The 115,343-nt window shown below is 63.0% G+C and carries 105 protein-coding genes, 6 tRNA genes, 1 other RNA gene and 1 pseudogene (1 of these 113 running past the window's edge); 59 read left to right on the forward strand and 54 right to left on the reverse strand.

What is annotated here, in order from left to right:
* The 3 genes from IPM16_09130 to IPM16_09140 form a co-directional block, all read left to right on the forward strand.
* Positions 1-198 (forward strand): GNAT family N-acetyltransferase (locus IPM16_09130; protein ID MBK9123270.1); only part of this gene is annotated, 198 nt, incomplete at its 5' end.
* A 108-nt stretch (positions 199-306) separates the two neighbouring features.
* The gene (gene der / locus IPM16_09135) at positions 307-1,845 is read left to right on the forward strand and encodes a ribosome biogenesis GTPase Der (protein MBK9123271.1); all 1,539 of its coding nucleotides are present in this window, start codon (positions 307-309) and stop codon (positions 1,843-1,845) included.
* Positions 1,842-3,008, forward strand: a complete 1,167-nt coding sequence (locus IPM16_09140; protein MBK9123272.1) for a glycosyltransferase family 4 protein — start codon at positions 1,842-1,844, stop codon at positions 3,006-3,008. The genes der and IPM16_09140 overlap by 4 nt, the downstream gene beginning before the upstream one ends.
* Here the strand turns inward: IPM16_09140 and IPM16_09145 are convergent.
* Complete coding sequence (locus tag IPM16_09145; GenBank protein ID MBK9123273.1) at positions 3,005-5,053, reverse strand: DUF262 domain-containing protein; 2,049 nt, start codon at positions 5,051-5,053, stop codon at positions 3,005-3,007. The genes IPM16_09140 and IPM16_09145 overlap by 4 nt on opposite strands.
* Positions 5,054-5,217: 164 nt before the next feature.
* Between IPM16_09145 and IPM16_09150 the strand changes: the two genes are divergently transcribed.
* Both IPM16_09150 and IPM16_09155 read left to right on the forward strand, forming a co-directional pair.
* Positions 5,218-5,703 (forward strand): GNAT family N-acetyltransferase, encoded by a 486-nt coding sequence (locus IPM16_09150; protein ID MBK9123274.1) that lies wholly within the window; start codon positions 5,218-5,220, stop codon positions 5,701-5,703.
* 6 nt (positions 5,704-5,709) lie between these two features.
* A complete protein-coding gene (locus IPM16_09155; protein MBK9123275.1) occupies positions 5,710-6,426 on the forward strand; it encodes a hypothetical protein in 717 nt (238 codons plus the stop codon).
* A gap of 54 nt (positions 6,427-6,480) precedes the next feature.
* Here the strand turns inward: IPM16_09155 and IPM16_09160 are convergent, their stop codons facing one another.
* Together IPM16_09160 and IPM16_09165 are read right to left on the reverse strand one after the other, a co-directional pair.
* Positions 6,481-7,446, reverse strand: coding sequence for a GDP-L-fucose synthase (locus tag IPM16_09160; protein ID MBK9123276.1), 966 nt, complete (start codon positions 7,444-7,446; stop codon positions 6,481-6,483).
* A gap of 45 nt (positions 7,447-7,491) precedes the next feature.
* Entirely contained in the window at positions 7,492-8,232 is a 741-nt protein-coding gene (locus IPM16_09165) for a GNAT family N-acetyltransferase (protein MBK9123277.1), read from the reverse strand.
* A 17-nt stretch (positions 8,233-8,249) separates the two neighbouring features.
* Between IPM16_09165 and IPM16_09170 the strand changes: the two genes are divergently transcribed.
* The gene (locus IPM16_09170) at positions 8,250-8,861 is read left to right on the forward strand and encodes a TlpA family protein disulfide reductase (protein ID MBK9123278.1); all 612 of its coding nucleotides are present in this window, start codon (positions 8,250-8,252) and stop codon (positions 8,859-8,861) included.
* 14 nt (positions 8,862-8,875) lie between these two features.
* On the forward strand, positions 8,876-9,724 hold the full coding sequence (locus IPM16_09175) for a DUF2085 domain-containing protein (GenBank protein ID MBK9123279.1): 849 nt from the start codon (positions 8,876-8,878) through the stop codon (positions 9,722-9,724).
* A gap of 2,237 nt (positions 9,725-11,961) precedes the next feature.
* Here IPM16_09175 and IPM16_09180 read toward each other — a convergent pair.
* From IPM16_09180 to IPM16_09230, 11 genes and pseudogenes are all read right to left on the reverse strand, one after another.
* Positions 11,962-12,159: pseudogene (locus IPM16_09180) on the reverse strand (pilus assembly protein).
* A gap of 895 nt (positions 12,160-13,054) precedes the next feature.
* The gene (locus tag IPM16_09185; GenBank protein MBK9123280.1) at positions 13,055-15,109 is read right to left on the reverse strand and encodes a Tad domain-containing protein; all 2,055 of its coding nucleotides are present in this window, start codon (positions 15,107-15,109) and stop codon (positions 13,055-13,057) included.
* A gap of 24 nt (positions 15,110-15,133) precedes the next feature.
* Positions 15,134-16,300 carry a pilus assembly protein gene (locus IPM16_09190; protein ID MBK9123281.1) on the reverse strand — a complete coding sequence of 389 codons (1,167 nt, stop codon included), beginning with the start codon at positions 16,298-16,300 and terminating at the stop codon, positions 15,134-15,136.
* A 107-nt stretch (positions 16,301-16,407) separates the two neighbouring features.
* The gene (locus tag IPM16_09195) at positions 16,408-17,379 is read right to left on the reverse strand and encodes a ribose-phosphate diphosphokinase (protein MBK9123282.1); all 972 of its coding nucleotides are present in this window, start codon (positions 17,377-17,379) and stop codon (positions 16,408-16,410) included.
* Between the two features lie 107 nt (positions 17,380-17,486).
* Positions 17,487-19,253 carry a penicillin-binding protein 2 gene (locus IPM16_09200; GenBank protein MBK9123283.1) on the reverse strand — a complete coding sequence of 589 codons (1,767 nt, stop codon included), beginning with the start codon at positions 19,251-19,253 and terminating at the stop codon, positions 17,487-17,489.
* On the reverse strand, positions 19,254-19,727 hold the full coding sequence (locus IPM16_09205; protein MBK9123284.1) for a hypothetical protein: 474 nt from the start codon (positions 19,725-19,727) through the stop codon (positions 19,254-19,256).
* Positions 19,728-19,730: 3 nt separating this feature from the next.
* Positions 19,731-20,663 (reverse strand): 16S rRNA (cytosine(1402)-N(4))-methyltransferase RsmH, encoded by a 933-nt coding sequence (rsmH, locus tag IPM16_09210; GenBank protein MBK9123285.1) that lies wholly within the window; start codon positions 20,661-20,663, stop codon positions 19,731-19,733.
* An 8-nt stretch (positions 20,664-20,671) separates the two neighbouring features.
* On the reverse strand, positions 20,672-21,634 hold the full coding sequence (rsgA, locus tag IPM16_09215; GenBank protein ID MBK9123286.1) for a ribosome small subunit-dependent GTPase A: 963 nt from the start codon (positions 21,632-21,634) through the stop codon (positions 20,672-20,674).
* Between the two features lie 81 nt (positions 21,635-21,715).
* Entirely contained in the window at positions 21,716-22,543 is an 828-nt protein-coding gene (locus IPM16_09220; protein ID MBK9123287.1) for a phosphodiester glycosidase family protein, read from the reverse strand.
* A 37-nt stretch (positions 22,544-22,580) separates the two neighbouring features.
* Entirely contained in the window at positions 22,581-23,246 is a 666-nt protein-coding gene (locus tag IPM16_09225) for a helix-turn-helix transcriptional regulator (protein ID MBK9123288.1), read from the reverse strand.
* A 132-nt stretch (positions 23,247-23,378) separates the two neighbouring features.
* Positions 23,379-23,546 carry a hypothetical protein gene (locus tag IPM16_09230; protein MBK9123289.1) on the reverse strand — a complete coding sequence of 56 codons (168 nt, stop codon included), beginning with the start codon at positions 23,544-23,546 and terminating at the stop codon, positions 23,379-23,381.
* A 411-nt stretch (positions 23,547-23,957) separates the two neighbouring features.
* On the opposite strand from IPM16_09230, the gene IPM16_09235 reads away from it, so the two are divergent.
* Positions 23,958-24,031, forward strand: a tRNA-Val gene (locus IPM16_09235).
* A 115-nt stretch (positions 24,032-24,146) separates the two neighbouring features.
* Here the strand turns inward: IPM16_09235 and IPM16_09240 are convergent.
* The gene (locus IPM16_09240; GenBank protein MBK9123290.1) at positions 24,147-24,668 is read right to left on the reverse strand and encodes an HD domain-containing protein; all 522 of its coding nucleotides are present in this window, start codon (positions 24,666-24,668) and stop codon (positions 24,147-24,149) included.
* A gap of 14 nt (positions 24,669-24,682) precedes the next feature.
* Positions 24,683-25,354 (reverse strand): site-2 protease family protein, encoded by a 672-nt coding sequence (locus tag IPM16_09245; GenBank protein ID MBK9123291.1) that lies wholly within the window; start codon positions 25,352-25,354, stop codon positions 24,683-24,685.
* An 83-nt stretch (positions 25,355-25,437) separates the two neighbouring features.
* Between IPM16_09245 and IPM16_09250 the strand changes: the two genes are divergently transcribed.
* From IPM16_09250 to IPM16_09315, 14 genes are all read left to right on the forward strand, one after another.
* Positions 25,438-25,635, forward strand: coding sequence for a DUF951 domain-containing protein (locus IPM16_09250; protein ID MBK9123292.1), 198 nt, complete (start codon positions 25,438-25,440; stop codon positions 25,633-25,635).
* Positions 25,635-26,807 (forward strand): glycosyltransferase, encoded by a 1,173-nt coding sequence (locus IPM16_09255; GenBank protein ID MBK9123293.1) that lies wholly within the window; start codon positions 25,635-25,637, stop codon positions 26,805-26,807. The genes IPM16_09250 and IPM16_09255 overlap by 1 nt, the downstream gene beginning before the upstream one ends.
* A gap of 39 nt (positions 26,808-26,846) precedes the next feature.
* Complete coding sequence (locus tag IPM16_09260) at positions 26,847-28,952, forward strand: tetratricopeptide repeat protein (GenBank protein ID MBK9123294.1); 2,106 nt, start codon at positions 26,847-26,849, stop codon at positions 28,950-28,952.
* Positions 28,953-28,961: 9 nt separating this feature from the next.
* Positions 28,962-29,771, forward strand: coding sequence for an FtsQ-type POTRA domain-containing protein (locus IPM16_09265; GenBank protein ID MBK9123295.1), 810 nt, complete (start codon positions 28,962-28,964; stop codon positions 29,769-29,771).
* Positions 29,772-29,906: 135 nt separating this feature from the next.
* On the forward strand, positions 29,907-31,148 hold the full coding sequence (gene ftsA / locus IPM16_09270; GenBank protein ID MBK9123296.1) for a cell division protein FtsA: 1,242 nt from the start codon (positions 29,907-29,909) through the stop codon (positions 31,146-31,148).
* Between the two features lie 77 nt (positions 31,149-31,225).
* Entirely contained in the window at positions 31,226-31,723 is a 498-nt protein-coding gene (locus IPM16_09275; protein ID MBK9123297.1) for a DinB family protein, read from the forward strand.
* Positions 31,724-32,067: 344 nt separating this feature from the next.
* Positions 32,068-33,303, forward strand: a complete 1,236-nt coding sequence (ftsZ, locus tag IPM16_09280) for a cell division protein FtsZ (protein MBK9123298.1) — start codon at positions 32,068-32,070, stop codon at positions 33,301-33,303.
* An 87-nt stretch (positions 33,304-33,390) separates the two neighbouring features.
* On the forward strand, positions 33,391-34,380 hold the full coding sequence (locus tag IPM16_09285; protein ID MBK9123299.1) for a lamin tail domain-containing protein: 990 nt from the start codon (positions 33,391-33,393) through the stop codon (positions 34,378-34,380).
* Between the two features lie 64 nt (positions 34,381-34,444).
* Positions 34,445-35,899 carry an Asp-tRNA(Asn)/Glu-tRNA(Gln) amidotransferase subunit GatB gene (gene gatB, locus IPM16_09290; protein ID MBK9123300.1) on the forward strand — a complete coding sequence of 485 codons (1,455 nt, stop codon included), beginning with the start codon at positions 34,445-34,447 and terminating at the stop codon, positions 35,897-35,899.
* A gap of 100 nt (positions 35,900-35,999) precedes the next feature.
* Positions 36,000-36,320 (forward strand): heavy metal-binding domain-containing protein, encoded by a 321-nt coding sequence (locus IPM16_09295; protein ID MBK9123301.1) that lies wholly within the window; start codon positions 36,000-36,002, stop codon positions 36,318-36,320.
* A gap of 103 nt (positions 36,321-36,423) precedes the next feature.
* An RNA gene (gene ffs, locus IPM16_09300) (signal recognition particle sRNA small type) lies at positions 36,424-36,521 on the forward strand.
* 43 nt (positions 36,522-36,564) lie between these two features.
* A complete protein-coding gene (locus IPM16_09305; GenBank protein MBK9123302.1) occupies positions 36,565-37,020 on the forward strand; it encodes a MaoC family dehydratase N-terminal domain-containing protein in 456 nt (151 codons plus the stop codon).
* A 3-nt stretch (positions 37,021-37,023) separates the two neighbouring features.
* Positions 37,024-38,055, forward strand: a complete 1,032-nt coding sequence (locus IPM16_09310; GenBank protein ID MBK9123303.1) for an NAD-dependent epimerase/dehydratase family protein — start codon at positions 37,024-37,026, stop codon at positions 38,053-38,055.
* A 6-nt stretch (positions 38,056-38,061) separates the two neighbouring features.
* Positions 38,062-38,622 (forward strand): hypothetical protein, encoded by a 561-nt coding sequence (locus IPM16_09315; protein ID MBK9123304.1) that lies wholly within the window; start codon positions 38,062-38,064, stop codon positions 38,620-38,622.
* Here the strand turns inward: IPM16_09315 and IPM16_09320 are convergent.
* A complete protein-coding gene (locus IPM16_09320) occupies positions 38,619-39,320 on the reverse strand; it encodes an ABC transporter ATP-binding protein (GenBank protein ID MBK9123305.1) in 702 nt (233 codons plus the stop codon). The two genes, IPM16_09315 and IPM16_09320, sit on opposite strands and share 4 nt — an antisense overlap.
* A gap of 84 nt (positions 39,321-39,404) precedes the next feature.
* Positions 39,405-40,343: a branched-chain amino acid transaminase gene (locus IPM16_09325; protein MBK9123306.1), complete on the reverse strand. Its 939-nt coding sequence runs from the start codon at positions 40,341-40,343 to the stop codon at positions 39,405-39,407.
* Positions 40,344-40,526: 183 nt separating this feature from the next.
* Between IPM16_09325 and IPM16_09330 the strand changes: the two genes are divergently transcribed.
* The gene (locus IPM16_09330; GenBank protein MBK9123307.1) at positions 40,527-41,105 is read left to right on the forward strand and encodes an aminoacyl-tRNA hydrolase; all 579 of its coding nucleotides are present in this window, start codon (positions 40,527-40,529) and stop codon (positions 41,103-41,105) included.
* 35 nt (positions 41,106-41,140) lie between these two features.
* Complete coding sequence (locus tag IPM16_09335) at positions 41,141-41,596, forward strand: hypothetical protein (protein ID MBK9123308.1); 456 nt, start codon at positions 41,141-41,143, stop codon at positions 41,594-41,596.
* Positions 41,597-41,729: 133 nt separating this feature from the next.
* On the opposite strand, the gene IPM16_09340 is transcribed toward IPM16_09335, so the two are convergent.
* From IPM16_09340 to IPM16_09350, 3 genes are all read right to left on the reverse strand, one after another.
* On the reverse strand, positions 41,730-43,226 hold the full coding sequence (locus IPM16_09340; protein ID MBK9123309.1) for a beta-lactamase family protein: 1,497 nt from the start codon (positions 43,224-43,226) through the stop codon (positions 41,730-41,732).
* Between the two features lie 211 nt (positions 43,227-43,437).
* A complete protein-coding gene (locus IPM16_09345; protein ID MBK9123310.1) occupies positions 43,438-44,448 on the reverse strand; it encodes a hypothetical protein in 1,011 nt (336 codons plus the stop codon).
* Between the two features lie 80 nt (positions 44,449-44,528).
* Positions 44,529-45,962 carry a M1 family metallopeptidase gene (locus IPM16_09350; protein MBK9123311.1) on the reverse strand — a complete coding sequence of 478 codons (1,434 nt, stop codon included), beginning with the start codon at positions 45,960-45,962 and terminating at the stop codon, positions 44,529-44,531.
* Between the two features lie 102 nt (positions 45,963-46,064).
* Here IPM16_09350 and IPM16_09355 point away from each other — a divergent pair, with 102 nt between their 5' ends.
* Together IPM16_09355 and IPM16_09360 are read left to right on the forward strand one after the other, a co-directional pair.
* A complete protein-coding gene (locus IPM16_09355) occupies positions 46,065-46,886 on the forward strand; it encodes a hypothetical protein (protein MBK9123312.1) in 822 nt (273 codons plus the stop codon).
* Between the two features lie 98 nt (positions 46,887-46,984).
* Positions 46,985-48,493 (forward strand): glutamate--tRNA ligase, encoded by a 1,509-nt coding sequence (locus IPM16_09360; GenBank protein MBK9123313.1) that lies wholly within the window; start codon positions 46,985-46,987, stop codon positions 48,491-48,493.
* Between the two features lie 6 nt (positions 48,494-48,499).
* On the opposite strand, the gene IPM16_09365 is transcribed toward IPM16_09360, so the two are convergent.
* The 4 genes from IPM16_09365 to minC form a co-directional block, all read right to left on the reverse strand.
* The gene (locus IPM16_09365) at positions 48,500-49,600 is read right to left on the reverse strand and encodes a rod shape-determining protein RodA (GenBank protein MBK9123314.1); all 1,101 of its coding nucleotides are present in this window, start codon (positions 49,598-49,600) and stop codon (positions 48,500-48,502) included.
* A gap of 92 nt (positions 49,601-49,692) precedes the next feature.
* A complete protein-coding gene (minE, locus tag IPM16_09370; GenBank protein MBK9123315.1) occupies positions 49,693-50,016 on the reverse strand; it encodes a cell division topological specificity factor MinE in 324 nt (107 codons plus the stop codon).
* A 30-nt stretch (positions 50,017-50,046) separates the two neighbouring features.
* The gene (minD, locus tag IPM16_09375) at positions 50,047-50,844 is read right to left on the reverse strand and encodes a septum site-determining protein MinD (GenBank protein MBK9123316.1); all 798 of its coding nucleotides are present in this window, start codon (positions 50,842-50,844) and stop codon (positions 50,047-50,049) included.
* 6 nt (positions 50,845-50,850) lie between these two features.
* Positions 50,851-51,576: a septum site-determining protein MinC gene (minC, locus tag IPM16_09380; GenBank protein ID MBK9123317.1), complete on the reverse strand. Its 726-nt coding sequence runs from the start codon at positions 51,574-51,576 to the stop codon at positions 50,851-50,853.
* 229 nt (positions 51,577-51,805) lie between these two features.
* On the opposite strand from minC, the gene IPM16_09385 reads away from it, so the two are divergent.
* Both IPM16_09385 and IPM16_09390 read left to right on the forward strand, forming a co-directional pair.
* Positions 51,806-52,045 carry a 4Fe-4S binding protein gene (locus IPM16_09385; protein MBK9123318.1) on the forward strand — a complete coding sequence of 80 codons (240 nt, stop codon included), beginning with the start codon at positions 51,806-51,808 and terminating at the stop codon, positions 52,043-52,045.
* Positions 52,042-53,238, forward strand: coding sequence for an NAD(P)/FAD-dependent oxidoreductase (locus IPM16_09390; protein MBK9123319.1), 1,197 nt, complete (start codon positions 52,042-52,044; stop codon positions 53,236-53,238). Before IPM16_09385 ends, IPM16_09390 begins: the two co-directional genes overlap by 4 nt.
* Positions 53,239-53,245: 7 nt before the next feature.
* Here the strand turns inward: IPM16_09390 and IPM16_09395 are convergent, their stop codons facing one another.
* Positions 53,246-55,861 carry a VCBS repeat domain-containing M23 family metallopeptidase gene (locus IPM16_09395; protein ID MBK9123320.1) on the reverse strand — a complete coding sequence of 872 codons (2,616 nt, stop codon included), beginning with the start codon at positions 55,859-55,861 and terminating at the stop codon, positions 53,246-53,248.
* A 154-nt stretch (positions 55,862-56,015) separates the two neighbouring features.
* Here IPM16_09395 and IPM16_09400 point away from each other — a divergent pair, with 154 nt between their 5' ends.
* Positions 56,016-56,699, forward strand: a complete 684-nt coding sequence (locus tag IPM16_09400) for a hypothetical protein (protein ID MBK9123321.1) — start codon at positions 56,016-56,018, stop codon at positions 56,697-56,699.
* Here the strand turns inward: IPM16_09400 and IPM16_09405 are convergent.
* Positions 56,696-56,992 (reverse strand): hypothetical protein, encoded by a 297-nt coding sequence (locus IPM16_09405; GenBank protein ID MBK9123322.1) that lies wholly within the window; start codon positions 56,990-56,992, stop codon positions 56,696-56,698. The two genes, IPM16_09400 and IPM16_09405, sit on opposite strands and share 4 nt — an antisense overlap.
* Before the next feature lie 185 nt (positions 56,993-57,177).
* On the opposite strand from IPM16_09405, the gene IPM16_09410 reads away from it, so the two are divergent.
* The 9 genes from IPM16_09410 to IPM16_09450 all read left to right on the forward strand — a co-directional run bounded on the left by IPM16_09410 (position 57,178) and on the right by IPM16_09450 (position 60,252).
* Positions 57,178-57,249, forward strand: a tRNA-Thr gene (locus IPM16_09410).
* A gap of 28 nt (positions 57,250-57,277) precedes the next feature.
* A tRNA-Tyr gene (locus IPM16_09415) sits at positions 57,278-57,361 on the forward strand.
* A 28-nt stretch (positions 57,362-57,389) separates the two neighbouring features.
* Positions 57,390-57,461: transfer RNA gene (locus IPM16_09420), tRNA-Thr, on the forward strand.
* 42 nt (positions 57,462-57,503) lie between these two features.
* Positions 57,504-57,671, forward strand: a complete 168-nt coding sequence (rpmG, locus tag IPM16_09425) for a 50S ribosomal protein L33 (protein ID MBK9123323.1) — start codon at positions 57,504-57,506, stop codon at positions 57,669-57,671.
* A gap of 22 nt (positions 57,672-57,693) precedes the next feature.
* Positions 57,694-57,765 (forward strand) — tRNA-Trp (locus IPM16_09430).
* A 57-nt stretch (positions 57,766-57,822) separates the two neighbouring features.
* On the forward strand, positions 57,823-58,266 hold the full coding sequence (gene secE / locus IPM16_09435) for a preprotein translocase subunit SecE (GenBank protein MBK9123324.1): 444 nt from the start codon (positions 57,823-57,825) through the stop codon (positions 58,264-58,266).
* A gap of 42 nt (positions 58,267-58,308) precedes the next feature.
* On the forward strand, positions 58,309-58,941 hold the full coding sequence (gene nusG, locus IPM16_09440; protein ID MBK9123325.1) for a transcription termination/antitermination protein NusG: 633 nt from the start codon (positions 58,309-58,311) through the stop codon (positions 58,939-58,941).
* A 45-nt stretch (positions 58,942-58,986) separates the two neighbouring features.
* A complete protein-coding gene (rplK, locus tag IPM16_09445) occupies positions 58,987-59,412 on the forward strand; it encodes a 50S ribosomal protein L11 (GenBank protein ID MBK9123326.1) in 426 nt (141 codons plus the stop codon).
* Positions 59,413-59,523: 111 nt separating this feature from the next.
* The gene (locus tag IPM16_09450; protein MBK9123327.1) at positions 59,524-60,252 is read left to right on the forward strand and encodes a 50S ribosomal protein L1; all 729 of its coding nucleotides are present in this window, start codon (positions 59,524-59,526) and stop codon (positions 60,250-60,252) included.
* An 80-nt stretch (positions 60,253-60,332) separates the two neighbouring features.
* Here the strand turns inward: IPM16_09450 and IPM16_09455 are convergent, their stop codons facing one another.
* Complete coding sequence (locus tag IPM16_09455) at positions 60,333-62,798, reverse strand: SH3 domain-containing protein (protein MBK9123328.1); 2,466 nt, start codon at positions 62,796-62,798, stop codon at positions 60,333-60,335.
* A 118-nt stretch (positions 62,799-62,916) separates the two neighbouring features.
* On the opposite strand from IPM16_09455, the gene IPM16_09460 reads away from it, so the two are divergent.
* The gene (locus tag IPM16_09460) at positions 62,917-63,540 is read left to right on the forward strand and encodes a cyclase family protein (protein MBK9123329.1); all 624 of its coding nucleotides are present in this window, start codon (positions 62,917-62,919) and stop codon (positions 63,538-63,540) included.
* A 141-nt stretch (positions 63,541-63,681) separates the two neighbouring features.
* Here the strand turns inward: IPM16_09460 and IPM16_09465 are convergent, their stop codons facing one another.
* Both IPM16_09465 and IPM16_09470 read right to left on the reverse strand, forming a co-directional pair.
* Positions 63,682-64,473: a hypothetical protein gene (locus IPM16_09465; GenBank protein MBK9123330.1), complete on the reverse strand. Its 792-nt coding sequence runs from the start codon at positions 64,471-64,473 to the stop codon at positions 63,682-63,684.
* 1 nt (position 64,474) lies between these two features.
* Positions 64,475-70,708, reverse strand: coding sequence for an Ig-like domain-containing protein (locus IPM16_09470; GenBank protein MBK9123331.1), 6,234 nt, complete (start codon positions 70,706-70,708; stop codon positions 64,475-64,477).
* 138 nt (positions 70,709-70,846) lie between these two features.
* Here IPM16_09470 and IPM16_09475 point away from each other — a divergent pair, with 138 nt between their 5' ends.
* The 5 genes from IPM16_09475 (at position 70,847) to IPM16_09495 (ending at position 73,897) form a co-directional block, all read left to right on the forward strand.
* Positions 70,847-71,599, forward strand: a complete 753-nt coding sequence (locus tag IPM16_09475; GenBank protein ID MBK9123332.1) for an SDR family oxidoreductase — start codon at positions 70,847-70,849, stop codon at positions 71,597-71,599.
* A gap of 83 nt (positions 71,600-71,682) precedes the next feature.
* Positions 71,683-72,102 carry an OsmC family protein gene (locus IPM16_09480; protein ID MBK9123333.1) on the forward strand — a complete coding sequence of 140 codons (420 nt, stop codon included), beginning with the start codon at positions 71,683-71,685 and terminating at the stop codon, positions 72,100-72,102.
* A gap of 21 nt (positions 72,103-72,123) precedes the next feature.
* On the forward strand, positions 72,124-73,152 hold the full coding sequence (locus tag IPM16_09485; protein ID MBK9123334.1) for a prephenate dehydrogenase: 1,029 nt from the start codon (positions 72,124-72,126) through the stop codon (positions 73,150-73,152).
* Positions 73,149-73,694, forward strand: coding sequence for a hypothetical protein (locus tag IPM16_09490; protein ID MBK9123335.1), 546 nt, complete (start codon positions 73,149-73,151; stop codon positions 73,692-73,694). Before IPM16_09485 ends, IPM16_09490 begins: the two co-directional genes overlap by 4 nt.
* A complete protein-coding gene (locus IPM16_09495) occupies positions 73,691-73,897 on the forward strand; it encodes a hypothetical protein (protein MBK9123336.1) in 207 nt (68 codons plus the stop codon). Before IPM16_09490 ends, IPM16_09495 begins: the two co-directional genes overlap by 4 nt.
* On the opposite strand, the gene IPM16_09500 is transcribed toward IPM16_09495, so the two are convergent.
* The 17 genes from IPM16_09500 to IPM16_09580 all read right to left on the reverse strand — a co-directional run bounded on the left by IPM16_09500 (position 73,894) and on the right by IPM16_09580 (position 90,956).
* The gene (locus tag IPM16_09500; GenBank protein ID MBK9123337.1) at positions 73,894-75,750 is read right to left on the reverse strand and encodes a hypothetical protein; all 1,857 of its coding nucleotides are present in this window, start codon (positions 75,748-75,750) and stop codon (positions 73,894-73,896) included. The two genes, IPM16_09495 and IPM16_09500, sit on opposite strands and share 4 nt — an antisense overlap.
* Entirely contained in the window at positions 75,747-76,862 is a 1,116-nt protein-coding gene (locus tag IPM16_09505) for a hypothetical protein (protein ID MBK9123338.1), read from the reverse strand. Before IPM16_09505 ends, IPM16_09500 begins: the two co-directional genes overlap by 4 nt.
* A gap of 50 nt (positions 76,863-76,912) precedes the next feature.
* Positions 76,913-78,790, reverse strand: a complete 1,878-nt coding sequence (locus IPM16_09510) for a glycosyltransferase family 39 protein (GenBank protein ID MBK9123339.1) — start codon at positions 78,788-78,790, stop codon at positions 76,913-76,915.
* Positions 78,791-78,794: 4 nt separating this feature from the next.
* Entirely contained in the window at positions 78,795-79,466 is a 672-nt protein-coding gene (locus tag IPM16_09515; protein ID MBK9123340.1) for a glycosyltransferase family 2 protein, read from the reverse strand.
* A gap of 106 nt (positions 79,467-79,572) precedes the next feature.
* Positions 79,573-80,031, reverse strand: coding sequence for a hypothetical protein (locus IPM16_09520; GenBank protein MBK9123341.1), 459 nt, complete (start codon positions 80,029-80,031; stop codon positions 79,573-79,575).
* Positions 80,028-80,669, reverse strand: a complete 642-nt coding sequence (maf, locus tag IPM16_09525; GenBank protein MBK9123342.1) for a septum formation protein Maf — start codon at positions 80,667-80,669, stop codon at positions 80,028-80,030. Before maf ends, IPM16_09520 begins: the two co-directional genes overlap by 4 nt.
* Positions 80,670-80,675: 6 nt before the next feature.
* Positions 80,676-81,908, reverse strand: a complete 1,233-nt coding sequence (locus IPM16_09530) for an SH3 domain-containing protein (GenBank protein MBK9123343.1) — start codon at positions 81,906-81,908, stop codon at positions 80,676-80,678.
* 104 nt (positions 81,909-82,012) lie between these two features.
* Positions 82,013-82,852, reverse strand: a complete 840-nt coding sequence (locus tag IPM16_09535; GenBank protein ID MBK9123344.1) for a hypothetical protein — start codon at positions 82,850-82,852, stop codon at positions 82,013-82,015.
* A gap of 95 nt (positions 82,853-82,947) precedes the next feature.
* Positions 82,948-83,730 (reverse strand): hypothetical protein, encoded by a 783-nt coding sequence (locus IPM16_09540; GenBank protein MBK9123345.1) that lies wholly within the window; start codon positions 83,728-83,730, stop codon positions 82,948-82,950.
* Positions 83,714-84,868, reverse strand: coding sequence for an N-methyl-L-tryptophan oxidase (gene solA / locus IPM16_09545; protein MBK9123346.1), 1,155 nt, complete (start codon positions 84,866-84,868; stop codon positions 83,714-83,716). The genes IPM16_09540 and solA overlap by 17 nt, the downstream gene beginning before the upstream one ends.
* A gap of 74 nt (positions 84,869-84,942) precedes the next feature.
* Entirely contained in the window at positions 84,943-86,328 is a 1,386-nt protein-coding gene (locus IPM16_09550) for a hypothetical protein (protein ID MBK9123347.1), read from the reverse strand.
* The gene (locus tag IPM16_09555; GenBank protein ID MBK9123348.1) at positions 86,328-87,293 is read right to left on the reverse strand and encodes a thioredoxin domain-containing protein; all 966 of its coding nucleotides are present in this window, start codon (positions 87,291-87,293) and stop codon (positions 86,328-86,330) included. Before IPM16_09555 ends, IPM16_09550 begins: the two co-directional genes overlap by 1 nt.
* Positions 87,294-87,301: 8 nt before the next feature.
* On the reverse strand, positions 87,302-87,850 hold the full coding sequence (nusB, locus tag IPM16_09560) for a transcription antitermination factor NusB (protein ID MBK9123349.1): 549 nt from the start codon (positions 87,848-87,850) through the stop codon (positions 87,302-87,304).
* A gap of 88 nt (positions 87,851-87,938) precedes the next feature.
* Complete coding sequence (locus IPM16_09565; GenBank protein ID MBK9123350.1) at positions 87,939-88,817, reverse strand: hypothetical protein; 879 nt, start codon at positions 88,815-88,817, stop codon at positions 87,939-87,941.
* The gene (locus tag IPM16_09570; GenBank protein MBK9123351.1) at positions 88,795-90,264 is read right to left on the reverse strand and encodes a ThiF family adenylyltransferase; all 1,470 of its coding nucleotides are present in this window, start codon (positions 90,262-90,264) and stop codon (positions 88,795-88,797) included. The genes IPM16_09565 and IPM16_09570 overlap by 23 nt, the downstream gene beginning before the upstream one ends.
* Positions 90,261-90,725: a hypothetical protein gene (locus IPM16_09575; protein ID MBK9123352.1), complete on the reverse strand. Its 465-nt coding sequence runs from the start codon at positions 90,723-90,725 to the stop codon at positions 90,261-90,263. Before IPM16_09575 ends, IPM16_09570 begins: the two co-directional genes overlap by 4 nt.
* A gap of 9 nt (positions 90,726-90,734) precedes the next feature.
* On the reverse strand, positions 90,735-90,956 hold the full coding sequence (locus tag IPM16_09580; protein MBK9123353.1) for a hypothetical protein: 222 nt from the start codon (positions 90,954-90,956) through the stop codon (positions 90,735-90,737).
* Between the two features lie 281 nt (positions 90,957-91,237).
* Here IPM16_09580 and IPM16_09585 point away from each other — a divergent pair, with 281 nt between their 5' ends.
* The 3 genes from IPM16_09585 to IPM16_09595 are packed head-to-tail and all read left to right on the forward strand — an operon-like array spanning position 91,238 to position 95,678.
* Positions 91,238-91,687: a response regulator gene (locus tag IPM16_09585; protein MBK9123354.1), complete on the forward strand. Its 450-nt coding sequence runs from the start codon at positions 91,238-91,240 to the stop codon at positions 91,685-91,687.
* The gene (locus IPM16_09590) at positions 91,688-92,422 is read left to right on the forward strand and encodes a hypothetical protein (GenBank protein MBK9123355.1); all 735 of its coding nucleotides are present in this window, start codon (positions 91,688-91,690) and stop codon (positions 92,420-92,422) included. It begins immediately after the preceding gene.
* A 4-nt stretch (positions 92,423-92,426) separates the two neighbouring features.
* A complete protein-coding gene (locus IPM16_09595; GenBank protein ID MBK9123356.1) occupies positions 92,427-95,678 on the forward strand; it encodes an exodeoxyribonuclease V subunit gamma in 3,252 nt (1,083 codons plus the stop codon).
* On the opposite strand, the gene recR is transcribed toward IPM16_09595, so the two are convergent.
* A complete protein-coding gene (gene recR / locus IPM16_09600) occupies positions 95,671-96,279 on the reverse strand; it encodes a recombination protein RecR (GenBank protein ID MBK9123357.1) in 609 nt (202 codons plus the stop codon). The genes IPM16_09595 and recR overlap by 8 nt on opposite strands.
* A gap of 3 nt (positions 96,280-96,282) precedes the next feature.
* Positions 96,283-96,648 carry a YbaB/EbfC family nucleoid-associated protein gene (locus tag IPM16_09605; protein MBK9123358.1) on the reverse strand — a complete coding sequence of 122 codons (366 nt, stop codon included), beginning with the start codon at positions 96,646-96,648 and terminating at the stop codon, positions 96,283-96,285.
* A 168-nt stretch (positions 96,649-96,816) separates the two neighbouring features.
* Between IPM16_09605 and IPM16_09610 the strand changes: the two genes are divergently transcribed.
* The 3 genes from IPM16_09610 to IPM16_09620 all read left to right on the forward strand — a co-directional run bounded on the left by IPM16_09610 (position 96,817) and on the right by IPM16_09620 (position 99,234).
* Positions 96,817-97,695, forward strand: a complete 879-nt coding sequence (locus IPM16_09610; protein MBK9123359.1) for a hypothetical protein — start codon at positions 96,817-96,819, stop codon at positions 97,693-97,695.
* Positions 97,696-97,780: 85 nt separating this feature from the next.
* The gene (locus IPM16_09615; GenBank protein ID MBK9123360.1) at positions 97,781-98,416 is read left to right on the forward strand and encodes a 1-acyl-sn-glycerol-3-phosphate acyltransferase; all 636 of its coding nucleotides are present in this window, start codon (positions 97,781-97,783) and stop codon (positions 98,414-98,416) included.
* Positions 98,413-99,234 (forward strand): hypothetical protein, encoded by an 822-nt coding sequence (locus tag IPM16_09620; GenBank protein ID MBK9123361.1) that lies wholly within the window; start codon positions 98,413-98,415, stop codon positions 99,232-99,234. The genes IPM16_09615 and IPM16_09620 overlap by 4 nt, the downstream gene beginning before the upstream one ends.
* A gap of 34 nt (positions 99,235-99,268) precedes the next feature.
* Here the strand turns inward: IPM16_09620 and IPM16_09625 are convergent.
* Positions 99,269-99,344: transfer RNA gene (locus IPM16_09625), tRNA-Pro, on the reverse strand.
* 50 nt (positions 99,345-99,394) lie between these two features.
* Here IPM16_09625 and IPM16_09630 point away from each other — a divergent pair.
* The 5 genes from IPM16_09630 (at position 99,395) to IPM16_09650 (ending at position 105,174) form a co-directional block, all read left to right on the forward strand.
* Positions 99,395-100,480, forward strand: coding sequence for a CDP-alcohol phosphatidyltransferase family protein (locus tag IPM16_09630; protein MBK9123362.1), 1,086 nt, complete (start codon positions 99,395-99,397; stop codon positions 100,478-100,480).
* A gap of 3 nt (positions 100,481-100,483) precedes the next feature.
* Positions 100,484-101,413: a prolipoprotein diacylglyceryl transferase gene (gene lgt, locus IPM16_09635; protein ID MBK9123363.1), complete on the forward strand. Its 930-nt coding sequence runs from the start codon at positions 100,484-100,486 to the stop codon at positions 101,411-101,413.
* A gap of 109 nt (positions 101,414-101,522) precedes the next feature.
* The gene (locus IPM16_09640; protein ID MBK9123364.1) at positions 101,523-102,695 is read left to right on the forward strand and encodes an MFS transporter; all 1,173 of its coding nucleotides are present in this window, start codon (positions 101,523-101,525) and stop codon (positions 102,693-102,695) included.
* A gap of 87 nt (positions 102,696-102,782) precedes the next feature.
* Complete coding sequence (locus IPM16_09645) at positions 102,783-103,730, forward strand: ABC transporter ATP-binding protein (protein ID MBK9123365.1); 948 nt, start codon at positions 102,783-102,785, stop codon at positions 103,728-103,730.
* Entirely contained in the window at positions 103,711-105,174 is a 1,464-nt protein-coding gene (locus tag IPM16_09650) for a stage II sporulation protein M (protein ID MBK9123366.1), read from the forward strand. Before IPM16_09645 ends, IPM16_09650 begins: the two co-directional genes overlap by 20 nt.
* Here the strand turns inward: IPM16_09650 and IPM16_09655 are convergent.
* Positions 105,171-105,371: a hypothetical protein gene (locus IPM16_09655; GenBank protein MBK9123367.1), complete on the reverse strand. Its 201-nt coding sequence runs from the start codon at positions 105,369-105,371 to the stop codon at positions 105,171-105,173. The genes IPM16_09650 and IPM16_09655 overlap by 4 nt on opposite strands.
* A gap of 71 nt (positions 105,372-105,442) precedes the next feature.
* On the opposite strand from IPM16_09655, the gene IPM16_09660 reads away from it, so the two are divergent.
* Together IPM16_09660 and IPM16_09665 are read left to right on the forward strand one after the other, a co-directional pair.
* Positions 105,443-107,590, forward strand: coding sequence for a hypothetical protein (locus IPM16_09660; GenBank protein ID MBK9123368.1), 2,148 nt, complete (start codon positions 105,443-105,445; stop codon positions 107,588-107,590).
* Between the two features lie 17 nt (positions 107,591-107,607).
* Entirely contained in the window at positions 107,608-107,835 is a 228-nt protein-coding gene (locus IPM16_09665) for a hypothetical protein (protein ID MBK9123369.1), read from the forward strand.
* A 55-nt stretch (positions 107,836-107,890) separates the two neighbouring features.
* Here IPM16_09665 and IPM16_09670 read toward each other — a convergent pair whose 3' ends face one another.
* Positions 107,891-109,693 (reverse strand): immune inhibitor A, encoded by a 1,803-nt coding sequence (locus IPM16_09670; GenBank protein ID MBK9123370.1) that lies wholly within the window; start codon positions 109,691-109,693, stop codon positions 107,891-107,893.
* A gap of 131 nt (positions 109,694-109,824) precedes the next feature.
* Here IPM16_09670 and IPM16_09675 point away from each other — a divergent pair, with 131 nt between their 5' ends.
* The gene (locus tag IPM16_09675; GenBank protein ID MBK9123371.1) at positions 109,825-110,598 is read left to right on the forward strand and encodes a carbon-nitrogen family hydrolase; all 774 of its coding nucleotides are present in this window, start codon (positions 109,825-109,827) and stop codon (positions 110,596-110,598) included.
* 64 nt (positions 110,599-110,662) lie between these two features.
* On the opposite strand, the gene IPM16_09680 is transcribed toward IPM16_09675, so the two are convergent.
* Positions 110,663-112,168: a carboxypeptidase M32 gene (locus IPM16_09680; GenBank protein ID MBK9123372.1), complete on the reverse strand. Its 1,506-nt coding sequence runs from the start codon at positions 112,166-112,168 to the stop codon at positions 110,663-110,665.
* 180 nt (positions 112,169-112,348) lie between these two features.
* On the opposite strand from IPM16_09680, the gene IPM16_09685 reads away from it, so the two are divergent.
* Positions 112,349-113,971, forward strand: coding sequence for an alpha-amylase (locus IPM16_09685; protein ID MBK9123373.1), 1,623 nt, complete (start codon positions 112,349-112,351; stop codon positions 113,969-113,971).
* A gap of 3 nt (positions 113,972-113,974) precedes the next feature.
* On the opposite strand, the gene IPM16_09690 is transcribed toward IPM16_09685, so the two are convergent.
* Positions 113,975-115,343 carry the 3' portion of a hypothetical protein gene (locus tag IPM16_09690; GenBank protein ID MBK9123374.1) on the reverse strand. It continues 200 nt past the right edge of the window, so only the last 1,369 of its 1,569 coding nucleotides appear in the window; its start codon lies off the right edge, out of view; the stop codon is at positions 113,975-113,977.

A 115,343-nucleotide genomic window follows, 5' to 3' on the forward strand; every position in this document is an offset into this window, starting at 1 on the left:
GGCATTCACCGCCTCTGGCTGATCACCACCAACGATAACCTCGACGCGCTGCGTTTCTATCAGAAGCGCGGGTGGCATCTGGTCGCGGTACACCGCGACGCGCTCAACGAGTCGCGCCGGCTGAAGCCGCAGATCCCGATTATCGGGATGGATGGCATCCCGCTGCGCGACGAAATCGAACTGGAAATGACGCTGTAGCAGTCGCCCTGACGGCGGTTCGTGCGTTCTGTTACAATGGCCGATTGACCGACACACGATCTCCGGCACTCGCCGAGCCTAGTTCGTAGACTGCCGACCACAACCACTATGCCTAGAAAACCCCTGCTTGCCCTTGTCGGACGTCCCAACGTCGGCAAATCGACGCTGTTCAACCGTCTCGCCGGCGAACGTCTGGCGGTGACAAATCCGATTCCCGGTACCACGCGCGACCGCCTGCACGGCGAGACCTTCTGGAACGGCGTGCAGTTCCGTATCGTCGATACGGGCGGTATCGAGGTGTATCAGCCGAAAGGCACGCGTGACGAAAACCCGCTCTCGGAAGGCAGCGCGGAATTCGTGCCGTTGATCCGCGATCAGGCCCTAATCGCCATCGAGCAGGCCGACATCATTGTTCTGGTGGTCGACATCCGCCACGGGATCACAGCGGCCGACGAGGAAATCGCCGAAATCCTTCGGCGCAGCAGCAAGCCCATCGTGATCGCGGCCAACAAGGCCGACGACCTCGGTATCAACGACGACGCGGTCGAGTTCTACTCGCTCGGGCTAGGCGAAGTCGTGCCTTGCAGCGCCGTTCATGGCGTCGGCGTTGGCGACCTGCTCGACGCGGTGGTCGAGGCGCTCGGCCCCGGCGATTGGCAAGACACCGAGGCGGCCGACGAAGATCATCTCAAGATCGCGGTGGTTGGCCGTCCCAACGCCGGCAAGTCGACACTGATCAATAAGCTCATCGGCGAAGAACGCGTGATCGTCAGCCCGGTCGCCGGTACGACCCGCGACGCCATCGATACCGATATCACGTGGCACGGTCAGCGCGTCACGCTCATCGACACGGCCGGGATTCGCCGCCGCGGCAGGATCGAGCGCGGAGTCGAGCAGTTCAGCGTTATCCGCGCCATGAACGCCATCGAGCGCGCCGATGTCGCCCTGTTGGTCATCGACGCCGAACTTGGCGTCACCGAGCAGGACGAGCACATCGCCGGCTACGTGATCGAGGAATACAAGTCGCTCGTCCTCGTCGTCAACAAGTGGGACACGCTCGAAAAGGACTCGAACACACTGGTCGAGTTCACCAAGACGGTGCGGGAACGCCTGCATTTCGTCCCGTACGCGCCGCTTGTGTTCATCAGCGCGCTCACCGGGCAGCGAATTCACCAAGTGTTGGAGACCGCCAACCGGGTATTCGAGGCGCGGCACTTCCGCATCCCGACCAGCGAGCTTAATCGCATCATGCGCGACGCCGTTCGCCGGCATCCGCCCCCGCTTCGCGGGACGCGCCGCTTACGCCTGTACTTTGGTTCTCAGGTGCGAACTGCGCCGCCGGTCATCCTCTTTCACGTCAACGACCGGCGACTGATCCACTTCACCTATAAGCGATTCCTCGAGAACCGTATCCGCGAGGCGCATCCCTTTGAAGGCACGCCGATTCGCATGAGCTTCCGGTCATCCACCAGCACGACCAAAAAGGACGGCGTGCAGGTGACCACGGCACGCGACGACGGCATCGCGGATGACTTGGACGATGCGATCGAGGACGTGCAGGACGTCGAATACCTCGACTTCGACGCCGGCGCCCGCGACGACAACGTCGACGCAGACGGCTACTACGTGGACGAGGGCGACGATTGAGCGAGCGCATTCGCATCGTCCGCATCATCTCGCGCCTCAACATTGGAGGTCCGGCGATCCATGTGTCGCTGCTCACCGCGTTGATGAACGACGAGACGTTCGAGAGTACGCTGGTTGTCGGCTCGATCGGCGATGAAGAAGGCGACATGTCGTATTACGCCGCGCAGCACGGCGTAACACCTCTGATGGTCGAGGCGCTTGGGCGCGAGCTGCACCCGCTGCGCGACATTCGCACGCTGTGGGAACTCACGCAGCTTCTGCGCAAACTGAAGCCGGATGTCGTCCACACCCACACCGCCAAGGCCGGATTTGTCGGCCGGTGGGCGGCCCGATTCGCCGGCGTACCCGTGATCGTCCACACCTTCCACGGCCATGTGTTCGAGGGCTACTTCGGCTCGCTGAAGACGCGTTTCTTCCTCTCCCTCGAACAAGCGACGGCGCGCATCACCGACGTCGTGCTGACGCTCACACAGAGCCTGCGTCGCGATCTTGCCGAGAAGTTCCGCATCGCACGCGCCGAGCGCATCACCGTGCTTCCGCTAGGGCTTGACCTCGCGCCGATTGCCGCCGTGCCTCGCAAGACCGGAACATTTCGCGCACAGATCGGCGTTCCTGCCGGGGTGCCGTTGGTGGGGATCGCCGGGCGCATGGTGCCGATCAAGAATCACGCGCTGTTTCTCGACGCCGCCGCACAGATTCACGCGCGGCGCCCCGACGTGCGGTTCGTCATTATCGGCGACGGCGAGCTGCGCGCGGATCTTGAGCAGAAGATCGATTCGCTCGGACTGCGCGAGGTCGTGACGGTCACGGGTTGGATCAACGACATGGCCAACGCCTATGCCGACCTCGATGTCTTCGCGCTCAGCAGCATCAGCGAAGGCACGCCGGTGACGGTCATCGAGGCCCTCGCAGCCGGATGCCCGGTCGTGGCGACCCATGTCGGCGGAGTTCCGGACCTGCTCGAAGGCGGCCGGCTGGGAAAGCTCGTCTCAAGCGGGAACCCGCATGCGCTGGCCGAATCCATCCTCGAAACGCTCGACAATCCGCCTGATCCCGAGCCGGGACGTCGGGCGGTTCTGTCGCAGTACGCCATTGACCGGCTGGTGAGCGATCTGTCCGCGCTCTACCGCGCCCAATTGGCGAAGAAGCGGACTACTCGCTAGTAGCGCTCGAATTCAACCCACCAGTCAACGCCTTCATTTAGTCCCGCAGCGTTACCTAGCTCCCGACATAGGCTCATGTGGGAGTTTGCGTCAAGGTTGACGTAAACCGCCCATCCTTCGTCTAGGTGAAACCAGTACTTTCCTTCAACATATCTAGCAACGTTAGTGGTTAGGTTTGCAAGACGTTCAAAGTTGCCGCGCTTGTCCCATGCCAGTCTAGCCATGAATCGCGTTACGTCGCGCCATGAACTCACGTCAATGCTTTCACTGTTTACCAACAGTGCAGTTGGAGACGTGTACTTGAAAGACTCGGTCTCTGTTGACGCGATGGTGTCGACAAACGATGGCCAGAGTCCAAGGATTTTCTCGATAAGCCATTCCGCACGCGCTCTAATGGCATCTTCGCTCCACTGATTACCATGTGACCCAAAATACACTTGGTTCAGCCGTAGCGCATTCTGCCGAAGCTTCTGCAGCTTGTCTGTGAAACCGGAGTTGGACAAGGAACTATTCCAACTCTGGTTCACAAGCGTCAAATTCCCCAGAGTATGGACGTAGGCGGCCTGAATTCTCTCTGCATCCGGTCCCAGAGCCTCACGCCATGCCGTCGAAAGCGTCTGGGGCATAATGTGTTCTATCGTTGCGTTTCCCTCAAGTACAGTGTATCCACCTGTTCCTTCTGATAGTCTCCGATTCACTTCCTCAAGGAGGAATCGAATACGGTCACGACTGCTAAGACTGTAAAGACGCCGTGTCATTATCGTCTCTCTGAGTCGAGTGTCAGGTATGTAGCGTCGGCGTGCGAGTAGCTTGCGTAGGTTCTCCGTGAGTTCATCGAGGTCAATCTCCCGAATCAACGCCGGGAACATTCGGTTTGCATAAGTGGTTTCACCCACCAAAGCACGCCTTACCAAGTAATTCTCGAGGACGTCCAGTCCTCCGAGCAGATCGGATTCCGATATCTGGTTGCTTTGATACGCGTCAAACAAGTAGAGCAGGACTGGATACGCCGTTGAACTTTCGAATAGGTTGAGACGCTCAAGAGCCCGTCTTAGCGCAGGATTGGGTTCCCTTTCTGGACGCAAGAGTCGGTCATAGATTTCGGCAAACGCGCGAAGCGTCGAAAGCTCACCAACAAAGTCGTCAATGTGTTTGAACTCGCGCTCCATGCGCTCACGAAACCGTTGGTAAATCGCGTCCTCATTGAACAACTGGCCCGTTCTCATCGCCAAGTAGTGGCGAAGAAATGCTGTCATTTCCCCGATGCGTGCTACTGTTCTTTCGTCGTCTAGGAGATTATCGATAAATGACCAATGTTGGTCGAACATCCGTTCCTGATCATTCAGGGGAAGCCGCATTGCAATGTAGTTCCGAACGAGATCTGTCTGAGTTAGCGCCTTGCCCTTTGCGTTTAGGCTCTCAAAGATTTCGTATGGACGCTCGTTCTGCTTAATTTCGATGAAGACGACATACAATCCAGCGGTAATCACGTTATACATCCGCTCAAGATCGAACTGATCACCGATTGCCTGAATACGTTTCTGTAGCTCGTCGCGAATAGTAGCAACGGCATCATCAATCAGAGACTCTGTTTCACCAGTCGGCAAACCGTCAATTACGGCCTGGTAAACACGCCGATCATCCCGTTTCAGAGTAGGAAGTAGCTTGTAGCGGAAACTGCTCTCCTGTCGCCTGTTAACAAGGAGCGACTCAATCTCGTGGCTTAGGTCCGGTTCAAAATCCATAGTTAGATCGAGGAAGGCACGGAGCAGCAACGAGATTGTCGTCAGGCGCTGCTGACCGTCAACAAGTTTGTAGGTCTGTATCATCCGATACGTACCCTCATTAACCACAACAAGTGCGCCCATAAAGTGTTCATGTATGGTGCCGTCACGACTTGCCGCGTACACATCAAACACGTCATTCAGCAGTGCTTGCCAGTTCTGCTCATCCCAAGCATATGGGCGCTGGAAGTGTGGCATGGCATAGTGGATGTTGCCGCCATTCAGAAACACATGCCCAATGTTTCGCGTGTAGACTTCCATGTATACTCCTATTCGATCCACACATAGTTTATTGCATGTTGTTACCGCCGTCAAAGTAGCATGACTCGACCTTACTGCATGTGCTGTGCCCGGGACGATAATCCACAGTCGTCAGACCTGTCGGCACTTTACCGCGCCCAATTGGCGAAGAAGAAGTCCCGCACGTGAGATTTGCGTTTCGCCCGCTGACTCGCGCATTCGTGGCGGAGAGCCTGACATGGCGGTACGAACCGCCTTATGACGTGTACAACGCGTATGTGTCGGCGGCCCGCGAGGCGGAGGTCATCGCCACGTACTTTTCAGGCGAGAGTGCCTTCCGCCAAATCGAGATGTACGGCGTGCCGATCGCAATCGCAAGCTTTGGCCTCGACGGACAGGTCGACGGGGGTGACTACCACGACGAGGCACTGGACATCGGTCTCGGAGTCGCGCCCGGCATGACCGGCAAGGGTCTCGGAACCGGCATCGTGCGATCGGTTGTCGGCTTCGCTGAGCGCACCTTCTCGCCGCCGGCGCTGCGCGTGACGATCGCGGCATTCAACCTGCGGGCTCAGCGCGTCTGGGAGAAGAACGGGTTTCGGCCAGCGAGCCGTTTCACGGCCACTGGATCGGGAATGAAGTTCATCGTCTATACACGCGTCGCGAGGTAAGCGATCATGCCGACTCTCTTCCAATACGCACCCGAAATCGTCACGACATTCCCGAACGTGGTCGGCGGAGTCATCTATGTGCCGGCGGTCTCGAATGGTCCGACGCCGTCCGACCTGCTCGACCAGTACCTCGAAGAGCAGCGTGCCGTCATTGCGCGCATCGGAGACACGCCGCTCAGCGAAGTCCCGGCGCTTTCGGCTTGGCGCGGCGCTTTCCGAACGTTCGGCGTCGATCCGACCGGCTATCGCAGCGCGGCCGAGTCGCTGCTGCGACGGCTGACCAAGAAGGGCGACCTCCCGTCGATCAACACGCTTGTCGACATCGGCAACCTCGTCAGCATCCGTTACGCACTGCCGGTCGCCGTGTTCGACATGCGTGGCGTTTCGGGCGGGACGCGCGTTGCATTCGCGAGTGGCAGCGAGTCGTTCATGCCGCTTGAAGCACAGCAGGTGGAACACCCCTCCCCCGGCGAGGTCGTGTTCGTCGACGACGCCGGCACGGCCTCGGCCCGGCGCTGGTGCTGGCGGCAGAGCGCGGCCAGCGCCGCACGCGCCGACACGACGCGCATTCTGATTACCGTCGAGGCGCATCACGATGCGGGACGCGCCGATGTCGACGCGGCCCTCCACGATCTGAATTCGCTGCTGGATCGGTACGCGCCGGGAAATCGCAAGACCGCAGTGGTCGACGCGTCGTCGCCCGTGTTCAGCGCAGTGGACTAGCGACAATGCTGGCCCGCACTCGGCGCACAGCAGGCGGCAGTTCCATCTCTGCCCTTACGTTGGCAGCGCGGCGATCTCCGCGTTATACCACGCGACCGTCTCGCGGAGGCCGTCGTCAAAGCTGGTCGAGGCAGAGAAGCCGAACGCTTCTCGAGCGCGCGTGACATCGACGTTGCGGCGCGGCTGACCGTTCGGCTTGGTCGTGTCCCACACGATCTCGCCGTCAAAGCCGACAAACGCCTGTATCTTCTCCGCCAGCGCACGAATGCTGATCTCAACGCCGCTGCCGATGTTGACTGGCTCGGGCGAGTCGTAGTGTGCGGCCGCAAGCGCAATCCCGCGTGCCGCGTCCTTGACGTACACGAACTCGCGGGTCGGCGTGCCATCGCCCCACAGCGTGACCGTTGGACGGCCTTCGCGCTTGGCCTCGCTCATCTTACGGATCAGCGCAGGGATCACATGCGATGTCTCGAGGTCGAAGTTGTCACCCGGGCCGTAAAGGTTCGTCGGCATCACGTGAATCGCGCTGAAGCCGAATTCCTGCCGGTACGTCTGGCTCTGAATCAGGAGCGCGCGCTTGGCAATTCCGTACGGTGCGTTGGTCTCTTCCGGGTAACCGTTCCACAGATCGTCCTCATGGAAGGGTGTCGGCGTGATCTTGGGATAGGCGCAAATCGTGCCGATCCCGACGTAGCGCGGAATGCCGTGTCGATAGGCCAGATCGAGCGTCAGCGTGCCCATCATCAGGTTGTCGTAGAAGAACGTGGCCGGGTGGCTGCGGTTCGCCCCGATGCCGCCGACCGTCGCGGCCAAGTGGATGACCATCGTCGCGTTGGGGTTGTCGCTGTAGAGGCGCTCGACGGCCTCCGGCGTGCGCAGATCGTAGTCCTTGCTGCGCGGCACGATAACATCCGCTACCCCGCGCCGGCGCAGTTCCTCCACCAAGTGCGTTCCCAGAAAGCCGGAACCGCCGGTAACGATGACCGTCTGGCTGGACCAGTCGAATGCAGCATTTGTCATGACGAGGCACTCCCTACCGACAACTTTCGACGTCATTGTAGCCGATCACGCCGGCGCGGCCCGGTAACAATAGCGGTACGATTCGGTGAATCCGGCTCGGCTGTACAGTCGCACGGCGGTCTCGTTCTCTGCGCTGACGTGCAGAAACAGCGCACGCACTCGCGACTGAGATGCTTGACCGATCAGCGCGCTCAGGACTGATGTCCCCAACCCTTGCCTGCGCAGCGCCGGATCGGTCGCCATGTTGTACACGGCGGCAGCGTGGCGGCTGCGCGATAAAGTTCCGACCGCGGCGATCCGGCCGTTCACCTCGACTGACGCGTAGATGCGCTGGCCGACCGTCGAGCGCATCATCGCAGCGAACGTCTCGCGCTGAGCCGACCACCTTGGTTGGAACGTCAGGTAGGATTCCAGCCATGTATCGGTCATCTCCGATTCGATCGCAACATCGTGGCGTGGCCGCTCGTCAGGAGCGTCGCCGCCTCTTAGCATGACGATCGAGTTCTCGTAAGCCTCGTACCCTTCGGCGGCGAGGCGGGCGTCCAATCCGGGCGGATGGATGCCGTTCGTGATCCGGTACACGGCGCGCAGGCCGCGTTCGCGGTACGCACTGACGCAGTAGTCCAACTTGCGTTCGAGATCGTACGTCGAGTGATACAACGGGTAGACGGCGTTCGAGCGGTTGGTCACGCCGCCGCTGAACCGCAGCAGCCATCCATCGTACGGGACCGTCTCTAACGCCGGCCACGTCAGACAGGTATACTCCTCGTATTCGCTTATCGACATGATCCCTGCACCCGCGCGTGAACGAACCCAGTCCTCATCCGGCACATTCTACAGCACACCCCGGCACACTGCCCCGGTGGATTGCGCTGACGGCCGGCATCGCGTGTGCGGCAGCGTCGCTCGTGATCGTGCTAACGGCAGGGCTGCCCGACCTCGCCAAGACCGATCCGCTGTACGTGCTGGACGACGGCCGGATCGTCGCGCCGGTGATCGGCGCGCTCGCCCCGCCGCTGCGCCTGCACAATCTGGACGGTGCCGTCGTCGACCTTGCCGAGTATTCCGATCAGGTCGTCGTGCTGAACTCGTGGGCGACGTGGTGCGTGCCGTGCGAAGTCGAGATGCCGGCCTTGCAGGCGCTGGCAGAACGCTACGCCGGCCGGGTCACCGTGCTGGGTGTCAACGCCGGCGAGCAGCGCAGCGCGGTCACCGCCTGGCGCGACCGCTTCGGCCTGACGTTCGAGCTGGTGCTCGACCCGGACGGCACGGCGTCACGCGATTACCGCTTGCGCGGCCAGCCGACGACGTTTATCGTTGCGCCGGGCGGCCGTATCGAGGCAATCTACTTCGGGCCGGTCGACCTTGCCGAACTCGAACGAATAGTGAGCCGTCTCGTCGCAATGGCGGATTGATGAGGACCCAATCTGTGAGCTGGCGTTTACGCACGAATCTTTGGCTGCTGGGTATCACGAAACACTGGTTGCGCGCCGCAATCGCCTTTTGGCTGATCTGGGCCACGCTGCCGTGGCTCGCGCCCGTGCTGATGAAGCTCGGCGCAACCGGGCCGGCCTCGGCCATTTATCAGATGTATCAGCCGATGTGCCATCGGTTTGCGTTCCGGTCGTTCTTCCTGTTTGGCGATCAAGCCGCGTACCCGTTGGCCGGCGCCAACTCCGGCTATGTCCCGTTTGAGGACATGGCGGGTGTCAGCCCGCTGCCCGGGATCATGCGCGCCGGTCTGCTGCCGACGCCGCCGTTTGGCATACGCGCACTGCCGGAACTCGACGGCATTTGGCTCAACGGCGCGTACGCCGCCATCGACATTCCTGACGACGTGACACCATTCGACACCGAGAGCGCGGCGAACTTCGCCCGCTTGCAGTTGGCCTCGTCGTCGTTCATCGGAAATGAGCAGTTCGGCTACAAGACCGCGGTGTGCGAACGCGATCTGTCGATCTATGCCGGCCTCGGCGCCGCCGCGCTGATCTTCGCCATTCCGCGCGTCCGCCGTAAGATTCGTCCGCTGCCGATCTGGATGTATATTGTCATCGGCCTTGTGCCCATCGGGCTGGATGGCTTCAGCCAGATGTTCGGCTACGCGCCATTTTCGTTCTGGCCCGCGCGTGAGACGCTCCCGGCGTTCCGGGTCGTCACCGGGTTCGTGTTCGGACTGGCCACCGGCTGGCTCGGCTATCCCAACATCGACCTCTCGATGCAGGAGACGCGCGAGGCCATCGAGATGAAACTCGCCAAGCGCATCAGTCCAACGGACTAACGGACAAATAAAACGGGCGCCGATCTCTCGGCGCCCGTTTCGATTTCTGTGCATTCCGGCGTGCTATTCGCTACCGCTGCTCTGCGTCGGCGTGATGCCACCGATAGGAGTCTTTGTCGGTGTGGCAGTAGCCGGCAGCGCGTTGGCGTGTTCGTCGGCAGTGATGTGCGCGTCGGCGTACGCGTAGCCGTCGGCGTGCGCGGCGACGGGGTCAACGTCGGCGCAGGCGTGTTAGTCGGCCGGCGCGTGTTGGTGATGGTCGGCGTCGGCAGCAGGATCTGGATGCTGCCGGTCGGGACCGTCCCCGGACCACCTGTGCCGCTGCCCGGTTCGTCGCAGCCGATGAAGTACTGAGTCTCATCGAAGTGATGCGACGCGACATCGAACTGCGTCAAGCTGCCGCCGAAACCGTCGAAGTCGAGCCAGATGCTGTTGTCACCCGGCCGCAAGACGCCATTGGTCAACCATGTGCCTTCTGACGCGTCGTTGCTCCGCGTTGCAATCGTCAACGGCCGATCAACCCGTGTGTTGCCGGTCTGATCCTGCGGCGCGCCAGTCGACTGCCACACCATGACGCCGTCCTGATGATCTACGCTGAAGCCCCCCACGTCGACGCGCGTCAGATAGTAATCGCCATCGGTAGCGTCAACTCGAGGATGATCGGCGTCAGGCCAAACCAGATTGAACCCGAGCACGTAGATCGGCAGAACGCTGTTGTTGCGCACGACGAAGTTGACGGTGCCGTCGAAGCTGCTGAACCCGCCAAACGTCGGCTGAGCGACGTCGAGAGCGTCCGCGCAGTTTGGCTCGGGCGTGGGCGACGGCCCCGGCGACGGGGAAACCGTCGGCGACGGGGTCGGCAGGTTGCTGATGTCGAGCAGGATGATACACGGCGACCCTTCGGGGTTCGAGAACTCGAACTCGGCGCCGAAGTCGGTCAAGGCAAAGTCGGACGCGAGGTTCGACGGGCCGTTCTGGAAGGTCGCGCTCCAGTTCGCGCTCCCCTGTCCCGAGACAAAGCGGAACGAGTTCGGCCGACCGCCCAACCCGTCGTAGAAGGTCGGGTCGGTTCGAGTGTCAACCAGACTCTGCATTGTGCTTGCGGGCGCGTTGCCCAGCCAATGCACCTCGTTGTTCAGCGCAAACGCGCGCGCGAACATATTGGGCCACGTGCCCTTCGGGTTCCACGTCAGGCGAATACGCTGCAGCTCCGTTGGCTGCAAGTTGCTGTTCTGCACCGTCATGAACAGGTTCGAGCCGATGAACGGGCTGTCCGACCAGATCACGCGGATGCTTGCGCAGCTAAACGCTGGCGGTGTCGACGTTGCTGTCGCGGTCGGTGATGCCGTAGCAGTGAGCGTATTCGTAGGTGTGAGCGTGTCTGTCGGTGTCAGGCTCGGCATTGCGGTCGGATCGTCGTCGCGGCCGGGCGGGATGCTGCGCTGGAACGCGCCGACAGCCTTCGGAGCACGGAACGACTCATTCACCGATGAACGCCGCGATTCGAGCGCTAGATACTGCGACAGATTGAGCGGCGTGATGAGCGGATGGTTGAGCTTGACGAACACCGTTACGCGATCGCCCGGGCCGCCAACGTCGAACCAGCGATGGCCGACATTATCCAACGACCCGGGGTCGATAGCTCCCGTGAGACCATCGGGCTGCGGGCTTTCACGCAGCATACAGAAAGGAAGCGGATAGCTGTACGGGTTCGCGCCGAGCGGCGTGGTGAACAACCCGACATCGGACTGATTACGCAGCGTCGCAAAGCGCGTGTCCACCCCACCGTCGAGCGGAGGCCGCGTGCTGCACATCTCGATCGAGAACCACCCCGGTCCATCGTAGTCGACGGCCCCAGAATACGGACGCATCCAGTAGCGCTTGAAGTAGTCGAAGGCCTCGTTGGGCTCAATGTCGCCCCAGTTAAAGTTGTTGGCATCCTGGAAGATCGACAGCGTACCCGCAACCTCACGCACCTCGTGCATGACCGTAAACACACGCAGGATGTCGCGCCGGAGCTGCTGATGATCTTCGTTGTCCGGGTCGCAGTTCATGCCATCGTACACCGTGGCGAAGAAGCCCTCGGTGCCGTTGTAATACTGAACGCTCGTCGCCGCGTCAGTCACCTTCGTGCCACGCTCGTCGCCCTCAACGCAGGGCACGACGGCATTCTGCACCGTGAGATCCTGTGCCGCACCAACAGGGATGGTGACGTCGAAGATGTTGTAGTCGATGCGGCCGACACTGGCCGCACGGGCACCGGCACGCGCCGCGCTCTGCAGCACCACCCACGTCTGGAAGATACGCGCAAACTCGATGATACCGAAGACGAACAGCAGCAGGATCGGCAGCGTGAGCGCGAACTCCGCGAGGGCTTGGCCGGGCCGGGCCGGCGATCCGGACGGCTGTGATGGCTTGCGTCTGAAGAATCTCATGGTCATCTCCTTCTCGCACGCTGCCGCTGGCTACGGTGCGAGGCGCGTAAACATACGCGATGCAATGTCATCGAACACCAACTGCAGGCGCCCCTGATCCGGTGCGTTGTAGTAATTGCCGCAGTCCTGGCGCGGCGGAAGCGGACGCACCATCGTGCCGTTGCCACCGTCTCGGGTCGAGTAGCCGTTGCCCATGCGTGCCGCGGCGTCGCCGGACGTGTAAGACGGCGATCCCGGCGGCAGCTCTTCTTCGCAGGGACCACGGTCGCCGAATCGATCCGGCGGCGCGAGAACGCCATCCAGCGTACGGTCCTGCTTCAAGTCCTGCTGATAGTCGGTGTCGATCTGGAAGTTGTCGCCCACGTCCGCGATGTACCGCAGCAGTTCTTCCCCGAGGAAGTCCGCGACGTTGTATTCCGCCGAGTGCGGGACATACGCGGGATTGGCCGGGTCTTCCGTCGGGTCGATCGTACCGATCGAGTTCACACGACGGAAGTTGAGGCCGAACCCGATCGTAAAGATCGTCGGAAGCTGCTCGTCACCGGCGCCCGTGCGCGAGAGGCTGACGTAGTCGGCCCAGTCGCGTGCGTAGTCGTCGACATCGTAGAACGGGTCACAGGTCGCTGCAGTCTCACTATAGTAGTTGCCGACATCGACATCGTAGACACGTCCCAGTATCAGGTTGTCATCGAAGTCGATCGCGCAGTCGTAGTCCTGATCGTAGCTGCCGGGGGCAAATCCGTATGCGTACGTGCTGGCCCCGGTGCAGTTCTTGCCGACGTTGTTCTCGTCGCCAAACGGCGGTTCACAGAAGTGGCGCGTATGCGGCTGTTCGTCCGAACAGAACGGGAACTCGATGATTGCACGAGTGCGGGTGAGCTGCGATGGGTTGCCATCAAAACCGAGCGGGCACAGGCCAAACGCGCCGTACTCGCCCGCCCGTCCAACGCAGCAGCCCCGATACGCCTGCGTAGTCTTGCCACGGAAGGCTGTTCCCGGCCCAGTCGTAGTACGGGTTTGTCTCAAGCGCCTTGCGGCCGTTGAGCCGCACCGGGTCGCTTGCGCCGGCCGCGCCATCAGAGAGCATGATCATGACCCACACCGTTCCGGTACGACGGGTGGTTTGCGGGTCAAGCAGCGCGTTGTTGCCTTCGCGCAGGCCCGCTCCAATGTTCGTGCCGCGGCACGATGCCCACAACTCGTAGCTCTTCTGCTCGGTATCGACCCAGCTCGGGTTCATGATCCGAGTGAGACCGGGGCGGGACAAACCGAAGTACTGCGGGATAGAGATGTTCCAGTCCCAGAGCGAGTACAGGCTGAGGAAGCCCGAGAGAGCGCCGTTCTGCATCGGGCAGTAGTCGCGTACAGGGTATTCGTTGATCGCGAAATCGCTTCCGTCGGCAGCGTATCCACCCGTATCGCGCTCGTGATAGAAGTCGACCAGCAGGGATCGCCGTTGGTCTTGCCGCCCCTTGGCGAATGCCTCCCAACCGCCGCCGTTTTCCTTCCACGCATAGAAGTTCGGTTCGGCGCGTACACCGACGAACTGGTCAAGCGTGCGGACTGCACGACACTTGGACGCCAACATGTGAGTCCACGTCGTTTGGCCAGCGCCGTCTGGCTCCGGATCGCGCGGGCACACGTCGGAGTTGCCGGCCGCGATCCGTCCGTTGGCGCCGTCCGGATCGATCAAGAAGGCGCCGCGATCGAACGTAACAAATGCCACGCGGTCGCCGCGCTCGAAATCGACTGTGTCGAGGAATGCGCGAGTTGCGTCGCGTGCTTCCTTGAATGGCTGGCAGATCAGGTCGTTAAACTTGAAGTCGCCGCGCGTCGAGTCGACGGTATCTCCGGGAAGGTTGCTCAACGTGTAATCGCTGGCGACTTGGCCGCCCGCCGTAGGATCGTTGCAGCATCCGTAGAAATCAAACGTCGGGACAAATCCGTTCCAGAATATCGTCTGTGTCACGTCCGCAGTTTGCGCCGCCGGATTGCCTTCCCAGTAAGTGGCGAAGCCGGGGATTTCGCGGATGTGCTGCGGGATACGGATGTTCACCGAGTACGGCCAGAAACGCACCCGACATGCTTCGCGGGGATGGGTTTGGGTGCCGTAACCGGGGTATTCGAACGACGTCACGCGGTAGTTCGCGTTGACCAATCCCGGGTCGTCGTTGGGCACCGTGCCGCCGCCTGCATCTACGTAGTCGAGTCGTTGATTGACAGTGTGAGGGTAGACTCGTGGGTAAGAGTTCACTGCTCCGAGCAGTTCCTCACCCCAATATTGGAACAGATCTTCGTAGAGCAAATCGCCGGCATCCGTATCCTCAAATCGGCCTGCCGCACGCTCGCGTAAAAAGACCGAGCTGCCGCCGTAGCCGGTACCGATCGCGGGCGGCACATACACCTGCCCCAGCCCGATCTTGGCCCAGTCTTCGTACGTGGTGTCAAGCAGCATCGACTCGGAGACGTCCAGTACCAGCACGATGTCTAGCACCGCCGTCTCTGACGTTGACACCGCCGACAGCTCGATCGCCTGCACCCCGAGCAGGCTTAGGAACACCGTGTTCGACTGAATGCTCGCGCCCACCCGCACGAGCTTGCGGAAGCGGTTTTGTTCACTGCACAGGAATGGATCGGTCTCGTTGGTCGAGGCGCACGTCTCAACGAGCACGTCGTCGGTACGAATGCCGTGTAGTTCGAGCATCATGCGCGCAGCGAGGCCTACCTCCGCGAAACTGCGGTCGGAGCGCATTTGGCCGGCGGCCGAGATCGCGGCGCTGTCCACCGCGCGCGAGAGCGTGTTGTAACGGGCCAGCAGCAGCGACACGTCCGTTACGATGCCGACAAAACCGACCAAGCCAATGAAGCCCAGCGCCAAGACGATAATCGCTTGACCGGAGCTCTGTGGCTGCCTGATCGGCCTCAGGAGATTTCGAAGTCTCTTACCCATAATCAACGGCCTCTCGTCTCCGTCTTACGGTTTGAACGCCAGACGCGGTTCTGCGGAGGGCACCGGGAACGCCGCCCACGCGTAGATCACGTCTGCTGTCGATGTTGGATCGTCGCCGCCCATCACTTGATACACTGGCGACCACTGGGCAGAAAGCAGCGGGAAGTTCTCGAGCAGCAGCGAGTGCTCCCAATAGACTTCGACAATCACCAGACCGAGGCTCGGGAAATACGACTTGCGCTCTTGCTCGTCGGTGCTGCCGGGCGGAATGAAAGTCGGCAGGTTGAGCAGGTCTTGCACGCGGTCGAGCGTGAACTGGGAACCCCAACAGTCAATCCGCGCGCGGTTCACGTCCTCGATCTGGCGCTGGCCGGTCCACGACCAGCCGACCGCACGCTCGGTACCGGAGTCCAACCAACCCACATAATCCGAGATCGTGTCGTTCCAAACCGCAATTTCGTAGTTGATACGCAAGTCAGGACCGCCAAACGGATCCGTCCAGTACTCCCAATCGACGCTACCGTTCTCGATCCAGTCGAAGGGGTCGCGTTCGCCCCACTCGACACATTCGTTGGCGTTGGACGGCCATCGGCCCACCACGACTACCTGATTTCCGTTGGCGTAGGGGGTAGTACTACCGTGATCATCGGGGTCGATGTCGTCGGATGGGTTCGAACCGACTTTGACGTACTGCACCGAAAACGCCGAAATGACGACATCATCCTTGCTGTTGCCAAGCCGCAGCCGAAGCGGGTCCATCGAGTCGACCACCGCACAGGCGATGGTGTTGAAGAACCCGAACTCGCCGGGCAGGATGTTGTCGCAGGTCTGCGTCCCGCCGACCATACCGCGGTAGATGATGCGCGGGTCGTCGTCGTAGCCGGCGTCGCCGGGGTTCAACGTGAAGCCAAACGCCGCCGTGGGCGGCAAGCTCGATGCGTTCGGCCATTCCTGCGGCGAGAACTCGCCCGCAAGGAACGGTCCGCGCCGTGCGCCAACCTTGGCAGCCTCGACCAGATTGAGATAGTTCTGGGCGAACCAGCCAATCTCAATCAAACCGATGAACATGATGAGCAAGATGGGCGTAATGAACACCATCTCGACGAGGCTCTGACCCTTGCGGCGATCAGGCGGTTGGGCGGCGGGGGTGCCATCCAGAATTTCAACGATTCGTTTCAGTAATACACGCATAGCGAAGTCCCGGGGTCGCTCTGCCTTCTACGCTGAACAATACCACACAGGCGCATCAAGTCTTGTGCGGAAATTGATAGTGTTTTGTGCAAAGCTGTTGATGTTGGCTATTCGTTAAACAATTCGCCTACGCTGCGCCCTTCGTGGGCACGCATCATGACCTCGGCGAGCAGTGGCCCGACCGACAGCACGGTCATGTTGGGCAGTCGTTTGGCAACGGGCTGGTCAATCGTATCCGTTAAGATGATTTCCTTGACGCCGAGGCTGGACAGGCGGTCGTAGGTCAATTTCGTCATGAACCCATGGGTGAACGCCAGATACACGTCGCGCGCGCCGTACTCGCGGCAGATGTTCACCGCGTTTACGATGCTGCCGCCGGTGTTCACCTCGTCGTCGACAAGCAGCACGTTGCGTCCCTCGACCGAGCCGATGATCGACATGACTTCCGGACGCTCGGCGTTGTCCACGCGCCGCTTCTCCACCAGAGCGACCGGCGCACTGAGCGCCTCGCCCCAGTTGCGTGCCGGCTTGGCATAGCCGAGGTCCGCCGACACGACAGTCAAATCCGGGATGCGCTTGTCGCGCACGTAGTCGCTGAGGAGATAGAAAGCTCGGATGGCGTCGCCGGGTATGTTGAAGAACCCTTGAATCTGCCCGGCGTGCAGGTCGACGGTGATATAACGGTCGGCCCCGGCCGTCTCGATCATGTTTGCGACAAGCCGCGCTGTGATGGGAACGCGGGGCTGATCCTTCTTGTCCGACCGGCCATAGGTCAGGTAAGGAATCACGACGTTGATGCGGCCGGCGCTGTCGCGCATGACGGCATCGATCATGATGAGCAGTTCCATGAAATTATCGTGCACGGGTGAGCTCATCGACTGAACGATATACACGTCCTGTCCCCTGACGCTCTCGTTCAGCCGGATGAAGATATTCTCGTTGGAGAACGTCTTGCGCTCGTACTTCCCCGCAGGCACGCCGACATGCGAGCAGATGGGCTCTTTTAAGTGCTGTGCAGACGATCCAAAGAACACCTTTAGGTCGCCGAACGGCGTGCGGTACTTGCTATCTCGGGTCATGTCACGGTCCGGATCGTATTTCGTGCCGGGTACTTTCACGACGCGCCTCCACGGTGCGGGTGATCAGGGCTGACTCTAGCGAACCGACCGAGTCATCGCAAGCGTGTCTATGGCCGCAGGGCGCCCACTATGCCGCCTTCTGCCACTAAGAAGCGGCGGTCTTCGTCGGTGGGAATCTCGAGATAGGTGACGAGCTGTTCGGCAAGCGCCTGAAACACCGGTGCAGCGGTCTGACTGGCGAAGATCGCCGTCTTGGGCCGGTCGAGCTTTACCAGAATGCTGACCTGCGGAGCGTCGGCCGGGAGGAACCCGACAAACGTCGCGATGGTTGCACCGGTCACGTATCCGACGGGCGACGGAATCTCCGCCGTGCCGGTTTTACCGGCGACCGTGTAGCCTTCGACCGAGGCACGCCCGTCCAGCCCGCGCTCGACGGCAGCGACCATCATGTTGGTGACCTGCCGGGCGACGTCTTCATTGATGACGCGGCGGATGAAGACCGGCTCGATGGTGGTAACCTCTTGCCCGCGAATGACTTGTTTGACGACTCGGGGTTGCATGAGTAGGCCGCCATTGGCGATTGCGTTGATGGCGTTCAACATTTGCAGCGGCGTCACGGACATGCCCTGCCCGAAGGCGTTGACCCCGAGGTCGGACTCCGACCACGTTTCGTCACCCGGAATGCGCAGGCGGCCAAGCTGTTCGCCTTCAAGGTCGACCCGTGTGCGCGATCCGAAGCCAAAGGCCGTCAAGTGGCTGTAGAAGGCATTGCGGCCAAGCGCTTCCACGGCAATCTTCGACGCCCCGATATTGAGCGATTCGACGATCACCGTTTCGGCGTCGACAATGCCGTATGCCTGTCCGTCCCAGTTTCGAATCTCCTCGCCGCCGACGCGGTAGACCCCCTCGTCGTTGTACACCCAGTCCGGCGTGATGACTCCCGCTTGCAGCGCGGCCGCCATGGTAATGACTTTCATCACAGAGCCCGGCTCGTAGATATCGCTGATCGCCGGATTGCGTAGGAGGCGCTCGTCGTTCAGCGGGATATTGTTCGGGTCGAGAGGAGGCCAGCTTGCCATTGCCAGAATGTCGCCGGTCATCGGGTCCATCACGATGATGTTGCCGCCGACCGCGCCGGACGTCTCGATGGCAGATGCGAGCGCCGACTCGACCAAGAACTGAATGTCACGGTCAATCGTCAGCACGAGGTCTTCGCCTTTTTCGGGGGCGTCATCGCTCGGCACGTCAAAGGGTATGACGCTGATTTCCGCCTGACGGGTCCGGCCCGCAAGCTCTCGTTCATAGTAACCTTCCGTCCCGTTGTAGCCGCGGAAGGTGTCGCCGTCCCCGGCGACGAACCCGATGAGCTGGCCGGCGAGGCTGCCTTGCGGGTAGTACCTTCTCGGGATCTGTTCGGCGACGATGGCACTTGAGTTGAGCGCAACAAGCTGCTGGTAAGTCTGCGGGTCGACATTGGTCGCCAACAACGCGTATGGAACGCGGCTTCGGACGATCTCATTGACTCGCAACGGATCTAGGTTCAAGATGGTCGACAACTGCTGTACCATGAAGTCCGGGTCGCTAACGATATTCGCACTGATTCCTACGCGATACTGCAACGCATTAACCGCCAGCCTCTGACCGGTGCGATCGTAGATGATGCCCCGTGACGAAGTCTGGCGCTGCGTGCTCGAGTAGTTCGCGTCACGGACGGCCTGCAAATACGCAGTCAGGCGGGGGTCCTGCGGGGCTTGGAACAGCACCATACGCGTAACCAGCGCGATACTGATGAAGATCAGGCCGGCCACAACGACCGGAAGGCGTCTACGCAGGGTCTCTTGCTGGAGCGATGCCGTCTCAGATTGGGCAGCCATCTAATCGTCCTCGCTAAATTGCTCGAACTGTTGAGTCAGGTTGCGCAGCTGCTGCTGCAACCAACCACCGAAAGACTCGTCATAGACAGGGAGCTGTTCCTCGACTTCTTGCAGTGGTGCGACAGTCTGTCCCCGATTTGGATTGTAACCGTTAACCACAATGAATATCTGGTCGTCTTGACCTGCGGCGACGAACCCCAGCTCGCCGGCGCGGCGGCGCAGCCGTTCGAGGCTCTGCAGTTCGGCGATCTCGACGCGCAGCTCTTCATTCACGCGCTCAAGGTCGTCGCGGCGCGTGAGCAGCTCGCGCATTTCACGCCCGCGTGCGGCCTCGCTCGCCACCTGTGACAAGTACAACCCGCCCATGATGAGCGCGAGAAACGCACCCAATACCGCGAGCGCCACGGCCTGTCGCTGTGGCCGCCATCCGGTTTGGCGCATGGCCTGTTCGAAGAAGTTGCGCGACGACTGCACGCGTTATGTCCTCTCGAATACTCTAAGTTTCGCGCTGCGGCTACGCGGATTGTGCTCGATCTCGTGCGCGCTTGCATCGATCGGCTTGCGGGTGAGCACGCGCCCCAACGCTGCCTTGGTCGGCATTGACTGCATCCCCGGCAGCGCCGCGATTTCTAGGCTGGCGTCGCGAAACGCATGTTTGACAATCCGGTCTTCGAGACTGTGGAAGCTGATGATGGCGAGCCGTCCGCCGGGTCGCAATAAGTGTATCGCAACCGGCAGCACATGCTCAACCGACGCTAGCTCGTCGTTGACCGCAATACGCAGTGCTTGAAACGTGCGCGTCGCCGGATGGATCGGGCTGGGCTTGCCGCGTAACGGAACCGCCTTCTTGACAGCCTCGGCCAATTGGCGCGTCGAGGTGAAGGGCCGCCCCGCAGCAATGGCGCGCGCTATCCGGCGTGCTTCACGCTCCTCGCCCCAGCGAAAGAGCGCGTCGGCGATATCGCGCTCGTCCCACGAGTTTACGATGTCCGCCGCCGTAATCCCGCCGCCGGCAGGATCGAAGCGCATATCGAGCGGGCCGTCCTTCATGAACGCAAATCCGCGTTCGGCAGTATCGACCTGCATCGATGATACGCCGAGGTCGAGCACGATCCCGTCCACCCCGTCGGACCAGCCGATCTCGTCTGCCGCCTGAGCGATTGCGGTGTAGCTGCGATGCTGCACAGTGACGCGCCCCGCGTCGATGAAACCGGAAAGGCGCTCGCGAGCAATCGCAAGCGCCTGTAAGTCAACGTCGAGGCCGAGGACATGCCCCACACCGCGTTCGACGAGTGCAAGGGTGTGTCCACCGGCGCCCAGCGTCCCGTCGATCACACGTTCAGGCATGAGTCGGTCCGCCGTTACGGCCGACACAACTTCATCGCGCAGAACCGAGATATGGGCGGACATACTGCGCCCTAGTACGCTTCCAGAGCCTTCGTGAGCTCCTCGCGCAGCGCCAAGTAGCTGCGCCAGCGCGCCTTGCTGATCTCGTGGCGGCGCACCGCTTCGATCACCGCACAGCCCGGCTCGTCCTGATGCACGCAGTCGTTGAAGCGGCACTGCCCGACATACGGCGCGATATCGCGGAAATACCCGTCAAGTTCCTCGGGTTCGACGTCATAGAGCGCGGCGTTGCGGATGCCCGGCGTGTCGGCGATGTATCCGCCCTGCTCAAGGCGCACCAGCACGCTGTCGCGCGTGGTGTGAACGCCTTCGTCGCGCCAGTTGCTGACCTCTTTCACCGCGCGCCCGAGATCGGGCTGAATGGCGTTCAGCAGGCTAGTCTTGCCAACACCCGACGCGCCGGTAAAGACCGATACTTTGCCGTGCAGCAAATCACGCACGCGCTCGATACCGAGGTGCTTTTCTGCACTGGTGTAGCATACGGTGTAGTTCATCTTCTCATACGGTAAGAAGCGAGCGATCACTTTGGCCTCGTCGGCCAAGTCCATCTTGTTGACGATCAGCACGACCTCCGGCAGCTCTGCATGATCGGCGATCGCCAGAAGGCGGTCGATCAATGGGAAGTCCGGCGCAGGCTTAACCGCCGAGGTCACAACAAATACAGCATCCGGATTGGCAATAATCACGTGCTGGCGTACCGGGTCGCCGGCGCCGCGGCTCCCCTCGGTGCGGACGGCCCGCCCTAGCACCGTGCGACGCGGTTCGACCTCGTAGATCGCCCCGATACGGCCGGTTTCGTCCGGCACGATGTCGAAGTGGACGCGGTCGCCAATGGCGGCGACATCGCTCGACTGCGCCGCTTCGAGAAGCCGGCCGCGCAGTCGGCACCGATATATATGGCCGTCTCCGGCCTCAACCCAATAAAATCCGCTAATCTCCTTGACGATCAAGCCCGACAATGCATCGTCACCCAAGCGCACCTCTCCTTCCATGTTCCTTTCAGACTGGCACCTTCATTATAGAGGGAAATCGCGCGTGTGTGCGAACACCAGTCGCTATTCGACCGGATAGGCGGCAAGGATGACGGGAACAGCGTCAAACGAAGGGATGTCCGAGCCCGGGGACGCGAGCATCGTCGATCCGCCGCCGTCGAGGTTGAGCGCATGGACGATCTGCAAATCGGACTCGCTGAGGAACGTCGCCATATCATTGAGGGTCATGCCGATCAGCGTGGTGGAGATCCACAGAATTCGCCCGGCATTGTCCTGCGCTACGACTGTACGCCGCGTTGCGCGGTCAGCGCTTCCGTTGCGGGTGTTAGCTACGCCATCGGTGATCAACATCGGAAACCCCTGCACAGCCGTGTCGAGCAGACCGCCCGCGTACGGATCGGTGATAAGCGACCGCACCCAAACCTGATCGCCGGCGGTGGCGAACATGCCTCCCCTGCCGACGTAGCTCTGACCGTAGGGTGTGCCGTCCGAGACGACTAGGCCGAGCGGATTGCTGGACGGGTCGAAGAAGTTGCCGTTGATGAACGCGACCGCGCCCGGGACCTGCGAGCGCCAGTCGCCGATCCACAGCGGGGTCGAGGGGCTGTAATGGGCGCGAAAGCGGACTCGTGCAGGGTCGAATCGGTGGATCACGACCGACGCAAACGGCCCGAGGTTGGGCGGCTGAACGAACCGTCGTTCCGCGCCGGGTGCGATCAAATCCCAACCGGGCTCAGGGGACCCCGCGTCCGGCGGGAGGGGGGCTTGCGTTGGCTCGACAGTCGGCAGCACGGGCGATGTCGCCGGCGGACTAATCAGGTTGCAGCCCACCAATAGCAGCGCCTTCAAGACTGCAAAGCCCGTCCGGAACGGCCGGCGCAGGCGTCGCACGCGTGATCGATTGTCTGATTTTGGGAGGGTCACCGACTTACGACTGCTCGTCCTGTTCTTCGTTCTCCGCGGCGCCGTCCACGTCGTCGGTGACGATCGGATAAGACACCATCAACATCTTCAGCGACGCCGTTTGGGTGCCGCGATCCTGATTGTCCTGACTGAGATCGTTGTATTCATTCAGGAGCCCCTTCAGGGCGTTGTGAAGCTTCTCGTACTGCTTTGGAGTCAGCTCGAAGCGGTAATTGTTGAGGGTCATGCGACGATGCCACGGAGCCTCTTCCGTCATATCGATCGTCGCGTCATGGATATTGGCGAGGATTTCCTGCTTGGTCGACGTGAAAACGCCGGTCAGCGTTAGCTCAAGGCCTTCGTCGAACTCGTCCGAGCCGGGCGCCAGCAAGTTCTTGGCGACGCGATAGACGCGCGCTGCGGCCTGATAGTGCTTTTCGATGATGCCCGAAACGATGCGCGTGTCGACCAGTACGATCAACCCGTGCTTCTCAAGCAGGTTGAAGTGGTAGTACAGCTTGGTCGCGGGTTTGTTGATCTTCTCGGCGATGCGCTTGACCGTGCTCGGGCGCATCAGGTATTCGAGGATGCTCAGTCGCAGGGGATCGGCCAGAACTTTCAGGGTTTCGAGGTCGGAGATGACCAGTTCGGGCGCGGGCGTAAAGGGTTTGGCTTGCGTGAGGTCGAGCATTGGCACTCTGTCTGCTGTTAAAAGTTCTTGAATGGAATGAATTATATCATACGCCGAATACTCGTTGGCGCGCCACCTGCATGGAGTCTGGGGACAGGTGGCGCGCACATGGGGAGGACCTAGATAGCGTGTCTAGGGCTTGCGTGCGGCGCGCTTTTCGCCGCGGTTCAGCTCCGGCTTGACCTGCGGATCGCCTTGCAGTTCGGCGTGCAGCTCGCGCATCTGGCGGCGAGCATCGCCTTCCCGGCGCAGGTCAGCGATCCGGTGTTGATTCTGAATCTGGATCGACAGGTTAAACATGGTGTAGTGTCCCTCAGATTGGTCGTTCGTTGGTTTAGACTATGAATGCGGACTGCGGGAGCGTCGCCTGCCTTAGGCGGCGCGGGTGGCCGATCGGGTGATAAGGCGCGCCAGCTTCACCAGCTTGACGAGGCGCTGCTTCTCTGCCCGGCGGATTGCTTCAGCGCGGACCAGTTCGATGTGACCGATGGGGTCTAGGAACATCTGAAGCCTCCAGTGGCATATCCCTACAATTTCAAGCATTCAACTTAGTTTGAACGCTTGAAATCAGTGTATGCGGTTTTGTGAAGGCTGTCAAGCACTTTCTTGAACATTCAACATTTTTCCAACACCCACAATATGGGGGCTTGTCCATGCGCTAAAGTTCCACTTGATCGTGCCTCAAAGGCAGTGCTATACTGTGGGGCAGCAGGGCGATTAGCTCAGTTGGTCAGAGCGTACGGTTCACATCCGTAAGGTCGGGGGTTCGAGCCCCTCATCGCCCACAACGCACAGAGCCTGTCGAGATGACAGGCTCTGTTGATTCTCCCCCACTTACGCTCTCGCTCCGAGGCGACGATCCCGACCGTCTCACTGCGCTCGGCGCGCTTTACCTCTCAGTCAATTCGCGTCATCTGCGGCTTGAAGCGCGCGGAGCAGCGGCACGTGCGGATGATTCTCCCACTGCGCCGCATCGTCCTGATGATGCTCGATCAGCCAAACGACACGTTCCGGTGCATGCGCGGTACGCGCCATTTCGGCGCCCCATGCCGGATGATGGCGCTTGACCGCAAATGCGCGCCACAGCCAATGCCGCGGGTCCTTGTCGACCAGCTCGTCATACAGCCCGGGCGCGGCACGGCCCACGAGCACAGGCAGGGTCTTTTGCCAGATTCGCACCGGATGACGCGACTTGCCGACATCATGCAGCAGCGCCGCCACGGCGAGGTCGTCCAATGCCCGCGGATCGCCGTCCTGCGGGAGATTGGCAAGAAGGGTCCGCAGGACGTTCAGCGCGTGCACCTGCTCGATATGCGACATATGGCGAAACAGCGCAAGCTGTGGAACGGTGAGATAGGCCGCCGCCTCGGAAAGGTCGGGGGTTACGCGCAGCGACAGCAGCGCGCGAACACCCTGTCGCATGCGTCCTGACGGCGTCATCCGATCAGTATGCCTCGCAAGAAGTAGACGGGTTGGCCGATGAACATACCCAGAATATCGATCGGAGTCATGAACCCCAATAGCAGTAGGATGATGAACGCAAACTGCGAGTTCTGAGCGTTGCGCTCCCACCAGATCGCCTCGCGCGCAGGCAGCAAGGCGAGCACGACAAACCAGCCATCCAATGGGAAGAACGGCATGAAGTTAAACACGAACAGCAGCAGGTTCCACAGCACGATCTGGTCGAGAATCGTTTGTAGATAGAACCCGATGCCGGGATACTGGACGTCAAATAGGGCGACGATAATGCGGAAGATGATTGCCGCAACGACCGCCACCATTAGATTCGAGATCGGGCCGGCGGCAACGGCGGCGAGATAGCCGTAGCGCGAATTGCGCATGCGGTGCGCGGCGATCGGCGCCGTGCCAAGGATGCCGAAGCCGATAATGACGAACATCAGGAAGCCCGGCCAGTAGATGTGGGCCATCGGGTTGAGTGTCAACTTGCCCAACCGGCGCGGGTTGGGATCGCCCATCAGATCGCCCACGTAATTGTGCGCGAATTCGTGAACCGTCATGCCGATCAATAGCGCGAGCAATAGCCCCACAACAAGCGTTACGATCACGTCGCCGGGCAAGCTGCTGATATTGCTCAGGAAGAAAAGCACGTGAGGTATCCCTGTTCAGAACGATCCGTGTTCAGTATAAACGTGATACAGGGTGCGGTGGAGACCGCATTAGGCAAACGCTTATGTTTGACCTCAAGCTCAACGATGCGGTGATCATGCGCAAGGCGCATCCGTGCGGCAGCGATCGCTGGATCGTGGTGCGCGTCGGCGCAGATATCGGCCTGCGCTGCGCCGGATGCGGGCGCACCATACAGATTCCCCACAGTCAGTTCAATAAGCAGGTGAAGCGCGTCCTCCCCCACAACGAACGGAGTTCGTGATGCCCAAGCGCATCGTCTTCCTTATGTCGGACACGGGCGGCGGGCATCGCGCCGCTGCCGAGGCCATCCGCGACGCGATCCTCGAACGCCAAGGGCCAGACAGCATTCGCGCCGAGCTGGTCGACGTCTACAAGCGCATGAGCTTCCCGGCCAACAAGATGCCTGAGTTCTATCCATGGATCGTCAACAACAGCTCGTTCGCGTGGTCGGTCGCGTACAAGCTCGGCGATTCGCCCAAGCGCGCCCGCCTAGCGAGCCGCTTCACGTACCAATTCAACCGCGCGAACCTGCGCGCAATCGTGCGCGAGTATCCGGCCGATGCGGTGTGCTGCGTCCACAGCGTCGTGGGTCAGCCCGCATTCAGCGCCTACAACTCGTTCCCGACGCGCCCGCCGTGGGTGACAGTCGTCACCGATCTGGTGACCACGCCTTACTTCTGGTACGACCGGCGGGTCGACCTTTGCCTCGTCCCGACCGAGGAGGCGCGCCAGCGCGGCCTACAATGCGGGCTCAAACCGCAGAAGATCCGGGTAACCGGCCTGCCGGTTCATCCGAATTTCACCCGCCGGCTGACCGACAAGCCGACCGCACGCGCAGCGCTGGGGCTGCCAAATGGCCGGACGATCGTTATGTTGGTGGCCGGCGGCGACGGCATGGGCCCACTCCTTGAGACGGTGGTCGCCCTGCTCGACAAGCGTCTCCCAAACGTGCATTACGTCGTAGTGTGCGGGCGCAACAAGGCGCTCAAGGAGAAGATCGACGCCGCCGTGGAGCAGTGGGGTGCGACCAACGTGTCCACATACGGATTCGTCACCAACATGCCGCAGTTCATGGCCGCGTCAGACATCCTCGTGACCAAAGCCGGTCCGTCAACCATCACGGAAGCGGCGATCGCCGGTCTGCCGCTGATCCTGAGTGGCGCAATCCCGGGTCAGGAGGACGGCAACGTCCGGCTGGTGGTCGACAACGACGCCGGGGCGTTTGCGCCCGGTCCAGCCAAAGTGGCCGAGATGGTTGAAGCCTGGATTGCCGGAGGTTCCGCCGCACTCGCTAAGCGCGCCGAGAGCGTTCGGCGCATCGCACATCCGGACGCGGTATGGGAGATCGCCGACGAGGTCTGGGCCGCAGCCAACCGGCCCCGAGTGCCGTCGGTCGCCCGCGCACGACCGTGATATGTTACACTGCTCGCAGTAACCACAACTGGATCGCCCATGAATCTCGTCGAGCGCATCGCCAAGTGGGTCGGGGTTGACGTCTCGTCGGTTAACCGGCCCGAAGTCGTCGAATTCAAGACGGTGATGGAAGCCGCGCGTGCCGCAAAGCGAGCCGAGCGTTTTGACGAGGCTTTGGCCTTCTTCGAGAAGGCTGCGCACAGTGCAGAGCAGCTCCGCGATACGCAGGGCATGAGCGTGATCCGCCTCCACCGTGCCGACATCTACATACGTCTCGGCGATTTGGCCGAAGCGCAATCCCTGGTCAATCTCGTGGGCAACACGCTCGAACCCACGGTTGCGAGCGCGCCCCGGGCGTACGCGCGGGTCGCTCAAGGGGTAATCAACCTCGCCCGTGGCGATGACGAAGGTGCGCGGGCAGCCTTCGAGGAGGCACAGTCGATCGCGCAGAAGGCGCGCTCGCCGGGCGCCGAGGGCCGGGCTATGGGCTACCTCGGCAGCATGTACCTGAGCGAGGGAAATGCTAGCTATGCGGCCCATCTCCTGCGCGAAGCCCTGCCCCGGCTCAATGCCAGCGGCGACCTCGAGCTGAGCGCCTACTTCATCACCGACCTCGCCCGTGCGCTCATCACGTCGGGAGACATTCAGGAAGCCGATCAACTGCTGTCGCGCGGGCTGCGCCTTGCCGAGCAAATCGAGTCGCGCCGCGACCTGCGCAGGCTGCACATGCTGCTCGGCCAGCGGGCGCTCGACCTCGGGCGCTATGCCGACAGCTACAATCATTACGAAAAGGCGCTGCAATATATCGACGAAGGCGCGCCCGATCAAGCGCTTGCGCTTAGGAACGTGGCGACCGCCTGCCTGTATTTGGAGAAACTCGAGGATGCCCGCGTCTACGCCGAGCGCGCGTGCGCGGCAAATCCGGAGGATCTAGCGGCTCGCGGCACGCTTGGGATCATCCTGCAGGCGTCCGGGCAGTCCGCGGAAGCCGTCGCACACCTCGAGGCGGCGGCGGTCGAAGGCGCCTCCGAGGATATCTCCCGCGCACTTGCTTCTGCGTACGCGGACTCCGGTCAATTCGACCGGGCCGTACAAATGCTCGAGGACGCGGCCAAGCATGCCGACGACGCCGACCTTCCCGTGGAGCAGGCGCGTACACTGCGCGATCTCGGGCATCTCTATGTGCGTGCGGGCCACTTAGCCGACGCCATCAAGACTTGGGCGCAGGCGGTCGCGCTGTATGAGGACAACAGTCATCACGCGCAGGCTGCGCGCTTGTTGTGCGACATCGGAGGCGCGCGCGTCCAGCTCGGGCATACGTCGCGCGCCTACCGCGACTACGAGCAGGCGCTCATGCTGCTCAGCAGCGCCGACGACCCGGCAACCCGTGGAGTCGTCCTCAGCAACGCGGCGACCATGTATGTCGACCGTGGTGACCTCGAGACGGCCGAAGCGTTCTTCTCCGAGGCGATCAAGATCGCGCAGCAGACCGGCGATACACGCGCCGAGGCGACCCGCCGCGGCAATCTCGGCTGGTTTCTGCTGCAGACTGGCCGCTACGAACGTGCAAAGAACGCAATCAATTATGCACTTGAGCTGAGTGAACGACTCAAGATGGATCTGGCCGTCGCCGTTCAGACCAGCAATCTCGCGCAGGCCGCGGCTGCGATGGGTGACAACGAAGCCGCCGATCAGCTGCACCGCACAGGACTGGAGCGCGGAGCGGCGGTCGACTCACCGCGGTGGATGTCGGTGCTGCACGGCCAATACGCCGCCTTTCTGGTCGCCATGGACCGCGGCGACGAGGCGGTCGAGCACGCGCGAATCGCCAAGCAGCTAGCAGCGGACAGCGGCGACCTCGATGCGCAGCAGCGCGCGGCCATCGAGGTGGCGCGCGCTGAAGGACTAAGCGATCCGGTCGCGGCGCGCGCAAAACTGGCGCCTGCCGTCGCACACATGCGAACCAGTGCCCAAAAGCGCGTGCTGGCCGATGCTCTGGCCGTCTCGAGCGAACTGTCCGGCAGTGTGGGCGAAATGGCTCAGGCGCAGGCCGAATGGGACGAGGCGGTCAAGCTGTATCATTTGGTCGGGCACCCCGCCCGCGAACACAGCCCGCACTGGCTTGCAGATCAGTCGACGGGGTAGACTGACGGTATGACCGCTTCCCGCCAACGCTCCAGCCGCCGTATGCGCAGCGAACGCAACGCCGTGGTCGTCCGCCAAAGCGACTCCGGCCCATTGTCAGGCGTCCAACACGGCGTCCGCCTCAACGCAATCAACTGGCGCTACGTCAGCGGCTTGATGATCGTGACGCTCATCCTGTTGATGCTGGTCATGCTGCGATCCGACGTGTTTATCGTGCGTGGCATTTCGGTCAGTGGTACGACCTATCTCGACACCCGGGAAATCTTTCGCTACACCGGGATCGCCGAGCAGCACGTCTTGCAGGTCGACCCGGCACGGATCCAGGCAACGCTGCTCGAAATCCCGACCATCGCCGACGCCGTAGTCACGCTGACATGGCCGCCCGACATGATTCGCATCCGCATCACGGAGCGCGAACCGGTGCTGGTGTGGAATCAGAACGGCGTTGAGGCATGGGTCGATATCCATGGGCGGGTGCTCACCGCGCCGCCGGAAGACCGCCCCGACCTGCTGCGTGTCAATACGCGCGGCATCGAAGAACCGATCAGCATTAACGACAGCATCCCGCAGGATGTCGTCGACGGCGCGCGCCAGCTCAAGGACTTGGTGCCCACCGAGCGCAGGCTGCGCTACGACCCGTTCCTCGGGCTGGGCTTCCGCGATGACCGCGGCTGGGAAGCGTGGTTCGGCTCCGGCCTCGACATGCCGGTCAAGATTCTCGTCTACAACCAGCTTGTCGACACGCTGCTGGCTCGCGGCATCACGCCCAGTGTGGTGAACGTCGCCAATCCCGATCGGCCGTACTGCTCTGGATGCTAGCGCGCAGATGTATGCGATATAATGCGAATGACATCGACATGCCTTGCCCTGCCGGGCAGGCGCTATTTGCGATGTTCGTAACCAGCGACCGAACACGCCCGGCATACCGGGTTTATCAGCACTGATCGCGCATTTATGGACAATCTTGTCATCGGAATCGACGTCGGTACGCACAAAGTCTGTACTGTCGTCGCACAGGTCAGGCCGGATTCGGTGTTTGTGATCGGCGCGGGCGTCGAAGGTACGCGCGGCATGAAGGCCGGCCTCGTCACCGACCTTGAGGCGCTCACCAAGTCGATTTCTGGCTCGGTGTATAAGGCAGAACAGACCTCGGGCTACGTGATCAAGCGCGCGTTCGTCAGTATCAGCGGCGCACACGTCCACAGCGACAACAGCCGCGGCGCGGTCGGCATCAGCGGCCCGCGCGGGGTCACCCCTGACGACGTCGAGCGCGCCATGGAGAACGCACGCGCCATCGCAATACCGCACAGCCGCGAGATTCTACACGTCGTCCCGCGTCACTATGTGCTTGACGGGCAGTCGCGCGTGCGCCAACCGGTTGGCATGTTCGGCTTCAGGCTCGAAGTCGAGGCGAACATCGTCACAGCGGCGACACCGAGCGTCAACAACATCGAACAGGCCGTGGAAGGCGCCGGCGTTCTGGTCGACCGGTTCATCGTTAGCCCACTGGCATCGGGCGATGCAGTGCTCACCGACGAGGAACGCGAGGCAGGCGTGGTGCTGATCGACCTCGGCGCCGGAACGACCGACCTTGCCATCTTCATTGAGGGCGCGGTGTGGCACACGGCCGTCGTCGGTATCGCAGGGGACCTGATCTCGAGCGACATCAGCCATTGGCTTCAGGTCTCGACCGAGCTGGCCGAACTGGTCAAACTGCAGCGCGGCCACTGCGTGCCGAAACGTGTGAGCGAGCTTGAGACGTTCCTCGTCGAGCCGTTTGGCGAGGGATTGCCGATCGAGACGAAGCGGCGCGAATTAGCCGAGGTTATCGAGGCGCGCACCGAGGAAATCTTCGAGAAGTGCCGCGACGAGATCAAGCGCAGTGGCTATGACGGCCTGCTGCGCGCGGGCGCGGTGCTTACCGGAGGAACGTCGCAGCTACCCGGCATCGAGGAGCTGGCCAAGCAGATGCTCGGCATCCCGATTCGACTGGCGCGGCCCGAGCGCTTGACCGGCCTCGGCGACATGCTCAAAGCGCCAGCCTACTCGACAAGTATCGGCTTACTGCGGCTGGGCCTCCAGCTTGACGCCGTGCAGGCTGCCGCGACGTCGGCGCCTACGCCAGCACCCAATGGCAAGTGGGGCGAACGGGTGCGCGGGCTGCTCAAGCGCCTGCTGCCGGACGCGGAAGAATAGCCTCGCCCTCCGCATCCATGGGCTCGTCGAAGACACAAGCAAGAGTCTGGTTCTCGTCCCGGTAGCGGAGGATAGGCATGAATTCGGCACACTTCAGGAAACTGGCACGATATACCCGCTGGGCAGATACCGAGATCATGCGCTGCGCCAGCCACCTCACCGACGAACAGCTCGATCACGATTTCGGATATTCCGTCGGCCCGGTACGCGCCCAAATCTATCACCTCGCCGGCGTCGAATACTGGTGGTTCCACTTCCTGGCGACCGGCGAACTCGACTTCTTTGGCGAGGAAGCACCGCCTTCGATTCCGCGGCTTGGCGAGCTCGTGGCGCAAGCCCATGGGGCAATTACGGCGTTTACGGAGTCCCTGACCGACGCAGACCTGACGCGAGAGGTTAAGCCAGAGTTCTGGAAGCCCGACTCGAAGCCCTTCGCGGTGTGGGAAGCGATGATGCAGGTGTTCAACCACAGTACGGATCACCGCGCACAGGCGCTGTTCATGCTTCACCGCCTCGGCGCACCTACATTCATGCAGGACTACCTGTTCATGGACCATCCCGAGCTGACGGATTGATGCGTGCCACGCGCCAAATGGCTGTGAATGGGCTGTAGGTACCAAGTCCGACAGCCCACAGCTTATCTTGCAGAATGGACGCTATGCGTCTCGAATGTGGGATAAGTACTAGTACCTGTGTGCCTGTCTCAGTTACAAGTTTGTGATTGATCGCGCCGCAACGAGAAAAATTGAGGTTCGAATCACTTGCCGAAGTGGTGGATTCGATCTACTATAGGCAAATGATCTGCCACACAACGTATGGGTTTATGTGGGTAAACCAGCAACCCGGCGGTGCAATGGCAGTTGGCGCAGAACGTTTGCATCACCACCCACAAACCTGAATTACCCGAAGGGGGCGGGACATGATGGATTACTCCGATACGATGCGTGAGGGGTTCGCCCAAATTAAGGTTGTCGGCATCGGCGGCGGCGGTGGTAACGCTGTCAACCGAATGATTTTGGAAGGCCTTGCCGGCGTAGAGTTTATTACGATCAATACCGACAACCAGGCGTTGAATAACAGCAAGGCGAATACTCGCGTTCGGATTGGCGACAAGACCACCCGCGGACTGGGTGCAGGCGGCATGCCGGAAATTGGGCAGAAAGCCGCCGAAGAGAGCCAGGAAGAGCTTTACGAGGTCTTGCGCGGTGCCGACATGGTGTTCATTGCCGCTGGTATGGGCGGCGGCACCGGTACCGGCGCGGCCCCGGTCGTCGCCGGGATCGCCAAAGAGCTTGGAGCGCTGACCATCGGCGTCGTCACCCGCCCGTTCACCTTCGAGGGCAAGCGCCGCACCGACTTTGCCGAACAGGGCATTGAATCGCTCAAGGGCAAGGTCGACACGCTGATCGTCATCCCGAACGACCGTCTGCTCAGCATCGCCCACAAGAACGCGACGCTCCAGCAGGCGTTCAGCCTCGCCGACGACGTGCTGCGGCAGGGCATTCAGGGCATTTCCGAACTGATCACTGTCCCATCGCTGATCAACCTCGACTTCGCCGATGTCCGTACGATCATGAGCGAAGGCGGCGCAGCGTTGATGGCTGTCGGCCACGGCGCGGGCGACGATCGCGCCATGAATGCGGCGCGGCAAGCGATCCACAACGGCCTACTCGACGTCACGATCGACGGCGCACGCGGCATCCTGTTCAACATCACCGGCGGCCCGAGCCTTAGCCTGACCGAGGTCAACGAAGCCGCGGCAATCGTCCGCGAGAGCGCACACCCGGATGTCCACCTCATCTTCGGCGCCCGAATCGACGAGAACTTGGGCGACGAGGTGCGGATCACGGTTATCGCGACCGGCTTCGAGCAGGCGCGTTCGACCCGCCGTGCTGGAGACGCCGCTTCCACCAGCTTCCAGCCGTCGCGCCAGCAGCCCGCGGCCAACTACGCGCCACCGCAGCAGAATTATCAGGCCCCGCGGCCGCAGCAGTCGGTCCCGGTTCAGCCACAGGCCCCGCGCCAGCAGACTCCGGCCCCCTCCCCGGCGCCGCAGCCCCCGCAGCGTCCGCTTCAGCCGTTGGACAGCTCGCGCGATCCCGAAAGCACCGAGATTCCGGCGTTCTTGCGCCGCAAGCGCAACAACAACGACTAATCGACCGGCTTGTTCGAGACATCAAGCGGGGCGCATCGAACACGATTTGATGCGCCCCGCTTCAGTCACCGCACTGGAGGGTAACCCATGCGCGCCCGCGGCTTCTTCATCTTCGTAGTGCTGAATGTCCTGATCACGGCCGGGGTCGCGTTTGCGGTCGTGAGTATGTTGGGGCCAGCGCCGACCGAGACCAGCACATCACCGGAACGCTTTGCCACAGTGCTGCTCATCATTACGGCCACGCCGGACCCGAACACCACGCCCATCGTGCGGGTAATTACGGCTACCCCAGAGCCGGGAACCATCGCCGCAATTCCGACCGGGGTGCTCGACCCGCAGAACACCACGGTCGCCGCTGCGCCCGGATCAACCGAGTCTGCACAAACGGCCCCCACTAGCGTGCCGACGATCGATCCAGCCCTTGCCGGCGACCCGAACGCACAAGCCACGATCAGCGCGCTGCCGCCGGGATGCATACTGCACGTGCTGGCAGACGGCGAAAGCCCGGGCCGCCTCGCTGAAATCTACGACACGGACGTCTTCGCGATCCTCGAGGTGAACGGCTTGACCGAAGACGACGCGCGCTTCCTGCAGATCGGGCAGACGCTCGTCGTGCCGCTTGAGGGTTGTGCGCTGCTTGGCACGACGCCGATTCCCGGCGGCAACGACGATTCAACTGAGGCGACAGCAACACTCGCGCCCGGTGTCACGCCGGAACCGACGCTCACGCCGACCGTCACGCTGGCACCCACCGCCGAGAACGCGCAGGTCGAGGTCGATGAGGTCTTGGGCGCCGGCGACATCACCAGCGAGCATCTGGTCATCATCAACCGTGGCGCAACCGTCAACCTGACGGGCTGGACACTCAGCGACCTCGACGGCAACGTGTACACTTTCCCCGAGACGCGTCTGTTCAACGACGGCCTGCTCGAAGTTTGGACGCAGGTCGGCGAGAATACGCCGCTGCGCCGCTACTGGGGCCTCACGCGTCCTGTCTGGGGCGACCCCGGCGACGTGATCACGCTCGAGGACGCGACCGGCGCTGTACAGGCCACCCTGCGCATCAGCGGGGACTAGGCACGGCAAGCGCGGTATAATGGCGCGGTGATGAGCCGCGCCTTTTGATGAACAGGATTCCCGAATGTCGGATTGGAAAACAATCGTCGGCTTGGAAGTGCATGCCGAACTGCTGACCGCGAGCAAGATGTTCAGCCCGTGCCCGGTGGTGGACAGCGTAGAGGCCGCGCCAAACAGCGCCGTTGATCCGCTGTCGCTCGGACTGCCGGGAACGCTGCCGGTCGTCAACATGCAGGCGGTCGAGTACGCGATGATGGTCGGACTTGCGCTCAACTGCGAGATTCCGCCGGTCAATCAGTTCGCGCGCAAGAGCTACTTCTACCCTGACCTGCCGAAGGGCTTCCAGATCAGCCAGTACGACCGTCCGCTCGCCATCAATGGCTACGTTGACATCGCACTGGACGGCGAGACCAAACGTATCCGTGTCCGTCGCGCGCACCTCGAAGAGGACACCGGAAAGCTCACCCATGAGGGCGACGGGTCGAGCCTTGTGGACTACAACCGCGCCGGCGTGCCGCTGCTCGAAATCGTGTCCGAGCCGGACATCTTCAGCAGCGGCGAGGCCGAAGCCTATTCGCGCAAGCTTCGGGCGCTGCTGCAGTACCTCGGCGTCAACCACGGCGACATGTCGAAGGGCGTGCTGCGCTTCGAGGCCAACGTCAGCGTATTGCACAAGGACGACACCGAGTATCGCACCCGGCGCGAGATCAAGAACCTGAACAGCATCCGCAGCATGGTACGCGCCATCGATGCAGAAGCCGCGTGGCAGATTCGTCAGTACGAAACGGGCGGCACCGTCACCCCTGCGACGTTGGGCTGGGACGAGGCCGCTGGCAAGATCGTCGTACAGCGCTACAAGGAGCGTGCCGACGAATACCGTTACTTCCCCGAACCAGACATCCCCGTGATCGAGGCCAGCCGCGCGTGGGTCGAAGAAGTGCGTGCGCACTTGCCCGAACTGCCAGACGCCAAAGTCGCGCGCTACACCGTCGACCACGGCATCACCGAGTACGAGGCACGGCGACTGGTCGAAGACCGCGCTATTGCCGACTTCTTCGAGGCGATGATCGCCGCCAGCGCGCCGGCCAAGCAAGCTGTCAACTGGATGCTCGGCGGGCTGTTCCGCACGATGAACGAGTCGAACGTCGGCTACGACGAAATCGGCCACATCAAGATCACGCCGGTCATGCTGGCCGAACTGATTGCGCTCGTGCAGGCCGGTACGATCAACAACAACACCGCCAATACGCTGCTCTCGCATATGTGGGAGACCGGCCACGCGCCGTCCGCGCTGGTCAACGAGCTTGGCCTCGAACAGGTCAGTGATACAGGCGTGCTGCGCGACACGATCGAGTCGGTATTGAACGCCAACCCGGACATGGTTTCCGGGTATCTGGCAGGCAAGGACAAGCTGATCAAGGCGCTCATGGGTCAGTGCATGGCGGCGCTTAAAGGCAAGGGCAACCCGCAGGTCGTCACCGACCTTCTGGCCGAGGCGCTGGAAGCACGGCGAATATAGCCCGTACCCCCACACGTTGGGGCGCGACATCTCAGGGGCTTGCCGCGTATATAAGATGTCTGACTTTCACTCACGGAGAATTGAAATGGCCGGCAGCAAGATGATCGTGACGACGACTAACACCGTCGAGGGCTACGCCATCACCCGTTATCTCGGAATCGTCACCGGCGAGACGATCCTCGGCGCGAACGTATTCAAAGACTTCATGGCGGGCCTGAGCGACATCTTCGGCGGGCGCAGCAAGGCCTACGAGACCACGCTCAACGAGGCGCGCAATGCCGCCTTACAGGAGATGATGGATCGTGCTTCGGCGCTGGGCGCAAACGCCGTGCTGGGCGTTGACCTCGATTACGAAACGGTCGGTCAAGGCGGCTCGATGCTGATGGTGAATGCCAGCGGCACCGCGGTGGTGCTTGAGTAGCCTTGAAGCAGCGCGGCGCCTCTGATACACTGAGGTTAACTACAGCCGCGCCGTATGCGGCGTTAGAACAGACTTGTGTGAAGGGTTGCCCTCAACACACTGGAACCCGGCCTTGCGCGGCAGGACGCTTCGAACCGTGTCAGGACCGGAAGGTAGCAGCACTAAGTTGCTTACTGGGTGCCGCAGGTAAACCGGGTTTCAGTACGTTGCGGGCAACCCTCGCTGTTTTGAACAGGGGGACTTGATGCAGACCGGCCTCTACTTTGAAGACTACGAAGTGGGCGTGACGATGGTCACGCGTGGGCGCACGATCACCGAGACGGATATCGTCCAGTTCGGCGCGCTCACCGGCGACTTCAACCCGATGCACTTCGACGCCGAGTACATGAAGACCCACATGATGGGCCAACGCATCGCCCACGGCATGCTGTCGCTCAGCTACGCCGTCGGCCAAGCGTATCAGCTCGGCTTCATGGAAAAGACCATCCTCGCCTTCCGCAGCCTTGAGATGAAGTTCAGCCTGCCGGTGCTGATCGGCGACACCCTGCATGTGCAGCTCACGGTGAAAGAAAAGCAGGAAGCGCCACGGCTCGGCGGCGGAATGGTGACACTGGACGTCAAGATCGTCAACCAGAATGGCAAGTCCGTCCAGAGCGGTTCGTGGACGGTGCTGGTCGCCAGCAAACCTGCCGCGGAGTAGCCGATGCGCCGGCGTATTACGCTGATTACGGGCGCCAACGGCGAGGTCGGCCACGGCCTGATCCGGCAGCTGCGCGCCCAACCCAACCCGCCCGATATCGTCGTCCTCGACCTACGCAACCTCGACACCGAAATGCTGCCGCTGGTCGATCAGGCCATCGTCGGCGATATCCTCGACCAAGACCTGCTCGAAAACCTGTCGAGCGAATACGACATCGAGACGATCTACCACCTCGCCGCACTGCTCAGCACCCACAGCGAATTTCGCCCGGACTCGGCGCATCGCGTCAACGTGCGCGGTACGCTCAATCTGCTGCAGCTTGCGATGGAAGAAGCCGAATGGCGCGGCGCGCCCGTTCGGTTCATCTTTCCGTCATCGGTCGCCGTTTATGGGATGCCCGACCTTGCGACCAAGGCCAGCGTGCCGCCGGTTCGCGAAGACGAGTATCTCAACCCGACGACGATGTACGGGTGCAACAAGCTGTACTGCGAGCACCTCGGGCGCTACTACACCCACCACTACCGGCAGTTGGCCGCCAACGCCGCCATCAACCGTGTCGATTTCCGCAGCGTGCGCTTCCCCGGCCTGATCAGCGCGACGACGATGCCAGCCGGCGGCACGTCCGACTTCGCGCCGGAGATGCTGCACAGCGCCGCGGACGGCAAGCCATACGCATGCTTCGTGCGCCCCGATACGACCATGCCATTCATGGCGATGCCTGACGCTATACGCGCTCTGATCGAGTTGGCGCAAGTCCCGCCCGAAACCCTGACCCGTTCTGTCTACAACCTGACCGCGTTCAGTATGAGCGCCGAACAGGTCGCCGAACGCGTGCGCACGGCATTCCCGCATGCCGACATCACGTTTGCGGAGACGCCCGGCCGCCAGAACATCGTCGACAGCTGGCCGGCCGATCTGGACGACAGCGCCGCCCGGCGCGACTGGGGCTGGAAGCCGGAATTCGACGCCGACCGCGCGTTCAACGAATACCTCGTCCCGACCATCCGCGCGAAATATGCGCACAAGACGGTTTAGCGGACGATGACGTTAATCGGGCTTGTGTTGATTGCCGGCGCGGTCGGGTTGCTTGCGTACACGTATCGTCAGTTGGCAGAGCGCCGCGCTCCGCTCAAGGAAGAGTTGGCTCGGATCGAGGCGGACTGGCGGCGCGACTCGGTGCAATTCGGCGTCAGCGTGATGATCGTGGCGTTTGGAGTCACGCTGGTGGCGCTGATCGCGGTGCTCGATACGCGCTTCGCAGCGTTGCAGTGGCCGGCGGCGGCAAGCGCCCTGCTGGCGATCCTCGGCTTCAGTCAGTGGCTTCAGCTTGCACGCCGGCGCATAGTGATCCCCGACGCACACGCGGCAGCGACAGCCGTCAAAGAGCGTGGATTCACGTTCTACATCTACCTGACATACTCAGCATTCATCGCAATGGGGATCGGGCTTGCCAACGGCGGTTTCTCAACCGTGTTTGCGTTGGGGCTGGTGGTCGCCGGCGTTGGAGCGATCGCGCACTACGCGCTCACACGCGGCGCGCCGCTGTACATCCCACCTGCCCTACTCGCGATTGCCGGAGTCGCACTGGTGCTAGGCCGTTAGGCGACTGGCACGTGGTTGTGCTCGACGATTCGCCCATCCACCAACGTCAGAATGCGATCCATGCCAGCGGCGATGTCGGGGTCATGCGTGACAAGCAGCACGGTCGTCCCACTTTCTTCACGGATTTGACGCAGCGTGTCCAGCACCAGCTTGCCCGACTCGGTGTCGAGGTTGCCGGTCGGCTCGTCGGCGAGGATCAGCGGCGGGTTGTTCGCCAATGCGCGGGCAATCGCGACGCGCTGCTGCTGACCGCCGGACAGCTCCGAAGGGCGATGATGCATGCGATCGCCCAGACCCAATAGCTTGAGCAGTTCGCGGGCGCGCTTGGCGGGGTTGAACTGCCGCTTGCGCGCAAACTGGATCGGCAGCATCACGTTTTCGAGCGCCGTCAACGTGGGAATCAGGTTGAAGAACTGGAAGATGAAGCCGATGTTCTCGTTGCGGACTTCCGTCATCCGCCCTTCGCCCAAGCGAGTCGTGTCGATTCCGGCGATTTCGACACGGCCCGCGGTCGGCGAGTCCAGCCCGCCGAGAATGCCCAGCAGCGTCGATTTGCCGCTGCCAGACGGACCAACAAGCCCGACCATCTCGCCTTTGTAGACGGTCATGTCGACCCCGCGCAGGGCATCGATCATCACCTTACCCAGCGGAAGCTGCTTTGTGACGGCTTCGACTCGAATTACGGCTTCCTGTGACATGCCACTCCTTCAACGGGCGCGACCCATACACAGCGCACGGCTCACGGTTCTGCTGTTCAACCCGAATTCCGGCCCCGGACCGGGTTAGCTCTCGCTGATCGGCTCGGTCGCGTAGACCGGCGTGCACCACTCGCGATACTTCTCGACCCGCGCCATCACGACGTTCCCGAACAGATCGCGCAGTTCGCGCGTGATCTCACCCATCCGGCCCGTGCCGATGGCGCGATGTTCGACGCGCGTTACCGCGGCGATCTGCACGCCCGTGCCGCACAAGAACACTTCGTCGGCCAGATAGATCTCCGTGCGGTCGATATCTCGTTCTACGACGTCCACGCCCATTTCGTCGCGCAGAAGCTGCATCAGCGAGCGCCGGGTGATGCCTTCGAGCACGTTGCTCTGCACCGGCGGCGTGAACACGGTGCCGTTGCGCACCATGAAGATGTTGGCCGCGCTGGCCTCGCTGACGTGCCCGTCCTGATTGAGCACCAACGCCTCATCATACCCCGAAAGCACCGCATCCGACTTGATCAGCGCCGAATTGGCGTAGCTACCGCTGACCTTGCCACGGGCGGGGATGGCGTTATCGTCGACGCGCCGCCACGCCGAAAAGTGCACATGCGCGCCGTCTTCCTTCTCGATGTACTTGCCGAAAGGCAGCGTCCACATCGTGACGGCGTCGGGCACGTCGTGCAAGCGCACGCCGATCCCGTCCAAATCCTTGTACACCAGCGGGCGGACGTAGACGTTCTCACGGTAGTTCTCGGCGCGCAGCAGGTCGATCAGAATCTGCTCAAGGCCTTCCGGCGTGTTGGGGACGGCCATGCGCAGCAGCGACGCCGACTGAATCAGACGCCGGAAATGGTCGAGCGGGCGGAAGATGTAGAGCTGCTCGTCGTCGGCGTTCCAGTACGCGCGCAGGCCGCCAAAGACCGCCGTGCCATAATTGAACGCGTGATTCTTGACGCTGATCGTCGCCTGATCCGCCGGGACGATACGCCCCTTGAAATACGCAAACTGCGACATGTCCCCGACCTCCACCCATGACCGACGCCACCTGCGCCTCATTGTAGGGCGCGGGCGTCGGGCGGGTCAACGTCCAGATTACGCCGCGCAAGCCGACCAATTCACAGCGCATCCGGCCGCGAATTGGGGGCTGACCGAGGGTGCCGCCGTGGTATCCTTTGGGTATTCTGTCGAGGGATACGCATGAGCGAGCGCTGGCTGATCGCAGGGCTGGGCAACCCCGGTCCGCAGTACGAGAACACCCGCCACAACATGGGGTACAAGGTCGTCGAGACGTTGGCGAAGCGCCACGGTCTGACGTTTTCGCGTACCGAGAAGCGCGCCAGCGTGGCCGACGGGCTGATCGCTGGGCGGCGCGTGCTGCTCGCCAAGCCGCTGACGTACATGAACGAGAGCGGCGTGGCCGTGCGCGGCCTGATCGACTTCTACAAGATCGACGTCGACAAGCTGATCGTCGCGGCCGACGACCTCGACCTGCCGCTGGGGACGCTGCGCCTGCGCAACGGCGGCGGCGACGGCGGGCAGCGCGGGGTGCGCAGCATCATCCAGCACCTCGGCACGCGCGAGTTCGCCCGGGCACGCTGCGGGATCGGCCGCCCGCCCGGCCAGATGGATCCGGCGGCGTATGTGCTGCGGCCGTTCATGGGCGACGACGCCATCAGTGCGCAGATTATGATCGAGCGCGCGGCCGACGCGGTCGAGACGTGGCTGACTGACGGCCTCGAACTGGCGATGACCCGCCACAACGGCGTCGTGGCGTAGACGACTCGCTTCGCGGATTTCTGCGCGAGACTATAATGCAGTTTGTGCATGTGGCGGCCGACAACGTGCCCGAAAAGGCCACCGAGTATCCAACAGGTATCCAAGCAGTGATTGAGAACATCTTTCTTGGCCTCTTGTCCCAAGCGATTCACCTGTGGCTGGGCTGGGAATTGGTCGAACTGAGTGCTCACTTGTCGCCACGGAAGCCGAAGACAGTCGATGATCTGCTTGCAAGGTTAAGGGATCGACCGCGATGGTGGTATCGCCAGCTTGGAACGAAGTACCGCGAGTCCTACAATGTCTGGACCGGGCTCATCTCAGCCGCAATTCTCGTGGCCCTCGGTCTTGTGGGTCCGCTGTGGCAGCTGCGTCGATTTGACGATGTGGATACGGCCACACAGATTGTCACGGTGTTTCTACTACTGGTCGAGTTGGTCTCCTTCCTGTGGCACATCACGGCCTGGTATACGCCTAGACCGCGCAAGGCTTGATGGGCTAACGAGGAAATCGTCTGACACGCCCTTTAGTACCACCGGCGAGCTGACCGGCGGCGGTGGTCATGGATTCTCCCTCTCCCTGAGGGAGAGGGGCTGGGGGTGAGGGCCTGTGCACGCAGACTCGTTATCACTCGCCTGACGCATTCACATTCAGCCCTTGTTTCGCTGAACGCCCCAGTAGTACGACCGGCTTCGTCGACTCCAGCGAGACGTTGACCTGGACTTCGATCAGGAGTTCGTCCCTGACGAAATGGCATGTCAGCGTATGGTTGAACGGCGTCTCAATCAACTGGACGACCATCGTATACACGTCGTCGGCTGTCCATGCGCCGCTGGACGCGATCGCCGTGCGGTCGAACAGGAGGGGGTGGCGGAACAAGGCCGTCGGCTGGCCTTGCTGCCACCGGCCGTAGCCAAAGGGGATCGTCTCCTCACCCGTCGCTGTCTTGATGCTGAACACACATCCATCGCCGGTAAAGCTCAGGGTCAGGGTCTCGATCGCGAGCGCGTTGTCGCCGACAGCATAGGTTCGCCCGGACACCTGTGTCATCACGGGCGACGCCGCCTGTCCCTGTACCGGCGGTAGAGTCACGGTTGCCAGCTTCTGCGACAGTTCAGCTTGGGCGGCACCATCGTCAGGCAGTGGGTCCGGACGCATCGCCGGAAGCAGGATGTCCCAAACGAAGTCGAGTGGCTGCTGCATCTCAAGTAAATCGATCCCGGCAGTCATGGCAAGGACGGCGTCCTGCTCCGGCATGACAATACAGTACTGACCAAAGGCTCCATCGCCTCGATACGCATTGTGCCGGCAGCGCCAGAATTGATAGCCGTAACCCTGCGCCCAGTCGCTGTTCGCGTCATCGCCGTTTGAGACTTGATAAGACGTCGCTGCGTCCACCCACGCTTCAGGCACGATCTGCGCGCCCTGCCACAGTCCGTTTTGCAGGTATAACTGGCCGAATTTGGCAATATCTTCTGTTGTGACGCTCAGCCCGGTACCGCCGTGCGCAATCCCCCGTGGCGATTCTCGCCAAGTTGCGTTCTCGATACCCAGCGGCGCAAACAGCCGCGGCTGCAGAAACTCCGTGAGTTTCATTCCGGTTGCCTTCTGCACGATCGCAGAGAGCATATAGGTTGCCCCGGTGTTGTACACAAAGTGAGTCCCCGGCGTGCGCGTTACCGGGACCTCCAGAAACCCCGCCACCCAGTCACCATCGGGCCGCCGGACCATCGTCGGCCACGTGTCGACAGCGTGCCCCGTGGACATCGTCAGCAGATGACGCACCGTCATCGCCGCCAGCGGATCCCCCGGATCACTGGACGTTTCCGCTGGGAAATAGGACAGCACCCGATCGTCGATGGACAGGTATCCCTCGGCTGCGGCGAGGCCCACGGCCGTAGACGTAAAGCTCTTGCTGACTGAAAAAAGCATGTGCGGGTAGTCACGCGCATAGGGCGACCACCAGCCTTCTGCGATCACCTTGCCGTGTCGCAGCAGCATGACGCTGTGGACATTGCCCTGATTCTCCAGCGCTTCGACGAATTGACGCACGACCGGCGAAGCAATCCCCTGACTTTCGGGGGTGGCGCGTGGCAAACTGAACTCTGCTGAGGAACCGGTCATGGATGAGGTCTGTTCGTTGGGAGGCGGCACAACGGAGATTGTATCATGAGCGTACCGGCATCTCCGATCAATGGTACGGCCGGATCGGAAGTAGAAGCCAGCAGCCGGGGGTTCGACTTCAGGCATCTCGTGGCACATGAAGCGGATACTTCATCCGCGTTCACTCTTCCCTCTCGCCCTTTGAGGGCGGGCTGGGGGTGAGGGGGCTCCCCTACAAGCTCACGAAGCGTTTCGCCAGACGAAGCTGAATCGGGAACACGCGGATCCAGTCGGCGATCGTCGCGTACTTGTTGCCACGCTCTTTCATATAGCGCCGCATCACGTTGACCGTGCCAGGCAGGATGTTCATGCCGCGCATGCGCTGCTCGATCAGCACGAACGCGCGATACTCGCGGTCGCTCACGTAGTCTTCCAGATACAACGCCGTCAGCGCATACGCGAACAATTCGCGGAACTGGCCTTTCCACGTCGGGAACGCCGCGCGGAACTGCTCGTTGACCGGCAGCGCCTGATCCGCCGCCTCTTCAATCGCGCCCGGATTTGCTTCCAGCTCGCGGTCGAGCAGCAGCTTGCCGTACCCGCCCAGCGCGTTGAACAGGCTGTACGACAGCATCGCGGGATCGTCATACGCCCACGGGGGATTGTCGCCCCAGGCCAGCGGCGGCGGCGCGATGCAAATCAGCTCGCCGTCGAACAGCACGGTGACGTCGCGATCGCTTGGATACAGCAGGGTCGGCACGAACACGAACCGGGTCGGCACGTTGTCGAAGAACTGACTCAGCAGCGGCCGGAACTGTACAGAAGCGAAGACGTTGCGCGACTCCTGTTCGGCCTTTTCCCACGCGGCGCGTTCCTTCTCGAACCACAGGCTGAGCTTGGTGCGCTTGTTGAAGTCGCGGATATTCGTGGCCAGATTACTCGGCACCCAACCCGGCAGAGGACGGACCAGCTCAAACGTTGTCGGGTGCAGGTGCATCGACAACGCAAACAACGTTTCGAGGGTGATACCGTCGTCCAGAAGCTGCTGCACTTGAACGACGGTCGGATCGCCGCTCATGTCCCCCAGCGTGCGCCGGGTATTGCGCGCGAACACGTGCACGCCGTGCGGGCGCACGTGCTGAACAGACTCCGGGTATTGGGTCATCGCAAGCAGCGCGCCCATCAGGCGCACGCGCGTATCAATTCGGACTTCGACGTCGGCATCGACGCGGGTTTCGCTCATGCCGCCTCCACTTATTGCGTTCGGATAGCTCCGCTGTACGCGTATTGTACTGTAGAGTGCGGCTTACTGCATAAACGCTGTCAGCCGCCGAACAGCCCCAACTGCGGGACATCCGGCACGGGGACGCCGTAAATCCAGCGGTCAAGCAAGTCCGGCACGCTCGGATCGCCGCTGATCTCCGACGCCAGATCGACAAAGTCCTGCGTCGTCACGTTGCCATACGCGAAGCGGGCCGCGTACTCGCGCAGCAGGTCGAAGAACGCCTCGTCGCCGATCTGAAGCCGGAGCGCATGCAGCACCCACGCCCCTCGCAGGTACACGCTGCGGTTGAACAGCGCCTCGGGCGGCGGATTCCCCGGCGCGGCGGTCCCGCGCGCCACGTTCAGCGGGTTTCGGATCTGCGCGTAGAACGACACCATCAGCCGGTCGGCGGCGGGCCGTCCGGCGGTGGACTCGACCCACAGCGCCTGCGCGTAGGTGGCAAACCCCTCGTTGAGCCACAGATCGCGCCATGTCGCGGGTGTCAGGCTGTTGCCGAACCACTGATGCGCCAGTTCGTGCGCGATCACGCTCTCCGACGGCACACCCGAACCGGTCGCCGTGCCGCTAATGACGTTGCGCCCGAACAGCGAGATCGTCTGCGTCTCCAACGCGAACCCGAGCGGAATATCGGCCACCACAGCGCCGTAGACGTCGAACGGGTACGGCCCGAACAGCGGCTCGAACGCGGCGATCATCTCGCCCTGCCGCGCGAACGTCTCGGTGGCCTGCTCGGCGATCGCCAGCGGGAAGTAGTTGCGGATCACCAGGCCGCTGTCGGTTACCTCGCGCTGTTCGGTGAAGGTGTTGATGTTGACGGTCGCCAGGTACGTCGCCATCGGCTGACGCATCGCCCAGTGGTACAGAATGCGTGCGCCGTCTTTGATGGTCGCCTCGAGCGTCCCGTTGGCCACCACCACATACGGTGCCGGCACGTCGATCATGAACTCGAACGTCGCCTTGTCCAGCGGGTGATCGTTGCACGGGAACCACACCGCCGATCCGTCCGGTTCGCTGGCGACCAGGATGCCGCTGCCGTAGTTGAACCACCCATTGTTGAACTGAAGGCTGTCGCCGTCGCTGTCAGTGCCGGGCACGCCGTGATAGGCGACTTCGACCAAAAACGTCTCGGCATCGGGAATCGCCTGCTGCGGCGTGATCGTCATTTCGCGTCCATCACGCGCGAACTCGGCCTCGCCGCCGTTCACACGCACCGAATCTACGGTCATCCCGAGGAAATCGAGGTTGAACGATGACAGCGACTGAGTCGCCAGTGCGGTGATGGTAGTCGTCGCGCTGGTGATGGCCGCCAGATCGTCGCTGACGGAAACCTCAATCGTGTAGGCTTCGACGTCATAACCGCCGTTGCCGAGCTCCGGATAGAAGTCGTCCCCGATTCCCGGCGCGCCGGGGGACTGCGCGAATACGACGGTGGCGACGACCGCGACCAGCAGCACGACAATGACTTTCCGCATGAAACCGCACTTTCTCCGTCCAATGCGCCTACCGGATGATGAGCGGGGCGCAGAGTTCGTGTAGAATACGCTCGTCACCAGTTCATCATACCGGACGATCAGATGACCGGACAGTACATCCAACGGGTTCCTAACCGCCGCCGGGGCTGTGTCTTCACTGCGCTGATCGTCGTCGTCGTGATCGCGGTGCTGGTCGTCGTCCTGCTGCCGGTCCTGCCGGGGATTGCGCTGCGCATCGCCGGATTCCGCGAGCTCGGTGAGTCCGCCGTACTCGTGAGCGATGCGGGCAGCCTGTTCGGGACGCCCTCAAACTCGCTGGTCGCCGCGCCGATGGGGTCCACGCCGGAGGACGATCCCGAAAGCACCGCCAGTGACGCGCCTGAAGCCGATCCGCCGCCGGTCGAGCAAGTCGCAGCCCTTGAGGTCGCAGCGGCACCGCCGCAGACATTGAGCGTCGACATCCCCAACGTCGGGATCATCCCGCTGGAGGGCGCGCGCCAGACGCTCGTCAACGGCATCGAGTCGACGGTCGTCACGCTGGGCGAAGCGCAGCTCAACGCGCTGTGCCGCGCTCGGGTAGCCCTGTGCGGCGACACCCCTACTCCGCCGGTCTACGGCGCAACGGTCGACCTGAAGGCTGGCGGTGCGATGATCTACGGCATCATCAACTTTCCGCAGTTCGGCATCTACCAGTCTGTCGGCGTGGCAGTCCGCATCGACGGCGCAAATGCCGACGTGCTGGCGATCGACTACAACGGCAGGCTGTACGCTGTGCCTGAAGGCGGCATTGGCGACGCCATAGCCAATATCGAGCAGCGCGCCCGCGATGCCCTGACGCAGGTCGTCGGCGCAGTGGGCGGCGAATCGGTGCGTTTCGTCGGCGCCACCCTGACCGACGACGAGGTCACGCTGGTCTTCCGCTAGGGCCCCATAACCCGGCGTTCACGACTGGCGCGCGTTTCGGTACACTGATGGCGACGTTGACCGACGCCGCTGGGCGTGCATTCACCACGAGACTTCTGATGACCGACTCCACGCGCCCCGTGCGCACCCGCTTTGCCCCTAGCCCGACCGGATCGCTGCACATCGGCGGCCTGCGCATGGCCCTCTGGGGCTGGCTGTTCGCGCGCCATCACGGCGGGCAGTTTGTCTTGCGCATCGAGGACACCGACCAGAAGCGTTACGATCCGAACGCGCTGCAAACGCTATTGGAAGCCTTGCGCTGGGTCGGTGTCGATTGGGACGAAGGCCCCGAAGTCGGCGGGCCGTACGGCCCGTATGTCCAGAGCGAACGGCTTTCGCTGTATCAGGAGTGGGCCAAGTGGCTGGTCGACAACGATCATGCCTACTACTGCTACTGCTCGTCCGAGCGGCTCGAACAGGTCAACAAAGAGAAGCAGGCTGCCGGCATCCCTCCCGGCTACGATCGCCGCTGCCGCTACGCCTCGCCTGCTGAACTCGCTTCGCTGAAGGCGGAAGCCGAGGCTGAAGGGCGGAATCCGGTTATCCGGTTGAAGATGCCGCGTGAAGGCAAATCCATCTTCCCCGACCTCGTGCGCGGCGATGTCGAGTTCGAGAACGAGTCGATTCAGGACGCCGTGCTGCTCAAGGGCGACGGCTTCCCGACCTATCACCTCGCCGTCGTCGTCGACGACCACTTCATGCACATCAGCCACGTCATGCGCGGGATCGAATGGCTTCCGTCCGCGCCGCTGCACATGCAGGTGTGGAAGGCGTTCGGCTGGGAGATGCCACAATACGCGCACCTGCCCGTGATGCTCAACCCCAACGGCAAAGGCAAGATCAGCAAGCGCAAGCCGCCGGTGGACGCCAAGGGCAACGTGCTGCCGGTGATGGTTCACGACTACATCAAGGGCGGTTACCTTGCGCCGGCGTTGGCGAACCTGCTGGTCGGGATCGGCTGGAACTTCGGCGACGAGGTCGAAGTGTTCAGCATGGACGAGGCGCGCGAACGGTTCAGCGACTTCAGCCGCATCAACCCGTCCAACAGCGCATTCCCAATGGAAAAGCTCGAGTGGATCAACGGGCTTTACATCCGCGAAAAGATGACGCCCGACGAGCTGGCCGACGCCTTGCGCGGTCCACTGGAAGCGGCAGGCCTAGACGTCGACATGGACACACTGCGCAAGGTCGCACCGCTGGTGCAGACGCGTATCAAGACGCTTAACGACGTGGTCGACATGGCCGGGTTCTTCTTCAAGCCGGAGTTCGCGCCGCCGCCAGTCGAGAAGCTCATCCAGAAGAAGATGGACGCGGCCAGTACCAAGCGCGCGCTAGAAGCCTGCATACCGGTGATCGAGACCGTCGACCCGTTCACGGCCGACAAGCTGCTCGAAACTTTTACCGAACTGGGGCAGGAGCTTGGCCTGAACAACTCGCAGATGTTCGGCGTGCTGCGCGTCGCCGCCAGTGGTCAGGCGATCTCGACACCGACGTTCGAGACGATGGAAATTGTCGGGCGAGCGGAATCGCTGCGTCGCGTCAAGCTGGCAATCGATCTGGTGAGTTGAGCGGCTCTATGACGTCCGGCGGCGGCGCATGATCACGCTTTGCGCCAAGCCGATGCCCATCATCAGCGAGAGCAGCGACGTGCCGCCCGAACTCACGAACGGTAATGTGAGGCCGGTCACGGGCAGCATCTGCAAGTTCATGCCGATCGACACGAAGGTCTGAAAGAAGATGATCGCGGCCACGCCGTAACAGATCATCGCGCCGAGCGGGTCGGCAGCGAGCCGGGCCCCGCGCATGATGCGTACAATCACGATGCCGATCAGGCCCATCACCGTCATTCCGCCGATGAACCCGAATTCCTCGGAGATCACGCTGAAGATAAAATCGGTGTGCCGCACGCGCAGGAAGCGCAGGCGATTCTGGCCGCTGGGCGCCGCATAGCCTTTGCCCAACAGTCCGCCGGAACCGATCGAGATGATTGCCTGACGGATGTTGTAGAACGCCTGCGGGTCGCCTTCCGGGTTGAGGAACGTCGTGATACGGCTTTGCTGGTACGGGCGCATCTGTGAATACACCACCGGCGCGGCGATCAACAGCACCGCCGAAAAGATGACGATATGCCGAATCTTCAACCCGGCAGCCCAAACGAGCGCAAACCAGATCACAGCGAAAACAATGGTCGTGCCGAGGTTGGGCTGGATGAAGACCAGACCCGCCGGGATCGCAAGGTGCAGCAGCGAGCCGGCAAGCACGCGAAGGTCGCCGATCTGCGTATAGCGTTTCGACAGGTACGTGCCGAGCGTAATGATGATGAAGATCTTGCCGATCTCGCTGGGTTGGATGCGAATTCCGAAGTTGATCCAGCGCTGCGCGCCGGCATCGCCGACGACGCCGAGCGCCAGCACGAGCACCAGCAGCACGACCATCGTCAGGTACAGCCAGAGCGATAAACCGCCAAGCGTACGATAGTCAACCGACGCCAGAAACACCATGACGCCGAGGCCGATCACCGCGTACAGCACTTGGTCGGACACGCGCGTGCGCAGTTCGTCGTCGATGGCGTCGAACGTGGCGCTGCGGATCATAAACAGCCCGATGACGATCAGCAAGCCGACCGAGACGAGCAGCACGTAATCGAAATTTCGCCAGAGGCTTTGGGAACGCATAGCCGTCACCCGAACATCCGGACGGATGTGGGCATTATAGGCTGGTCGAACCTAGGATGACACCCCTGCAACCCGTCGCTTACGCACCGCCCCTACGCAACAGGCCCTTCGAGATCGTCGTCGTCGGCGTCATCTTGCGGCTTACGTGGGGTGTCGAGCGTCTTTGCGAACGGCACTTCGGCGATGAGCAAGTTGATGTCGCCCTCGCTGGGCTTGAGCGCGATATCGATCGACTCCCCGGCGACCTGCACGTACTTGGAGATGACCTGTAGGATCTCCTCCTTCATCGCCGTCATCAAGTCCGGTGGAAGATTGATACGGTCGTGGACGAGGACGAACTGAAGGCGACGCTTGGCTGCCTGCGCACTGGACTCGTCTTTGCCCCGCCCAAACAGGCGTCCTAGAAAGTTCGACATGACCGGCTCTCCCTGTCCACCCCGACCCAGCTACCGACCACCGAACAGCCGGCCCAATCGCCCCAACAGCCCACTTTGCGCATCAAGCTGCATGAATGGTACATCCTCGCCGCACAACCGGCGCGCGATATTGCGAAACGCCTGACCGGAGCGCGAATTCTCTTGAAGCGTCACCGGGTTTCCGCTGTTCGACGCCGACACCACACCCTCGTCGTCGGGCACAATGCCGATCAACTTGACCGCCAGAATGTCGGTCACGTCGTCTGCAGAAAGCATATCACCCTTGCGCACCATGTCCATCTTAACGCGATTCAAGATCAGCCGCGCTGGGCCTTTATTCTCAGCCTCGATCAACCCGATCACCCGGTCGGCATCGCGTACGGCGGAAACTTCCGGGTTCGTCACGATCAGGATATCGTCGGCCGGCGCCATGGCATTGCGGAAACCGCGCTCGATTCCGGCCGGGCTGTCGATCAGGATGAAGTCGAACTCCTTGCGCAGTTCGTTGCACAACTGCACCATATCGGCCGGGCTCACGGCGCTCTTATCGCGCGTTTGCGCCGCCGGGATCAAGTACAGGTCGGGAAACTGCTTGTGCTTGATCATCGCCTGCTTGACCTTGGCCCGGCCTTCGACCACGTCGACAAGGTCGTACACGATTCGGTTTTCGAGGCCCATCACAATGTCGAGGTTGCGCAGACCGATGTCCGCGTCAATCACGACGACTCGCTTGTCCAATCGGGCAAGCGCGATGCCGAGATTGGCGGTTGTGGTCGTTTTTCCGACACCGCCCTTACCCGACGTGACAGTGACTACCCTGCCCCCCATGCGCTGCTAGTCCTTTCGTGCCGTGCGCTGCCACGGCTCTACCACGATGTAATCGCCTTCGATACGCGCCATTTCCGGCTTTGTGCGCCGCCAGCGTCCTTTGTCTTGCGGCGCGATACTGTACCGGTCGGCGATGCGAAGCTGCGTCGGCGCCATTTCGAGCGCGCATACACGGGCGGTCACGTCTCCGATCGCGCCAGCATGCACGGTTCCGCGCAGCACCCCCCAGATCACGATGTCGCCTGCCGCGATGATCTCCGCGCCGGCGTTGACGTCGCCGAGCACGACCACGTGTCCATCGCTGCGTACCGACCGGCCTGATCGAAGCGTGCGCGGCACCAACAGCCCGACGACGGTATCTTCATTCGGATCGAACGGCTGCGTTCTGTAGCGCTGCGTCGCACCCATGTCGTCCGACTCGGCCGCAACTGACGCAGGTCCGGTACGCAAATCCAGCGACTCGGCCGCATCAGTAGTGGTCGGGCTGTCCGACATGATCTTCGAGAGAGCGAGCTTGCGATTGTCGAGCGCGGCCTTCAACGACGACAGTCCGTGCCGCGTCACAGGACGCGAACCCAGATTAATCGTCAGCTTGGCGCCGGCAAAGAACGCCGCCTGCTTGTCCAGTTTTTCCGCCAATTCCCCAACCGCGGACATCCACTCGCTGTTCTCGTCGATGATAATCAGCAAGCCGTCGCGCACGCCCTTGATATCGATTTTCGCGTCGGTCATTCCGTGCTTCCGCTTGCGGAGGAGCTTCGACAATGACCGTCCAGTATAACCCAACTCCACCGGTTATGCAGGCGATAACATCGCCTGTTGGGCGAATTCGACAGCTCGGGCACGTGTCTGCGAACGCCTCAGATCGGCCAGCACTCCTTTTCCGTCGTATACTTGTTGCACGATTGATATGCTTCGCGCTATTTTCTCCTCAACGAGTTCTTGGCAACCGGGGTAAATGATGTTATTTCGACGTGCCAGCAAACCCACCAAGAGACCTGACCTCGACCTGGTGATCGATCAAGACCTGTGCTACTCGTGCGGCGCGTGCGTCGCCGTATGCCCGCCTGATGCGCTGTTTCTGCACGACATCCGCCTCACCGTCGACCAAGACGTGTGTACCGATTGCGATCGCTGTGTGGCCATGTGCCCGGTACATGCGTTGTCACTGGTACCTCACAGCGGCCGGATCGCATCGTGAACGCTGGCTATGACGTGGTGGTTGTTGGCGCGGGCCCGGCCGGATCGGCGGCCGCAATTCGAGCGGCGGAAGCCGGCCTAACGACCTTACTCGTCGAGAAACGGCAAGAGATCGGCGTGCCGGTGCGCTGCGGCGAAGCGACCGATACGCACACACCACTGCGATTCATGCCGTTCGATGCGCGGTGGCTCAACTGCTCGATCGAGAAGTACGCCGTCCACAACGCACGGGGCGAGCATGTCGCTGTCCCTCCCAGCGCCGACACGATGATCGTCGACCGGCGAGTGTTCGATCAGTCGTTGGCTAATCAAGCCTCGCGCATCGGCGCCCACGTACACGCCAGCACGACCGTCACCTCGCTGCTGCGCAAAGACGGCCGGGTGAACGGCGTTCGGCTCAAGCAGTTCGGGCGCGAGCGCGACGTGCACGCTCGAATCGTCATCGCCGCAGACGGCACCGAGTCGCAGGTCGCACGATGGGCCGGACTCAAGACCATCCCGCCGATGAGCGACTACTACACCGGCATTCAGTTCCTGTTGGGCAACATGCGCGGCAAAATGAACCCGCGCTACTGCGAATATCACATCGGCATGGAGTCGATCGCGCCTTCCGGTTACGTTTGGGTGTTCCCCAAGTCCGACGACACGGCGAACGTCGGCATCGTGATCGCCGCCGACAAGGCTCGGCCGGTAAGCGCGCGCGAGTGGCTTGAGCGCTTTGTTGCGCAGCGGTATCCCGGCAGCAGTATCTTGAGCGTTGTCGCTGGCGGAATTCCGATCACCGGCGCGATCAAGCGCATGGTCACCGACGGGTTGATGGTGGTCGGCGACGCGGCGCACCAGGCCGACCCGATGCTCGCTGGCGGAATCGGCTTGGGCATGATGGGCGCGGAAATGGCGATATCGGTAGCCGTCGACGCCATCCGCAGCGGAGACGTCAGCGCGAAGCGTCTTCAGCCGTACGAGCAGTTGTGGCGCGACGAATTCGGCAAGATGCACGCCGCCCTCTACAGCATCCGCAAGATCGTCACACGGATGCCGGAGACACAGTTCGATTCGCTGATTCGGACGGCGGCAGGCCTCCCCCTAGAGACGATGAGCCAAGCCGAGATCATCCTCAGCCTGCTGCGGCATCACCCGGGGCTGCTGCTGGAAGCCCGCACCCTCATTACCACCGGCCTCGTCCTCAAGTAAGCACAAGCTAGTCCGTGCCCTCGGGCGTGGGGTCCAGCCCGCGGAACCCCTGCGGATAACCGGGCACAGGGAGCGTGGCGTTCGGATCGAGCGTTGGTGTGATCGTCGGTGTCGGCGCCGGCGTGTTCGACACAATCGGTGTGGCGGTCGGCGGGGCCAATGCCAGCGTAAACGTGTGCTTCACCGATTTCGACATGCCGCCAAACGCATCGTGCGACTTAACCTTGACCGAATACGGTCCGTCGACCAATGGCGATGGAAGCTGTGCGGTACACGCCGCCGTACACTGAGCGTGATCGAACGTCAGCTTGACCTTCTCCTTCGTCGCGGTGTTCTTGACGACGACGACGTATTCGGATGCGGTCGGCCGCGATGTCCACGTAAACTGCGGCTGGACAGCGAGCGCCTGTCCATCCTCCGGCAGCAAGATGTCGACCGGGCCGGGCAGGTCCGGGACGAACGAGCGCGTCACCGAGAAGGTCGTCCCGAACGTATTTCCCGCGCGCACGTTCCAGTACACGCGCACCCCATCACGCATCTGCAAGCCAAATTCCGCGGTGTTGACGACGCACGTATCGTTCGCGCAGGCTGTGGTGTGGGCCTTCGGCGCCTTGCCCGACGCCAGCACGCCGCCCAACGCGTCGCTCATCACCAAGTTGGTCGTTTTGGCCAGACCGCTCGGTCGATACGACAACTCGACCGACGCATCGGTGACGACTTTGCCGTCATTCGGCCCGATCAACTGCGGTGGCTCGGGCGGGATCGGAAGGCGGGCGCGGTCGCTGCCGAGGATCTGGTAGTCCAGCTTGTGGACTTTCGAGATACCTGTCGGCCCGTCGTACAGGATCGAGGTCATGTTCTTGCCGGAGACGATCGTCAGAACGCCGCTCTTGCGGTCGACATGCCAGACGTCCGGCGTGCCATCGCGGTTGTAATCGGTGACGATCCAGCTAAACCGGTTGATATCGGTGCGCTGCGGAGCGAGCGGCAGCGCATCCTGCTCGAGCACGGTCTGGAAGTTGTTACCTCCCAGTACGGTGACACGAGTCTTGCCGTCGGCGCGGGCATGCGGCTCGATCACCCACAGGTCCGCTCTGCCGTCGCGGTCATAGTCGGCCAGCGCAAAGCTCACGTCGGCGTAGTCGCTCGGAGCCTCGATGATCGCCGTTCGGTCGCCGATGATCGACATCGGGTCGAGACCGTTGACGACGCGCACACGCACGGTATCGGCGATGTAGTCCGGGACAATCGCATACAGGTCGGGACTGCCGTCGCGGTCGTAATCGGCAACCGCAAAGCGGGCCTCGTCGCCTAAGTAACCCAACGCGGTCGGAGAGTCCTCGATCAAGGACTGTGGGTTAGCCCCACTGAGAATTCGCAAAGCGGTCGTACCGCTGCTGTCAAGCCGACGGTGCACGATCCACAGGTCGGGCGTGCCGTCGCCGTCGTGATCGCCAGCGGCAAACGAGGTATTGAGCGCCTCGGGCTGTGGCGGCAGGCTGCTGCGCGGCACGGGCAGCGTCGATGTCGGCCCGCTGCCGTCGTAGACCGTGAGGACCACCGTGCCGCCGTCGTCGGGGCGTAGATCGACCACCCAGAGGTCGGCCCGCGTGTCGCGGTTCCAGTCGTAGCGCAGGTCGGAGATGACCGGCAGTGCGCCTTCGCCGTGGAGCACGGCTGCATACGGCGTGCAGACTTCATAACCGTCCGAGATGCGGCGCATACAGCCACTGTAAGTGCGGTCGCCGTCGCGCACGACCCAGCCCGACAGTTCGGTTCCGCCAATGTTGAGCCGGCTGTCGTAATAGCGCAGCGAGAAGTGGACATGCGGGCCGGTCGTGTAACCGCCGCAGCCCACGCCCATGCCCTCATTGCCGATCGCATCGCCGCGCAGGACATTCTGACCATTCTGAACGCGTTCGTTGACGAGGTGATAGTAGCCTGTGCGGTACCCCCCTGCGTGGTCGATCCGAATAAAGTTGGGACAGTCCGTACTGCGCCAAACCACACCACTCTCCGCCGCGCGCACCAGCCCAACGCCCGGCCCCCATGCGAAGTCAAGTGCGCTCCACGGCCGCGCTGAACCGACACCGCTGTCCGGATGCGGGCCGCCGGTCATCGTCCACGTTTGGCCCGATTCCCACGGCAGCGCGAACAGCAGACCCGGCGCTGCCGCTTCACCGCGTGCGACCTGTGCCGCTTCGATCAACAGATCGCGGGCCGCTTGCGGCATCAACCCGTCGGGGATTTGCTCGACGTATGCGTAAAACGTCGGGGTGTATTCGATGGCCGCGCTGATCTCTCCGGTCGCTTCGTCGCGGCGCGTGATGAACAGCTTGAGATCCGGTTCGGCATGGATACCCTCCGGCGCGCGCGTCACAAGCAAGCCAAACGACCACGGACCGCTGACCACAACATCGCTGACAATCGGTTCTGGGATGACGACAGTCGGGTCGACCGACTGCGCCCCGAATACCGCCGCCTCGGCCTTCACCACGTCCGAAATCTCGGAGATGTCCCGGTTACGCTGAATAGCCGGCAAGCCGATCACCAGACCCGCGGTCACGGCGGCGATGATGCCCACCGCAGCGATCGTCATACCCATCCGGCGGCGCTGACGCATGGCTCACGTTCCTCTCGCCGGTCGCGTTGGGCTTCCGGCTGTACACTGACAACGCTCTCCCACTAGTATAATGTGCGACGGCCAGACCACCATGAACGACGCTGGCCAATCATAACAATCTCGTTATGTTCACGCCGGCGCACACGGAGGCTCAATGATGGAACCCACTCAGATCATCCGCATCCTGCTGCGGCGCTGGTGGTTGGTGCTCCTTCCGGTCATCGTTGCCGGCATGTTCGTCGTGCCGGACCTGTTTGCCGCCCCGTCCGGAAGCACAGGCCACAACGTCACGATCCGCTACACCGCCGCGCAGGTCCTAGAGGCGATCCCCCAGCGCGATGGCGACTATCAAGACGTGTGGCTGGCATCGGAACTGACCGTCAACGCGTTTACCGAGTGGATACGCGGCAGCCGGTTCTTGGCGGCCGTGCGCGATGAACTGGATGCGCAAGGCGCGTCCTTCTCGACCGATGGGTTGGGCTTCGGCACCGACGCCGAGAAGAGCGTCGGCCGCATCGACGTCGGCTGGCACGACCCGGACGAACTCTCGGCGATCACGGCCGCCGTCGTCGCCGTACTGGCCGAGCAGAACGGCGTGGTGTTCCCGCAGTTGGGCGGCGTCAACGCGCAGGTTCAACTCCTTGACACGCCACAGGTTGTCCCTGCCCCGCCGCCGCTGACAAGCCGCCTTGGGCCGCTGCTGCGCCTGCTGGTGGCGCTGGCTGGCGGCGTGGCGCTGGCGATTGCCTTCGACTCGCTCGATCCGGTGATTCGCCGGCGCGACCAGATCAACAGTCAAATGCTGCGCGTGTTGGGTACGGTGCCGCGCCCGAATTAGGCGCCGCTATCGTCATAGTCTTCCGACGTGCGGGCGGACTGCCGCGTGAAGTACAGCGCTGCGATGATTGTGACGATGGCGAGTACCGCGCCGAGCGGCACGCCATACACGATCGCCAGCAGCGGATCGGCATTGTTGTTGGTCGCCAATACGAGGCTCATGGCGATGGCGCACAGCGCAGTACCGACCGCGGCGACGCGCCACGGCGGCCCCCACTGGCGGCGAATGCCGAGGTAACAGTAAACCATCGCGACGGCCAAACCCGCGAAGAACAGAAGTGACGGTGTGCTCATGGGCTGCGTAGGGCCTTTCCGACAGACTGTAGTGGGCGCCAATGCACCCATTATAGGGGCTTGTTTTGATCCCCTGCGTAAAGCTCGCCTTTCCCATTGACACGCTTCGGTGGTGGTCGTACAATGCGCGGACGCTGTCGAGGCTTGAACCCGTCGTGACGGTCATGCTATACTGCTGAGCGAAGGCCGCCGTAGCTCAACGGCAGAGCATCGCTCTTGTAAAGCGACGGTTATGGGTTCAAATCCCATCGGCGGCTCAGGGCGGAAGCCCGGTTAACAAGATGCGGGTCGGTGTCCCGAGTGGCAAAGGGGGCTGACTGTAAATCAGCTGCGTACAGCGCTTCGCAGGTTCGAGTCCTGCCCGGCCCACACCGATACTTAAACGTATCGCCCGCATGCCATTGTAGCTCAGGGGCAGAGCATTCCCTTGGTAAGGGAAAGGTCATGGGTTCAAATCCCATCAATGGCTCTTTAGTGTTAACCACGACGTTCACTGTTTAGGCAGGGTGAGATGGCAAAGAAGAGCAAGGGAAACCGGATCCTCATCAAGCTCCGCAGCACGGAAAGCGGCCACATGTATGTGACGTTCAAGAATCGTCGCAACGACGCGAACCGGCTGGAGCTGAAGAAGTACGATCCGTTGGTCCGTAAGCACGTTCTGTACCGCGAGACCAAGTAGGTCACGGGCAGTTCGCCGCCGTAGGGGCATGGTGTCAACGGCAGCACAGCGGTCTCCAAAACCGTTAGTGGGGGTTCGAATCCCTCTGCCCCTGTTGTAGCCAAGCACCGTCCCTCTGGACGGTGTTTTTATGAGTGAGGGAAACCGAGTTATGACGACAGACACGCCGCGTTCCGGCCGTCGCCGCCCAGCCGCAAAACCGGCTGAGATCGTGGCCGAGGAAGAAGTAGAAGAAGCGAAGAACATCACCGCCGCCAAAGGCCGCGCGACCCCCGGTCGTCGTCAGGTCGAAACGGTGACCGAAACGCGCCGTGGGCCGCTCGGCCGCCTGCGCGATTACCTCGATGGCGTTCGCAGCGAGCTGGATAAGGTTGCTTGGCCGACCCGTCAGGAGGTAACCGGTCTGTTCCGGGTTGTCCTGTTCGTTACGATCGCGGCGGCGATTGTGCTCGGGCTGGTCGCCTTCCTGTTCAACGAGCTGTTCGCGATTGGCTTGCAGCAGCCCATCCTGTTCGTGATCGTTGGCGCGGCTGTGGCGGCGATTACAGTCGTCGTCTTGCGGGGCAATCGCGGCGGCGCCGCATCCCCCCGGTAACCACGAGACAAAGGACGCCGAACGATGGCAAAAAAGAAGCAGATGGAGGCTCAGGATTACGATCCTGAACCCGTAACCATCGAAAGCGGCGGCGATCTGGAGGATGGCAGTGTGCTTGACGTTCAGGTCCCGCTCGAAGGCGAGCGCGACCCGAACCGCCGTTGGTACGTCGTACATTGCTACAGCGGCCACGAGAACAAGGTCAAGCACGCCGTTCTACAGCGTATCCAGACCATGGGTATGCAGGACAAAATCTTCGATGTGCTGATCCCGACCGCCGAGGAAATCGAGGTCAAGGAAGGCAAGCAGCGCAAGGTCGAAAAGCGCGTGTTCCCCGGCTACATCCTCGTCGAGATGAAGATGGACGAGGATTCATGGTACGTCGTGCGCAACACCACCGGCGTGACCGGCTTCGTCGGCATGGGCTCGGAACCGACCCCGCTCAGCGAAGACGAAGTCAAGAAGATCATGCGTCAGATGGAAAGCGAAGTGCCGGTCGTCAAGGTCAACTTCAAGCTGGGCGACAAGGTGCGCATCGTCAGCGGTCCGTTCAACGACATCATCGGTGTCGTGTCGGACATCTACCCTGACCGCAACAAGGTCAAGGTCTTGGTGAGCTTCTTCGGGCGCGAGACGCCCGTCGAGGTCGACTTCTTGGAAGTCGAGAAGACATAAGTTCGTTACTCCACGCTTCGGAGCTAGCACAAAGGCAGCAGCACAATGGCAAAGAAAGTCAAGGCAGTCGTCAAGCTGGCGATCAACGCCGGCAAGGCCACCCCGGCCCCCCCGATTGGTCCCGCGCTCGCGCAGCACGGCATCAACCTGATGGGATTCTGCAAGGAATACAACGCTCGTACCGCGAACCGCATGGGCGAGATCGTCCCGGCTGAGATCACCATCTTTCAGGACGGGTCGTTCAAGTTCGTCCTGAAGTCGCCGCCGACCTCCTTCCTGATCAAGAAGGCCGCCGGTGTCGACAAGGGCGCATCCAACCCGCTTACCCAGAAGGTCGGCAAGCTGAGCCGCAAGCAGCTTCAGGAGATCGCCGAGGTCAAGAAGGACGACCTCAACGCGCTTGACATTGAAGCCGCCATGCGCCAGATCGCCGGCACCGCCCGCCAGATGGGCATCGAAGTCGAGCTTTAGCAGACAGTGGTCAGGCGTCAGTTGTCAGTGCACTGACAACTGGACACACATTCGCAGTCAAAGAAGACCGTGGGAGAGGCAGACCGCCTCGTTTGCACCACCAAGGAGAGAATCACAATGGCAGGCAAGCGTTTCACGGCGGCACTCGATCAGATCGACCGCCAGAAAAACTACCCGCTCAACGAGGCGCTCGGACTGGTGAAGAAATTCGCCACGGACGAAGCGACCAAGCACAAGTTCGACGAGACCGTCGAAATGCACTTCCGTCTCGGCATCGACCCACGCCACAGTGAACAACAGGTCCGCAGCACCGTGCTGCTGCCTGCGGGCCTCGGCAAGAAAGTTCGCGTGCTGGTCTTTGCCGAAGGTGATGATGCCCGCGCCGCTGAAGCGGCAGGTGCGGACATCGTCGCCGACGATCAGATCGTCAACAAGATCCAAACGGAAGGCTGGACGGACTTCGATGCCACGCTGGCGACCCCGGCCATGATGAAGAAGATCGGCCGTATCGCCCGTGTTCTCGGCCCGCGCGGCCTGATGCCGAACCCCAAGGCCGGCACCGTCGTCGAAGCCGACGATCTTGCTCGCGCCGTCGAGGAACTGAAGGCGGGTCGTGTCGAGTTCCGCAACGACAAGACCGGCAACGTGCATGTACCCATCGGCAAGACCAGCTTCACGCTCGAACAGCTTCAGCAGAACGCCGAGGCGGTCTTCGCCGCGGTTGAAGCGCAGAAGCCGTCTGCCGCGAAGGGTGTGTACATGAAGCGCGCCGTCGTGTGCTCGACCATGTCGCCGGGCGTGCGCCTTGAACTATCGTCGGGCAGCACGTCGACCAAGTAACGCCTCGGTCGCACTTGCACGTAAATGAAAGCCCCGGGATGTCCGGGGCTTTTTCGTTACTTAGTCGCTCTGGCTCACTGCTAGTTCATCGGCGGGCACTCGCGGCCGGTCTGCTGGCGCACGTTGTCTTCACGCACCCAACCCTGTACCTCAACCGAGTCGACCTGCGCGCGGACGAAATACCAGATGCGATTGTCGTCCGGCCCGCGCTGCTGCTGAATCACCGTCAGCGGCTGAAGGAACTGCAGCGTACCGGTCTGAGGCGCGCCGGTCGTCGGACGCGAGCGAATACGCGTGCCCGACTCGTTAGTCACCACTAACTCGCAAAGAATAGCCGGCGTCGGCGTGATGCTGGGCGTCAGCGTCTGCGTCGGCGTGTCGGTCGGCGTGGCGGTCGGTGTCGACGTCGCTGTGGCCGTAGATGTCGCGCTGGCCGTCGGCGTGTTCGTCGGCGTATCCGTGGCAGTCGGCGTAAACGACGCCGTCGGCGTATTGGTCGCCGTCGCCGTGTCGGTCGGCGTGAAGGTCTGGCTTGGCGTGAGCGTCATCGACGGCGTCGGCGTGACCGATGGCGGCGGCGGGAAAAATACCGGCAGCCACGTGTCGCGCGTGAGTGCTCCAGTGACGCCGATGATCGTCAGGATACCGGCGACCACGAGTCCGATGCGAAGCCGGTTCCCCTGCCTCTGCCGCCGGATGATCGACTCAATGCGCTGGATTTCGGCCCGTCGCCCGAGGATTCGGAACGGCTCGTCGCGCACCGCGTTGAGCCATGTCTCCGCCTCTGCGACATCGCCGTCTTCGAGGGCAAATTCGGCACGTTCGACATAGCGGGCAAGCAGATCGCTCACCACCGCGCGATACCGGTCGTCTTGCGCGTAATCGCGCAGATCGGCCAGCAGTGTGCGGGCCTGCGCGAGGTCGTTGTCGAAGTTCTGCGCAATCATCGCTGCGCTGCGCTCAATCGTCTGCCGAGCGCGCTGGGCGTTGGCGGTCATCGTCTGCGCTTCGATCTTGAGCTCGCTCAGACGCGCATCGGACGGGTCGAGGTCGCTGCCAACCTCCAACAGCTTGAACGCCTCGTTGCCCAGCGTCAGGCGTTCATCGACGCTCGTCGCCGACAGCGCACGGTTAAGCGCCGCCTGCGCCTGATCGGTCACCTGCGCCTTGATGCCGGCGAATTTCGTACTCGCCTCCTGAACCAGCCCCGATACGCGCTGGCTATTGGGAAGCAGTTGGCGCACACGCGATAGGATTGCTTGCACGTTGCGAATCTGGCCGGCCTGTTCGCTTAGCGTGCCGCTGAGTGTCGTGAGCTGCACGCTGGCCTGTTCGGTGTCGCTCTGTACGCGCCGTGCCGTCTCGAGGCGCTCGTCGATCTGCGGATCGTTCGGCACGACTGCCAGCGCGCCTTGATACTTGCGCACCGCCTCGCCCCAGTTATCGGCCGCGAGGAAGCGGTCGCCTTCGCTCATCAACTCGCGCGCCAACGCCAAGTCCTGAATGTCGAGCAGCGCCTGTTCGGCGTCCTTCCAGCTCAAGATACCGCTGCGCTCGGCCAAGTCGCGGGCCTCGCGGTACAAGCGTCCCGCCTCCTCGTAATTCCCGGCGCGCTCTAGCGACTTGGCGCGGTTATAGGCGACGCGCGCGTCGAACGGGATGCGGTGATCGGGCACCACGCCGCGGATCAGGTTGTCCTCGGCCTTCTGACGATATTCCAGCGCGGTTGCGTTGCCGGGCTGCGCCTGAAGGATTCGGTTGGCGGTCTCGACCGTGATCTGATAGTCGCCGGCGTAGTAGCTTTGCGAAAGATCGCTAATGAGATCTTCGATGTCGGCCGGCGACGCGCCCGGTGCCATGTTCATCGGTGGCGGCTTACGCTGGCCGGGTGTGCGCCCACCGGATTCCGGCGGCGAATACCCCGGAGACGACGAAAACCGCGGCGGGGGCGGGGGTTCGTCCGCATCCGGAACGGGTGTCGAAGGTGAGGACGGCGCCTCACTGTCCGGCTCCGAGTCGTCAGTGACTTGTTGGACGCTCTGAGTCTGAGTGCTGCGGACGGTCTGATACGTGTTCGTCGACCTCGGCGGATCAGGCGCTTCGACCTTGCGATTTACGGCATAGCGCGCGAACAGGTCGTTGACACGCTGTGCAGCGTGGCCGCTGCGCCGCCCGGCCTGCTCCAGTAAGTCGAGCAGTTCGGCATCGGTGGGGTCTTGCTGAAGCGCCTGCGCAAGGATGTCCATTGCCGCGTCGATGTCGTCGTCGTCGCCAGCCACTTCGATACGAATGCGGGCACGCCGTACCAGCCCGCGCACAGCCGCGGACACTGCACTCGGCACCGGAGTCGCGGACGCCGTGCCCAAGCGCGCCACTTCCGCGAACATGGCCTGCACCGTGCTTTCGTAAGTCGTATTCTTGGCATCGGTCAGCAGGGTGCGGGCGTTGGTCTCGATGTCACGCAGGATTCCGGAGTCGGGAGACGTTGCAGTCTTGTAGCTGTCGATCATGCGCCGCAGCGCATCGATCCTCGATTGTAGATCCATTAGGTACAATCCTACGCGGTTATCACGCGCTCAAATTACCCCACCTTGCGCGGTCGGGCAAGTGCCGTCTTGCCAACGACTCTTACGCCCCCTGATTGCGCAGAAGGAGACCCGAACGATGCTCTACGACATCACACGAACCGTACGCCCAGCGACCGCCGTGTGGCCCGGCGACGCACAATATCAGGTCGACACCGTGCTCGCGATGGATGCCGGTACGTCGGTCAACCTGACGACACTGTCGCTCAGCCCTCACACCGGTACCCATGCCGACGCTTACTTCCACTACACCCGCGCCGGCGTACATCCCGCCGACATGCCGCTTTCGCCGTATCTTGGTCCGGCACGGGTCGTTACCGTCGCCCGCCGCGCTGGCCCCCTCACCTCTGCCGATTTCGCACCCGGCGCGCTCGATGGCGTGCAGCGGCTGCTCATCAAGAGCCACGTCAGCGACCTGCCGGACGACCAATGGCCGTCCGAATTCCCGTATCTATCGGTCGCGCTCATCGAAACGCTCGCATTACACGGCTGCGTGCTAATCGGATTGGACTCCCCGTCGGTCGACGCCTTCGACAGCACCGATCTCCCCTGCCACAACGCAATCCGAAACGTGGGTATGGTCAATCTCGAACTATGCTTGCTGCGTGACGTCCCCGACGGCGACTACGAATTGATCGCGCTGCCCCTTAAACTCGACCTCGCCTGCGGCAGCCCCGTCCGCGCAGTCTTACGAACGATATAGCTGTGGGGCGCTCCCCAGCCCCGCCTGAAGGCAATCTCCCATTCCGCGGATTTGGCGCGCGTACGCGCCAAATCCGCAGCGAAGGGGTCAAGGGGTGCAGACCTCATGTGGAGGTTCGGAGGTGACGTCTCCCCAGTCTTCCTAGTACGGTCCGTACGAGTCGCCGTTGTCGAGCAGCAGGAAGACCTGCGTGATGGTCACGTCGAGGATCAGCGTGCCGCCCTCGATGCGCTGTAGGTTGAGATCGGCGGTCTGCTGCGGCGTGCGGGCATAACCGAGGGTCTGCTGCAAGGTCGAGTCGCTCGACCACAGGCCGAGAAACGGCTCTGCCGGCGCGCGCAGGCCCTCAGGCGGCGCGATATTGACCGGCGCGGGCAGCAGGGCGACGTTGGTATACCAGAAGCGGCCCGGACGGACCTGCCCCGGCTGAATCGCCCAGACCTCGCCCGTGTCCTGCCGGCGATACATCACGCCGCGTTCGAACACCTGCACGTCCGCCGCAAAGCCGAACCGCTCTTGCAGCGCACAGCCCACGCGCCGGGAGATCGACGGATTCTCGCGCCAGACGGTTCCGAATACCGGATCGAACGGGATCGTGCAGGCGTCGGTCGTCTCGGTGGCGTCAAGCGACGGCGTCGAAGGCAGCTGGCGCGGCAGGTCGATGTCGATTTGCGCTTCGCCGAGGAACACTCCGACGTAGGGCGTCTCGGTCGGGACAACGGTCGGCAGCGCCGGCGTCGGCGTGGATGGATTCGCCTGCCGCGTCGCTTGGCGTTGAATCACGCTCAAGGTCGGCGGCAGGTCGACAGTCGCCAGACGCCGGACGAGCTGTACCTGCGGCTCGTCTGGCGTTACGGTTGCCACGGCATCGGCGCACGCGCCGAGCAGCAGCGCACCTAACGTAAGGATCAGGACGGTCGCGGCTCGACGCACGCTACTCCTCCGCGGGCTGGACAGTGAACTGAGCGCCAGCCGCGCGGCCATACACTTCAGGCAGGTAGAACTCGCGCGCGGTGGTCGGGATCACATTGTACACGCCTTCGACGGTTGCGCGCGCCACATACGTAAACGTGTATGTCCCGGCCGGCACATAGTCTGCGCTGAGCACCACGCGGTCGTCACGGTACTGCACGTCCGCCCACCATACACGGCCATACCGCACGCCGCCGCGTTCAAACTCGGCGTCCGTGTCGGTCTGCTGCGCCGTGTCGAGGCCCGGATCGATCGGCTCGAGGCCGGCCGGGACAGAGTCTTCCAGTACGACGAAGTTGAGGCCGGCAGGTGCGATCAACGTGACCTCGACCTGTACCAAATCCCCGACTTGGGCCGTAGTCGTCGTGGCATCGCTGCCTTGCAGGCGGTACACGCGCGAGAGCGTAATGCCTCGGCTCGCGGCCTGCACGTTCGGCACCGGCACGAAGGCGTTGAGGTACGCCGTGTAGTACAGCGCGCCCTGCCCGTCCGTGCGGTCGATCTCGACGAGGTTCGCCTCGTCTTGCGCCAGCTCGGCGATCGGCACGCTGACTGTTTCGCGCGCTGTCGCGTCCGCCGGGGTCAGCGTGCGCGCGAGCAGTTCCGCATCGCTTACTGACACGGTAAAGCTGTAGTCCGGTTGGGTCTCGTCGGTGGCGATCATCCATTCGGTAAGCGCCATCAGCGACCACGCGGTCTCCTGCGTCGTCTCCCACAGGTCAGCACGCCGCGCAATCATCAGCCAACGCACGACGTTCGGCAGCAGCGGTTCATCCGCGTTGACGGACAGCAGCGCCCACAGCGCCATCGCGGTGGTGCGCGTGTTGCTGTTCCAGTTGAGGTAGTCGCGCTCGCCTTCTTCCCAGTTGGCGCCGTTTGCCGACAACACGGCGGTCCCAATCAGGTCGCTGCGCAGCGTACCGATCTCGCGGCTGTAGTCGCGTTCACCGGTCGCCATCGTCCGCAGCAGCAGGGCACGGCCGTACACATCGAGCAGGTCGCGCAGGTCGAACAGTTCCGAGACGCGCGCTTCCGACACGGTCGACCCGCTGCGCGACAGCGCGTACAGCAGCAGTGCATGCCGGTTCAGCAAGTAGGTTCGCGTGTTGCGATTGACCGCACCGAGGTTGCGGCCCAGATACCGTCCGCCTTCCGATACCGCCGACGACAGCACCGTGAACCCGTTGTCCTCAGCCTCGGTCAATGCGATCAGCACCCACGACGTCACTAGCGGACTGCTGTCGAGTGTCGGATACCAGCCCCATCCGCCGTCAACCTTCTGCTGCGCGATCAGCCGTTGGATTGCCAACACGCTCTGTTCGCGGAGATCGGCCAAGAGCTCGGCGTCGGTGCTGCCGGTAGCGTTAAGCATCCGCAGCGCCGTCACGTTCGCCAGCAGGCGCGACGCAACCGCTTCGGCGCAGTCACAGGCAAATGCCTCGAATGCCCGCACTGCCTTCACTGCGGACACAGCCAGCGACGGCTCAAGGTCGATCGTAAGCGTGCCTTCGGCAACTTGATAGCGGGTCGGCAGCACGACCGCTTCGACCCGCGCACCGGCCTGTCGCAGAACGCCGCCCGTACCGACAAACTCCGGCACAACGAACTTGCGCACCGGCAGCAGGCGGTCTTCGCCCTGCCCGAACTGCGGGCGGGTTGCATCGCTGACGCCACCGCCTTCGGCGCTGAACACCAGCTCGACGGCCTCGACATCGCCGACGGTCGCCAGCCACGACACACGAGCGCGGCCCCGGGCCGGCACGGTAACCTGCTGCGTGTCTGCCGTCGCCAGCGTCACGCCGTCGTGGAACAGCGTCACATCCGCCGTGATGTCCGCGTCGGTATTGTTGTTGAGTACGGCGCCCAGCATCACGTCGTCACCAACGACGAAGAAGCGCGGGGCCACTGGCCGCACGATCAGCGGCTTGGTGGCGACGATATCCTCGTTCTGCTGGCCGACCTTCATCGGCTCGTCAATGCCGGCCGTTACGCCGAAAACGTTCATGCGCCACGTCGTCAGGTTGTCCGGCAGGCTGATCGTCACCTGCGCGGTGCCGTCCGGGCCGGTCTCAAGCTGGCCCTCCCAGAACGCCGTGTCGATAAACTCCTCGCGCAGTTCCAAAACGCCAAACTCGCCGCCACCGCCACCGCCGCCGCCCTTGATGACGTCGCGCGTGTACTGCGTGATCAGATCGGTGTTGATCGTCAGCACGCTCGCCATGAGCACCGAGAGCGGCTGCGGGCCGTAGAAGAAGTCGAGGATCGGCTGGAAGCGGTCCTCGCCCAGCGATAGCGCGGCCAGATCGGTCAGAGCTGCGCTCAGTTCGGTCTGCACGGGCTGGCCGGTGTGATCGCGCACAGTGAACGTGAACGTCACCTCGTCGCGCGGGCCGGCGGTCTCGCGATCGGGCTGGATGTCGATGTCCAGTTCAAACTGCGAGTTGTCGACTTGCAGCGTCGCATAGCCGAAGCGCATGTCAGTGACCGGATTGTTCTCGTCCACACCCTTGATCAGCACGACCGAGAAGTAGATGGTCGGCGCGAAGTCGGCCTCGATCGGCAAACGGTAGACCGTGCTGTTGGTGGTCAGGGTCACGCGCTCCGAGCGCAGCACGCCGCCGCGCTCCAATGTGATGAGTGCCTCAGTCGGCCCGTTGAACGGCGACGTAATTAGGATTTCGGCCGTATCGCCAACCTCGTATCGCTGTTGATCGGTGATAATCTCGGTGCTGGTCTGGTTGGTCTGCCGCCATGCGACGTATTCGCCGCCGGAGACCCATACCATCCCCGAGCTGGTCACGATATTGCCTTCAGAATCTGTTCCGGTCGCGATCAGTTTGAAGATGCCACCGTTGGGCGGGACAAACTCGAACGACGTTTCGCCGCGCTCGTTGGTCGTCACCGTGCCGGATGCGACCTCGATCTCCTCGACCTCGGATCGCCACACGATGTCGGCCGAGTACGGGTCGAGTTCCTGCACCGAGTTCCAGCGCCGTTCGACAACCTGCACGTTGAAGGTCGTGTTCGGCACGGACTGGCTGTCCCAGTCGACGGTGAGCAAGTTGAACGCCAGCGGTAGGCCGGCCGTCCCGACGAATGCGCCGGGCTGGACGCCGATGTAGAACTGTCCTTGATGCGCGACGACTGTGGCGCGACCCGAAACCGACTGCCCGCTTTCGTCGCTGGCGACCGCCTCGATCACGAACTCGACACTACGGCCGGTCGACCCGATCGACGCCGGGAACTCGATGGTGAACATTCCGTTTTCGTCGGCGACCACCGAGTCGCTGCCGGAGTACGCCGTCAGCCGCGCCGACTGGCCGCTGTCCGGATTGAAGTCGTAGAACTGGTAACGGCCCGGGCCGTCGTACGGGAAGAAATACGGCTGCGCGCTGATGTAGTAGTCGATCGTCGCGTTCGACACCGGCCCGCCGAAAAAGTAGCGTGTATCGACCACTGCGCGCGCCGTCTCACCTTGCAGCACGCCTGCCTGTTCCGGAGTCACGCCGACTTGGAACTCAGGCAGGCGGTATTCGGCCACGTCGAAGTAGACCTGACCGGAGTTGTAGCGCACATCTTCGGGAAGCGACAGCTCTGCCGTGATGGTGTACGACCCCAGACCGCCGTTCTCGTCAATCGTAAACGTGCCGGCCGCGGTGCCGTATTCGCTAAGCGGAACCGTCACCCGATCGATAGGCTCGAACGACTCGTTTCGGAACGTGATGAACGCGTCGAGGCCGGCAGTCACCGTGTAGTCGTTGTCGGTCTTTTCGCGTGCGATGACCTTGTAGTGCACAGGCTGACCAGGTCGATAGACGGGGCGGTCGGTGATCACGTAGATCTGATACTGCGACGGATAGGAGTCGATGGCGATGTCGAACTGGTACGGGAACAAGCCGTCCGACCAGTTGCTCGAGGTAACGCCGAAGCGCCCGTCGCTGTTGACTATGACCAGATAGCGGTCGTACAAGTTGTCGACACGGTCGTGTGCGATGTTGGCCACGCCGTCGGCGTCGGTTACACCCGACGCCACGCCGGCCGCGTTGAACAGATCGACCGCAACGTTCGCCAGCGGCAAGCCGGTGTGCATGTCGGTCGCCCAGACGAGTGTGTTGAGCGGCCCGCGCTTGACCGTCAGCGCCGTATCCGCCACGACCATGATGTGTCGCACGTCGAAACGGTTCGGACCGACCGGGATGTCGATATCGCCAAGCTCTTGCACGTCCGCCGTCAGCAGATACACGCCCTCCGGCAGCGGCCCGCCGTCGAACTCCAACGGTACGGTGATCGCGCCGGCCTGCGCCTCGCGCGTGATCTCGAAGAAGTACTCGTCGTCCAGCCCCTCGGCGATCCAAGCACGGCGCTCGTCGCGCAATACGATCTCCCACCATAGGATGCCGTCCGAGCACCGCGGCCCGCCCACGATCGTGAACGCGTAGCCTTCGTACAGCAGCTCGATGATCTCGCCGTCCACCGGCGCTTCACGGGCGCGCGTCGGTTCGGGGGTCGTAATGATACGGCCCCGGTCGCCGATCGTCGCGCGCGACGGCATAGCGCCTTCGCACGGCGGAATACTCACGCCGTTGACCTCGCCCCCGCCGGCGCCAACGTTGACCAGATCGAGCCGGCGAACGTTGCGAACCTCCGACCCCGGCAGCACCCACGCCCGAACGAGCGGATTGTTCTGGTCCACGATCGTGTCGACCGTCTGGTAGAACTGCTCGCTGTTGAGTTCAGCGAAGAACAACGATGTGTCGACCGTGTGCAGGTACAGGTTGACCTGCTCGACATTGCGGTGTGTCACGAACAGCTCGGTCGATTCGCGTTGGCTGTCGTACACGCCGATGCCCGACCACGGGATGTTGAACGAAAGCTCGGGGTCTTCCTCGCCGGTAACGAAGCTGAACGTCCTCCCGGTCTCGATGGCGTTTCCGTAAACGTCTTCGATCCCCGGCGCTACGGTAATGGTGTACTGCGTCTCCGCCAAAAGCGGGAACAGGATGTCGTAACGGTTGTCGTACTCGCTGAAATATCCGTCGAGTTCGACCTCCGGCAGCGGGTCGATCGTGACCCGTTCCATGACCGTCTCAGGGTTGATCTTCGACGCAAAGTACAGCGAAATGCCTCCGTACGGCTGTACAAACTCGGCGCCGTCGCGTGGATACGTCGCAACGATCGCCGGGCCGGGCACGGTGAAGAAACGCGACGTGAAGCCGGGAAGCGCCGAACGTTGACCGGCATTGAAGACGGAGTCTTCCGGCCAGCCAAAGCGATACTCGGTATCCAGCGCCAGACGTTCGTCAGGCGTGAACATAAAGCCGGTCAGGTCGTCGTTCCACTCGAACGCGCCGGCGACCTGCGCCGGGGTATCTCCGATGACCAGACCAAATGCGCTTTCGACGCTTTCTACGTCCATCGGCTCGCTGAACGTCATTTGGATCGCCTGCGTCAGGGGCACGCCTTCTTCGTCATCGGCCGGCAGGCTGTTGGCGACAAGCGGCGGACGGGTGGCGAAGTTCCAACTGTAGGCCGTCTCCAGCGGGGCTCCGTCGACTGCCGTTAACCCGTCAACCACGCCGACATAAACCGTACCGCCAGACAGCGCGGTAGCGGGAGTGAACTGATACACCGACGTCCCCAGCCATTCGCCTACGCCGGCAACTTCTGGTTGGAGCGTCAGCGGCTGAGGCAGGCCGGCCTGATCGTCAAGGGTAGTCAGCGGCACCACCGGGCGGTCAAAGACGACGACGATCGCCGTGTCGGTGTCGATCTCTTCCATCCCGACCTGCGGCACCGTCGAAATGACGCGCAGGAAGCCGCGCGCCTGTACCGGCAGCACGAAGCGCGCCCCCAGCCCGAAACCGCCTTCTGCACGCACGCCCGGCTCAATGGCGAGGTCGAGCGTTTCACCGGGCGGGATCAATCCAGTGACATCCACGGATAGCGTGGCTCCGTCGCACTCGCCTTCGACCGGTGCGCCACCCAGCGTCACATGGTCGTCGACCGTCGCGCAGTCCAGCGGGGAGTCGAATCGAAGGACGACGAGTTCACCGGGCAGCAGCTCTTCTCCCACCTGCGGCGATGTTTCCACCACCCGCAGGACGCGCTGCGGAGTATTGCCCTGTGCCAGCGCTCCCAGCGGCACGCACAGTGCCACTACGGCCGCGATCCATACCCACTTCATGATGTGTCGCATGGTCGTCCCCCACCTGTATCGACTTGTCTCTCTGCGCTAAATTATACGTCATGGCGATACGTCATGCGCCTGCGCCGTGAGTCCATCCGGGTGCCGGTGGGCGGTCGTCGGGCACAACATAGAGAGAGAAGGAATGCGATGGAATTCGCAGGGAAACGCGCACTGGTGACCGGTGCGAGCCGCGGGATCGGCGCCGGGGTCGCCCGCATGCTGGCAGATCAAGGCGCCGCAATCGCCGTCCATTACAACCACAGTGCGAGCGCCGCCGCCGAGGTCCTTTCAAGCCTATCTGGATCGGGTCACGCGCTCGTTCAAGCCGACCTGTCGCAGCGCGATGCCGCGCGTGCCATGGTCGACGCCGCGGTCGATGCATTGGGCGGGCTGGATATCCTGATCAACAACGCCGGCATCTACACCGAACATCCGGTCCTGAGCGCCGACTACGACGACTGGAAAGCACAGTGGGACGCCATCATCCAGACCAACCTCGTCGCCGCGGCCGACTCGATCTACTGGGCCGTGCGCGTCATGGAAGACGGCGGGGCCGTGGTGAACGTTAGCTCGCGCGGCGCATTTCGCGGCGAGCCGTTCAGCCCGGCATACGGAGCAAGCAAGGCCGGCATGAACAGCATGGGCCAGTCGCTCGCAGTCGCGCTCGCGCCCCGCCGCATTCACGTCATCAGCGTCGCGCCGGGCTGGGTTGACACCGATATGGCGACCGAACACATGGACGGCCCCGCCGGCGACGCCATCCGCGGGCAGTCGCCGTATGGCCGTGTCGCGACAGTCGAGGAAGTTGCATACGCCGTGGTCTTCGCAGCCTCGGACAAAGCCAAATTCATGACCGGTGCCATCCTCGACATCAACGGGGCATCGTACCTGCGAACCTAACCCGCTTCTAACCCGGCCTGTTCAGCCGATGTTGTATACTCGTGCGGTTGAACCCGCATACAAACTCGAGGAGATACGCTACTATGCCTACCCGCAACGCGACCGCAGTCTGGCAGGGCACGCTTCAGGAAGGCACGGGCAAGGTCAGCTACGGCCCGTTCGAACAGAACTACTCCTTCATGTCCCGCTTCGAGAACGGCGATGGCACCAACCCCGAGGAACTACTTGGCGCCGCGCATGCCGGCTGCTTTGCAATGGCACTCGGTGCAGCGCTTGGCCGCAACGGCACCCCCGCTACGCGCGTTAGCACGACCGCCAAGGTCCATCTGACGAAGGGCGAGGCCGGCTTCTCGATCAGCCAGATCGACCTCGATGTCGAAGCCGAGGTCCCCGGCATTGACGACAGCAAGTTCCAAGAACTGGCCGAAAACACCAAGACGGGATGCATTGTGTCCCGCGCGTTGTCGGCCGTGCCGATGACGCTTAGCGCCAAGCTCGTCTAGTCAAACTCTAGGAAAACCACCATGGCAGAAGTTCAGGTCGCCATCCTCGGTCTCGGGCGCGTTGGCGCGTCGATCGGGTTGGCGCTCAAGCGCTACAGCGCACGTGCGCAATCCAAACACGCGTTCACGGTGACCGGGTTCAGCACCCGGCCCGACGACGCGAAGGCGGCCCAGAAGCGCGGCGCGGTCGACTCGATCGCCCATCAGCCAGCCGACGCGGCACGCGGCAAGGACATCGTCGTGATCGCCCTGCCCTACGCCGAGGTCAAGGCTGCCTACGACTATTTTGCGCCCGAACTGCGGCCCGGAGCTGTCGTCCTGGACTTCTCGCCTCTTAAGCAGGAACCGATTAAATGGGCGGAGAAGCACCTCAAGAACGATGCCCACATGATCGGCATGACGCCGCTGTTCAACCCCGCCGTGCTGTTCGACCCGGTCGACACCGCCGACCGCGCCAGCGAGTCGCTGTTCGATGACGGGCTGATGCTCATTACGCCCAGCGTCACGAGCATCCCCGAGGCAATCGAACTGGCGACCGACTTCAGCGGCCTGCTCGGTTCGCGCTCGCAGTTCACCGATCCGGCCGAACATGATGTTCTGATGGCGGCCACGGAAGTGCTGCCGAATGTGCTTGGTTTGGGCTACTACCTTGCGCTCAGCCGGGCGACGGGCTGGGGCGACGTACAGCGCAACACCAACCCGACCTTCGGCGCCATGACGCACGTGCTGTACGACACGCATCCGGACGACCTTGCGGCCATCCTGCGCGATTCCGGCCCCGATGTCGTGCGCGTCCTCGATACCGTTATGGCGACCCTGCGTGATTTGCGGGCTGCCTTAGCAGCGCAGGACCACAACACGCTTGAGCCGGTGATTGCCTCTGCCGCCGAGACGTACGAGCAGTGGTATAACCGGCGCTATCACTGGAAATTCGACGACGACAAAATCAAGTCACCCGAGCCGCCCGGAATCATGAGCGCGCTGCTCGGCGGATGGGTCGGAAACAAGCTGCGCAACCGTGGCAGCAGTCAGGATGACGACCGGTCATGATCGAAAATCTCGCCAAGCGTGCACATCCGATCTTGTGGTTCAGCCCGATTCGCAGGTTGCGCCGAAATCACGCGCTCGAACACGCTACTGTGCACATGCTGCAGCGCAAGATGTCGACGCTGCGAGTCTCTGGCGTCAGCCAGCCCTTCGGCTTCATTCTGCTGCACAACGCCGACCCTGATGCCGTGGAAGCCGCCGTGCATGAAGCGCTCAAGCGTATGCGAGCTGGCGAGCACAACCTCGCTATTCATCCGAGCTGCGGCACGAACTTGATCGTTCAAGGCACGTTGGCCGCACTGGTCGGCCTGTTTATGCTGTGGGGACGGCGCCGGCTCACGGGCCAGCACTTCTCGCGCACGGTGACTTTCATGGCGTTCGCCATTATGGCTGGCCAGCCGCTTGGCATGAGCGTGCAGAAGCACGTCGTCACGGAAGGCGACCCCGGCGATCTGGCAGTCAAGTTCGTCCATTCCGACGAAATCCGCTTTCCGACGCTGGGTCGTAAGATCAACGTGACGCTCGTGATGACGGAGGGCGGATGACCCGCGACCGCATTGTCGCCCGCATGTTGGCGCGGGCTGTGATGTTCGTGGTGTTCGTCGGCGTGGGGATCAGCTTCGTGCTGGCACTGATCGGCGCCGGGCAGTATTCGCTGCCGGTGTGCATCGGGTTTGGTGTCGTCGCGCTGATCGTGCTGCTGGTCGGCAGTTACTTAGTTGCCCGCGTCAAGACATCCGAGGTTTAGTTCACGGTCAGTTCGGCGGCGTCTATTCCCCACTTTCCACCGCACGTCCCCGCTTTGAACTTGAGCTTGATGGCTGCAACCGCTGCGTCGATGGTCAATGCCCCGGTCGCAAGCGTCCACTGTCGATCCGGCGCGGTTGGCAGCGCGAGCTTGAGTTTGTCCTTGCCATTGCCCAACGCACCCGCCCCGGGATCGCTGTAAATCAGCTTGAGAACGGCCCATGAGCACCCGGGCGAGGCGCCAATCGGCCGCACCTGAACACCGATCGTCGCCTCGGCGCCGAGTACAAAGTCGGCGGGATCGAACGGTACAACCTGACGGATCGCGGCGCCGGGCTTGAGCTTGACCCAGCACGTTCCGTCGGGGCTTTTGCCGGTGTCGCACTTCAGCGCGCCGTCACCGCCCAACCATGCCCATCCGTCAGGAAGCGCATTCGCATCGACATCAACCTCGAACGAACGGTTAAGCGGGTACCCTTGCGGCGGTGTGTCCGGAGTCGGGACCGGCGTGAGCGTCGGCACAGGCGTCGGGATCGTGCTGCCGGCGTCGTCGGACACGCGGTAGTTGGCGATCGGGAACTGGGTGTTCGCCAGCGATTGCACGTTGTCCTCGCCGTTGGCACCGGGCCGGCCTAACGGCTTACCGTTGTACGTCGCGTCCGGGTCGGACCAATACGCGACGGCCGGGCAAACACCGAACACGTACACGGGCGGGCATTCGCCGGCGGTGCTGTACGCCATCACGGTCACGAAGTCGCCGTAATCGCCGGGACCTTCGCTTTCGTCCTGATATCCGTACGCATACGGGTCGATGGCGATGAAGCCGTTGGCGCGGTCGTGCGCTTTGCCCATGTTGTGGCCCAGCTCGTGCGCAAACGTAATATCGCTGATGCAAAGCGCCTCGGTCACACTGAACGCCGACCCGGGCGCGGGCATGCCTAACGCAAGGTTGGCAATTCCGCAGTAATTGCGCTCGGCCACTGGCGTCCCGGCAATCAGTGCGACGAGGTCCGCCTTGTACTGGTCACGCCACTGATGGACGATGTCCATGTGCCCGTCGGACGACCCCGATAGGCGGCTCAGGTCGCTAAATCCCTGCTCGACGTATTCGACTGGCGCGACGTGTACGAGCCGAATGCGGAACCCGACGCCGCTGTTCTGATACGTGAGGTTCGTCAGCGCAACGGTCGCCTCGATCGCAAGCCGAATCGCCGCCTCGCTGCCGAGGAACGCCTGCGCCGCCGGTGTGTACACCACCATCACGTCGATGATCGTGCCGTCGTCCGCGCGGACAGCTGAGCGCATGCGTTCGCCATGCGCGATGTCCTCCGGCGTCAATTCGTACGGCACGGCATCATCGATTGGCCGCCCTTGTGCGTCATGACGTCCTGCCGCCATGTCGATCTCGCTGATGCGCACGAGGCCCGAACCGACCGACTGCACGTGGTAGACCAGTCCCCCGACCACGACGCGCGCGTCGAGATTTACGCCATCGCTGGCGACGACCACCGCCGAAGGCTCGCCACCGGGAACGCGACCCGTCCACACCGCTGTGTTTGACACGGCACGGCGTTCGGTCGGCTGCGGGCGACCCTGCGCGACGATCGACACGTCGGGAAACAGGTTGAATGTGAGCGCGGGGGCGCTCAGAGCGCCGGGGACTGCCGACAGTTCAGCCAATCCCCAGCGCAGCGTGCCGACCTGCAAAGGCGGCAGCAAGGCCGCATCGGTTCGGGCCGGGTCGACATCACCGAACAGCGGCGCGCCGGGTACGGGCAGCGGCTGCGATACGGCCATGCCGGCCAGCGTCGCCAGCACGCCAAGCACGATGGCGCCGATCAGCCGCCTGCTCATCGCGCACCTCGCAGTACCGCAAGCGGCGTAACGAGGATCGAGGCGTCGTCCAGCCATACCTTGCCCTGCCCCGCGACAAGGATAGTCGTCTTGATCTTGTCGACCGTGCCGACCACCTGCGCCGTCGCGCTCGCGGTCACCCACCCATCGGCCGCGGCAAAGCATTCGTTCGTCGACGCCTTGCTTGCGCCGACGTCGACATACGTCACGGTGAGTTTCACAGAAGCGCAAGTACCGTCGTTTGTGAGTGCGCGAACCGATCCGGTCACCGTGTCCATCAGTGCCACCGGCGGCGAAACGATCTTCGTCTTGAGTTTCTTGGGTGCTCCGCCCTGCTTAACCTTCACGACGCATCCGTTCGACCCGGCCGGTGCATTGCACGTCCACTTGTCGCCGGTATGCCAATTCTTCGCCGCCCAGAAGTCGGGCACGCCATCGACGTCGGCGTCCAGTTCGAAACCGCCGTTGAGCGCCAGCTCGGAAGCGCCAATCGTGCGCGAATCCGACTCGCGGTAATTGGCGACGGTCAGACGATTGGCGTTGAGCGCGTCGATCTGCGGCTGAGTGAACGGTGGCAGTGCGTCGACGCCCAGCGCCCGGGTCGTCCACTTGAGCGCAACATTGGTGGCGATCGCACGCATTTCGAGGACGATGAAACCGAGGTCGTCATCGAAAGGTGGAACCGGGTGCCCGTTGCCGTCGTAGATTGCGAACCACGACCCGGCCACAAGCACAACCATGTCTGCCGCATACGCGTCGCGCAGCGCGTGAATTTCGTCGAGGATGCCGTCCGCTGTGCCGGTCAGGCTGTTGAGGTCGGCGTTCGGATCGCCGTTGATCTGTTCGAGGAAGAACACGGGCTGGTAGCCGACGACATGCATCTGCGTGTTCACGCCCGCCGTCGCGTATGCCTGATTCACGCTGTCGAATGCCGCGTCGATCAGTCCGATGGCCTGCAAGTCGGTTCCACCCGCGATGGCACGCGCATTCTGACCGATCAGCACCAGCACGTCGACTTGTCCGCCGTCGTCAGGGTCGGCACGCGCGACGGACGAAAAGACAGCGAACGCCGCCACTGCCACCAGAATTCCTCGAAGAGCACGGACGCGCATGACTCCCCCCATTCGATCCGCACCCATCATAGCACGGGCGGCGCAGCCGCTCACTGGACTGGACCTATGCCGACCTGACGCTCCTCGCCGGCCTCCGTGACGACCGTTAAGGGTCCGCCACCGGCTTGCGCGCCGTAGAGTGCGATGCTGAGATACGCGCCGTTAAGCGATGCCGTGCCGAGAGGCTGCACAACCGTGGCGGTCACGCTCGCCCCGGGTGCCCAACACGTCACCGGGACGATCGTGGCGTCGGCGTTTCGCGGCTGCTGCGGTTCGGCGGCGATCGGGTCTCCAGATGCGGGTACGAGAATCGACCCGATCCAATACGGTTCCTGCGGGCGCTTGAGCACATCCAACGTCAAACGCACGGCAAGCTGATCGCCGGCGGGTGCCGCGTCCCACCTGGTCAGTCGCGCGAACGGTGCGTCAGCCCCATCCACAAACGTGGCATCAACTGGCCGGTCGGCCGTCATGACGTCGGGAATTGGCGGGGGAGTGACATCCAACCCCATTACCGAAATCGACATGGTCAGGACGAGCATAAGTGTCGCGTGCGCCGCGCCGAATATGGCGATATGCCCCGCGCGCGGCCGCACTCTGGATAAGCCGTCCGCGCCAGCCGCGATCAGCAGCGGCGTAAAGACCAGCCATACCCGGCCGGTCTCGCCGCGTGCCGTACCACTCAACGTCACGATCGCCATTCCCACCAACAGCGCGGCGCTCAACGCGCCCAGTCCCGAGCGTGCGCGCCAACCACCTACGGCGGACACGACCGCCGGCACAATCAATCCGACGCCTGCCCACACGAGCCAGTCCCACGCGTGCATGACGACCCAGAATGCGTATGGTCGATCAAGGTCGAGGTGAAACTCGAACGACGCGCGAATGAGGTCGAGCGGCGTCAAGCCCGTGGTCATCCAGAACAGCGCCCACGGCACAGCGAACCCAATGCCCGCTGCGATGCCGATGCGGACGATCGCCACAAAGGCGCGCCGTTCGACGCGCAGCCCGTAGGCCAAGGCAAAAAGCCCGAGGATCAGCGGCAGAGGCGCAAACGCGAAGTTGAAGAACAGCGCGACCCCAGAGATCGCGCCGGCCCCGCACGCAGCGATCAGTCGGCGGCTCTCGCGGTCCGCGGCAAGCGCCGCAGCGAGCAGTCCAACGGCCCACAGGGTCGCCAGTGGATACACCGTATTCATGCTGCCGGCGAACGCGGCCAGCGCCGGCGTTAGGGGCCACAGAACAACCGCAAGTCGGGCCGTCCGTTCGTCCGACAACCGGCGAGTCAGTCTATACAGCGGGATGGCGGTCAAGCCAACCCAAAGCGGCGTCAACATCCCGAATACGGCGGCCGATACCTGACCCGGCGAATACGCCAACACCTCGAAGTTGTGACACTGATACGGCCACAGCGCGTCGCTGATAGGCTGGCTGATGGCCGGGAGTGCGTCGCCCGCGCCGGAGAGTAGTGCGTACAGCATCGCCCATCCGGGCGGCAGGTTGCTCAAGTGGCCGCCGGCAGAGGCCATTACCGCCGTCCAGTCGCGCCAGCCTCCACCCGTCCAGTCGATCGTCGCGCTCAGCCAGAACGGGCCGGTGCCGACCTTGCTGATCGTGCGGGCAAACAACCCGTAGACGGCATCGCCCTCATGCGCCGCTGTGACTGCCAAAGCCAGCACGACCGCGCCGAGCGCGGACCACGCCACCAATGCATGCGCTGCGGACCGGCGGACTAAGAGTGCCGCGCCGATGCTGTACGCCGTTACGGCCGCTACCGGGAGGATCCACGCCGGAAGCGAAAGCGGATCGTACGTCCAACGCCAACCGTAACCTCCGCGCACCCACGGCGTCAGGTCGAACGCGAAGACAACGGCAATCGCACCGACCAGCGCGGCCGTCAGGACGATCCAGCGTGCCTTACCCGGCATGGTGCTAGTTGACGAAGCGGTACTTCAGGAGGGTCCAGAGCGCCTTCGGCGCGTCGTGCCACTTGATCTTCTTGCCTTCGGTCCACTCGCGGCCGTTATAGCTGATCGGCACTTCGTAGATGCGGATGCCCTGCTTGAGCACTTTCGCCGTCACTTCCGGCTCGAACTCGAAACCGCGCGCGCGAATGATCATCCCGCGCACGACCTCGGCGCGAAAGCACTTGTAGCACGTCTCCATGTCGCTCAAAATCGCGTTGTAGAGGATGTTCGTCGCGAGCGTGAGCGATTTGTTGGCGACCATGTTCCAAAAGTTCATCGCCTTGCGCGGCCCGCCGAGGAACCGCGAGCCGTACACGACTTTGGCGATCCCTTCTTCGATCGGCTGCAATAGCGAGGGATAGTCGCGCGGATCATATTCAAAGTCGGCGTCCTGAATCAGCAGCACATCGCCCGTGGATTCCGCGAAGCCGGTCACGAGTGCGGCGCCCTTGCCCTTGTTCGCGGTGTGATACAGCACGCGCACCCCCGGTAGTGCCTGCGCTTCGATCTCAGCCAACACGTCGCGCGTGCCATCGGTCGAACCGTCATCGACGATGATGACCTCGTCGGCCAGCCCTACGGCCATCACGCGCTTGAGCACTTCCTCGACGGTGTTGACCTCGTTGAAGCACGGGATTACGACGGTGAGCTTGAGCGTCTTTTCGAAATCGAGCGCCCGCTTGTGGGCATGAAGGACATCGGTCACGGCAGGCGTCTCCGTGCAAAGAGGAAGTTGGCCGGCATTATAGCACGCCGTGGCCGTCCGGCGCCGCCGCGTCGGTAGAACGAGGGTCAAGCGCGGCGCGTACCAACCCGAAGCTGATGCCCAACAGCGCGCCGGCAGCAGCCCACGCCGGTATCCGCGCAATCATCGCCGCCAACAGACCGGGCGGAAAGTCGGGGAACGGATGGGCGTGCCGTACGTCTTTGAACAGCATGACCAGCACGGTGCACAGCGCCGCGCCCGCCCCGACAGCCGATCCGAACGCTGCCCAGCAAACGGCGGCTTTCCACCCGACGAAGGTCGTACGGCTGTAGCGCGAAGCCCAATACGTGCCGAGCGAGACCGCGGCCCAAACGCCAAGCGCCACCGCACTGCCGATGCGGGTATCCTCCGGGCCGGACCACAGGAAGATCATCACCGCGCACAGCACCCCGTTCCAGCGCAGGAGCAGGCCCGGGCGGCGCCAGTGCCAGATCACGGCAGGGCAAACACGGCGCAGTCGCAGTCCCGCGGCGCGTCGACCGCGAAGCCAGCCTGCGCCAATGCGCGCTTGACCGCGCACAGCGGAAGCCCGACGACATTGGTATAGCACCCATCGATGCGCGCGACCGGGCTGAACCCGTTGTGTTGGATCGCGTAGCTGCCAGCCTTGTCGAACGGGTCGCCCGTGGCGATGTAGGCGTCGATCTCGGCATCGGAGTACGGCCGCATTGTCACGCGCGTCTCGACGCGTTCCGCGTGAAGCGGGACAGACGTGCCGCCGCGCATCAGCGCGAAGGCCGTATGCACGGTGTGAGGATGCTCACGCAAGCGGCGGAGCATCGCGCGGGCTTCGGCGGCGTCGGCGGGTTTGCCGAGCAGCGCGCCATCACCGGCAACCCCTACGGTATCCGCTGCCAGCACGATCGTATCGGCAGCCAGCACCACATCCGACTCGCTGAGTCCCGCGGCCACCGCGCAAGCCTTCTCGCGGCTGAGCCGTTCAACGTACGCGATCGGGGACTCATCCGACCGGATGTCTTCGTTGATATCCGGCCGGGCGACGGTGAATGGAATCCCCAGCGACGCGATCAGGTCGCGCCGCCGGGGAGAACTTGATGCGAGGATCAGCGGCATGCGGGTCTATGGGCAGCCCGCGCGCCGCAAACGGATGATGGACGACGTGAACGTGTTGTTGTTCTCGTTCTCTTCTGCGATCTGACCATTCACGTCCACGATGGCAACGAAGCGATAGTCTTCGCCGCCGAATTGCGACAGCGTCAGCGGGGCCACCACCACGAAATTCTGCCCGGGCGACAACGGCGGGAACGGCCCTTGCGTTGAGCCGGTCACCTGACCCGTTGCTACATGCACCGCGTTGACCTGCAAGATACCGCCGGAAGTTGGCGTCGCCGAGCCGATGTTGGTGACGTTGACCTGAACTTGGAACGTCTCCGCGCAGCGGGGCTCGGACGGCACGGTGCCGAGTCCATTGGCGATAATGTCACCAGCAGCAGGGCGTGGGGTCGGGGTCGGCGTGGCCGGAACCGGCGGCGGATCGATACGCGGGATGTTGGCGAGGTTGCCGGCAACGGTCACAATGGTTGGCGATATGAACCCGCGCCGTCCGTTATCGAGTTCGATGTAGTACCAGCCCGAGCCGGACGTGCTGATGCCTAGGATCGCGGCTTGGAAGCCGACCGGCAGCGAGCCGACCACCGGATAGGCTGTCGAATCACCTGAGCGCACGTTGGCGTCGACGTTGGCCGTTACAATCGGATCGTTGCTGATCGAGGTCGGCGTCGCGGCCAGCGTCGGACGCGTAATCACGATGCCGCCTTGCGTCGGGGTCAATCCGGGCCGAATGATGATCGGTCCGCCACCGCTGGAGGTCGGTTCGGCAGGGGGTTGACCCTCATCGATCACCACGAACGGCGGCGGGAAGTTCTCAACGCGCAGCGGCGCCACGATGAAATGCGTCGGCCCTTGCCGGCTAACGTTCGCCGTCAAGCGAAGCTGATACAAGCCGTCCTCAAGCACGGTCGTGTCCCACGTGGCCAGCACGTCTTCAATGACGATGCCGGTCGTCGGCAGGCTGGCCGGAAGGAACGGGTCGTCCTCGGTTGCGGGCAACAGCGTTTCAGGATCAAGCTGGCGGAACTCAAGGAAATAGTTGGCGAGATTAGGCAGATTGACCGTGCCACGCACCTCGAACTGCCCACGCACCACATACACCGGCGGAGGGAACGAGATAACGACGTTCGGGTTGACGAGTGGATCGGCTTGGGCGAACGCAGGCCCCGTTACGCTGAGCAGGATCGCGCTCAGCAGCACAGTCAGCAATGCGAAAACCCGGGCCTTAGGGCGTTGAGTCATGATGGGTCTCCTTACGTCAGATCGCGGTGGGTCTTCTGCCGTAAGGATACCACGAATTCGGGGTGTGCTTGCGCGCCGCGCGTCGTGCTGACAGCCTACGATGACTATTCGGATCGAAGCGCCTGCTCGGTGAGCAGAAGCAGAATATACGTGAGCACCGGCGGCACAATCATCGGCAGCAGACCGTCGATCAGCAGACGCGGGATCGGATCGGAGGGGACGAGGCGAAGCATGTTGATGAGGAGGAAGTAGAAGCCCAGCCCCGCCAGCGTAGTAGCCGCAGCGGCCCCCTTACCACGGGTCACGGCTCCCACAAAGACGCCAAGCGCTGACGTCATCAACATTTCGGCCGGCAAGCGAACGAGCGATGTGGCGAACGCGACGATGGTGACGAACTGCGCACTGACTCCGTATTCCTGCGGCGGGTACATGTTCGCGTAGAGCAAGAACAAGGTCGGCACCTGCGAGATACTGGAAATTGCCATCAGCAGTCCGAAAGGTTCGGACTGCTTCCACAACGCACCGGCCATCTTCGACAACAGGATGCGACGTGTTGGAATCGGCGTCGTCAGCAGCAGCGGGAGCGTGTGATTCTCGACTTCGGCGACCATCTGTCGCGAGGCGTCCGCAGCGAGGTCGTACAGGATCCGGCCGTAATACACCAACGCGCCGGGCAGCACCGTAAGCGAGGCCAGCACCAACGGCAGCAGCACGGTGAACAGGAACGGAATCGGGATCGTCAGCAGAATGACGCCGGACTCGATCAGGTACCAGCGTAATACCGCCTCGAACTGCGGCGGCATGATTCGCCAGTACAAGCCGAGATGGCGTTTGACAATGGGATTCTGCCGGCGCGCCCAAGTGGGCAACCCGCCGTCGATCTGATACAGATCGTTGACGAACGCACGCACCATGGCGTCGCGGTTCAAATTGGTTGCAGCCACGGATTCTCGCGAGTCTTGATTGCTCAACGCCGTTACTCTACCGCTTTACACAGCGTGCAGGCATCATCCTAACCGAATCCCAAATTCATGTTCGGTCAGCCGCCCGTCGCCACAGGCAGGCGCATGATATCGCCGTCGAACAGGCAGTACTGCGCTGCCAGCCATCCCGTCCGCTGGTCGAATTCGGTCATCACCCACAGCGCATCCGCCGTCCGAGCGACGGCGACGAGAATCGTATCGCGCGGAATGCGGTCGATTTCGGGAAAGTGCGCGCCGGGGCCTGAACGGAAGCGCATGTTATAGCGCAGCGCGACTTCGAGCGTCACGTGATTCGGGATGGCTCCTAACGTGCCGTCGATGTACGCCGAATCCCAGTATACGCCGTTTGGATCGGCCTGAGCGACCTGTGTCGCATACAGAAACAGCGTGGCGAACTCGCCGGTTGCGACGGCGCTCACCGCGCGGGCCGTCCACTTGTTGAGGGCGGTCGCCCACGGCGACCAGATCACGCTGGACACATACGGGTTGTTTCCGCCGCTCACGTCGATGCCTACACGGGCGACCGCGCCCTCGACGCCCTCGATGAAGACCTGCGCACCGGCGGCCAACGGCGTTCCCGGCCGCACCGCGACCCGTTGGTACAGCCACGCCGTGAACGTCCCATCCTCGCAGTACATGTGGTACGAGCGCTGCCCGCTCACCCGGCGCCCGCCTGCCGCGCCTACCGGCACCTTGTTGATCCAACGCATCGGCGACATGCTGGTCAGCACCCCACCCTCCCACTCGCGTGGGACGCGCATGACCGTGAAGCCGTCGGCGCTCGTCACCGCCGGCACGAACAGCGTGTCTTCGAACTCGGCATTACGTAACAGATTCATGGGCTGAGAACCGCGTATGCGTGAATAAACTCATGTCGTGCTCGGTCTTGCCGTCGATCGACCAGTCTGCCAGCAGCTTGCCAATGAGTGTCGTAAACTTGAAGCCGTGACCGCTGCACGGGCTGGCAAACAACACGTTCTCGTGGACCGGGTGCCGGTCGATCACGAAATGGTGGTCGGGCGTCATGCTGTACAGACAGATGTGAGTCTCGCGCGCTGGTGCGTCGGCCAAATCCGGCAGCACATCGCGCAAGAACGGGCGCAGTTTGTCGGCCGCATCGGCATCCGGCACGCGCACGACATCATCCGCGCTTGCGACGGTCTCGCCCCCGTGAAACGCCAGCTTGACACCTGCGCCATCGTAGTCGGGAATGCTGTAGGGCACGTGCTCGTACGACTCGTATAGGTGCGAAATGAAGATCGGGTACCGGCCCGGGCGGTAATCGGCCGGGTTCGGCGCTTGGAAGAACACGTACTGAACGCGCTCGACTCGCAGCGGGAGGTCGACGCCCAGCGGCGCGAGCAGTGGGGCCGTCCACGCGCCTGCCGTCACGATCAGTCGCTCGGCGGCGTGGGTTCCGTGCGGCGTGACGACCTCGACTCCCCCAGCGCGAAGGTCGATCCGGGATACTGGCGCGTTGTCGGTGACGACCGCGCCATGCCGTGCAGCCAGACGCACATGTGACTTGACGCATGCCGAAGCGTTCAGGAGGCCGTAATCGCGCTGATAGAGGACGGTCATGTCGTCATCGAAACGAAACTGCGGGTATCGCCGCATGCCTTCGGCAGGCGTCAAGTGCTCGACTTCGATCCCGAACTGCTCGACGGCGCTCAACGTCGCTTCCAGCGTTGGCGCACCGCGCCGGCCAAAGTCAAGGCCGCCAACCTCGTGGAGCAGGCGTTCGCCTGCCTCGTCTTGCAGTGCGTACCACAGCGGATACGCGGCTTTCGCCATCTCGACGTACGTCGGATGGTCGTACATATAGCGGATGATGCGGCTGTTGCCGAAGCTGCTGCCGTAGGGGTGATCAATCGTGAACTGCTCTAGCAGCAGCACACGCTGGCCGCGCCGGGCAAGGTAGTATGCCGCCGCGCTGCCGGCGCCGCCTGCGCCAAGCACGATTACGTCGTATGTCATGCGTGCCGACCCGTGGTAAACGCTGTGCAAAGTCTAGCGCGGCGCGGGCAAACTGACCAACACTCGCCGCGCCGCTAGTCGGCGTTGGGGTCGGCGATCAGGATGTCGCGCGCTCCGATGCGGTTGTTAGCGACAGCGACGCCTTCGTGAATCAAGCCGGCCCAACACTGCTGCGGGTTCGTCGTCCGTACGATGTCGGTCAACCGAACGGCGCCCCACACCACGCTGCGTTGGCCGGGTTCGAGGTAGTAGTAGACGTTGTCGGTCGCTTCGTCTTCGACGCGCGTCAGCTGGTCGAACGCGCCGACTGCCCAACGGTACGGGTAGCTTTCCTCGCTCGTCTCGCATTGGATACCGACACGCCACACGCCGTCCTGTTCGATGCCACCCAGCGCTGCCGCCACCTGCGACTGCTGATAGACAGTACCCGGCTCAGGCCCGTCGGTGCGGATCGCGCTGCTGCCGTAGTTCTCGACGTACAGCAGGAAGACGAGCATGTCACCGACCGGCACGACCACCTGCCCGAGTCGATTCGCGGTCGGGTCGTCCGGCGCTGGGATACGCTCGCCGAAACCCGCATTGTCGGAGAAGTACGCGTCGTCATACGGCTGTGCAAGGAACACGACGTCGGCTCCTGATGCCTGACCCAGGATGCCTGCGCGTGGCTTGCCGCCATCGGCAATCGACAGATTACCGCGAACAGACACGCGCTGGCCGACTGCGTCCTGCGCCTCGATAACAACGACATACTCGCCGTCGGGCGGCGGATCGGCGCCAATGTCGACGCCGCCTTCATAGTCGAACTGCTGCCAGCCCGCATCGCCCGGCTCAATCTCGGTCTGGCGCGGGGACAGATACGCCTCGGCACCGTCCGGCCCGATCAGGTAGCCGGTGACCTCGGCAGGCTTGTGCAGATACGCGTTGATTGCCACGCGATCCGCGACGCCGTCTTGGTTCGGAGTGAAAACCGTCGGTGAAATCGTAAACCCGGTGAGGCGGGGGAGGTCGCTTTCTGCACCCTGCACCGAAAGCGTCCCGGTCTGTTCGGCCCGCTCGCCGGATTCCGGATCGACCACGGCGAAGGTCCACGTATAGTCGCCGTCTGGCACGACTCGCCGCTCGACATCGCCCTCGACGTCTTCGTCCGGCAGCACATAACCCGCGACCACGCCGCTGAACGCCAGCGCATACTCGCCAGCCGCCGCGGGCCGGTCGTCACGAATGACGTAGCGTGTCCCGTCGTCGTCCAGCGTCAACGTCACGCGCGCCGCCCGCGACAGCGCGAAGCGGAAGTTCGTCACGTCCCCTTCGCCATCGGCGTTGGGTGTCAGAATGGCGTCGTCAAATGCAGCCGAGAGCAGCAGCGGCTGTGGAGGCGCGATCAACATGACGGCGGCAAACAGGAGCGCCGCGCCAATGACAATCGCCGCCGCGACGACAGCGGTCGGTGACAGACGCATTAGCCGCCGTCCGTGGGTTCCGGCGTCGGTTGCGCGGTCGGTTCGTCGGTAGGCGCAGCTGTCGGTTCCGCTGTCGGCTCAGACGTCGGTGCGTCCGTAGGCGCTGTCGTCGGCGCGGCTGTTGCCTCGGCCGAGGCCTCGCTTGTGGGTTCAGCCGTCGGTTCGGCGACGGCGTCACTCGTCGGTTCGGGTGTCGCACCGCTGCGCAGCGCAATCGCCGCGTCGATGGCCGCGTTGATCGCGTCGATGTCGAGCGATTCGACCAGAATGTCGTTCACGGCAACCGCTGGCGGCACGAGCGTCGTTGCGCGCCCGCCGGCATCCTCTTGGGCCGCGTTCAAGATTGCGGTCTCAGGGTTCGATCGGCGACACTCGTCGAACAGGGTCATGTCAAGTCCGAGGTTCTCCGCGCCTGTGACCAAGCGGTTGTCCAGGAAGGCCTGGCTTTCGTAGGCATCGGACCACGCATACAGCGCATCGGCGTATTCGAAGAACTTGCCCTGCCGCGCCGCGCAGATCGCGGACCGCAGCGCGCCGTTGAGGTTGGCAATCGCCGACCCGTAGCGCAAGGGGACGAACGACAGCGAAATTTCGCCAGCGCGCGCGCGATCGAGCAGTGCCGGCAGCGTATCGTTGTGGAAGGTCTGGCATTCCTCGCAGCCGAACGTGCTAAACAGCGACACGCGTACGCCCTCGATGCTGCCCACGCGCGGATAGCCCTTCTCGGTATTGAGCTGGTCGAGGTCGGCAAAGTTAGCGGCCGTTTCCGGGATCGGCGCGTCGGCCGGCGTCCGCGTAAGGACCAAGACCGCGCCGGCCAGCACCACGACCGCAGCGGCGATGATCGCGATGATCCGAATGCGCTGATTGCGCGCCTGCTTCTCGCGTTCACGCTGACGCAGTTCAGTTCTGGTACGTGCGGACGCGCTGGCGCTCGCGGAGGTCTTCTTCTTTTGGCTGGACATGCAGACTCCTAGGCCCCGTCGATTACGCTCGACGCCGGGTCGATCTCCGCTCGCATGCGGGCAACCAGCGCCGAGTCTTCCATCAAGTTTCCAAGCACGCCGTTGACAAACCGCGGCGACGAATCCGATCCGAACGCCTTGGCGAGACTGACGGCCTCGTCAATCGCCACGCCCATCGGCACAAGCTGCGCGATGACGAACTCGAAGATGGCGAGGCGCAGGATGTTGCGGTCGACCACCGCCAGATGCTTGACCGGAAACTCCGGCGCAAACGGCTGGATCGCGGCGTCGATGCGGACGCGATGCTTGAAGACACCGGTGACCAGGACACGCATCAGGCGCACGACATCGGCCGGCAGCGGCGAGTCGTATGCGGAAATCAGGTGATCGATCACGTCACCGGTGGGATGACCGGTGCTGTCGATCTCGTACATAGCCTGCAAGGCAAGCTGACGGGCCAGACTATTGTCGTGGGTCGTCCACTGATGGGGGACTTCTTCGACGCTGACTTCGTCTCCGGGTTCAAGATCGCCGAGGTCAGGCTGCGGCAGCGGCATCGCGGATACTTTCCAGTTGGTCTCAACTACGCGTCATTCAGCGCGCAAGTCTACATGAAGCCCGTGCCCTTGCCTATATGCCGTTAGCCTACTGCTGGCGTTGGAAGAACATCGGTTCCGAGTAGCGCGACCCGGCAGACGCCACCTCGCCGTCCGGCCACGCTTGCGTCACCATCGTCAGCCATGCCTGACCCGTGAGGGTATCCGGGAAAGCCGAATGTGGCAGGATAAGCCGCAGAGTCACCGACTGGTCGTCGGAGTCGACGGGTCGGACCCCTTGAACCGTGAGCTGGTCGCCTGCACCTCGATAGATGGCAGCGGCCGCCGGCGATACCAGCGGAATCTGCGGCGAGCGATATACCCACAGGGCTGCACGCACCAGCCTTCCGCGACAGCCCACCGCGCGCACCGGGATATCGGCTACCAGCACGCGCTGGCCCTCCATCACAATCGAGCCGACAAACTTCGGCTTCTCGGATGTAACGGCGCACACTTCGGCCGGCGATGCAATCGGCGCCGAGGCCGCCAGCACGGGTATCTGCGGATCGAACACTGGATTGGAAGCCGCTTCGGCCTGCGCCGCAGGCTGCCTGAACGACAGCACGAGGAACACTGTCATCGCCAGCGCGACCCCAAACACCAGTACCGTGTGATGGCGTGCCCACTCGAACACGGCGTACAGCCGCGGCCGGACGGCCATCGGCCGGCGTGCGCCAGCCCAAGCCGGAGCGTGCGCGGGCCGTGCGGCGTTGATCATCTCGCGAAGGCGGCCAAGGCGCGGTTCTGCCGGGCGGGCGGGCTGCGGCTGGGCACGGGGCGCCGCGGCAGGTTCGGCGGCGCGAAAGCGGTGCACGCCGGCGACGTTCTGCCCCATCGGCGGCGGCGGGCGACGCTCGCGGTTCAAGCGTGCCTGCCGGAACTCCTCCGTTTCATGCGCGCGGCTGTTACGCGGGATCGGATCGGCCATGGGTCGGACTCGGCAGCGTGGACAGCGTGATCGGCTTGGCAGGTTCCCCGCCCAGCACCGGTTCGAGGTCGCCGCGGGCAAGCCGCCCGGTGGGCATGCACGTCGCACAATCGCTCCGCCGATCGTCCATGTGCAGCGACCGCATCGACTGATCGTGCAAGTAGTAGTAGGTCAACCGCTGCGGCTTGCGATATGCGGTAAACAGGTTCAAGAACTCGCCGACCGCCAGCGACGCCAGCGTTTGATTGAGGAACACGACGGCCGGCGCAGCGATGTCCTCGGTCGGGATGTACCCGCGCGACTGGTGCAGCTTGCGTTGATCGTCGGCCAGCAAGTCCTGCCCCGCCGCGATCGGGTCGATCGCGCGCACGCAGTCGAGACAAAAACCGCCCGGCATGACGACCCGGTATTGGCCGCCGGATTCGGTGATCGTCCCGCTGTCGTCCGCATTGATCCCGACGCCGAGGTCGATATACGGCAGCATGTACTGCACCGAGAACGTGTTCAGGAGCAGACGGCTCCCGTGCGTATCGACACAGCCAAACATCACGTCGACCGATTTGAGCGCAGCGGCCGAATCAGGGGTCGGGAAAGTCGACGCGAAGGTGCGCACGCGAGCGCGCGAGTCGATCGAGCGAATCATGTCGGCGACGATGTCCACCTTCGCACGCTTGCGGGCGGCATCACGCGGGGTGCCGCCAATGAACCGATTGAGGTTGTGGGTCTCCAGCGAATCGGCGTCGATCAGCACGAAATCGCGCACGCCGAGGAGCGCAAGCTGTTGAGCAACGGCGCTGCCCATCCCGCCAAGGCCCACGATGCCGACGCGCGCCCCGGCGATCAGCGCCTGTCCTTCGTCCCCGAAGGCTTGAGTCTGCCGGATCATGCGGGCCAAATACGGGTCGCGCCGGCGGTCGCGCGCGCCGCGCTGCTCGCCGATGGCGAACCGCTTGAACGGATGTCCGAGAATCGTCACGCCGCCGATCTGGCGCATCGACTTGTCGCTGCGCTCGTAGATCATGCCGTCTGCGCTGTCGGTGCCGAACACAAGCATGACGTGATGAAAGTTGGCGGGCGTGCGCTGCGCGAACCAGTCGAATCGCGGCTTGGCCTCGGCCGTGTCTATGCCGCTAAACCCCACCCGCTCACGCGCGAACGGGTGCGAGTGGATTTCAATCAGGCTGAAGGGCGAATCGAGCGTATACGACACCAGATTGCGCGCAGTCTCCGCGCTCACCTGCAGGTAGCCGCCGTTCTGGATGTCGAAGTCGGTGCGCTCTAATGGAAGGATGTGATGCACCAGCAGCTTGAGCCGGTCGGGACCTTTTGCGGGCGAGGCAAACGCGTACGCGGCTTGCTCGTCGTCGTTGGGCTGAAAGAGGTGCGCGTGCAGCCACTCGTACTGCTCGCCCGTGAACACGACTTCGACGTGATGCGCTGCCTTCACGGGTTCTTGCCGCCTTCCTTGCCGAGGATGGCAAGGCACAGGTGCAGATACGTCATCAGGTTGTCGCCGCGCCCGGGGTTGCTGGTGGTGCGCCATGCCGCCGAATTCAGGTGCGGGTTGGCATGGGCGCAGTACCACTGCCAGCCCTGCTTGACGAGGTCTTGTTGAAGCTGCGGGAAGTACTTGTCGCGCCAGCCCAGCAGATAGTGATTCTTGATGCGCAGGTTCTGATCGCAGTAGAAGCCATCGGGCGGCACTTGCGGGTAGTACGGCGGGACGAGGAGCAGCACGTCCACTAAGCCGTTGCCGTTGCGGGTCAATGGAGCGGGTACAGGCAGGTTGCGCACGCATACCCACGTCCCCTCGGCCGTGTCATACGTGACCCGGTCGGGTTCGGTGCCGTACTCGGGCGCGATGATCTGAAACACCTCGTCACGCACACGGCGCATTAAGGCGGACATTGCGCCGGTTCAGCCGTAGATGAATGACGGCAGGTCTTCAAACTTGTCGAATTCGCGCACGTCGACCCGCTGCCCGCGATCGACGATGGTGCGTTCACCGCGCGCGTTGACGGCCACCAGCGTACGAGCGGGATCTTTGCCCGCTGCTTCGAGGATCTCCTGACCGGTTTTCTGGTCTTCGGTCGTTTCGATGAACTGGTCACCTACCCAGTAACCGTTCTGACGTGCCATTCCCGCTCGCCTCCACTCACTTACCAGACGGCGCCGGGGACCGGCATCCCGTCATGATGTAGATTGTACTGTGCTGTGGCGCTCAGGACAACGCGCCGGACGGCGTTTTGGCCCAGTTGTTGATGAATTGTAAGAACTTCGCAGAGAATTGCGCCAACGTTAATCGACTCAGAGAGGATTGGCAGAGCCTTGCGGATTGGTGTGTATATTGTAATCTCAGGCGCCTCCGCACCGCATATAATCATGTTACAGGTCTTATCGAGGGCAGTAAGGCTCCGTCAATGACGACGTGGATGATTGTTGAAGACGACCCCAACCTCTACGAGCTCATGTGTGAGGCGTTCGAGCGGTGGGAAATTGAAACGCTGTTGTTCGTTGAGGTCGAAGAAGCGCTAGAGTGGATCGATCTCGTCGATCAGGGCCATAACGTCGGCGAACTGCCCGAACTGGCGATGCTAGACTTGCTGTTTCACCGCGTCAAGCTCGGCCATCTCGTAGGTCAGCGCCTGCGTGCCAGCCCCGTGCTTAACCGACTGCCGATCGTGGTCATGTCGGCGCACCGCGAAACCCCGACCGAGCGCGAGATGTACCGTCGTACGTTCCAGCCAGACGACTACATCCGCAAGCCGCTTCCGCGTTGGAGCGAGCTGAAGCGCCGCCTCGACTCGATCGTCAGCAAGCGCAAGCGGCAGAATTCTCTGGCACGGGTTCCACGCGTTCCGAAGGCCTAAATGAAAAGCGTCTCCGGCGGTCGGGCGATCACCCGTCAGGCCTACCAGTTCAGTGTTTTTGGCTTCGGGGGCGTCGCCTTCGGGGTCTTTTTAATTGTCCTCGGCGCTTTCCTATCGCGCGTTCCGCTGGCCGCGCCCGGCTCTGCGGATGCGGCAACCCTGCAGACCATCGTGAGTATTGCGCAGGCTGTGGGCGTCGTAGCCGTAATACTCGGTATCGCGGCGATCGCGCGCGGTCTGACGTTCAAGCGCAAAAGCCCGCTGACAGAGCGTGTCGCGGCGGTACTGTCCGGCGCGTTGGGCGACGAGTACGTGCTCTTTCGCGGCTTGAATACGGTGCGGCTCGGCTACATCGATGCCGTGCTGATCGGCCCGCCCGGCGTACTGGTGTTCCGCATCGTTGAAGGCGGTGGAACGCTTCTTGTCGAAGGCGACCGCTGGCTTCGGCCCGGCCGTATCGGCGATTGGGTGCCGGCAGGGATCAACGCGACGCACGAATGCATTGTCGACATGCGGGCCGTCCGCAATCATCTCGCGCGAAAGAACGTCCCAACCGAGTACATCTTCGGCGTCGCGGTCATCGTCGGCGACGCGCGGATCACCGAGAAGGCGAGCGTGCTGCCGTCGGTCACCGTGGAACAGCTCGTGTCACGCCTGAAAGCCGGCTATATGGCGAAGCAGCGCATCGACCCACCGACGGCCAGCGCCATCATCGCGCAGTTGAACCCCGGCTAGCCGCATGGAATTGTGGCGAAGCGAGCCGGGCGGTGGCAAGACTCACGCCGTAATCGAACTTGTGCAGCAGGTGGCGTCACAGCATCCACTTCAGCGGATCTGGGTCGTGCTGCCGACCAGTCGCCAGCGCGCCGCGTTCCGCGACAGGCTGCTGCACACACTCCAGTCGCGTCCTGCCCCGACCTTCAACGTCGAGCTGTTCAATTTCTACAGCCTGACTCGCCGCGTCCTTAACCTGATCGGCGAACCCGTCCGCAGCTTGACGCCTGCCGCTCGCCAACATCTGCTGCGCCAGCTTGCTGCCCATACGCCGCTCGACACGCTTACCGAAGGCTCGACACAACCGGGATTTGCGGTCGCCATAGGCAAGCTGATCGGCGAGCTGAAGTCCGATCGGGTCATACCCGAGACATTCGACGCCGCCGCGCGTACGCACGGCACCGGCAAAGACTCCGACATCGCCCGTTTGTACGCGGCATATCAAGAGACGCTGCGGCGTAACGCGCTGGTCGACACGGAAGGCGAAGCATGGCTGGCGCTTGCCCGCCTGCGCGAGGTCGACTGGAATCCGCATCTCGAGCTGTTCGTCGCGGACGGGTTCGACAACTTCACGCCTGTGCAGGCCGATCTGCTGCGCGCAATCGCGGCCCGCGCGGGGCGCTCGGTTGTGACCCTTTCACACGTGGCGGGGCGCGAGGACGGCATCGGCCGGCGTTTCGAAGCGGCAGCCATGGCGATCGAACCCGTCGAAGTTCGCCCGCTGGCCTCCAGCGCTCCGCGTATCGAGCTGATACGGCACATCGTCCAACACGGATTCGCCCTTGACGGGCAGCCGCATCGAACCACACCCGACGCAGCACGATCTGTGCTGCTGATCGAGGCGCATTCTGTCTCGTCAGAGGCGCGCGCCGTCATGCGGCACGTCAAGCGCCTGCTTGTCGAACATCGCGCGCCGCCGGACGATGTGTTGATCGCCCTGCGCGACTGGGACCGTTATGCCGAACCGTTGGCCGCGGCGGCCTCCGAGTATGGCGTGCCCATCGCGCTGCAGTCCGGCACGGCCCTCGTTCGCCATCCCTTGCTCGCGCTCATCCGCACGGTGCTGACGCTCCCGCAGCAGGAGTTCAGGTTCAACACCGTCATCGATGTCCTGCGCTCGCCATACGTCGCGCTGGCAGGGCTGGAGCCGCAGTTGATCTCAAAGCTCGAAGCCGTCGGCCGGGCGCTGACCGTCGTCCGCGGGCGCAACGCATGGTTCGATGCGCTCGACGCGGCGGTGGACTTGACCGGCAAAGACGGCGAACCCCTGCTCACCAGCGACGAACGCGACCTGCTTTCCGACGCGTTGCTCACGCTGTTCGGCGCCGTAACGCCAGATCCTGCGCCAACGACGGTCTGGAATCAGGTGCGTCGATTCGAGGATCTCCTCGGGCCCGACCCGACCTTGTTGGATCGTGAACCGGAATCTGGCAACAGCCTCGGCATTACCGCGATGGCGCGTGAAGGCTCCACCAGCGAACGCGATACGGACGCGCTGCGTGCCGTGAAAGGCATCCTCCGCGAGATGCTCTTGACCGAGGATCTGCTCGACGCGGTCGACATACCGGGCGGCTCGATGGTCACGTGGGATGAGTTCGTCCGCGACCTGCTCGCCGCCGCGGAGGTGACGACCATCGAGGTCGACCGCGATCGCAGCGGGCGGGTGCTGATCGCAACGACCTCCGAGTGTCGCGGCACGCCGCACAACCACGTGGTCATCATGGGCTTGTCCGAGGGGATCTTCCCGGCGCCGGTCGCCAGCGATCCGATTTACCTCGACAGCGAACGCACTGCGCTAACGTACGACGGCAGCCCGCTGCTTCGGCCCGTCGCCGACCGCGCCGACGACGACAGCGTGTTCTTCGAATTATTGGCGCTCGCCAAGTCCACTCTCACGCTATCACGGCCGACGGCCCGGACCAACGGATCGTGGCCGGCATCGGTGCTATGGAACGGGATTCACGAAATCTTGCCCGAGCAGATCCCTGACGCCTGCCGCATCACCGTGCGATCAGGCGAGTCGGCTCATCCGCAAGACGCGGCATCTCCCCACGAACTAATCGAGTCGCTCTACGTCCGGTTCGGGGACTCCGCCGCCGAAACGCTGCGCCGCGTGTCGGCCGTGGAAACCGCGCATGTCCGGCGTGCAAGCGGCGCAGAACTTGCGCGGCGCGAGTTCGCGCGCGCCAGAACCGCCGACCCGACCAATCCCTACGCCGATCACATCGGTGATCTACGGCTGTTTGCCGCAAGCAAGCCGCTCTCACTGCAGTGGGACACGCATTGGTGGTCGGCATCGCAGCTCGAGTCGTTGTGCACGAGCGCCTATCGCGTATTCGCGGCCAAGCAGCTCGGGTTCAGGGAACTCGAAGACCCGGAAGAGGGCGTCGACGCGACCGTGGAAGGAACGCTGATACACCAGATTCTGCGCGAGGTGTACAGCGAGTTCAATGGGCCGCCGTCGCCGATCGTGCCCGAAGGGCTCGATGGAGCGCTGCGCCTACTTGACGCCGCGGCGGATACGGCGTTCGCCGAGGTTACGCGGCTTGGCGTGCTGCCGGGGGCAGCGTGGTCGCAGCAGCAGATCGTGATCCGCGCTTATCTGCGCCAATTCGTCACCACCGACTTCAACGGCGACGGGCCGATTGCCCAGCAAGCCGCGGGCGCTTTACGCTGGACGGCGGCGACCGAATTCAGCCTGCAGAAGGACGACAGCGCAGTCCTCGTGACGTTCGAAGGCGACGACGGCCCGGTCGATATCCACTTGATCGGCATGATCGACCGGATCGACTGTATCCAGCGGCCGGACCGCCTCGATCTCGTGATCGTCGACTACAAGCGCAGCCAGAACAAAATTCCGCGTACTAGAATTGAGAATGGACAAGTGTCGCAGGTGCACGTCTATGCCGCGGCGCTGCGGGCCATTCTGGAAGACTCGGCCCGACCGGAGCGTTCAAGGTTCGGGCGCGCGGCGCGCGGGTTCCCTCTCGATGTCGCCGACGCCATGTACGTATCCGTCCGAAGTGGCGCGCGCCTCGACACGACCAAGGATGTTGACCCGACCGTCGCCTACCGCGCGATCGCCAATGCGGTCGCGAGCGTGCGCAGCGGTGTGTTCATTCCTGAGCCGCCGATGCTCGCTAGCGGCAAATGCGATGAGTACTGTGTATTCGCCATTCTGTGCCGGCTGTGCGAGATGTACGCCCAGTCTACGTAAACGGGGTGCGACCCTGCAGCGCGCGCAGCAAGGTCACGGAGTCGACGTACTGCAAGTCGCTGCCGGTGGGCAACCCGCGCGCGAGCCGCGTCAGTTTGACGCCGGTGTCCTTCAACTCGCGCGCGATGTACAACGCTGTCGCGTCCCCTTCTTGACCGGGATTGGTGGCGACGATCACCTCAAGCACGCGACCGTCCGCCACCCGCTGCGTCAGTTCGCGGATGCGCAGGTCGTCCGGCCCGATGCCGTTAACCGGCGAGATCGCACCTCCGAGCACGTGGTAACGCCCCTGAAACGTCCCCGCCGACTCGAGCGCCAGCAGATCGAGCGGCTCTTCGACCACCGCGATCACCGAAGCGTCGCGTCGAGAGTCGCTGCAAATCGCGCACGGGTCGTCCACGGTGATGTTTCCGCAAACACTGCAAAAACGCGTCAGCGCCTTGAGATCACGCAGCGCGTCGCTGAGTGTTTCGCTGAGTTCGTCAGGCGCGCGCAGCAGGTAGAAGGTAAGGCGCGACGCGGTCTTGCTGCCGATGCTTGGCAGGCGCGAAAACGCGTCGATCAATCGCGCGACGGGCTCGGGAATCGCCTGTGACGACATACGTTAGCCGAGCAGGCCGCCCAACCCCGGAATGCTGCCCAAACCGCCGGTGATCGACTCCATCTTTTCGGCCGCCATCGACTGGCTCTGTTCGATGCCTTGATTGACAGCCAATACGAGCAGGTCTTGCAGGTCATTTACCCATTCCGGATCGCTGGTGTCGACGACGTCCGGGTTGATCGTGATCGACTGGACGCGCTGATGGCCGGTGACGACCAGCGTGATCGCGCCGCCGCCCACCGAGACTTCGACCGTCTCGTTGGCGAGTGCTTCCTGCGCGGCGAGCATATCCGCCTGCATCTTCTGAATCTGGCGCATCATGTTGCCACCCGCGCCACCACCACCGCCGAAACCACCCATGCCACCCATACCGCGGCCTCCCTTGCCTTTCGACATTTGACCTGCTCCTCGCCTGATTGTTACGGGGATTCATCCCGTGCAATTTTACCACATGCACGCGTTCTTTTTCGCGGCACATGCCGAACTCCCCTATACTGAGTTGCAGCGCCACACTGGTCGCTCAACAAGGACACTTGCATGTCTCAACCCATCCAATTCCTACTATTAGCTGCATGCTTGTTCCTCCTATACCGCATCGTCCATCACGTGCGAATTGCCCTGATCTTGCGCCGCGGTGACATCCTGCGCGGACGTCGCGTCCTCGATGCCAGCCCGGTCGCAGAAACGCTCAACGACATCGATGCGCTGCTGAAAGGGCTCGGCTTTGCACCAATCCACGCCATCGAGCAGCGCTATGCGCTGCAGCGGCAGGCCACGACGATCTTCACGTACCGGCACGATATGGGTATCTACGCCAGCCTCGCGCCAGTCGCGGCGGAACCGCCGTTTACGATCACGTTCATCAGCGTCTTCGCCGACGACTCGATGGTGGCGACCACCTATCCGCACGGCACACAAGCCGCCAAGCCCGACCTCGATCTAAAGTTTGCCAGTTACGATCCGACCGCCGCGTTCGACGATCACGCGATTCGCACACTGCGGTGGACCGAGTCGCACGGAGAGCCGGTTCTCAACGACGACGCTGTATCAAGCGAAGCCGACGACCGTCGGCTGATGGCGCGGCATGGTCGCAACCTGTTCGGCCACGTCATCCGTAAGAATGACGGTGCCGCGTTGAGCCTGCTGGGCCTTCTGGCAATCGTCGGGGCGATCCTCTGGTCCAGCTTGTCGACCGCCGCGCAAACAGCGGAGATTTCACCAAACGTCATGGTCGCTAGCTTCGGCCTGTTCTCAGACACGATCGTGTTCATGGCGGCCATCTTCATCGGGATCGCGTTGATCGTTGCGGCAAACATCCGCTCCGAGCCAGCTCGCAGACCCAAGCCGCTGGACATCGACCTCAAACCGCCGGAGGACAAGCGGCACCCCCTCGCCCGCCCGCCTCGCACGCGCTAGTACTGGCCCCACGTTACACGACGCCGATAATCCGCTAGAATGGACCGCGCGCGCTTTCGCGCCGCAGCGAGGGTATTGTCACGCTATGATCATGCAGCCACCACCGGGTGAACGCCCGCCCACCTTGCCGCGCTGGGTCCGTTGGATCTCCAGCGTCATCATGTGGCTGTTCGGCTGGAAGTACGGTGGCGGCCTGCCCAATGTCCCGAAAATGGTGATCATCGGCGTTCCGCATACGACCAACTGGGACGGCTTCTGGTATCTGGTCATCACAGGCTACATGCGCCTGCGCACCAACGTCATCATGAAGGCCGAGATCGCCCGCACGCCGATTGTCGGGTGGGTCTTCAAGGTGTTCGGCGGAATCCCGGTTGACCGCTCCACCAGCAACAACCTCGTCACCCAGATGGCGGCCGAGATCGCCAAGCGCGAGACGATTGCGGTCGTCATTGCCCCGGAAGGCACGCGCAAGCGAACCGAGTACTGGCACGTGGGTTTCTATTGGATCGCCCATCGTGCCCACGTCCCGATCGTCCTTGCAGCGATCGACTACACCAAGAAGACGCTGTCGTTCATCGCTACCATTGAAACCACCGGCGACATCGAGGCCGACTTTCGGGTGATTGCCTCTCTGTACGAGGGCAACCTAAACGGTAAACGACCTGAAAACATTGGACCGATCCGGCCGAAACCGAGCGCCGTGCGCAAGGAGGCCGAATGAGTCGCGTTTACCGGTTTTGCATCGTACTGGCAGTGATCCTAGCCGCCGGCGCGCTGGCGAGCTGCGGCACGCCAGCGAGTCAGGATGGCCCGCTGCCGACGACGATCGTCGACCTGAACGCGGCCGCCACTGCGATGGTCATGACGCAGAACGCTCCGCCCGGTCCGTTTAGCGAGTCGATCGCGTTCGGCTCGCTGGAAGACGGCCTGAGCGAGCTCGACGGTTGGACGTACACCGCCGTCGCCGAGTTCGAAGGCACGTTCTCCGGCACGTCGCGCCCTGCCAATGCCACAACGACAGCCAAGGTGGCCCATCACCTGCTCACGACGGCGCGCCGGGTCGAGATCACGGCCGAGGGGGCGCTGCTGACCGAAGGCGACCCGGTCTCGACCGAAGCCGTGCGGATCGGACGCGACGTGTACCTCACAGTAGAAGGCCAGTGCAGCGTCGTCACCGGGACGGACGCGGCCGTGGTCGCTGACGCTGGCGTGACTCAGTTGATCGGCGGCCTCGCGCGCGCCGTGCCCGTCGGCCAGACCGGCGTGATTAACGGCGAATCGGTCTATCGCTACGAGTTCGACGCCGACGCACTGGAGTTGGCTGCGGTAACCGGCGACGCGGCGGATGTGTCCATTGTGGGCGCAGAGCTGTGGTTCAGCGCCGAGCACAACGCCGTGATCCGACTGTATCTGGTGCTCGATGTCGAGAACGCGGTGCTGTTCGGCTCAAGCGCCACAGTGAGTGGACGGCTCGTGATTCGGTATGATCTGACGGATGTGGGTGTTGACCCGAACATCACGACACCGTTCGGGTGCTAGGAAAAGAAAAACCCCTGCCTGAAGCAGAGGTTTGTGGTCGGGGCGACGGGATTCGAACCCATGACCTCGTCGACCCGAACGACGCGCGCTACCAACTGCGCTACGCCCCGACGTACATTCTGAGTCTAGTGGACTTCAGAGGCATTGGCAAGAGGGAAATATGGCCGAGAACGCGAACCCCAACCGAGATCAACCCACATCGCAAGAGGCCGACCAAGCTCCAATACCGCCGTCCGGTGATGCTGCGAACAAGGACGACCTGCCTGCGGATAGTCCGACAACGGCCAGCCACCCTCAAGGTACGGAAAGCGGTGAGATTGACAGCGATTGGCTCGACACGCCGAACTCCGAGCCACTTCCTGACGATGACATGGGGCAGCGACTGGGGTCCGGGCCGGAGACTGCGGCCCGGGCGCCTGTGCCTTCCGCCGCTGCCACTCCCCCGGTCATCGAGCCGGAACCGGAACCGATTGCGGACACGCCTGTCGTTCCACCGGCGCACCCGGTCGAGCCGACCGCGTCGGCCCTGCAGGAACCCGCCAGCGTAGAGGCGCCTGAACCTGACAAGCCCCGCCGCAGGTTCCCGTTCAACTTGTTCGGACGCGCCCGGACGGACTCTCCGCCAGCTGCCCCCACCGGAGAACAGTCGCCGCCCACCGTGACCGACCGCGCGCGTAAGCTGACTCACGCAGTGCTGCACCCTGCTGGCGCGCTGCTGGTTCGTTTCGGCGTGCATCCGGATCAGGTCACAATCGCCGGTACAGTGCTCGTTTTCGTCGCGTCCGTGCTGATTGCGCTCTCGCACCTGCAGGTCGGCGCGCTGCTGCTGCTGGTCGCGCTTCCATTCGATGCACTCGACGGCGCCGTGGCACGCGCGATGGGCCGCACCGACCGGTTTGGCGCGCTGCTCGATTCTGCGTCAGACCGCTATGCCGACGCTGCAATTTTCGCCGGATTGGGGTATCATTTCGCCGTTCTAGACCGGTTGGAACTGCTGCTGTTGGCCTTCGCCGCGCTGATGGGTACATATGCCGTCAGCTACGTGAGGGCGCGTGCTGAAGGTCTCGGGGTCGACGTCAAGATCGGGCTGTTCACGCGGCTCGAACGACTCGCCATGATTTTGATCATGCTGTTCGTTCCCGATCTTCTGCCGATCGGCCTCATCATCCTTGCGATCGGCACGAACTTTACCAGCGTCCAGCGGTTGTTGTATGTATACCGCGTACTCAAACAAAGAGAGGGTTAGCCGATGGAGTTCGGCCCACAAGCCATCCAGATTGGCAGCATTCAAATCCGCTATTACGGCTTGATCATCGTCGCGGCAATTCTTATCGCGGCAATGGTGGCGGCCCGGTTAGCCAAACGCAGCGGCAAAGATCCCGACCACGTGTGGGGCGCAATGTTCGGTGCCGTGATCCTCGGCATCATCGGCGCGCGTCTGTGGTATATCCTGTTCCCGCCGGTTTCGGCCGTCGCGGCCGGGCGTGATACCGCGTGGTACTTCGCCAACTTCTTCGACACGCAGAACGGCGCGATCGCGATTTGGAGCGGCGGCCTGCACATCTTCGGCGCGTTCGTCGGCGGCTTCCTCGGCGCATACATCTACATCGTGCGCAACAAGCTCAAGCTGATGGAATGGCTAGACATCGGGGCGGTTGCGCTTCCGCTGGCGCAGTTCATCGGCCGCTGGGCCAACTTCATCAATCAGGAACTGTACGGTACACCGACCGGCGTCAATTGGTGGGGCCTCAAGATCGAATCGGCCTACCGCGTCGCGCCGTATACCAGCACGATCAACTTCCCGGTTGACGAGACGCTGTTCCACCCGCTCTTCCTGTACGAAGGGCTGTGGATGCTGCTGACGTTCTTCGTGCTGCTGCGCCTGTGGCAGACCCAACGCAACAATCTCAAGGCCGGTACGTTGTTCCTGCTGTACGTGGCGTCCTACTCGTTCATCCGCTATTTGCTCGAGTTCCTGCGCATCGAGCTGAACTTGCTGCGCATTTACGACGGCGACGGCAACGTAACGACGCGCATCAACGTCACGCAGGCGCTGTGTTTGGTTGCGTTTGTCGGCAGCGGGTTCTTCCTGCTGCCGCGCCTCGGCTCGATCCAGTGGGGCAAGATCTTCCGGCGTGGGCAGGGTCAGACGACAAGCTCGGCCGCGGCCGAACACTAACTGACCCACTGCCAGCGCTGTGCAACCCCATCCGCCCGGCTGAACGTCTTGACGGCGTCGCGGCCGGGCGGATTCCGTCTTCTGCCCACATGCGCCGCGGGGACAAGGCATGAACCTGAAGCTCACCATACTGGCAACCAGCATGCTTGGCGCGTCCACGTCGTCGGCGCTGGCTCCGGTAGCCCCCGTATTCGCCGAAGCGTTCGCCAGCGAGCCGAACATCGCGCTGTGGTCGCGCATGATCGTCACGATGCCGGCGATCGCAGTCGCACTGGCCGCGCCGTTAATGGGCGTGGTGACCGACCGGTTCGGACGCAAGCCGGTATTGGTCGCGTCGCTGCTGTTGTACCTCGTCGCGGGCACCTCCGGGCTATGGGCGCCGGACCTTGTCACGGTGATCGTTGGCCGCTTCGTATTGGGCATTGCGGTTGCGGGAATATTCACGGCGATCACCGCCGTCATCGGCGATCGATACCTCGGCATGGAACGCTCGCGCATGATCGGCTTGCAGTCCGGCGCGATTGGGACGGCGTCGGTGACGTTCACGATCCTCGGCGGGATCCTCGCCGATCAATCGTGGCGCGCCCCGTTCTGGGTGTACCTCGGCGTGCTGCTCGTCCTCCCGATGGCGCTCACACTTGCGCCCGACCCGCCGACCGACTCCGTCAGCCCGAACTCCCCGACTGACGAACCGGTCATTGGCCCGCGCATGCGCCGGCTGCTGCTGGCGGTGTACGCCGGCATCTTCGCTATTCAAATCGGCTTCATCTCCGCCGCGCTGCAGCTTCCGTTTCAGATCCGCGAGCTGACGGGCGGCACCACTATAGCCGGCCTCGCCATCGCGTCGATGGGCATTGCGTTTTCGGTGACGTCGATCGTCGTACAGCGCATCTCGTGGCCGTTGGCCCCTGTCGGCCGGATCGCCGTGGGGTTCGTCGGCGTCGGTGTCGGCACGTCGCTGCTATCGCAGCTCAGTCCGCTGCCGTTGGGGATCGGGCTCGTGATCGCCGGCATCGGCTACGGCATCATCCAACCGACTCTCGTCGTCGCGCTCAATCAAGGCGTACCGAACACCTTGCGCGGTCGCGCATCGGGTGGCTTCACGACGGCGCTATTCCTCGGGCAGTTTGTCGCGCCGTTCATTGCTCAACCGCTCGGCGACCTGATCGGAATCTCACCGTCGTTCATCGTTCTGGGCGTTGGCTTCATCGTCCTCGCCGGGATACTTGGCGCCATACACCGCAGCCAGCAGCGCCGCATACCTGCGGCAAGATCTGCGTAGCGGCGCACACCTGCACCCCATCCTTTAATCCTTTGCAGCCCAACCTGATGCGATAATGGCTTTGGTGTTCGCTTTGGAGTGTGCCTCTTGATCGAAGTCCGCGGCCTCACGAAGGTGTTCGATGGGTTCGTCGCCGTTGACGACGTCTCGCTGGCGGTCGGCACCGGTCAGGTGCTTGCCCTGCTTGGCCCAAACGGGGCAGGCAAGACGACCACCGTCCGCATGATGACCAGCATCCTCGCGCCGACTCGCGGCACGGCGACCATCGCCGGTTTCGATGTCGTCACACAGGCCGAGCAGGTGCGCGCGCACGTCGGCGTACTCACCGAGCAGCACGGACTCTATGAGCGCATGAAGGCGGTCGAGTATCTGCGCTTCTTCGGGCAGGTGTACCACATGGACGCCGGCCTCGCCCGCAAGCGCGCGCTCGCGCTCATGGACCGCTTCGGGTTGTCCGACGCGCTGGACAAGCGCCTTGGCGAATACTCGAAAGGTATGAAGCAGAAGCTTGCGCTCGTACGCGCGCTGCTCCATGACCCACCCGTACTGCTGCTCGACGAGCCGACCAGCGCGATGGACCCGCTGTCGGCCAAGCAGGTCCGCGACGCCATCATCGACTTGCAGCGCGATAAGCGCACGTTCCTCATCACTACGCACAATCTGACCGAAGCGCAGACTCTAGCCGACAGCATTGCGTTCATCCGTAAAGGTAAGCTGGTCGCCAACGGCACCTTCGACGCCTTGCGCCGGCAGTTTGTGGGCGAGCCGCGCATGGAGCTGCGCGTAGCCGGCCACCTCAACGGGGCGGTCGAAGCCGTTCGACAAATCGTCACCGTGCGCGAGACCGGCGAGCATTGGATGCGGTACACGACGCCCGATCCCGAACGCGACAACCCGAACGTGATCCGAACGCTGACCGGCCTCGGCGTCGATGTCGTCACGCTGGCGCCAGTGACCCAGACGCTCGAAGACGTCTACTTGCAGGTCGTCAAAGAAGATGAAGGGACTACGGCCGATGCAGGCGACGTTGAGTAACGCTCTGATCATCACGCGGCGCGAAGTGCGTGACAGCTTCCGCGATTGGCGCATCGTCGGGCCAATCGTCATCCTGACGTTTCTGTTCCCGGCGCTGGCGCAGTTCGTGGCCGCGCGCTTCAGCGCGTTCGTCGAGGGTTTCGGCGCGCCGGTCATCGGCGAGCGCACGATCCCCTTCCTGCTAATGATCGTCGGCTTCTTCCCGATTTCGATCTCGTTGGTGATCGCGCTGGAGACGTTCGTCGGGGAAAAGGAGCGCCGATCGCTCGAACCGCTGCTGAGCACACCGCTCAGCAACATCGAGCTGTACGTCGGCAAGACGCTCGCCGCGATGATCCCGCCGCTGCTGGCGAGCTATGGCGGCATGGGCGTCTACCTTATCGGCCTGCTGTTCGGCGAACTGCAGTGGCGGCCGCCCGCGCTGCAAGTTGTCCAGATTATGCTGCTGACCGGCGTGCAAGCCCTCGTGATGGTGACGGGCGCGGTGGTCGTCAGCAGTCAAGCGACTAGCACGCGCGCCGCAAACCTGCTTGCGAGCTTCATCATCGTGCCGATGGCGTTTGTGATCCAAGGCGAAAGCGTCATCATGTTCCTCGCCGAAGATGCGCAATCGCCAAACGGAATCGGCGCGCTGTGGGTCATCATCGTCGGCATGATCGTCGTTGCGCTGCTGCTGCTGCGGGTCGGCGCGGCGATATTCAACCGCGAGGAGCTGCTGGGCCGTGCGATCGACACGGTCAACTTGCGCGGGCTGCTTGGCCGGATTTGGGGCCACATCCTCGCCGTGGACGACAGCGGCGACCGCGCCCGCAACCTGATCGAATGGTACCGCCGCGCAATCCCGTACAGCCTCGCCAAATTGCGTGGGGCGGCGTTGGTATCGGTGCTGGTGTTCGTCGCGTTCTTCGTATTCGGCTTCCTCGCCGGCTTCAACCCCGATCTCAGGCTGCCGCTGGAACCGGGGACGATTGGCCGGGGCGTCGACGTCGGCGCACAGGTCTCGGCCATTCCGTTCGAGTCGACCAATACGGTCTCGTTCCTGTTTCAGCAGAACGGGCGCGTACTGATCGCTTCGACGTTCCTGTCCGCGATCACGTTCGGCGTCGTGGCGCTGGCACTGAATCCGGTTACGTTCGCCGTGCTAGGCTTCTTGACCTGTCAGTTGATCCTCACCGGCAACGATCCCGGCATCATCCTCGCGACAATCCTGCCCCACGGCTGGGTTGAGATTCCAATCATTCTGGTCGCGACCGCAGCGGCGGTCCGCCTCGGCGCGGTGGTGACGCGGCTTCCGCGCGGCAAGACGGTCGGTCAGGCATGGATCGAGGCGCTGGGTGATACAATCAAGCTGGCAGTCGGGGTGATTATCCCCGGTCTGGCGATCGCCGCGGTACTCGAGGCGGTCTTGACCTCAGCGGTCGTGAGCTGGTATCTCGGGGTCTAGCGCCGCTTCGTCAGGGCATAGCCGCCGACCAGCAGGGCCAGAACCGCCGGCGGCGCGCACATCGAGATGAACAGGCGGGGCGCGGCGTCTATCCCGGCCGAACCGAGGATCACATACAGTACGATGAACATCCCGATTGCGAGGACGGCCAACACGCCCCCGGCAACGACGGCATTCGTCATTTGTTTCTGGTTCACGTACGATCCTCAGTTGTCTGCACAATACGGGCCGAAGTATACCAGAGGCCGCCGAATCTCCGGTACAGCCGATGCATCTGTTCGCTGAAGTCTTCCCCATAGAACCCGCCGTGGTCGAGTCGATCGGTGCATATACGCTTCGCCTGAGCGAGGAACGAGACCGCGACCGTACGGGCCGGCTGCTGGCACGCCGCCTGCGTGAGGCCTTGGCTTCTCCGTGGCTGTGGTCGGGCGGGCAGCTCGTGACTGCGGTCGCCCGCAGCGACGTCGAGCTGATGATCGCGCTGGACATCCTGCGCGGCGCCGAGCCAGACAGGCTGGGCCATGTGCAAGCGGTCGAAGCGGCAGACGCACCGAGCGCCCGTCAATTGGCCGAGTTCTACGTCCTGACCCTGTCGCCCGCGCTGCGAGGCGCACTGGAAAGCGTACTGAAGCGGGGCGGCGCGACGATCCCGGCCGAAAACGGAACCATCGTGATCGACCGTGAAATCCGCCTGCAGCCGTGGTCGGTGGGCGATGAGCCTGCGCTGTCGATCAGCGTCTCGTCGCGGATTCGTCACAGCCGCGACGCGGCCGCGCTGCTCGGCGATGGCCGCGACCTGACCGGCATGCGCGTGACTGGGCCGGGCGGATTCACGGCGCAAGTCGTCGCTGTCGACGGCACGTTACGTCCCGCACGCGAGAAGCTGCTGCGTCAGAGAATCCCGGACGCGCTGGGCGACCTCATCCGCGCAGCGCCCGGCGACTCTCCGGTGCTGCGACTCAAAAACGAGCGGGGGTCGGTGCGCATGCCTGCTTCAGGTCTAAGTCTGGCGCTCCGCCTAGAAGATCTGGCCAAGTTCGGCGTCGCGCTTGAACACGCCGAGCCGCTCGTCCGCCTCGACCCGCCGACTCGCGCCGCGTTGATTCGGTCGCTGAGCGACGTACTCAAGGACGAGAACCAGATCGGGCGCGCGTACGCAAGCCGCGAACGTGCGGATACGTTCGTGATGCCGACCGACGACGATATCCCGTACCTGCGCTTCGCAGATCGGCGGACACGGCCGGCGGTTCCCGGTAGGCTGGCAATCGACTTTCTTGCGTGCGGACCGTACCGTTTGCGCGACCGATTTCAGACGTCGCCGATCCGCGCGTGTATCGTCAACGCCCTGTCGATCAAGTCGGATGACTTCGTCGAAGCGATGCAGCGCCAGCTTCAGCGCCTGATCGGATTCCGGCTTGACATCGCCCGCGAACGGCAAGTGCGCGTGTTGAAAGAAGACACGCTGGATGCCGCTGTGAAGTTAGTCGAGAAGGAAACGCCTGACATCGTGCTGCTGTTCCTTCCTGACGACGCGGTCGCTGAATATGCTGACTACGCGAAATCGCTGACACTGGCCCGCGCGCTGCCTGCGCAGATCGTCACCCAGACGATGATTGACGACCCGGATGCAATGCCCGGCGTCATCGTCCAACTGCTCGCACGCACCGGCAATACACCTGCCGCACTTGCCGACCCGATCGACGGGTTTCACGAAGTCGTCGGCCTTGATCGCGTGCGGCGCACGGCCGGCGGCGTGACGACTATGCACGCCGTCGCGCGCGTCTATGCGGCAGACGGCACGTTCCGGCGTTATGTCGTGCGGTCTAGCGAATTGTCGCCACAGCACCCACCCTACCTGCTGATGCGAGAATTGTTCAGCCAGCGCGACACCAGCGGCAAACGGATCGTCGTGCACGTCAACGGGCGGCTTCCGGCCGACATGCGCGCGGCGATGAAAACGTGGGGACAGGCGATCAAGGCACACTTCGCCATCGTCGAGATCGTGCGCCGAAACGTCCCGCGCCTGTATGCGCTAGACGATCGACGCGTCGTTGCACCGCCCGCAGGCTCACAGCTTGTCCTCAGTACCAGCGAGGCGATCGTCGTGCTGCCGTACACGCCGTTACCCGCACCTGCGCAATCCCCCAATCTTCGGGGGCGTGGAGCCATGTCGGGCCGCATTGGTGACGGAAATCACATATACTTAGGGATGACACCGCAGCCTGTACATGTGTTGGCAGATGGCATCTCATTGCGGCAGGCTGTGGACAGTGTCATTCGCTGGTCGCTGTTGGATTACAGCGCCCGTCCGACCGGTGTTCCGGCGACGGTGGTGAATACCGACACGCTGGCGTTCTGGTTGGAAAAGGGCGGAACCTTCACGCAAGATGGTGGAGACGTCCCGTTTTGGTTATAGGTCTTAGGAGGCTCAACATGCCACGCCTGATTCGCGGTTTCCTGTTCGCCACCTTCATGATGTTTGTCGGAGTCCTTGTCGCCCGTTGGATCTACGCGACCCGCTTAACGCCGGAGCAGCGCGAGAAGCTGCGCGCCCGCGTTGACGAGGCCATTGAAGCGGGCAAACACGCGGCCGAGGAGAAGCGCGATCGCCTCGAAGACCGGCTTGAACAGCTCGTCGGCGAGAACGGCGTCCGCGCCTAGTTCACGCTGAGAATCGACCGCCAGACAGGCGTCCATACGGGCGCCTGTTTGCGTTTCAGTCGGCGCCAACACGAACCGTCAGGGCGACGGAGATCGGCTCGGTCGTCATGTCGGCCAGCGGTGTAATGGCAATCGCGACATCCCTCGCATCCGGCGCAATGTCGACTTCCAGTCGTCCGCTGCCATATACCCGCTGCCGGTCGACGCGCACACCCGAATCGGTGCGCTGCATAACCTGCACCCACACCGACGACTCGATTCGGTTGTCCGTCAGCACCCACCCTGCCGCAGACCACTCTCCGACGCCTTGTTCGGTGTCGTCACGGTAACCGATCGCGTCGATCGCAATATCGTCCAGTGCCACACCCGGCTCGGTCAGCGCGTCGTCGGTGACGACCAGCCAACGCACCCGCACCCGCTGATCCACAAAGTCGTCCAACCGCACCCGCTCGGTATGCCATCCGCCGCTGTACCCCGTGACCGCCGGTCCATACGGGCTGTCCTCGGCGGCGTCGAGTTCAAGGACTTGCCACGTTGCACCGTCGTCTGTCGTCGCGGTGAGCAGCAGATAGTCGTAGTTATCCTCGAGGTCGTACCAAAGGTCGAACCACAGCTCCGGGACTGACGCGCCAGTCAGATCGAACTCATGCTGGAGCGCCGCGGCGCTGTCGTCAGCGCGCAGCGGGACCCAGAAATGGTCGCCTGACGCCGGCGAGGTCGGAAGCATCGACACGTCGGCGTCTGCGCTCACGTCGATCGTCAACACCCCGGCATCGCCAACGTCGACGGTGTAGTACGCCGCTGCAAAGGGGGGTAGCGAAACATCGATCGTCGAACCGACGGCGATTGGCCGCGACGCCGGCGCGGGAAGCGTCACGCTGCGGTAGCCGTGCAGGTCCGAACCGTCACTGCGCAGATAGTTTGCGGCGACCCAGTTAGCGATTAAGGTCTCGGCGTCCAGTTCCGGGTCGATTGCGCCCAGCATGGCGCGTACCGGTGCGAGCCCGGGGCCCTCGCCTGCCGCCAACGCCCTCACGCCCTCACGCCCGAAGCGATCTGCCACGTACGTAACGAACAGCCCCGCACCGCCGTAGTGCGCGCCGCGGTCCGACTCAAGGCTCCAGTCCGTGAGCTGAATGCCCGGATTGCGCTGGAATGCCGAAAACACCCAGTCCGCTGGCAGCATGCCAAGCGCCAGCTCGGTGTACGTTGACAGCCCCTCGTTCAGCCACGTCTGCGGATGTTCTCCGCGGTGGTCGCGAATCATGTGCTGGAACTCGTGCGCCAGCGTCGCGACGACCTGCGGCCGATCAAGCCGTCCACTCGCCAACGCGGTGCTAACGAAGAACAGATCCGCCTCGCTGCTCAAGGGCACAATCTCGGACGGGTAGCGATCACTGCTGGAGTAGTACGCGGCTGTGCCGGATGTTACGCCATCTACAAACACAATCATCAGGCGTGGGTCGCCGTCGATGCCCGGGATGTCTTCGCTGCCCCACAGGTCGCGAACGGCCGGGTACACGATGTCGTCGAACTGCCGAAGAAGCGACGCGCCAGCCGACACATCGATGCCTATCGGCGTCTCGACCCACAGCGTCGCGTGCGATCCAGCCGCGATCAACTCGGCCTGCAGGCTTCGCCGTTCGCCAGAGTTGAGGTCCATCGCGTAGAACGTTCGCACATCACCCACAGCGGCAAGTGCGGGTGCTGGTTTGTCGGTCGCAGTCACGCCAAGCAGCTCGCGGGCGAGCACCACACGATCGCGGGGCGGAATCGCAGGCAGTGGATCAGCGGGCTGTGCCAGCACGACTGCGTACACGCAGACCCACACGACGACAATACCCACGCGGCGACTCATGAACACCCCTGTCTTGGCAGATACCGACCGAAGTATACATTCAACTGACCCGCTTTTGCGGTATGCTAGTCACAACCTGAGCCGTTATGGAGCGTCGAATCATGTCGAAAGTGGTCATCTCGCTGGGACAGATGCGCATTGCCCTCGGTGACGTGGGCCGCAACTACACCGCAGCGGAGCGGTTGATCGCGGAGGCGGCACGGCGCGGATCGCACCTCATCATGCTGCCGGAACTGTGGTCGACTGGCTACGCGCTGGACCGCGCGAACGAGCTGGCGTCGGCACTGAACGCCGGTGTTTTCGCCCAGATCGCCAAACTCGCCAAAGAACACAACATCTGCGTATGCGGCTCGATGCTCGAAAAGCGCGGCGTGGAAGTGACCAACAGCGCGGTGTTCTTTTCGCCCAAGGGACAGTTGATGGGGGTGTACCGGAAGATCCACCTGTTCCGCCTGATGAACGAGCACGTCCACCTCAGGGCCGGGTCGTCGCCGCTGGTGATGGATTTACCGTGGGGGCCGACCGGTGTGGCGATCTGCTATGACCTGCGCTTCCCCGAGCTGTTCCGGCGCTACGCCGTCGAAGGCGCCAAGATGGTGATCGTCCCGGCCGAGTGGCCGATCGAGCGCGCCGAACACTGGACGACGCTGCTCAAGGCGCGCGCCATCGAGAACCAGATGTACATCGTCGCCGTCAACAGCGTCGGCGAGACGGGCGGCGCGACGTTTGCGGGTGGTTCGATGATCGTCGATCCGTGGGGAAAGACCGTGGTGGCAGGTGGCGAAGAGCCGGGACTGTTCACGGCCGAGGTCGATCTGGATCGGGTAAACGCCGTGCGCGAGAAGATTCCGGTGTTCGAAGACCGCAGGCCAGAGTTGTACGAGCCGCTGGACTTCAGAGTCTAGGACTGGGCGCGAAACAAAACCGGGGCGCTTCGTAGGGAAGCGCCCCGGTGTGATTCTTAGGAGCTTACAGCCCGTAGACGTCGCCGTACTTGTTCTGCAGATACTCGACGTACGGCGCCGGGTCGATCGGCCCGCCCGCGATACGCTCGGTCAGTTCCTGCGACGTGAACTTGCGCCCGTGCCGGTGGATGTTCTCGACCAGCCAGTTGCGCAGGGTATCGAACTTGCCTTGAGCGAACTCGTCACGCAGGTTCGGGTGCTGCTTGAGCGCCGCATTGAAGTACTGCACGCTCAGCAGGTTGCCCAGCGCATAAGTCGGGAAGTAGCCGATCATCCCGCCTGACCAGTGGACATCTTGCAGCACGCCCACCTTGTCGTTGGGTGGCGTGACGCCCAAATACGCTTCGAAACGCTCGTTCCATTCGCGCGGCAGATCTTTGACCGCCACCTTGCCGCTGACCATGTCGCACTCCAGCTCGAAGCGCAGCATGATGTGCAGGTTGTAGGTGGCCTCGTCGGCCTCGACGCGGATGAACTGCCGCTCAACGGTGTTGACGGCGCGCCAGAAGTCGTCGAGCGAGACACTGCCCAACTGTGCCGGGAACGTCTGCTGCAAGCGCGGATAAGCCCACGACCAGAACGGCTTGCTGCGCCCGACGATGTTCTCCCACATGCGCGACTGTGACTCGTGGACGCCCAGCGACGTGCCGCCTGCCAGCGGCAGCCCGTCAATCTCAGGCGCGCTGCCCTGCTCGTACAGGCCGTGGCCGGTCTCGTGCATCAACCCGAACAGCGCTGGATTCAGGAAATCGTCGTGAAAGCGGGTGGTTAGGCGCACGTCGTAACGAGAGAAATTGGTGCAAAACGGATGCACCGACACGTCCTGCCGCCCGCGCTTGAAGTCGAAACCGAACTGCTCGACCACCCACAGTGCAAATTCGCGCTGCTTGTCGGTGTCGAAGTGCTGGTGCACGGGCGCGTTCGACACGCGGCCTTCGACTTTGCTGATCTGTGCGATCAGGTCGATGAGCGCCGGCTTGTGCGAGTCGAAGATGCGCTTGACCTCGGCTGTCGTCATACCCCGCTCGTACGAGTTGATCAGCGCGTCATACGGGTGATCCGTGTAGCCGAGGTACTCGGCGCGGCGCACGACCATTTCGAGGATGCGCTCAAGGTACGGCTCGAAGCGGCTGAAATCGCTTTCGGCACGGGCCTGCGCCCACACCTCGTGCGACTCAGCAGTGAGCTTGGTGAACTCGGCGACGAACTCGGTCGGAAGCCGGGTCGCCTCGTCAAAGTCGAAGCGCGCAACGCGCAGCAGCGCGGCATCGTCGCTGTCGTAATCCGCGCCGGCCACTTCGCGCTCGCCAGCCTCGATCAGCCTCCCGAGCTCGTCGCTCGTCGCCATCTGATGGGCGATCCGCGACAGCGTCGAAAGCTGCCGCGCACGCGGAGAAGCGCCGCCTTCCGGCATCATCACTTCCAGATCCCAGTACAGCACGGCCGCGGCATTGTAGAGGTCTGTGACCTGCTGCAAGTGCGACTTGAGTTTGGATAGGGTTTCGGACACGTCCTGCCCTCCATTTGAATTAATTTGACTGGCACAGTATAGCGGACTTTGCTGGATAGTGGATAGTGCGGCGATTGCGATCAACTCCTCGGCCCGCTTGTCTCATCCCTATCCGGTTCGTTACACTGCACGCACGATCGTAAGCGCCTCGTCCGGGGCCGAGCTAGCGGAGAAGTCGTGATGCCGAATCGAGTGATGCGCGCTGTTCTCGCGATTGGACTGTTGGCGACCCTGCTGTCAATTCCTGTCGTGGCGCAGGACAGCGATGGCGGGCCGCAGTGGTGGAACGAGCGCGTGTTCTATCAGATCTTCGTGCGCAGCTTCTACGACAGCGACGGCGACGGCACCGGCGACATCCAAGGCATCATCGAGAAGCTCGATTATCTGAACGATGGAAATCCGGCGACCGGCGACGACCTTGCGGTGACCGGCCTGTGGTTGATGCCGATTCAGCCCTCACCGAGCGATCATGGGTATGACGCGACGGACTATACCGACATCAACCCGGACTACGGCACGCTAGACGATATGCGCGAGCTCGTCGCGGAGGCCCATGCGCGCGGGATCGCCGTGATCATCGACCTCGTCATCAACCATACGTCCGTCGAACACCCGTGGTTTGTGGCGTCCGCCGCCGGTGACCCGCAGTACGCCAACTACTACATCTGGGCCGACGAGAACCCCGGATTTCGCGGGCCGGACACGCAAAACGTATGGCATGCCAAGGACGGGCGTTTCTACTACGCGCTGTTCTCGCCCTCTCAGCCCGACCTGAACTTTGCCAATCCTGACGTGACGGCCGAGATGATCGATATCGCGCGCTTCTGGCTCGAAGATGTCGGCGTGGACGGCTTCCGAGTCGACGCGGTCAAGTTCATCGTCGAGGAAGGGCGCGCACTGGAAAACACGTCGTCGACGCACGCGTGGCTCGAAGCCTTCCACGCCGCCATCCGCGAGATCAAGCCGGACGCCGTGCTGGTCGGTGAGGTTTGGGACGCGACGCCGCTGGTCGTCCCGTACGTTGGGGGCGAAATGGATATCGCATTCGAGTTCGACCTCGCCGCCGGGCTGGTACGGTCGGCCAGCTTTGGGCTGCCGGGCACGCTGCTGCGCGCCCTCGATCCGGTCCTGCGCATGTATCCGCCGCTGCAGTATGCGACCTTCATCGCCAACCACGATCAGGACCGGTTTATGTCGCAGGCCAACGGCAGCATCGAGGCGGCCCGCCGCAGCGCCTATGCGTTGCTGACCCTGCCCGGCGTCCCGTTCATCTACTACGGCGAAGAGATCGGCATGAGCGGGCGGCGAACGCTGCCAGATACCGACAACGAGCGCCGGTCGCCGATGCAGTGGGACGATTCTGCAAACGGCGGGTTTACCACCGGAGAACCGTGGTTCCGCGTCAACCCCGAGTACCCGGACGTCAACGTCGCAGCCCAGCAGGACGATCCCGCGTCGGTGTTGAACGCGTACCGTACGCTGACGCAGCTGCGCGCACAGTCGCCGGCGCTGCAGTACGGTGACGTCATCTTGTTCGAAAGCGCAGATAACCGCGTGCTGGCATTCGCGCGCCATGCCCCGGAGCAGACGCTCATCGTGCTGATCAACATGGACGATCAACCGACGAGCGACTATGCGCTCAGCGGGTCGCTGCCGAACGTTGCGTTTGTCGAGGCGGTCAGCCTGCTCGACGGCGAAATCGTCGCTGCGCCGGAACTGGGCGGCTACGGAACGATCACAGGCTACCAGCCTGTGGCCGAGCTGCCGGCAAACAGCATCATGATCGTCGAGCTGGTGCCGTAACGCCTACTTCGGCTTGGCGGCCTTGCCCAGCACGACCTTGCCAGTCTGTCCGTTGATCAGCGCAGGCCGGATGTCGCCGTCGCGTTCGTGGATCGAAGCGGCCCACACCGGCAGCAGTGCGAGGCGGAACGAAATCGGTCGCATCATGGAACTGACGGAAATGGTCGTTTCGGTGGACGTATTGATCGTGTGCTTCTCGCGCATGGCTTGGCCGACCACTGCATACGCCTCGAGCGATGCCGCGTCGAAGTCCGTCGTGTAGATCTCGGCGCTGTGCTGCGAAATGACCTCCGGCGAATACACCAGTGCACCGCTCATTTCGAACCTGCCGAGCCGTGACAGCATCCACGCCGGTGGCTGAGACACCGCCGGAATCAGCACGTTGAGCGCCGCATCGGGAAAACGGTCGGTGATGATCTGCCCGTGACCACTGGCCGACAGCGGATTCACCGCGTACTGCGAATCATCCCGGATACGGTACGAGCGCGTGACGTCCACCGCAGCGTCGAACACCCAGTATGGCAGATACACACTTTCGACATGCAGACGGTCGGTACGCCGGTCGGAGAACCACGCCATGACGCGCTCCATCCGCCCGTCCAGCGCCGCGTAAATCAGCTCACGGGCGCGCGCTTCGTCGAAGTGGAACGGCACGACGATATCCGGCTGCGAGAGCGACCCGACGGCATCCTGCGTAATGATGTTTCGCGAGCCGCAGAACGGGCATGACTCCGAGAGCTGATGGGCGGGCAGCGTTCGCTCCGCGCCGCATCCGTTGCAGTGCAGGACGCGCTGGCCGACCACCCACACCACCGGTTGAGCGCGCTTCTTGAGCATCGCCCGTGCCATATTGTGCGCCGCACCGTCCCTCCGGTTGGCAATCGTATGCCCGCACGAGCCGCAGCGCAGCACGCCGGGCCGGTCCGGGTCGTGGGTTAGCTTGGGCGCGCCGCAGCGCGGGCAACGTGTGGCTTGGGCATTGGCCTTCACGCTGCCGGCTTGGGCGATGTCCGGCATCGTGAAATCGTCCACGACATCGTCCGCGTCCAGTTCGCCGTCGAGGATCATCAATTCGCGAAGCCCCTCGCCGTGCTGCATGTCAATCGCCAGCAGCGACTTCAGGTGCGCTCGCCGCTCCGATTCGTCCGCCAGCAGCCGACCGAGCCACAGGTGCGCATCGGTGAACTCCGGTTCATACTCGACCGCCCGGCGCAGGTGATGAATCGCGCCGTCCCAGTCCTTGCGGCGAACGTGATCCATCGCGGTTCCGAAGATCGCCTCGGCGTATGCCGACACGCCGCCCTTGTGCTTTACGATGTACGACGGACGATATCGCTCGCGCCGCTGCGTCAGCAGTTCGTCCACAACAACC

Origin of the sequence: Candidatus Flexicrinis affinis (assembly GCA_016716525.1) — a bacterium.
In the GTDB taxonomy this organism is placed as follows: domain Bacteria; phylum Chloroflexota; class Anaerolineae; order Aggregatilineales; family Phototrophicaceae; genus Flexicrinis; species Flexicrinis affinis.

Coding starts and splice junctions, on each gene's coding strand:
- der (MBK9123271.1), top strand. CDS start 307: ATGCCTAGAAAACCCCTGCTTGCCCTTGTCGGACGTCCCAACGTCGGC.
- IPM16_09145 (MBK9123273.1), bottom strand. CDS start 5,053: ATGGAAGTCTACACGCGAAACATTGGGCATGTGTTTCTGAATGGCGGC.
- IPM16_09155 (MBK9123275.1), top strand. CDS start 5,710: ATGCCGACTCTCTTCCAATACGCACCCGAAATCGTCACGACATTCCCG.
- IPM16_09160 (MBK9123276.1), bottom strand. CDS start 7,446: ATGACAAATGCTGCATTCGACTGGTCCAGCCAGACGGTCATCGTTACC.
- IPM16_09165 (MBK9123277.1), bottom strand. CDS start 8,232: ATGTCGATAAGCGAATACGAGGAGTATACCTGTCTGACGTGGCCGGCG.
- IPM16_09185 (MBK9123280.1), bottom strand. CDS start 15,109: ATGGGTAAGAGACTTCGAAATCTCCTGAGGCCGATCAGGCAGCCACAG.
- IPM16_09190 (MBK9123281.1), bottom strand. CDS start 16,300: ATGCGTGTATTACTGAAACGAATCGTTGAAATTCTGGATGGCACCCCC.
- IPM16_09195 (MBK9123282.1), bottom strand. CDS start 17,379: ATGACCCGAGATAGCAAGTACCGCACGCCGTTCGGCGACCTAAAGGTG.
- IPM16_09200 (MBK9123283.1), bottom strand. CDS start 19,253: ATGGCTGCCCAATCTGAGACGGCATCGCTCCAGCAAGAGACCCTGCGT.
- rsmH (MBK9123285.1), bottom strand. CDS start 20,663: ATGTCCGCCCATATCTCGGTTCTGCGCGATGAAGTTGTGTCGGCCGTA.
- IPM16_09225 (MBK9123288.1), bottom strand. CDS start 23,246: ATGCTCGACCTCACGCAAGCCAAACCCTTTACGCCCGCGCCCGAACTG.
- IPM16_09230 (MBK9123289.1), bottom strand. CDS start 23,546: ATGTTTAACCTGTCGATCCAGATTCAGAATCAACACCGGATCGCTGAC.
- IPM16_09240 (MBK9123290.1), bottom strand. CDS start 24,668: ATGCGACAGGGTGTTCGCGCGCTGCTGTCGCTGCGCGTAACCCCCGAC.
- IPM16_09250 (MBK9123292.1), top strand. CDS start 25,438: ATGTTTGACCTCAAGCTCAACGATGCGGTGATCATGCGCAAGGCGCAT.
- IPM16_09255 (MBK9123293.1), top strand. CDS start 25,635: ATGCCCAAGCGCATCGTCTTCCTTATGTCGGACACGGGCGGCGGGCAT.
- IPM16_09260 (MBK9123294.1), top strand. CDS start 26,847: ATGAATCTCGTCGAGCGCATCGCCAAGTGGGTCGGGGTTGACGTCTCG.
- IPM16_09265 (MBK9123295.1), top strand. CDS start 28,962: ATGACCGCTTCCCGCCAACGCTCCAGCCGCCGTATGCGCAGCGAACGC.
- ftsA (MBK9123296.1), top strand. CDS start 29,907: ATGGACAATCTTGTCATCGGAATCGACGTCGGTACGCACAAAGTCTGT.
- IPM16_09275 (MBK9123297.1), top strand. CDS start 31,226: ATGAATTCGGCACACTTCAGGAAACTGGCACGATATACCCGCTGGGCA.
- ftsZ (MBK9123298.1), top strand. CDS start 32,068: ATGATGGATTACTCCGATACGATGCGTGAGGGGTTCGCCCAAATTAAG.
- IPM16_09285 (MBK9123299.1), top strand. CDS start 33,391: ATGCGCGCCCGCGGCTTCTTCATCTTCGTAGTGCTGAATGTCCTGATC.
- gatB (MBK9123300.1), top strand. CDS start 34,445: ATGTCGGATTGGAAAACAATCGTCGGCTTGGAAGTGCATGCCGAACTG.
- IPM16_09295 (MBK9123301.1), top strand. CDS start 36,000: ATGATCGTGACGACGACTAACACCGTCGAGGGCTACGCCATCACCCGT.
- IPM16_09305 (MBK9123302.1), top strand. CDS start 36,565: ATGCAGACCGGCCTCTACTTTGAAGACTACGAAGTGGGCGTGACGATG.
- IPM16_09310 (MBK9123303.1), top strand. CDS start 37,024: ATGCGCCGGCGTATTACGCTGATTACGGGCGCCAACGGCGAGGTCGGC.
- IPM16_09315 (MBK9123304.1), top strand. CDS start 38,062: ATGACGTTAATCGGGCTTGTGTTGATTGCCGGCGCGGTCGGGTTGCTT.
- IPM16_09320 (MBK9123305.1), bottom strand. CDS start 39,320: ATGTCACAGGAAGCCGTAATTCGAGTCGAAGCCGTCACAAAGCAGCTT.
- IPM16_09325 (MBK9123306.1), bottom strand. CDS start 40,343: ATGTCGCAGTTTGCGTATTTCAAGGGGCGTATCGTCCCGGCGGATCAG.
- IPM16_09330 (MBK9123307.1), top strand. CDS start 40,527: ATGAGCGAGCGCTGGCTGATCGCAGGGCTGGGCAACCCCGGTCCGCAG.
- IPM16_09335 (MBK9123308.1), top strand. CDS start 41,141: ATGCAGTTTGTGCATGTGGCGGCCGACAACGTGCCCGAAAAGGCCACC.
- IPM16_09340 (MBK9123309.1), bottom strand. CDS start 43,226: ATGACCGGTTCCTCAGCAGAGTTCAGTTTGCCACGCGCCACCCCCGAA.
- IPM16_09345 (MBK9123310.1), bottom strand. CDS start 44,448: ATGAGCGAAACCCGCGTCGATGCCGACGTCGAAGTCCGAATTGATACG.
- IPM16_09350 (MBK9123311.1), bottom strand. CDS start 45,962: ATGCGGAAAGTCATTGTCGTGCTGCTGGTCGCGGTCGTCGCCACCGTC.
- IPM16_09355 (MBK9123312.1), top strand. CDS start 46,065: ATGACCGGACAGTACATCCAACGGGTTCCTAACCGCCGCCGGGGCTGT.
- IPM16_09360 (MBK9123313.1), top strand. CDS start 46,985: ATGACCGACTCCACGCGCCCCGTGCGCACCCGCTTTGCCCCTAGCCCG.
- IPM16_09365 (MBK9123314.1), bottom strand. CDS start 49,600: ATGCGTTCCCAAAGCCTCTGGCGAAATTTCGATTACGTGCTGCTCGTC.
- minE (MBK9123315.1), bottom strand. CDS start 50,016: ATGTCGAACTTTCTAGGACGCCTGTTTGGGCGGGGCAAAGACGAGTCC.
- minD (MBK9123316.1), bottom strand. CDS start 50,844: ATGGGGGGCAGGGTAGTCACTGTCACGTCGGGTAAGGGCGGTGTCGGA.
- minC (MBK9123317.1), bottom strand. CDS start 51,576: ATGACCGACGCGAAAATCGATATCAAGGGCGTGCGCGACGGCTTGCTG.
- IPM16_09385 (MBK9123318.1), top strand. CDS start 51,806: ATGTTATTTCGACGTGCCAGCAAACCCACCAAGAGACCTGACCTCGAC.
- IPM16_09395 (MBK9123320.1), bottom strand. CDS start 55,861: ATGCGTCAGCGCCGCCGGATGGGTATGACGATCGCTGCGGTGGGCATC.
- IPM16_09400 (MBK9123321.1), top strand. CDS start 56,016: ATGATGGAACCCACTCAGATCATCCGCATCCTGCTGCGGCGCTGGTGG.
- IPM16_09405 (MBK9123322.1), bottom strand. CDS start 56,992: ATGAGCACACCGTCACTTCTGTTCTTCGCGGGTTTGGCCGTCGCGATG.
- rpmG (MBK9123323.1), top strand. CDS start 57,504: ATGGCAAAGAAGAGCAAGGGAAACCGGATCCTCATCAAGCTCCGCAGC.
- secE (MBK9123324.1), top strand. CDS start 57,823: ATGACGACAGACACGCCGCGTTCCGGCCGTCGCCGCCCAGCCGCAAAA.
- nusG (MBK9123325.1), top strand. CDS start 58,309: ATGGAGGCTCAGGATTACGATCCTGAACCCGTAACCATCGAAAGCGGC.
- rplK (MBK9123326.1), top strand. CDS start 58,987: ATGGCAAAGAAAGTCAAGGCAGTCGTCAAGCTGGCGATCAACGCCGGC.
- IPM16_09455 (MBK9123328.1), bottom strand. CDS start 62,798: ATGGATCTACAATCGAGGATCGATGCGCTGCGGCGCATGATCGACAGC.
- IPM16_09460 (MBK9123329.1), top strand. CDS start 62,917: ATGCTCTACGACATCACACGAACCGTACGCCCAGCGACCGCCGTGTGG.
- IPM16_09470 (MBK9123331.1), bottom strand. CDS start 70,708: ATGCGACACATCATGAAGTGGGTATGGATCGCGGCCGTAGTGGCACTG.
- IPM16_09475 (MBK9123332.1), top strand. CDS start 70,847: ATGGAATTCGCAGGGAAACGCGCACTGGTGACCGGTGCGAGCCGCGGG.
- IPM16_09480 (MBK9123333.1), top strand. CDS start 71,683: ATGCCTACCCGCAACGCGACCGCAGTCTGGCAGGGCACGCTTCAGGAA.
- IPM16_09485 (MBK9123334.1), top strand. CDS start 72,124: ATGGCAGAAGTTCAGGTCGCCATCCTCGGTCTCGGGCGCGTTGGCGCG.
- IPM16_09490 (MBK9123335.1), top strand. CDS start 73,149: ATGATCGAAAATCTCGCCAAGCGTGCACATCCGATCTTGTGGTTCAGC.
- IPM16_09495 (MBK9123336.1), top strand. CDS start 73,691: ATGACCCGCGACCGCATTGTCGCCCGCATGTTGGCGCGGGCTGTGATG.
- IPM16_09500 (MBK9123337.1), bottom strand. CDS start 75,750: ATGAGCAGGCGGCTGATCGGCGCCATCGTGCTTGGCGTGCTGGCGACG.
- IPM16_09505 (MBK9123338.1), bottom strand. CDS start 76,862: ATGCGCGTCCGTGCTCTTCGAGGAATTCTGGTGGCAGTGGCGGCGTTC.
- IPM16_09510 (MBK9123339.1), bottom strand. CDS start 78,790: ATGCCGGGTAAGGCACGCTGGATCGTCCTGACGGCCGCGCTGGTCGGT.
- maf (MBK9123342.1), bottom strand. CDS start 80,669: ATGCCGCTGATCCTCGCATCAAGTTCTCCCCGGCGGCGCGACCTGATC.
- IPM16_09530 (MBK9123343.1), bottom strand. CDS start 81,908: ATGACTCAACGCCCTAAGGCCCGGGTTTTCGCATTGCTGACTGTGCTG.
- IPM16_09540 (MBK9123345.1), bottom strand. CDS start 83,730: ATGAATCTGTTACGTAATGCCGAGTTCGAAGACACGCTGTTCGTGCCG.
- solA (MBK9123346.1), bottom strand. CDS start 84,868: ATGACATACGACGTAATCGTGCTTGGCGCAGGCGGCGCCGGCAGCGCG.
- IPM16_09550 (MBK9123347.1), bottom strand. CDS start 86,328: ATGCGTCTGTCACCGACCGCTGTCGTCGCGGCGGCGATTGTCATTGGC.
- IPM16_09555 (MBK9123348.1), bottom strand. CDS start 87,293: ATGTCCAGCCAAAAGAAGAAGACCTCCGCGAGCGCCAGCGCGTCCGCA.
- nusB (MBK9123349.1), bottom strand. CDS start 87,850: ATGCCGCTGCCGCAGCCTGACCTCGGCGATCTTGAACCCGGAGACGAA.
- IPM16_09565 (MBK9123350.1), bottom strand. CDS start 88,817: ATGGCCGATCCGATCCCGCGTAACAGCCGCGCGCATGAAACGGAGGAG.
- IPM16_09575 (MBK9123352.1), bottom strand. CDS start 90,725: ATGTCCGCCTTAATGCGCCGTGTGCGTGACGAGGTGTTTCAGATCATC.
- IPM16_09580 (MBK9123353.1), bottom strand. CDS start 90,956: ATGGCACGTCAGAACGGTTACTGGGTAGGTGACCAGTTCATCGAAACG.
- IPM16_09585 (MBK9123354.1), top strand. CDS start 91,238: ATGACGACGTGGATGATTGTTGAAGACGACCCCAACCTCTACGAGCTC.
- IPM16_09590 (MBK9123355.1), top strand. CDS start 91,688: ATGAAAAGCGTCTCCGGCGGTCGGGCGATCACCCGTCAGGCCTACCAG.
- IPM16_09595 (MBK9123356.1), top strand. CDS start 92,427: ATGGAATTGTGGCGAAGCGAGCCGGGCGGTGGCAAGACTCACGCCGTA.
- recR (MBK9123357.1), bottom strand. CDS start 96,279: ATGTCGTCACAGGCGATTCCCGAGCCCGTCGCGCGATTGATCGACGCG.
- IPM16_09605 (MBK9123358.1), bottom strand. CDS start 96,648: ATGGGTGGCATGGGTGGTTTCGGCGGTGGTGGTGGCGCGGGTGGCAAC.
- IPM16_09610 (MBK9123359.1), top strand. CDS start 96,817: ATGTCTCAACCCATCCAATTCCTACTATTAGCTGCATGCTTGTTCCTC.
- IPM16_09615 (MBK9123360.1), top strand. CDS start 97,781: ATGATCATGCAGCCACCACCGGGTGAACGCCCGCCCACCTTGCCGCGC.
- IPM16_09620 (MBK9123361.1), top strand. CDS start 98,413: ATGAGTCGCGTTTACCGGTTTTGCATCGTACTGGCAGTGATCCTAGCC.
- IPM16_09630 (MBK9123362.1), top strand. CDS start 99,395: ATGGCCGAGAACGCGAACCCCAACCGAGATCAACCCACATCGCAAGAG.
- lgt (MBK9123363.1), top strand. CDS start 100,484: ATGGAGTTCGGCCCACAAGCCATCCAGATTGGCAGCATTCAAATCCGC.
- IPM16_09640 (MBK9123364.1), top strand. CDS start 101,523: ATGAACCTGAAGCTCACCATACTGGCAACCAGCATGCTTGGCGCGTCC.
- IPM16_09650 (MBK9123366.1), top strand. CDS start 103,711: ATGCAGGCGACGTTGAGTAACGCTCTGATCATCACGCGGCGCGAAGTG.
- IPM16_09660 (MBK9123368.1), top strand. CDS start 105,443: ATGCATCTGTTCGCTGAAGTCTTCCCCATAGAACCCGCCGTGGTCGAG.
- IPM16_09665 (MBK9123369.1), top strand. CDS start 107,608: ATGCCACGCCTGATTCGCGGTTTCCTGTTCGCCACCTTCATGATGTTT.
- IPM16_09670 (MBK9123370.1), bottom strand. CDS start 109,693: ATGAGTCGCCGCGTGGGTATTGTCGTCGTGTGGGTCTGCGTGTACGCA.
- IPM16_09675 (MBK9123371.1), top strand. CDS start 109,825: ATGCGCATTGCCCTCGGTGACGTGGGCCGCAACTACACCGCAGCGGAG.
- IPM16_09685 (MBK9123373.1), top strand. CDS start 112,349: ATGCCGAATCGAGTGATGCGCGCTGTTCTCGCGATTGGACTGTTGGCG.